Raw genomic sequence first — 115,343 nt, 5'->3', positions numbered from 1 at the left:
GTAATCGTGGATCCAGACAATGTCGTCAGATTCTATGAGCGGTAGCAGCTTATCAGCCAGCGTGGCGTTCACGCGCTGATACCCTTCCCAGGCATCGCGCTGAAAATCGACAAGGTCGAGGCGATAATGGAATGCGGGCCACAAAACGCCATTGGAAAAGCGATTGTAGTATTCATCATGATCCTGCTCGCTAAGATTGAAAGAAGCCCAGGTAATATTACCCCGTGTCACTTTTTTCAACGGCTGCTGGTCGTCGCCAATTTCCCCGCTCCAGCCGAACCACAATCCTCCGGCAGCTTTTAATGCCCCCATAATTCCCACGGCCAGACCACCGGCGCTGGCCTTTTTATCATCCGGTGGGGCAATACGATTAGATACTACGACTAAGCGACTCATAGCCATCTCTCCTGTCGGTTAGCGCATCTGGTTGTTGCCCATGATTCGCGATGTGACTCATCCAAAGATGCACGGCGGCCACATCAGGCAAGCGCCAGCGCGCCTGAGTTTCACCACCACCCACTTTGACCGATACGCCATCCAGCTGATTAACGATGCTAAAGCCCGCTTCATCGGTTAAGTCATCACCGACAAAAACCGGCTTACGCCCTTTGAATGGTGCTTCCTGCATAAAAGCGGCTATCGCTTCACCTTTATTCACTCCGCGCGGTTTGATTTCCACGACGCACTTACCCGGCTGTAAAGCCAGAATAGGGTGGCGCTGTACGATAGCTTGTGCCAGCGCCAGCACCGCGTGCTGCTGCTGCGGAGCCTGCCGATAGTGCAGAGCGAAAGCCATTCCCTTACTTTCCAGTTCGCATCCCGGCAAGGCATCCAGCTCTTTCATCAGTTCAGCAGACAGTGCCTTAAGCAGTGAATCAGGTAACGAGACAATATGCGTTTTACCATTGATATCACGGCGTTCAGCCCCGTGAACACCAGCAAGCGGCAGCTGGTAAGGACGGGTAAGCCCATCGAGTTCAACCATTGAGCGCCCTGAAATCAATGCCACCGCACCACTTTGCTGCTGCGCAAGCTGCCACAGCGTTTGAAGAACGTCAGCAGGAATGATCACCTGATCGGGATGGGGTTTGATACCGGCAAGAGTACCGTCGAGATCAAAGAAAAAAGCATAATTTCCGGTTAACGCAGGCGGTACAGAAATCTGGTCAGCCACTCTGTTTCCTCCTTATCATGGCCAGCAACACGCTGGGTGTTAAATTATTGTAGCCATGTAAGTATAGACAGTGTGACCAACCTCGCCATTTTTGATAGTCATCGCCAGCGCAACGGGCGCTGGCGATGGTTTAGGATTAAACTGAAAAGTTGGGCGAGTTAAATGGTACGTTTCGCTTTTTGTTTGTAACGGTCAAAGATGACTGCTGCTAACAAAATCACACCACGCACGACGTACTGTGAGAACGGCGAAATATTCAGCAAGTTCATCGCATTCTCTACTGTCCCGAGAATCAAAATCCCGGCCACCACGTAAGAGATCTTACCGATCCCCCCCTTCAGCGATACGCCTCCCAGCACGCAGGCTGAAATCACAATCAGCTCATAGCCAATTGACGTCATCGGCTGGCCGCTGGTCATACGCGAGGCCAGAATAATCCCCGCCGCCGCCGAAACCAGGCCGGAAAGCACAAAAATGATAATTTTGGTACGAACAACGGGAACACCCGCCAGACGAGCTGCCTCTTCGTTACCACCAATTGCCAGGGTATTGCGACCAAAGGTCGTTTTATTCAGCAATAGACCAAAGATAATCAGGCAGGCAACGGTCAGCCAGATAGGCGCAGGCAGGCCAAACCAGTTAGCATAACCCAGGGTAAAGAAGCGCTCATCTTCAATTCCAACCGCTTTACCATCAGAGATAATATAGGCCAGACCGCGGACGATTTGCATCGTTGCAAGGGTGGTAATCAGGGCGTTAATCTTTAAGCGGGCAATCACAAAACCATTTACCAGCCCGCTCAACGCGCCGAGCAGCAGACCGGCTACGATACCAATCCACATGCTTTCAGTCAGGTTAATCACCACTGCCGTGGTCACCCCGGCACAGGCAATAACCGAAGCGACCGACAGGTCAAAATCGCCGGATGCCAGGCAAAACAACATCCCACAGGCCACCATTCCGGACATAGAAATGGCCAGCCCCAGGCCTTTCATATTAATAAACGAAGCAAAATTGGGCACAAAAATCACGCAGCCAATAAACAGCACCGCGAAAACAACCAGCATGCCGAACTGATCCCAGATACGGGAGAAGCTGAAAGCTGACCGGGTAGTACCTGAAGTGGTAACTGATGACATCATAAACTCCTTACTCAGGCGACAGCCTGGCTCACTTTGGGCATTGCAAGGCTCAATGCCTGCTGTTCATTCGCATGCTCATGTAGCAGTTCCCCGGCAATTTCCCCCTCACGCATGACGACAATGCGATCGGCAACGCCGAGGACTTCGGGTAAATCGCTGGAGGCAAATACCACCGCGACGCCTGATGCCGCTAATGCGTAGATAACGTTGTAGATTTCATGTTTAGCTCCCACATCAATGCCGCGCGTTGGCTCATCAAGCAGGATCACTTTCATCTCTTCCGACAGCCAGCGGCCAAGAATAGCTTTCTGCTGATTGCCACCAGAGAGGTTCATAATCAACTGCTCTGGGCCCGGCGTTTTGATATTGAGCGATTTGATATGCTGGTCAGCGTTTTCCGCTTCCCAGGCGTTGTTAATCACGCATCCTGCAAGAATATGCTTACGCCGGGCGCTGATATTGATGTTGTCGCGTACCGAGTGGACAGGAATGATCCCTTCCGCTTTACGATCTTCCGGACACAGCATCATCCCGGCCTGAATCGCCTGAGCGGGTTTACGGATATCGATAGCCTCACCGTCGATATAAACCTGACCGCCGGTTATTCTGCTGCCGCCAAATAAGCCTTTCATCAGCTCGCTGCGTCCGGCCCCCACCAGCCCGAACAGGCCGACGATTTCACCGCTGCGCACCGAAAGCGTGATAGGTTGCCGTACGCCAGGCGCCTTCACCTGCTCAAGACGCAGACGCTCTTTGCCATACTCACGCGGCTTCCAGCCATAAATATCACCCAATTCACGCCCGACCATTGCCTGAACCAGGGCGTCGTGGTTAACCTCTTGCATGTTGTCAAAGGTGCGCACGTAGCGACCATCTTTGAAGACGGTGATGGCATCGCTTAATGCAAAAATCTCTTCCATACGGTGAGAGACGTAAATAATGACCCGCCCCTCCTCGCGCAGCTCGCGAATAACCCGGAACAGGTTTTCGATTTCCCGCGCAGACAAAGAGCTGGTTGGCTCATCAAAGGCGATGATTTTGGCGTTACGCGCCAGCGCTTTTGCAATCTCCACCATTTGCCATTGGCCAATAGAGAGATATTTCAGCGGCGTTTCCGGGTCGATATCCAGCCCCAGATGTTTAAGCTGCAAGCCAGCTTCATAATTCAGCAGCGACCGGTTGACGATCCCACCTTTGTGCGGGAGCTGTCCGAGGTAGATATTTTCCGCTACGGTCATTTCCGGGATCAGGTGCAATTCCTGATAGATAATCGCCACCCCAGCGTTCAACGCTTCGGTGGTATGGTTAAATGCCATCTGCTGGCCGCTGATATGCAGGCTACCGGCGGTCGGTATATAGTTGCCGCTGAGTACTTTCAGCAGAGTAGATTTCCCGGCGCCATTTTCTCCCATCAGGGCGTGAACCTGTCCGGCATAGCAGTCAAAACTAATATCGGACAGCGCTTTAACGCCCGGGAAAGTCATGGTAATACCGCGAAATGAGAGATAAGGGGTAGACTGTTGCATAACGACTCCGCTTTTCTGGACTAAGCCTCCCGCTTAATACGAGAGGCCCGGTCAACAGGGCCTTACAGCCCTTTTTTCGCCAGCTCTTCTTTAAAGTTGTCGCGGGTAATCAGCACCACGTCGGTCACCGCAGTAAATTTCGGCGGTTCAACGTCTTTCGTCACCCAGTTGTAGAGCATTTCACTGGTTTTATAACCGTGAATATCCGGGCTCGGCAGCAGCGAACCGTAGAAGCCTGTCGCCTGCGCTTTAGAAAGCTCGTTCACGGCATCAACGCCGTTAATACCGATCCCGACAACATCAGTTGCTTTAAAGCCCTGACCTTCTGTCGCACGCACGCCGCCCAATACGGTGTTATCGTTCATGCCAACGATAAGCCAGTGTTTGACGCCAGGATGTTGAACCAGCATGGAGTTGCCGGCATCAAAAGCGCCGGGAATGTCATTCGATTTAGTGGGTACGCGATAAATTTGTTGCTCCGGGAAACCGGCGGCTTTCAGAGCATCCATTGAACCGGTGGTGCGACGGCGGGCAGTATCCAGTTCGTCAGAAGTGATCGCCATAACTGCGGTATCTTTTACATCCCAACCGCGTTTTTGCATCTCTTTATACAGCTCCTGGCCTTGACGCGCGCCGATTTCGCTGGCCGCCATCATTACCAGCGGTACGCTATCCATCGGTTTACCTTTCGCGTTGACGAACTGGTCATCAACGGTAATCACTTTCATATCATAGCCGCGCGCTTTGGCGACAATGGCAGCGCCCAACTTAGGGTCCGGGGTACAGATAACAAATCCCTTAGCTCCACTGGCCGCCAGGCTATCAATGGCGTTCAGCGTTTTCTCGCCGTCGGGTACCGCGATTTTAATCACATCAAAACCTAAATCTTTACCGGCCTTATCGGCAAATTTCCACTCTGTTTGAAACCATGGCTCTTCGGGCTGCTTCACCAGAAAACCCAGCTTAAGCGTCTCAGCCATAGCTGATTGTGACATAACTGCGGCGAGACCAATCGCCGCCAGCGCTTTAGTAAATTTGTGCATGGTAAACTCCAGCTTTAATTCGCTTTTATGTAGGGAAAAATAAGTCTTAAATTTTTAATCGGTCGCAAAACAAGGCATTAGGAAAATCTCAATCATGACTGCCGTTGTTAAAATAGTATTAACCAGAAATTATTTCTCCATACGAGAGCGCAATCACATCGCGGAATTACAGTAATTGTGTACATAAAAACAGCGAAAAAAGACATAAAAAAAACGCTAATTGTCAGACAATTAGCGCCAGCCGTAGCAATATCATCTATATCACCAGCAGACTTATCCTTGTGGAACGCGCGAGCGTCTGTAAAGGTGCTTCACAGGATTACGCGCTGGAACCTCCACTCACTGCTGCCAGAAGAATCCAGCAGATCTAACCTTTTATTTCATCTTTCTCAAAAACGCGTGCTCGCAGTATCACCGCGTTTTCATTTTCAACTCTTTTAGATTGCTCGCCAGAAGTCATGCTTTTACAAAATCAGCATTTTTTTAAACTTCCACTATCCTTTGCTTAATTCTTAACATAAAAAGGCGCATCAATGCAGTTTCCCAACGTACCAAATCAAATTCACTACAGGTTAAACCATCATTTTAAATGTATTTCGTACCCCTACGAACAATTAGCCAAAAAACAATAAAAAAAATCTTTTAAATCATATAGATACAAATAAAATGTAAGGAATTAATATTAGAATCATCAATCAAAATAAAGATAAACACCAATGTTGTAACGAAACGTAAATATCAATGCTTGAGAGTTTTCTTAATCAAAATGTAGCGCTATTCTATAAACATTGATACGCGAGATTAATTAGAAAGCATGCAAACTATTCTCTGAATATTATTATTCGGCGTAACTTTTCATACATTTTAATTCCGCATCCAGTCCCTGATAGAGATGAATCAGGATAGGGCACAAGTCTTCCCCCAGGTGAATAAGGATATTTTTATGGTCGTTCCAGGAATGGTTCAAAAACTGAATAACCAGATGAATCTTGAGTTCCATACTTCAAATTTATATCTACATTTAAGTGAATGGTGTACTCAGCGCCGGTTGAACGGTACCGCCACTTTTCTGCGTAACCGTGCGCAATCCAGCGTAACGCAGATGATGCGGGTCTTTGATTTTATGAAAAAATCAGGTGCCTGGCCCGTGGTTAAAGCAGGAGGAACCTATAGTTCTGAATGTACTTCTCTTGAAGATCTGTTTAGTCAAACCGTCGCGGATTATCAGCAGCGCAGCAGCATGCTTTCCGGCCTGACGGAAGAAGCGAAGGCGCAAAGCGACGACTCAACCGTACGCTTTCTGACCCTGCTTGCTAAAGAACAACGTCAGGACGGTATGCTTCTGGAAACCATTCTTGATGAAGTGCGCAATGCCGATAAAGCAGGAACTTGCGTACAGCAGACCGATCGTCACCTGCTTGACCTGGTCAGTAAACAGCGCAACTAGCGCTTGTCGGGTAAAGATCCATCGAGGATAAATCGCCAGAAACTACGTATAACTGCCATCAATATCTTCACAGCAATCCCTCCTCAACCAATCTTTTTCGGCGCTACGGCGCCGTTTTTATTCCTAAAAAGCATTAAAAACTTTTAACTAGATCTCATTACAGCTCAGACAGATGACTTAGAGGGGTATTGGTGATCTGGATCACGTTTAAAACCATTGGTTGATAATATAAAAACAGTGTTTCAAAAATTTAAAACACGGAGTTTATTTTAATGGCAAGATATACGGCTTCAGCCTCACAGGGGCTGCAGGGAAGACCGATTTTGTTACGCCATCAGTTAGCCTACGGCGGCGGGAATTTACTGGGGAGCGGCGCACTGGCGATCAGCGGGGCATGGCTGCTTTATTTTTATACAACGTTCTGCGGGCTGACGCTGATCGAAGCCTCCTTTATTTTCTCCGTCGCCAGTATTATCGACGCTATCAGTAACCCGTTGATGGGTTATCTGACCGATAACTTTGGTAAAACGCGACTCGGCAAACGCTTTGGGCGTCGTCGATTCTTTTTACTCATCGGCATTCCGCTGATGATGTTCTACCCGCTGCTATGGGTAGAAGGTCTCGGTTTTTGGTATTACCTGTGTACCTACGTGATCTTTGAAATCATTTATACCTCGATCATGGTCCCCTATGAAACATTGGCGACCGAAATGACTGACGATTTCTCACTACGTTCGAAACTCACGGGTTACAAGGCCATCTTCGGCAAGCTGGCCAACTTCCTGGCAGCGTTTATTCCAGGCCAGTTTATTCTGCTCTATGGTAAGGAATCCGCGACCCCATTTTTTCTGACCGGACTGACCTACGGCGTCATCCTTATCGTCGCCATCTCCTGCTTGTGGTATTGCAGTTGGGAGCGCCCGCGCGAAGAAGAAATCAGCTCGGGGGAGAAAAAGGGATTGCTCAATACTCTGCTTATGCTGGCGAAAGATATGCGTTCAACGTTTTATCTGCGCGTCTTCCGCAAACACCTCGGCATGTATCTCTGCGGTTTCGGTGCTGAATGGCTGTTCGCGTCTATCTTTACTTATTTTGTCATCTTCGTTCTGCAACACGATCCGGCAATGGTCGCAGGGTTAAACAGCCTGAACTCCATCCTGCAGCTGATATCAACTGCCCTGTTCATCGGTCTGTGCGTGAAGAAAGGATTCAGTAAGCCCTATATTCTGGCGCTGAGCGTGGTTATCTTTGCCGTACTGCTCTATACATCGCTGTGGTTCTTCCACCTGCCAGCGCATTTGGCAACCATACTGATGTTTGGGATTACGGTGCTGTTCGGCCTGGGCACCGGCGGCGTGTACTACATTCCATGGACGGTTTACACCTTTTTAGCTGATGTCGATGAAATCTATACAGGCCGTCGCCGTGAAGGCATCTATGCAGGGGCGATGACCTTCTCCGGGAAAATTCTGCGCTCGATTATCGTCTTTTCAATGGGCGCCATCCTCAGCTTCTACGGATTCCAGTCGAAGGCACATACGCAGCCGGAAAGCGCGGTAACCGCTATTGCGGTAGTGTTCTGTGCTGGGGTGGTTCTGCTGGCTCTGGCAGCTATTGTATTCAGTAAGCAAATGAAGCTGGATCGCAAAGCGCACCTGGTCGTGTTACAGGAGGTCGCTCGAATTAAAGCGGGAGGTAAAGTCGCCGATATCGCACCGGACGTTCGCCTTATCGTTGAAGATTTAGTCGGTCATCGTTATGAAGAGTGCTGGGGCAACAGCAAACTGTTCAAAAATACCCAGGAGACCACGGCCCAAACCGCCGTTTCCCATTAGTTAAAGATACGCCCCGCCATCACAACGATACCGGGGCGTATCTTTTTAGTGCGCTTCTTCCTGCGGGGTGAACTTCAGTTCAATCAATGCAATAGCCTTTTGTACCGCCCGCAGCGTCACCGGGTCGGCTGATGCTGGATGACTGGCAAAATCAATCGCTTTCAACTGGGTGGTCATTTTTTCGCGCACCTCAACAGGGGCGATAATATCGATGACGTCGAGGATCTGTTTGATAACCAGCTGGCAGGCGACAACGTCAGAGACCAGCTCGTCATGTTCGGTGAGATGTTGAGACATTATTTACTCCTTTTTTCAGGAGCGTAATAGTACCCTAAATCCTGGGATATAAAAAAACCTGCCGCAGCAGGTTTTTTTATCAGAACATACTGCCAGGCGGTACGTCTTTGAAGGTTTTGCAGTAGTTTTCGAACATGCTTTTCAGGATTTTGCGCAGCTTCATGAGTGACTCCACTTTTTGTTATGCAGGTGTTAATGTTTATGCGGTTATAATATGACTTGTATCACAAAAATCAATGGGAATGTGCGATAAATCACATATTTTTTACAATAAGAATTTAACTATTAAACAAAAGTGAGTGAAATCGGATAGTTAAGATCTTTATGCTCCACATTGAATCTGACCTCACTTTGCTATGGCAGCGACACAACAATGAGTACAAACATCTCTTCCAGGGACGATCGTTCTTTTTCAGCACCGGCCCTTCTGGTGGCTGGCGCTTTTTTTATGGAGTTCCTTGACGGAACCGTCATTGCGACTGCCCTACCCGACATGGCAAAAGACTTTGGCGTGACGGCCGTCGACCTTAACATCGGAATTAGCGCCTATCTTATTACCCTTGCGGTCCTGATACCGGCCAGCGGCTGGATTGCGGATCGTTTCGGCGCACGTAAAATCTTTACTCTGGCTCTGGCGATTTTTACCCTGGCCTCGGTCTTTTGCGGGCTATCGACCCATGTCGATGTGTTTGTCGCAATGCGTATTCTTCAGGGGATAGGCGGCGCGCTGATGGTTCCCGTTGGTCGGCTGGCGGTGTTACGTACCACGCCGAAGCATCAGTTGATTAAAGCAATTGCCACCTTGACCTGGCCCGCGCTGGTTGCGCCAATTATCGGTCCTCCGCTAGGCGGGTTTATTACCAGCTATGCCAGCTGGCACTGGATTTTCTTTATCAACGTGCCGCTCGGGCTTATCGCCATCGTCCTGGCGCTGCGCATCATCCCTGATATTCGCGAAGATGAACGGCGCCCTTTCGATGTTTCAGGCTTTATTGCTACCTCGGTTGCGATGATTAGCCTCGTTGCCGGCATGGAGCTGCTCGGCGATCGCCAGCCCTTAGGCTTGCAGACTTTGGTACTGCTCGCTATGGGCCTTGGCTGCACGCTCTTTTCGCTGCGGCATTTCCGCCGAACCGAATGGCCGATGGTGCGCCTTGATGCGCTACAAATCCCCACCTTTCGAGTCACTATGTACGGCGGCTCCCTGTTCCGCGCCTCAATTAGCGCGGTTCCGTTTCTGCTGCCGCTGCTGTTTCAGGTCGGATTTGGCATGGATCCATTCCACTCCGGGCTGCTGGTCCTGGCCGTCTTTGTCGGTAACTTAACCATCAAACCCGTCACCACGCCGCTGATCCGCTGGTTAGGGTTTCGCCGCCTATTGCTGATTAACGGTGCATTAAACGTATGCTCGCTGCTGGCCTGCGCTTTTTTAACGCCGCAAACGCCGGTTTGGCTAATCGTTGTGATTCTCTATCTCGGAGGGGTCTTTCGTTCGATTCAATTTACCGGCATCAGCACTCTGGCCTTCGCCGACGTCCCTTCAGCGCAGATGAGCTATGCCAATACTCTGTTCAGCACAGCTTCTCAACTGGCCGTTGGGCTCGGAATTACGCTCGGAGCAATCGGTATTCGTATTGGGGAAGAGTTCAGCAAATGGCTCATGCTTTCCGAACTCCCGGGCATCAGCTTCCGCCTGTCCTTTATTTTTATTGCGCTAATTTGCCTGGTGGGGATGGTCGATAGCCTGCATCTGACAAAAGATGCGGGTAGCAGCGTGTCGAGTAAAAAGAACTAGAGACAGAAAAGGCCAGCAGCGCTGGCCTTTCATCATGACAGGATATTAACCGACGATCTGGCGAACGAACGCTTCGATCTCTTTATCCTGGCAATTCTCAAAGAAACACTGCTGGAAGCGCGGACCAGAAACAGCGGTTTTCACCAGTTCCGGGTCAATGGCGCGCAGGGTATCCAGATAGTTATCCTTAACAACCGCGGCCTTAACCGTGTTCAGGATCCCGGCGTTGCGCACCTGAGGCTCTTTACGCTCCGGCGGATAGCCTTCACCGTTACGACCGGTGAACGCTTTTTCAAAGATAAAGCGTACGTTCAGCTCTGCGCCCCAGCCAAAACCTTTCGCAAACGGTAAAGAAAGCGCATTACCGTTGTTGATCTGAGCAAACAGGAAGGCATCCGCAGGGTCGATGCAGTAGCCGCAAACGACACCGGGATGGATGTTCAGAGACATCAGTGCGCCCTGCCCTGTACCGCAGCCAGTAACCACAAAGTCGACCGCTTTAGAGTTCAGCAGGATGCTGGCCATGATACCCAAATGAATATAGGTCAGGTGATGGTCGTTTTCATCGCTCATACCGACGTTGTAAACCGGAAAACCTTTCTCGTCAGCAACGGCATTTAACTCATTGAGGATGATGGCGTTTTTGTTCGCCTGGCTGTTTTCCATCATCAGTGCGATTTTCATGCTTTACTCTCCTGAATGCTGTGCGGGCTCTCCCGCGATAGTTCGTTAGCGTTGCTAAGAACAATACTACCTTATGAACACACTTTCAAATTTTATGAAAAGTTGTTTTATAAATTGCATATCGCCTCACACTTTTGACCTCACCCTGCCAGGCTAGTTCATCTTTCCGCCGCTCCATTACCAGCCCAGTGGAATTGGCATCCGCTGAGCGAGTCCATTTTCGCCACTGAACGTGATACAACGATTAATATCGTTAGAAATATTAAATTAAAACCATTCTCATTATTTATTAAATTGCCAATGCGTGTTATTCCCATTTGCATTATTAATAAATGATTTTATTAATTTACTTTTTGCAAATAAATTAATAACAAATTATAGTGAGCGCACAATAACCCTTAATTCTATTTCCGGAGCAACCTGATGCTAAAAACAGAAATGATCGATAAGCTTAATGCGCAGATGAACCTTGAACTTTATTCTTCTCTCCTTTATCAGCAAATGAGCGCCTGGTGCAGCTACCATAGTTTTGAAGGTGCCGCAGCGTTTCTGCGTCGCCACGCGCAGGAAGAGATGACCCATATGCAGCGCCTGTTCGACTACCTGACCGATACCGGCAGCCTGCCTTGCATTACCGCTATCGCGTCACCGTTTGCCGAATATGCGTCGCTGGACGAGCTGTTCCGCGTTACCTATGAACACGAACAGTTGATCACGCAGAAAATTAACGAACTGGCTCACGCGGCAATGACCAGCCAGGATTATCCAACCTTTAATTTCCTGCAATGGTACGTTGCTGAACAGCACGAAGAAGAGAAACTGTTTAAATCTGTTATCGATAAACTGACCCTCGCAGGCAAAAGCGGCGAAGGCCTGTACTTTATTGATAAAGAGCTGGCCACGCTCGATACGCAAAATTAATAAAATCGGCAGCGACGCTCAGCGCTCGCTGCCGTATTAATGGCGGCAAATTTTACTTTCGTGTGTATTGAACCCTTCCTCAGCGGCAATAAATTTCCCTTTTTTCTGCAAAAATGCCACCAGCTCCGCCGCGCTCAGGTTTTCCGCCGAACAAGTGTGAAACCGAGCCTCTTTCCCGAAACGGGCTGTAATCGCCGCTTCAAGCGTCGCAACGGTATAAGGCTCGCCTGATGCGATCATCATTTGCAGAACTTCGTGACCATGAATCGATTGCATAACACCTCCCTTAAAGCGCAGAGAATAAACCAGCCAGAACACTGGATTCTTGCGCCAGCGCATCTTTAAGGCAAACCTTAACCGAGCGTAAATTTATAGTTACACTTCCTGTAACCCTCATTTGACGAACCTACTGATTTCACATACTCTGCGCGGCATAATTAATTGTGTATTCCATCATGGACAGAGAAAAGCGTGAAGAACCGCACTCTTGGTAGTATTTTAATCGTTGCTGGCACCACAATCGGAGCCGGGATGTTAGCAATGCCGCTGGCATCAGCAGGCGTAGGTTTTGGCGTAACGTTAGCTTTGCTGATAACGCTATGGGCGCTGATGTGTTACACCGCGTTGTTGTTGCTGGAAGTCTACCAGCATGTACCAGCCGATATGGGGCTGGGCTCTCTGGCGGCGCGCTATCTGGGGCGTTATGGGCAGTGGGCCACGGGTTGTTGCATGCTGTTCTTGATGTATGCCCTAACGGCTGCCTATATTAGCGGTGCCGGTGAACTACTGGCCTCAAGTCTCAACCAATGGCTGGACTGGACGCTGCCCCCTGCGGCAGGAGTTCTGATTTTTACCGGGATAGGCGGGACGGTGGTTTGCATCGGCACATCGCTGGTCGATCTTTTTAACCGCTTCTTATTCAGCGCAAAGATTATCTTTCTCGCCATTATGCTGGCGCTTCTGCTGCCCCATATCCATCAGATGAACCTGCTAACCCTGCCGCTACAGCAAGGGCTAGCGCTGTCGGCAATTCCGGTCATTTTTACCTCTTTTGGCTTTCACGGTAGCATACCCAGTATTGTCAGCTACCTGGGCGGGGATATTCGCAAACTGCGTCGGGTATTTGTTATCGGGAGCTTTATTCCTCTGGTTGCCTATATTTTCTGGCAGCTGGCGACCCTTGGCAGCATTGATTCCCCAGCCTTTACCGCTCTGCTGGCGAAAAATGCCGGACTTAACGGACTGCTGGAAGCCATTCGTGAAGTGGTTGCTTCATCGCACGTTGAGCTGGCGGTTCACCTGTTTGCCGACCTGGCGCTGGCGACCTCATTCCTTGGCGTGGCGCTCGGCCTGTTCGATTATCTGGCCGATCTCTTTCAGCGCAAAAACAGCGCTGGCGGGCGTATACAGAGCGGTCTGATTACCTTTTTACCTCCTCTGGCCTTTGCGCTCTTCTATCCGCGTGGCTTCGTGATGGCTTTAGGATATGCGGGCGTCGCGTTGGCAGTTCTGGCGCTCATGTTGCCTTCTTTGCTGGTCATGAAAAGCCGTCAACAGCATCCTGATGCCGCCTGGCGCGTTGCCGGGGGGGCGCCTGCGCTGTGGTTGGTTCTGGCGTGCGGAATTGGGATCGTGGTGATTCAGTTTGCAATCGTTGCAGGATTGCTGCCTGCAGTGGGATAAAAATCAGGGGCCTGCGCGGCCCCTTCTTTTATTTCGCTAAACAGCACTGTTTGTATTTCTTCCCGCTGCCGCATGGGCAAGGATCGTTACGCCCAATCTTCGCCTCGTTTCTGATTGGCTGCTGAACTTCTGCCGGCTGAGCGTGCTCTGTCCAGTAGTTGTAAAGCGTCAGAGCCGCAGGACGAATTCGCTCAACGCTGGAAATAAACTCTTCGGCGGACAATTCATCAAGCGCTTCGAATCGCTCCTCGGTGCCGTGCAGAGCAATCACATCCAGTTCTGACTGCAGTTCCGCAGGCAAAGCAGACCAGTCGCTCAATCCCACTCCGCGCATATAGCCGAAGCACCACTCCTCAACGATAGTGAGCTCCTGTCCTTCCTCTTCGCGGCTGCCAAACATCGGTTCGAATTGTTCAGGGTAATCGCTTAAACGCTCAGCAATATCGCTCATCTGCTGCAACGTGAGATTAACAAAGCGATCCCGCTCGCGATCGTTGGCCCAGCGCGGTACGTTATCTGCCCCGCCCCAGATAGCAATCAGCCACTGCGCAGGTTCAATCTCCGTTGGCCCTGAGAGAATGGCCGTTAGCAACCCATCAAGTTCAGCAACATCCATGATGGTACCGTCTTGCGCATATTTCGACAGGACATCATCCAGCCATTCAACTTCGCTTTCGTTCAGGGGTCCAGTTTTCATAAACAGGCTCATCGTCGTAAAAAATGGCGCTTACAGTAACGGAAATAGCGTGAGAAAACCACTCAGCTACTGAAGCTTCAGGTTACGAATGATATCAGCTATCTCACTGAAGGCATCCGGTGGAAGCGGTAAGCATTTTTGGAAAGGAGGATTTCAGATACAAAAAAACCACCCGTAGGTGGTTTCACGACACTGCTTATTGCTTTGATTATTCTGCCATATCCCAATGGTACCCGGAGCGGGACTTGAACCCGCACAGCGCGAACGCCGAGGGATTTTAAATCCCTTGTGTCTACCGATTCCACCACCCGGGCTCGGGATAGTAATTGGAGGCGCGTTCCGGAGTCGAACCGGACTAGACGGATTTGCAATCCGCTACATAACCGCTTTGCTAACGCGCCTTAATACTTTAACACCCGCTATTGCCGATGTTTTAAACTGGAGCGGGAAACGAGACTCGAACTCGCGACCCCGACCTTGGCAAGGTCGTGCTCTACCAACTGAGCTATTCCCGCATCATCAAGCTAATTTGCTAATCGCTTGATTTTGTTATCGTCTGCCAGACTGTGCTGCCGTTCGATGCGTTGCATTCTACTTACCTGGCGCAATGAGTCAACGTTATTTTTTAAAACCTTGTGTTGTTTGCTGAAAATTGCGCCGAAACGATCACTGATCAAGCAAATCGCCGCGCGCTGCGTTCAAATATTGCAGCATGGACCAGAGCGTCAGCACCGCCGCCACGAGAAACAAGCCAATTCCAGCCCATTCAACCCAAATGTTTGGCCGCCAGAGCATCCATACCAGCGCCGCCATCTGAGCCGTCGTTTTTACTTTACCTATCCACGAAACCGCTACGCTGCTGCGCTTGCCCAGTTCAGCCATCCACTCGCGTAAAGCTGAAATAATGATTTCACGGGCAATCATGGTTGCAGCAGGTAAAGTCACCCACCAGGTATGATAATGTTCAGCAACCAGCACCATCGCAATAGCGACCATGACCTTATCCGCTACTGGATCGAGGAAAGCACCGAAACGGGTACTCTGATTCCAGCGACGCGCGAGGTAACCATCGAACCAGTCGGTTACGGCAGCAACAAAGAAAATGAGCGCGCAGGCAAAAGGAGCCCAGGTAAACGGCAGATAAAACGCCAGTACAAAGAAAGGAATAAGGATGACGCGAAACAGAGTAAGCAGCGTAGGGATATTAAATCGCATAGTAACGGGTAACTATCTGTTGTAAGTAAAAATTAGCCCTATGTTGCTACAGAGCCCCTAATGTTTCAACGAGTAGAAGATCTTTTCTGCCAGACCGTGAGATATACCCGGAACTTTAGCAATCTCTTCAACGCTGGCTTGCTGTAACCCCTGCAAACCGCCCATATACTTCAGCAGCATCTGACGGCGTTTCGGCCCCACCCCTTCGATAGTTTCCAGCGTACTGGTACTTTTCACTTTCGCCCGTTTTTTACGGTGTCCGGTGATAGCGTGATCGTGCGACTCATCGCGAATATGCTGGATAACGTGCAGCGCTGGCGAATCCGGCGGCAGGCTGAAGCCCTCGCCTTCAGGTTCGAAGAATAGCGTCTCCAGTCCTGCTTTACGATCGCTGCCTTTTGCCACCCCAAGTAACAGAGGATGGTTTTTATCCCACGACACGTCCAGCTCGGCAAATACCGTTTTTGCCTGTCCGAGCTGACCTTTGCCGCCATCGATCAGAATCACGTCAGGAATTTTGCTTTCTTCTATCGCCTTACCGTAACGGCGGCGCAACACCTGATTCATCGCCGCGTAATCATCTCCCGGCGTGATACCGGTAATGTTATAACGGCGATATTCTGCGCGCAGGGGGCCCTTGCTATCAAAAACCACGCACGACGCGACCGTTTGTTCGCCCATAGTATGGCTGATATCAAAACACTCCATACGGTTCACCGCTGGCAGCTTAAGTAATGTGGCCAGCGCCTGCAGTCGTTGAGTAATCGTCGAGTGTTGGGAAAGCTTGGTAGTCAGCGCCGTAGCAGCGTTGGTTCGCGCCAATTTCAAATAACGCGCACGATCGCCGCGAGGTTTCGTTTGTACGTTAACGCGTCGACCGGCTAATTCCGAGAGAGAATCTGCCAACAGGGTTTTGTCACCGAGGTTGAAATCCAGCAAGATCTCGCTGGGCAGCGTACGCATCTGACTGCCTTGTAAGTAGAACTGACCGACAAAGGTTTCCACCACTTCGCCCAGCTCCGTTCCGCCCGGCACTTTCGGAAAATAACTACGGCTGCCCAGCACTTTCCCCTGACGAATAAACAGCACGTGAACACAGGCCATTCCCGCATCAAACGCTACGCCGATCACATCAAGATCGTCACCGGTATTAGAAACAAACTGCTTCTCCGTTACCCGGCGTACGGCCTGAATCTGGTCACGGATCCTCGCTGCTTCTTCGAATTCCAGCGACTGGCTGGCTTTTTCCATCCGGGAAATCAGTTGCGTGAGCACCTGATCGTCCTTACCAGCCAGAAACAAGCGAACGTAATCGACCTGCTGCGCGTACTCTTCCTCACTGACCAAACCGGCGACGCACGGCCCCAGGCAGCGTCCAATCTGATACTGCAGACACGGTCGAGAACGGTTGCGATAGACGCTGTTCTCACACTGACGGATGGGGAAGATTTTTTGCAGCAGAGCTAGCGTTTCACGAACCGCGTAACCATTAGGAAACGGGCCAAAGTATTCGCCTTTAGCATGTTTTGCTCCGCGATGAGTCGCCAGACGGGGGTGAGTATCACCGCTAAGGAAAATAAATGGGTAGGATTTATCATCGCGCAGCAGCACGTTGTAACGCGGCTGGTACAGCTTAATATAGTTGTGCTCAAGCAACAGCGCTTCCGTTTCAGTGTGGGTAACGGTAACGTCTATTTGCGCGATGAGCGCCACCAGCGCCTCAGTTTTGCGTGAAGCCAGATTGCTGCGAAAATAGCTACTAAGGCGCTTTTTAAGATCTTTTGCTTTACCTACATAGATGACAGTACCGCCAGCATCATACATACGATAGACGCCCGGTTGGCTGGTCACTGTCTTCAGGAAAGCTTTTGCGTCAAAAACATCACTCACTGATTTGCTAACGACTCCGCATTGCACAGGCCATGGCGAATTGCCAGGTGCGTCAGCTCTACATCGCCATGGATGTTCAATTTGCTGAACATACGATAGCGGTAGCTGTTCACCGTCTTAGGACTCAGATTTAACTGCTCTGAAATCTCATTGACCTTCTGACCTTTGGTGATCATCAGCATAATCTGCAATTCGCGCTCAGACAAACTGGCAAACGGCGATTCCGCCTTTTCCGGTTCAATCTGGCTAAGCGCCATTTGCTGGGCGATATCAGAAGCGATATAGCGCTGACCAGAAGCCACGCAGCGAATCGCATTCACGACCTCTTGCGGCGCAGCGCCTTTACTGAGGTACCCCGCCGCTCCGGCCTGCATGACTTTTGCCGGTAGTGGGTTTTCAGTATGAACGGTAAGCATAATCACTTTGGCATCAGCAACGGAGCGAGCTATTTTACGCGTAGCTTCAAGACCTCCGATACCCGGCATATTCATATCCATCAGAACTACATCGACGGGATTCGCACGGCACCATTTCACGGCATCCTCACCGCAGCAGGCCTCACCGGCAACTTTAATCCCTTTTATATCTTCCAGAATGCGTCGTATCCCTGCGCGCACTAGTTCGTGGTCATCAACAAGAAGGACGTTGATCAATGGAATAATCTCCAGAATTTAGGGATAACGCTACTGACAGCTTATCTCACACATATTACCGGGTTTTATCGTAACTTTAAAAGCCAAAAAAATGTCCAATGAAAGATTTCTTACTGACATATGGAAATTTGCCTGCACACCTGGTGGAAATGCATAGATAACAGAGAGTTGTGCCACGCTTATTTTGTTAACATTCATCATACAGATTACGCAATAACACAACACTTTGCGTAGGTGATAAATACGAAACAAAATATGTAACAATTATTAACTTCAAAATGCCTTCATGAAGAATTATTGCGCTTAGTTCTCATGATTACGTATTATTCAGCAAATTAAAATCATTCACCATTCAAATGAGAGAACAAAAATCAAGCACTCCTTTTTTTTCCTTTGCTTGTGGTATACTGCGCCGCCTTTACTTTTAGTCATGCGCATTTGCGCAGAAAGCGAACGAGGATATCGATGAGCACACCAGATTTTTCCACTGCAGAAAATAATCAAGAACTGGCGCAGGAAGTCTCCTGCCTTAAAGCGATGATGACGCTGATGCTGCAGGCCATGGGCCAGGCAGATGCCGGGCGTGTGATTATTAAAATGGAAAAGCAAATTGCGCAGATGGAAGATGAGGCTCAGGCTGCCGTATTCTCCAGCACAGTCAAGCAGATTAAACAAGCGTATCGCCAGTAATCATTCACCGGCTGAAGGTATTACTGACAGCCGGTATCACGTCTGACACGCAGAACGGAAAATTAGCTCAAATTAAACCCGTCGCCACGGCATAGCAGGCGATTTGTGTTTTGTTTGGCGCGTTGAATTTTCGCTGCATATTCTTCTGGTGGAAATTGACGGTATTTTCTGAGATAGACAGAATCATTGCAACCTCAGCTGAGGTTTTCCCTTCCGCAGTCCATTTCAGAATTTCCAGTTCTCGTCGGCTAAACTTCATTTCCGGCGGCATAACCATCTCATCTTCCAGTCGCAATAACGTCAGTAAACTCAGCTCGGTTAGCGTTCTTAAACGCATCTCCAGTTCATCTTCCGCAAAGGGACCTGGACTGTGGCTTTCCCCTGAAACAGATAAGAATCCCTGAGCATGGTTTGGTAACGTCAAGCATTGCGTCACGCCCTTGCGTAATCCGTGATCGCGCGCACCGTCCCATAATTCAGGCGTCTCGTGGAAAAGTTTATCGTTCCAGGGAAGATGTCCGCGAAGAAAGTTTTCCCTACGCAATACCGGGTCGACAGCAAAGTAATTTTCGGCTTGATAATGCGACATCCAGGCTTGTGGATAGGTAGATTGCAACATCACCCTTGGGCGAGTAAAGGGCACAGGATGCCGTACGCAGAGCGCGAAGTAGTCATATTCCAGTCCTTCTGCCTGCTGCTGGAGAAGATGGTAAACGCCCTCTGCTGCAGAAACTGACTGAAATTGTTGCAGCATTTCCCGCCGCCAGCTGAAAAAATCATTGTCCCTCATAACTGACCAAATAACTCCTGAGTGATAATCATTATTATAAATGCATAAAACTAACACATAAACACTACTTATATATACAAAATATCGAACCCATCGCATTTATGAGACTTCGGTTAGTAACCGCAGCGGATTTGTCAGGAAGTATGCCAACTGATGTGGCACAAAATCTTGACACATCTATCAATCTTGATTATAGCCAGCACAAAAACATCCAATCTGTTGATAAAAAGAATGACATGCAGATTGTCTGACCACATCCACCCGCACAAAGCCAGGCGCAGGTGGTCAGCGAAATAAATAGTTATTGCATCAGGAATTTTTCGAGGAATTGGCGCGTGCGCGGCTGTTGAGGATGAGTAAACAGTGATTTGGCATCACCTTGTTCCACGATACGGCCTTGATCCATAAAGATGGCGCGGTCGGCCACATCACGGGCAAAACTCATTTCATGAGTCACGATAACCATGGTGCGTTTCTCTTGTGCCAGTTGACGGATGGTATTCAGCACCTCTCCAACCAGTTCAGGATCTAACGCCGATGTTGGCTCATCAAACAAAATCACATCCGGGCGCATCGCCAACGCACGAGCAATCGCCACACGCTGCTGTTGGCCACCGGACAAACGGCGCGGGTAGCTATTTTCCTTACCCGTAAGCCCAACCTTCGCCAGCAGTTCGCGCGCCCGAGAGATGGATTCATTTTTATCCTCCCCTTTGACGATAACCGGACCTTCAATAATGTTTTCCATCACCGTACGATGCGGAAAAAGATTGAAATTCTGAAACACAAAGCCAACGTGCTGACGCAGGCGGCGAATGGCTGCTTTTTGCTGATTGATGCTGCGCGCAGTATCAATAGTTACCTCGCCGACGCGGATCGTGCCGCTTTCCGGCTGCTCCAACAGATTAATACTGCGCAGCAGAGTCGTTTTTCCCGAGCCGCTGGGGCCGATAATCGCCACAACTTCACCCTGTTGCACTTCAAGGTCGATGCCATGAAGCACCGTTTGGCCGTGAAACTTTTTCACCAGGTTTTTCACTTCAATTGCACTCATTTTGGATCTCGCTCCTGGCGGTTCAGCTGATTTTCAAAATAGTTTTGCAGCGTAGAAAGCACCGTTGCCATCACCCAGTAGATAAGCGAAGCGGCGAGGTACATGGTGAAAACCTCCAGCGTACGCGAGGTGATCAGTTGCGCCTGGCGGAACAGTTCCGGCACCTGGATTGTCGCGGCCAGCGAAGTATCCTTCACCAGGCTGATAAAACTATTGGATAGCGGCGGCAACGCCACGCGCGCGGCCTGCGGAAGAATAGCGCGGCGCATTGCCTGCCATCGCGTCATGCCAATACTCGCCGCCGCCTCCCACTGCCCTTTATCAATGGAGGCAATGGCTGCACGCAGCGTTTCCGCCGCGTAGGCCGCAGTATTCAGCGACAGACCAATCATCGCCGCGGGAATAGGATCCAGCTCAATACCAAACTGCGGTAGGCCATAGTAGATCATGAACAACTGGGCTATCAGCGGCGTACCGCGAAAAATCGAAATATACATCCGCGCCAGCCATTTAACCGGCCAGACGGGCGACATACGCATAAGCGCCAGGATAAAACCCAGCACCAGGCCAAAGAACATGCCGCCAATGCTGAGTTGTAGCGTAAATACCGCACCTTTTAGCAAAAAGGGCGCGGAGTCAATAACCAGTTGGATACTCTCTTGCATTCTATTCGTTCTGCATTAGATATGAGGATGATAGGCGAACAGCGCAGGCGCGCCGCCGGTATGAACAAACAATATTGGACCTTCATCCTTAAAGCGCTTCTGGTTGATGCCATCAATCAGCCCGGCCATCGCCTTTCCGGTATACACAGGATCCAGCAGGATGCCCTCTAGCTGTGCCAACAGCTTCACTGCCGCCATCCCTTCATCGTTTGGCGTACCGTAACCCGGAGCAAAGTAGTCATCCCACAGTTGGATCTCAGCTTTTGCCTCCAGTTCCAGGCTATTTGCCACCGCTTGCTGTAGCGCCGCCACTTTTGGCAGCTGATCGGCCACTTTGCGTGAAACGGTGACGCCAATCAATTCAGCATTTGGCATCAGCTGTTCCAGGCCCACGGCCAGTCCTGCATGGGTACCTGCGCTACCGGATGCGACAACGATAGAAGATAGCTCAACGGCCCCCTCGCACTGTTGCGCGATTTCCAGCGCGCTCTCCACATAACCTAAGGCACCAAGGGCGTTAGAACCGCCAACCGGGATAACATACGGACGATATCCCTGAGCCTCAATGCGGGTCGCCAGCTCTTCCAGTTGAGCGTCAGGATCGGTCAGCGCATCGCACATTTCGATCTGGGTATTAAACAAGTCAAGCAACAGACGGTTACCGTTGGTCAGATAGTTTTCAGCCCGGGTGCCAATCGGGTTTTCCAGCAGCGCCACGCAGTGCAGGCCCAGTTTAGCCGCTACCGCCGCCGTCTGGCGGACATGGTTGGACTGGATAGCCCCTGCGGTAATTAGCGTATCCGCCCCTTCTCGCAGCGCGTCTGCAGCCAGAAACTCCAGCTTGCGCAATTTATTACCGCCCATCGCCAGCGGGGTGACATCATCACGCTTGATGAAGATTTCCCGGCCAAGGTAATCGGATAAGCGTGGCAGATATTCCAGCGGCGTCGGCGCGCCAATCAGTTCCAGACGCGGGAAAAGGGTTAAATTTTGCAGTGACATAAGACCTCCTGACTGAGTTATCCTTAATTATGCACGCTGTTACGCGCGAAATAAAAAAAGGCGCTATCAAGAGCGCCTTTTTTCACCGCCGGACGTTACTTCGTCACGTCAGCGCCAAACCATTTTTCCGACAGCGCCTTCAGGCTGCCATCCTTTTGCATATCCGCAATGGCACCATCAACCGCTTTCAGCAGGTCTTCGTTGCCTTTACGCAGCGCTACGCCGGACTCCTGTCGGGAGAAGGCTTCGCCGGTGACTGCAAGGGTATCGCCGGTTTTCTTCACCAGATCCAGCGCCGCCAGGCGGTCAACCAGAATAGCGTCAATGCGACCTACGCGCAGATCCTGATATTTAGTCGGGTCATCATCATAGGTACGGATATCAACGCCCTGGACATTCTGACGCAACCACTCCTCGTAGTTGGTGCCCAGACCCACGCCGACTTTCTTACCTTTCAGGTCGGCAGCGGTTTTAATCACGCCCTCGTTACCTTTTTTCACCAGCGCCTGAACGCCGGAAACAGTGTATGGCGTCGAGAAGTCATACTTTTTCTTACGCTGATCGGAAATGGTCACCTGGTTAATCACCACATCGATACGTTTGGAGTCTAACGAAGCCAGCATACCGTCCCACTTCGTGGGTTTGAGATCGGCCTTCACGCCGAGATGCTTCGCCAGCTCATTGGCAAAATCCACCTCGAATCCAGTCAGCTTGCCATCATCCCCCTGGTAGCTGAATGGCGGATAAGTCCCTTCCAGGCCAACGCGTAAAGTGCCGCGCTCTTTAACCTGATTGAGCAAATTTTCAGCAGCAAAGGTTTTGGCGCTGACGCCAGCCATTAAAACGACGGCCATTGCGCCCATCAGCGCCTGACGACTCAAAAGTGCAAATTTCATAGATACCCCTGGCAGAGTGATATTTTTCTGTAGTGTAAAGCGTTTAGCCTTAGCCACCAACATCGATACGCTACATCTTATTCCAAATAATTATATATGATGCTTTTTAGTACATAGTAAAAGCGCAGCGGAAATTCCTCCATTTTGCTGGATATCTCTCATACTGCATTGGTCAGCTTGATGACGTCTGGAGCATGGAAGATGAAAAACCCCACCTTATTGCAGTGCTTTCACTGGTACTACCCAACCGGCGGTGAACTATGGCCTGAAGTCGAAGCCCTGGCGCCAAATCTCAACGAAATCGGTATCAATATGATTTGGCTGCCTCCCGCTTACAAAGGCGCTTCCGGCGGTTACTCTGTCGGCTACGACAGCTACGATCTTTTTGACCTTGGCGAGTTCGATCAAAAGGGCTCTGTTGCCACTAAATATGGCGATAAAAATCAGTTGCTGGCCGCCATATCCGCGCTGCATCAGCATGATATTGCCGTTTTGCTTGATGTGGTCGTCAACCACAAAATGGGGGCCGATGAAAAAGAGACCGTGCGCATTCAGCGCGTTGATGAGCAGGACCGGACGCAAATTGCCGAAGAGATCGTTGAGTGTGAGGCGTGGACGCGCTACACCTTCCCGGTTCGCGCGGGTCAATACTCAGCGTTTATCTGGGATTACAAATGCTTCAGCGGTATTGATCATATTGAAAACCCTAATGAAGACGGCGTGTTTAAAATCGTCAATGACTATACCGGCGAAGGATGGAACGATCAGGTCGATGATGAAATGGGCAACTTCGACTACCTGATGGGGGAAAATATCGACTTCCGCAATCGCGCGGTAACCGAAGAGATTAAGTACTGGGCGCGCTGGGTGATGGAGCAAACTAGCTGTGATGGCTTCCGCCTTGATGCTGTCAAACACATCCCCGCCTGGTTTTATAAAGAATGGATTGATCACGTCCAGGAAGTGGCGGCCAAACCGCTGTTTATCGTCGCTGAGTACTGGTCCCATGAAGTCGACAAGCTTCAGCAGTATGTTGCCATGGTTGACGGCAAGACGATGCTATTTGACGCTCCGCTACAAATGAAGTTCCACGAAGCTTCACGACAGGGTCGCGACTACGATATGAGCCAGATTTTCAGCGGCACGCTGGTTGAAGCCGACCCGTTCCACGCAGTGACCCTTGTGACTAACCATGATACTCAGCCGCTTCAGGCTCTGGAAGCGCCGGTTGAAGCCTGGTTCAAACCACTGGCTTACGCGCTGATTTTATTGCGTGAAAATGGCGTGCCATCGGTCTTTTATGCCGATCTCTTCGGTGCCAGCTATGCAGATACCGGTGGCGATGGCGAAACCTACGCCATCGAGATGCCGGTTATTGAACAATTACACGAGCTGATTGATGCCCGCCAACGATTTGCCCACGGTGTACAAACGCTGTGGTTCGATCATCCCAACTGCATCGCCTTTAGCAGAAGCGGCACCGAGGAGGATCCGGGCTGCGTGGTGGTGCTATCAAACGGCGACGATGGGGAAAAATCGCTGCCTCTCGGTGAAAACTACGGCAATAAACGCTGGCGGGATTTTCTCGGTAACCGTGAGGAAGTCATTGAAACCGATGATGACGGTAATGGGACTTTTACCTGCAATGGCGGCAGCGTAAGCGTCTGGGTTATTGAAGACGTACTATAGAATACGGGCCCATATCGCGGGCTGAGAATAGCGCCAGCCCGCGAAAAGTTTATTACCCGTTTTTATTTGCAGAAGCTTTTTTCCATGCCTGTTCGCACTCAGGGGTAAGGCGATCAACTCGCGTCAGCGTCATACGATCGTAGTGCAGGGTGTTACCTTCGCGTTCAACTGGATAGACGTCCAGGGAGGATGTCACGTTGTAGATCGCATTATCACGTTTCATTAATTTGCCCGGTACGGTAATCAAACGCTGCCACTGCCGACAATCGAGAGTATCGCCGTCTTTAGTCACGATCAGGCTGGCTATCGCCTCCGGACTCATCATTTCACGCTGCGGGCCAGCCGATTGCCAGTATCCTTCCAGCCCGGCGGGCGCAGGGGTCTTAACAACATCGTTGTAGTTATCAACCTGAACACACCCGGCCAACGTTAGCAGTGCGCCAGCAAACACTATCTTTTTCATCATTCATCCCACAAACCGATAAAAAAGCATTGTGGCATTAAAGCGTTAAGCCTGCCACTCTTCCTGAGACGGGGTAAAACGAAGGCCGGATTGCCGTCATGATGAGCAATATAGCGCGATGAATAAAGCCCATATGTTAAATTAGCCTAACCTATCAATTAAAGCCCATGGACAACAAGGTGATATTTTAAGCGCTCAATATAAGGATAATCCTATTTTAAAATAACGCCAAAATGGCAACCTTATATATGGCAGGTATTTATTGTTTTAAATTCCTTCACATAGCTTTTCACGACCTTTACTTTGAGATTATTCCTGGCAAATTATAGGTATTATTGCGGAATAGTCCGAACTGCCACAGGTTTCAGGTCGGCAGCCGTTTTTATTACTAACTAAAATGGACTTCATCGCGCTTGTCGGCGAAGGATAAATTATCGTTACGTGTTGATTGAGGATGGGTCATGTCAACGATTATCATGGATTTGTGTAGCTTTACCCGGTTAGGATTAACCGGGTACCTGACAAGCCGGGGGATAAAAAAGCGTGATATCACTGAAGTGCAAAGTGCCACAAGTTTGAAAACGCTCTGTGAAACAAGCCACCCGAGCGTTGTATTTATTAATGAAGATTGCTTTATTCACTATGAAGAGAGCAACCAGCTAGTCCGACAGATCATCAGTCTGTATCCCGGCACGCTATTTGTTATCTTTATGTCGCTGGCTAATATTCATTTTGACCACTATCTCCTGGTCCGCAAAAACTTGCTTATTTGCTCAAAATCACTGACCGCAAAAGACCTTGATGATATCCTCGCCAATCGCCTGAAATATGAGAATCATCGTACAGCAAGAATTAATATCCCAACGCTGTCATTAAGCCAGGCCGAATCAAATATGCTGCAAATGTGGATGGCCGGACACGGAACCACCCACATATCCGCTCAGATGAACATAAAGGCTAAGACCGTATCTTCGCACAAAGGCAATGTTAAAAAGAAAATCCAGACCCATAATAAGCAGGTGATTTACCATATCGTACGGCTGACGGAAAACATTACTTCTGGGATCCACGTCAACATCCGTTAAAGAACGCTGGCGGCATCAGCCGCCAGTTTACCTCATGCGGATTGCTCATCTCTCTCAACAAAAATGCCATCCGGATGGCCTATCTCGTTGAAAAACCAAATCCCCAGCGGATAATCTTCCAGCGAAACCAGATACATGACCCCTTCGCTAAACGACTCTATTGCCAGCACAACACCCGATCGACGTGGGCCTCCATCGGTCTTTACCGTGACACGATCGTTTACCTGCATAACTCATCTCCTCTATTTTTGAGCCAGTGTAGAACAAAACTGCCGATCGCGCAGCGCCCTCCCCGGTAACTGCTGTTTTTGTAGACCGTCTATACTTAAAGAGCCGTGTCCGAGTTAAGCGAGGTAGCCGAAATGAATACCGCCAAAGAGAAAAGAGGCGGGGGGAGTGTCGATGTTGACGCCCTGCTGGCGGCAATTAATGAAATCAGTGAAAGTGACGTTCAGCGCACGCGAGATGATCCCCATCATGTCAGTATTGATGGTCGCGATTACCACACCTGGCGCGAGCTTGCCGAAGCCTTTGAGCTCGATATTCATGACTTTAGCGTGACCGAGATTAATCGCTGAAGCATGAGCGAAAAAAATCCCGACTCGCAGGAGTCGGGATGAAGCTTGCTAATGCAAGAAGCACTTGAAAATTCGTTACACCAGGAAATCCGATGCGTTGGAAACATTAACCTCAATTATTTTGCATAACAAGAGCCATTCACAAAGTAAATTATTGAAAAATGTGACCTATACTACTCTTAACGCTGAAAGGCCACGCCAGGCAAGGTTCTGATGCATTTGTTCTTCTACGAACATCTTTTCCGAACTGAATTTTTTTTAAGATTAATCTCATCAAAATAACCACCACGGATAAACCAAATCAGATACATTCATCAAAAGAATACGTATCATCCTTCAGCGCAAACCTGATTACGTCCGTTTTGCTTGGCCAGATACAAGCGATGATCGGCAATGGATTGCAAGTTTTCGAAGCTATAATCGCTGGAATCACCGCTGCTGCTCACGCCAAATGAAGCGCTAATGCGCAAAGACACACAGTTTCTGAGCAAAATCTCGCGAGCATAAAGACGAATACGAATCCGTTCGGCAATCGCCGCAGCCTCTTTCAAAGAGGTGTTTGGCAGCACAAGACAAAATTCCTCTCCACCGACCCGACCCGCGAGGTCGCCCTCACGAATATGGCTCGTAATAGTACTCGCCACCAGAGACAGCACGCGATCTCCCGCCTGATGCCCATGTTGATCATTAATCCTTTTAAAATAGTCCAGATCGAGCTGGATAACCGCGACGGAAGATTTCTGCCGCTCGCTCAGGTGAGTCACCGCGATTGCGCGATCGAACAACGCACCTCGGTTTAACAACCGGGTTAATCCATCATGCCAGGCCTGCCACTCCAGAGATGTCTGCAGCACGCTCATATTACGCACCATTCTGCGTATCACCAGCCAGGAGATCATTAACATCAGAGTAAACATTAACCACATCAGCATCAGCGCAATGGTGATACTACCAAAATCGCCGCGAACGCCCTCCCGAAGGGTGTGAATACGCAACAGCACTCCGTCAAAATTACGCTGTTTTTCCCAACTGATATACCGCGTTAATAAACGAATTCCTCCCTGATTCTCATGCGCAAAAGCGCGGCTCAGTAACGCTTGCTCCTGCGGCGACAGCAGAGTGAGCACGTTGCCAGGCGCAGAAGAGGCGATCAAATTGAGCCGATTATCATAAAGTTGATACTCTCCCTCTTGCCCGCTTTTTACTGCATTCACCAGGAACGCCTTCATTTCACTGACCGAGAAATCCATTGCCAGAACGCCAAGCCAATAGCGCTGAAAATCCAGTGGAATAGAAGCCGTTACCACCTGCGTTTCGCGTAATGATTCATCTTCAGGAAACGTTTGCCAGACAATACCGCGAGCGGGATTGTTGCGCTGCGTTTGCCGGGTAAACCAGGAATCGCTCGTCGCCCGCGAATACAACGCCAGCGCTTGAGTCGAATTTTTCGGCAGCTCAGTGGTGGTAAAAAAGCCGCTGCGCGAAACGTACATCATACGTTTGGCAAAACCGCGGTTGTTATTGGCCAGGCGCAGCATATAGCCCAGCTCAAGGGTCGCCATCAGCTCATTTCCGGAAAAGGGGTTATCGCGAGAAAGGAGCTCGTCGCTATCGACAAACGCATCGGCAACGCCATAGACCGGCAGAGTCCGTCGGTTATGAATTTCAACGGTCCAGAGTGGCTCATGTCGCCTTTCTAAATAATCCTGCTCGGCTTTGCGCAGCACGGTAAAATCTAACGGCGTCCCCATTGCCGACTGCATACCATTGCGAAAAAATATCATTCTATCGATGTTAAATTGCAGCAGGCTATCCAGCTCGTGGGAGACGTTTTCAAGATTATTGCGTTGATTCGCAATATAGGCGTCTTCCAGAACTTTAATTTCACGCCATATCAACAAGGTTGAAAAGCAGAAGACGATAAAAAAACAGAGGTTTACCACATATCCGGGGCTTAATATCTGACGAAGTTTTTTCACCCACATCGGCTTATCCATCGTTTACTCGCAGCATGGTCAAAGAAACAAACGTCATCAACGCTCCCTGTTAGTTAGGTTTTCAATAATATAAAAACGCCCGACTCATGCCGGGCGCTGTAGGGCTCAGGAGCAATTCGGCTTCCCTCCCCCTCCACGGATAAGTTCATCCTCACGGAACGCTTCGCGCTTAACACCATGGCCATCATACCAACGACATTCAACCATGCCGCTGGCAAACCCGGTGACGACCATGCGAGGTCCGCCGTTTTTTCGCCTAACTTCATCACTGACCAACAAGACCATTTTTTTGCCTCCGGTATCAGGAAGAAACAAATTTACCTTAGACGAAGCTGAACCACTTTGCCTGGGCGGGAGCACATTTACTCAACCGGACGACGAAGACTGCCAATGGCTTTCACTCCGGCCAGCACAATGGCGCCAATAACAAATCCCAGCACCAGATTCGCCACCGTTGGCAGCAGCGAGGCAATCACTCCATTCTGCCCATGGGCAAACTCTTCAATAGCATGATGCAACGGCGCAATGCCGTGAACGACAATACCGCCGCCAACCAAGAACATTGCCAGAGTTCCAACTACGGACAACACTTTCATCAGGCGGGGCGCAATCGCCAACAACGCTTTACCTGACCACTGTGCGAGCGAGCTGGTTTTCTCCACCAGCCAGTAGCCCATATCATCAAGCTTGACGATCACTCCGACCAGACCATACACGCCGACCGTCACCAACAAGGCAATGCCGGACAGGATAAGAATCTGATTTAGCAGCGGCGCTTCGGCAACGATCCCGAGCGTAATGGCGACAATTTCAGCGGACAAAATAAAGTCGGTGCGGATCGCCCCTTTGACCTTATCGCGCTCGAAAGCCATTGGGTCCTGATTGGCCAGCGCCTCTAGCCGCTGCTGACGAACTTGAGGATCCTCTTTGTGTTTAAGCGCCTGCAGGCTGTGCAGCACTTTTTCTACGCCTTCAAAACACAGAAATGCCCCGCCCAACATCAGCAATGGCGTAATCGCCCATGGAATAAAAGCGCTGATTAACAATGCCAGCGGCACCAGAATCACTTTATTGATAAATGAGCCTTTCGCTACGCCCCAAACGACCGGCAGCTCGCGATTGGCCCGAACTCCGGTAACCTGTTGAGCGTTAAGCGATAAATCATCGCCCAATACGCCTGCCGTTTTCTTCGCCGCCAGTTTTCCCATGACCGAAATATCGTCAAGGAGAGTGGCAATATCATCCAATAAGGTTAAAAGACTACTTCCCGCCAAAATTGCATTCCTTCATTTATGGTTATTTCTCCTGAAGTATGAAGCAAAAGTGCTTTTTCGCCCACAGGTGTCCATAGTCAACATAAATTTAACCATTGCGGGAGAATTAAAGCGCTCGCCAGCACGATAGTTTTCACGTTTACTATACGTCCCCTTTCTATCTCTGCACCGTCGTGAGGAAGTATGTCTACCCGTCAGCTGTTACCGCTCATCGGGGCGTTGTTTGCGCTGTATATCATTTGGGGCTCCACCTACTTTGCCATCGCCGTTGGCGTCGCCAGCTGGCCACCATTAATGATGGCGGGCGTGCGTTTTCTTTCTGCTGGCGCAGTGCTGATTGTCTGGCTGCTGGCAACCGGGCATAAGCTCCCGGCGCGAAAGCCGCTACTCAACGCGGCGCTGATTGGTATTTTACTGCTGGCCGTCGGTAACGGCTTTGTCACCCTCGCCGAGCACCAGCACGTACCATCCGGGATTGCAGCGGTGATGGTCGCGACGGTACCGCTATTCACGCTATGTTTTAGCCGCTTTTTTGGTATTGCGACTCGCAAGCTTGAGTGGTTAGGTATTGCCATTGGCCTGGCGGGCATCGTGCTGCTCAATAGCGGTGGCAACCTGAATGGTAACCCCTGGGGAGCGCTGCTGATTCTTATCGGTTCCATGAGCTGGGCCTTTGGCTCCGTCTACGGCTCGCGAATCGAGCTACCGACGGGGATGATGGCGGGTGCCATAGAGATGCTGGCCGCAGGGATCGTGCTAATGATAGCTTCCACGCTGACCGGGGAAAAATTAACCCAAATGCCATCCTGGTCCGGTATTTTTGCCGTCGCCTATCTGGCTATCTTCGGTTCACTTATCGCCATCAACGCCTATATGTATTTGATTCGCAACGTCACTCCCGCTGTTGCGACCAGCTATGCTTACGTAAACCCGGTTGTCGCCGTACTGCTCGGCACCGGTTTTGCCGGAGAAAGTTTATCCCCCATAGAGTGGCTGGCGCTGGGGATTATCATCTTTGCGGTCGTTCTGGTGACGCTCGGTAAGTACCTGTTCCCGGCGCGCAGAGAAATCACATCTTGTCAGGCCGAGAAGTAACGTCCAGAAAACCCATGCCCTGAGTATCGATCTGCGCGCAGTCCCCTACGCCGCAGATCCACTCTTCCAGGCGCTCACCTAGCGCTTCATCGCTAAGTTTCTTTCTCCCGCGCAGCGCACACTCCCAGACAACCAGCACCCGCCATCCCTGCTCTACCAGCAGCCCGATATCCCGGCAATCGCGCGCGACGTTTTTAGCTATCTTATCCAGCCAGAATTCAGTTCTCGTACCGGGGACTTTAAACAGATAGCAATTATGATGATGCCAAAAACAGCCGTGGGTAAAGATAACGCACTGATAGTCCGCCATCACAAAGTCCGGGCGTCCGGGCAGCGTGGCGTCCTGTACAGTAAAGGTAAACCCAGAGTGGGCCAGCAGCCCCGCCAGCCGTTTTTCAATTGCCGTATCGCGGGTGCCGATCGCGCGCATATTTTTGCTGCGGGTAGCTTTATCGTGGACGTCGGCCATGGTTAATCTCGCATTTTAATCAGCGGCTTAGAGACTTATAGGTAAACTCAGTGAAGTAATCGTTGACGTTTTTCGACGCGCTAGCCGCCAGCTCTTCGTCGCCATGACAGATATTACGCAGCATGGTGGCATTTAGCTGTGAGGCTTTTACCAGCTCCTGCTGGTTACTGGCGCTAAGCTGCGCAAACCAAAAACGGCTGGAGAGGCCCTGTAACGGTGAAAGACATGGCTGTAAATATTCATTTTCTGCCGCAAGACCAATCAGGGCATAGGTTTGCTTTAATAGCGCGCCAAACTGACGCATATGCGAAATATCGCTAATCGCTTCAAAAGATTCCGCCAGCAGCAGCATCTCTTTCTTCTGCTGGTGCGTGCCGCGCCGGGTCGCAAGACGCACAGCGAACTCGCCTACACAGCGGCGTAGCTCCAGAACCTTGAGCTGTACCTCAACGGAGATCGTCGGAATAAACACGCCCTTATAGGGGTAGATCTCCACAAGTCTGTCATTAGCCAAACGTTGTAACGCTTCCCTTACCGGACTACGGCCAAAGCCGGTCAGCTCCATGAGCTGTGCTTCAGACACCATCGAACCCGGCGCAAGATCCTGAAAAATAATCATGCTTTCAATGGCTTCATAAGCCTGATTCATTTTATTGACGGGTGGATTCATTAGCGTTCTCCCTGCTGAATTGCAGCATTATCCGCCCAACGCAGCAAAAATGAAAATCAAAAATTCTCAGTTAATTAAACAGTTACGACAAAATTTGTGATCGGCATCGTATTTAACCCAACAGATGATGGATGTTTTTTTCATGAAGTGCAAATCTAATAAGCAACTAATATATCAGTTGTTGATTAAGTGACTAAGATATCGTCAATGCAGGATACTGCTCATCATGTGTTGCACACTAAAAGGAGAAAGTCGTGAGTCTACATAACCAGGTCGCACTGGTGACGGGTGCGGGAAACATGAAAGGGATCGGCAAAGGCATTGCCTGCGCGCTTGCTGAAGCAGGCGCGGATATCGTCATCAATTACGTTGTCAACCCGGAGGAAGCAGAACAGGTTGCTGGTATTATCCGCGGACTCGGAAGGCGCGCCCTGCTGGTCCAGGCCGATATCTCCCATCCTGAACAAGTTCGCCAGATGTTTAATGATATAGATACCCATTTTGGACGCCTCGATATTCTGGTTAACAACGCCGGCGTATGCGTCTGGGAACCCTTCCTCGAAATCAGTAAATCGGCCTTTGACCATGCGGTGAACATCAATATAAAAGGAACCTACGACTGCGCTCGCCACGCCGCCCGCATGATGGTGAAAAAAGGGATCCATGGACGCATCATCAACGTTGCCTCAGGTCACGCGCGCCGCCCAATGGCGCTGATGGGGGTCTACGCCGCCACCAAAGCCGCTATCGATCAGATGAGCCAGTCGATGGCCTTCGAACTCGCACGCTACGGCATTACCGTAAACCAGCTTTGGCCGGGGTTTGTCGATACCAATATCAACGATCCTAAACCCGAACTGGCTACGGATGAGGGGCGGAAGAAGCTGCTGGCGACCATTCCTATTGGTCAGCCGGCAACCATTGAAGAGCTTGGCGCTGCTGCCGTGTATTTAGCCGGGGACAAAGGCGCAGTTATTACCGGTGACTTCATTAAAATTGATGGCGGCCAGCATATCCGCTGTATTTAATCAGGAGAATGACGATGGAACACAAAAATACGATTCTGATTGCCGGCGGCCAGGCCGAACCCAAACTGCTGTCCACGCTGGAAAATCAGTATTTACAGCAGGGCTGGGAAGTTTATTTTAGCCAGCAAACCGAATATGCAAAAATAAATCAGGCTATCGACACCCTTATTGTTGGCGAGCGAAAGCTAAACGCTTTTATTTATATTTCACCGCCGCCGCTTCGTGGCTCAATGCTGGACGACGATGATAATATTATTGCGGCCACGATGAATGACGATCTGGAGCGCGGACTATGGTGGGTACAAAGCGCCTGTAAAAAAATGGTACAACAGGGGGTTCAGGGACGCGTCGTTACGCTAGCGCACATCGCCGCACTGGTGCCGACAGAGCATTACTCTTATGGTGCCGCCAGCCAGTTGGCGCTGATGAATACCTGCCGTTCCGGCATTCAGGAACTGGTGCCTTATGGCATAAAAATCAACACCCTATTTCGCGGTTTCAGCGAAGAGGATCCGCAGCAAAAAGCGTTCGTAGAGCTGTTAAGACAGTTGCATAAAGATGATGGTATTCCGCTGTTGGAATATACCGATGCAGCAGAGATCGCCAAAACCTGTGCTCTATTAACCGATCCGCATATTCACAGTTTTAATGGTGCGATGTTAACGCTTGACGGCGGTTTTTATGTTACCCGAAAAATACGTTATCTGGATCCCGTCAGGGAGTGATAAACCAAAACAATAATAATCAGAAAATAATTATTACGAAAATTGTGCATTATTTTTACCGCTAACCCTATATTAGTGAAAGGTATCTCTATGAATACGCAATTCCGTCGTGTCATTTTAGTTATGCTGACGCTGGCGATGGTTATTAACTACCTCGACCGTTCCGCGCTGGCCTACGCAATGCCCTTTATTACCCAGGACTTTCATCTGACGCCTGAGGAAAAAGGTATTATTTTTGGTAGTTTCTCAATCGGCTATGCGTTATTTAACTTTATTGGTGGCGTACTGGCCGATAAATTTGGCCCCAAACGCGTCTTTAGCTGGTCGATGTCCGTCTGGTCGATTATCTGCGGCCTGACCGCAGGTTGCTTTAACTTCTGGACCATGTTCATTGCCCGCGCCTTTTTCGGTGCCGGGGAAGGCCCCATCTCCACCACGGCCAATAAAGTGGTCAACAACTGGTTCCCGCTCAATGAGCGCGCCCGCGCGGTAGGCATTAACCAGGCCGGAGGCCCGCTGGGCGGCGCAATTTCCGGCCCGGTAGTGGGTTTTCTGTGTCTGACGTTTAACTGGCGGATCTCATTTATCATTATCGCGTTTATTGGGATTACCTGGGCCATCATCTGGGCGCTCATCGCGACCGACAAGCCACGTGATAACAAACGCGTTTCTGCAGCGGAAGCGCAGCTTATTGAAGGCGAAGAAGAAGACGTGGCTCCGCAGACCGCACCGGGAACGCCAGCCCCCTCCATGTGGAGCGCGATCCTCCAGCCCTCAATTCTGGCTACCGCCCTGTCGCTATTTTGCTTCAATTATGTGCTGTTTTTCTTTATGAACTGGTTCCCGACGTTTCTTGTTGATACCACCGGGATCAGCCTGAAGGACATGAGCCTGGTCGGCGTGCTGCCCTGGGTTGCCGGAACGCTCGGCTACGTATCCGGCGGTTTCATTATCGACTTTATCTACCGTAAAACCGGCAAGCAACTCTTCTCCCGCAAAGTGGTGCTGGTGACCTGCTTCGGCATCTGTTCTATCTGCGTGGGGCTTATCAGCCAGACGCAGACCGCCATGGGCGCCGTCACATTAATGACAATCGCCTTCGGCTTTATGCAAATCGCCGCCCCGGCCTACTGGACGCTCATTCAGGACGCTGCGCCGAAAGAGTACGTTGGCAGCGCTGGCGGGCTGATGCACGGTCTGGCGAATATCTCCGGCATCGTCGCACCAACCGTCACCGGCTTTATTGTCGGCTCAGGCTCTTATTCTGCCGCCTTTATTCTTGCGGGCTGCCTCGGGGTACTCGGCGCAACCGTGGTTGCTCTGTTCGTCAAAAAAGCCGCCCAGCGCGATGGGCATAAAGCCCTGGCCTGACCCTGGAGGAGAAGAACGTGAAAATTATCGATTTTGAATCCGGGCTGTACCGCGTGCCGCTTACCGAAAGTTGGGGATCGTCGAACTATGCGTTCTCCAGTCTGGAATTTGTCGTACTGTGGCTAAAAACCGATACCGGGCATACCGGTACCGGCTGGACGTTCAGCACGGGCAACGGCGGCAGCGCGTTTAAGAACCTGATTGACCATTATCTTGCCGCCAAAGTGATGGGCGAAGATCCGCTGAACGTCGAGCGGCTGTGGAGCCGCATGTGGCTGGAGAGCCACGATATCGGCTCGGCGGGCGTCACGACACACGCAATCGCCGCAGTGGATATCGCGCTATGGGATCTGATTGGCCAGCAGCTCAATCAGCCGTTGTATCGCCTGCTTGGCGGCTATCGGGAGTCGCTCCCCGGTTACGGCAGCGGCGTCAACCTGCATCTTTCCATCGATGCCCTGCTCGCACAGATGGAAGGTTTTTTAAGCGCGGGCTACCGCACGGTCAAAATGAAAATCGGCAGTGAAGACGTGGAAGACGATCTAATGCGTCTGCTGGCGGTACGTAAATTTGTGGGGCCTACAGTCAACATCGCCGTGGATGCCAACAAAAAGTGGTCTTCTGGCGATGCTGCGCGCCGTATGACGGTACTCAAAAACGCCGGAGTGTACTGGCTGGAAGAGCCGCTGCTTAGCGACGATATCAACGGCCACCGTTTGCTGCGTCAGAAATGTCCGGTCCCCATTGCCGTGGGAGAAAGCCTGTACACCAAATACCAGTTCGCCCACTGGATCGGACAAGAGGCCTGCGACTACATCCAACCGGATATTTATCGCGTGGGCGGAATTACCGAATTTGTGAAGATCGCAAAATTAGCCGAAAGCCACAATATTCCCGTGATCCCGCATTTTGGCATGGAGCTGATCGCACATCTGGGCTGCGGTTTGCCCAATATCCAGCTGTTTGAGGGGCTAAAAGGCGCGAGCCTGAGCGAAATGGGCATTATCACGACTCCTTGCCCGGTGATAAACGGCGCCATTCGCCCGGGTGAAAAACCAGGACACGGCATCAAGTTCGACGGCCCGGCGCTGGCGCGCTATGCCGTAAACGATATGCAGCTTCGGCAGCAAAGTATTACGACTCGCACGGATGTCTGAACCAATGAGCCTGATTAAGCAACTGTTTTCCCTGCCGGTACTGGAGACATTAAGCCCCGGTATTACCCGGCGAAAAATGGATGAACTGGAGGTTCTGGTCATTCAGACGCCCTTCTGCAAGGCCGTTATTGCGCTTCAGGGTGCGCATTTACTGACCTGGAAACCCTCCAGACAGACAACCCCTGTACTGTGGTTGAGTGACTGCACGCCGTTTAAAACCGGCGTACCCATTCGCGGCGGCGTGCCGGTCTGCTGGCCGTGGTTTACCGATCTCGGCGGCGAGCCTTTTCATGGTTTTGCCCGCATTTTACCGTGGCGACTGATGGCACTTGATAATAGCAAAACGTCGATCGCGCTAACGTTGGCGCTCAATGATACCCCGCAAACGCGGCAGCTCTGGGATCATGCTTTTCAACTGGAAATGACGCTGACATTCACTGCCGAGGTTTGCGAGTTATTGCTCACTGCCCACGGTATCTTCAGCGCCACTGCGGCCCTACACAGCTACCTCTCAACGCCGGATATTCAAGCGACGCAGATTCACGGCGTGGGTACGCAAGCCTACGACACGGTCGTCGGGGAATCCGTGCAGAACTTGCCGTCCCCCCTTTCGCTCCACGGGGAATTTGGCGCGATCTTCCCTCAGGCAGAAAAACAAACGGAGCTTGTCACGCCCGCCAGAATCCTGACGCTGACCCATGTCAATAACAGCAACGTGGTGGTATGGAATCCCTGGCAACAGCGAGCAGAACAAATAAGCGACATGCCAGATGATGGCTGGCAGAACTTTGTTTGCCTCGAAACGGCGGCTATCGACAGGCCCCTTGTCAGCACGCCTCAACATCCGGCATCAATGGGCGTGCAGTTCGCGCTATCTCATCATTAAGGACATTTAATGCGTATTACGAACATAGAAAGCTTTCTGGTCCGTTTGCCTTATACGCCTGCACTGACGCGCACCACCGACAAAGAGGGGCGCTTTAACGCCGCGCGGGCGCTGCACCCTACGCTGGATGCGCTGTTAGTGAAAGTCGAAACCGACACGGGCCTGACGGGCTGGGGAGAGGCGTTTGGCCACGCATGTAACCCGGCCAGCATGGCATTGCTCAGCGGCCTGCTCGCCCCCTTCTTTACGGGTGAGGAATGCAATGACCCGGCGGCGTTAATGCAAAGAGCGCATTACGCCTTTCACAGCTACGGTCGCGGCGGGGTAATGATGTATGCGCTTTCCGCGCTGGATATCGCTCTGTGGGATCTGCGCGCTAAAGCAGAAAATCTACCGCTGTGGCGATTGCTCGGCGGTACCCGCGCGCAGGTGGAGTTGTATCCCAGCCTGTCCAGCTTCGATGGTGACGTCGCTAAATTAATGGCTTGCATTAACCCATTAATTAACAAGGGCTATCGACATATAAAACTGCACGAGCGGGATCCCCTGGCGATTGCTGAAGTCGCCAGGGCGCTGCCGGATAATATCACCCTGATGGTTGATACCAACTGCGCCTGGGATGTCCCGCAGGCGGAGCAGATCCTGCCACAACTGCGGGCGGCTGGCGTCGCGTTTGTGGAGGAGCCCACCTTCCCGCCGGAAAATTTAAGCCAGCTCCGCTATCTGCGCCAGACGACGGGCGCACGCATTGCCGCGGGTGAAAACTTTAGTACCAGCGAGGAGTTCGCGGTCTGTATGGCCTTAGATGCGGTTGATGTATTGCAGCCGAGCGTAGCCAAAATCGGCGGCATCTCCGCCGTACTGGAGATTATCAAACACGCATATGAGCATAAAAACGTCAGCCTGCTGCCGCACTGTTTTTACTACGGCCCAGGCCTGCTCGCCAGCGCTCACCTGCTTAGCGTGATGCCCGAGTCGGTTCCACTGGAAGTGCCGTGGCTGACGTTCGAACAGACGCTGCATCCGTTTATGCGCTTCCAGCCGGTGATGGATCTGCCGCACGCGCCGGGTCTCGGTTTCAATCCGGACTTCGATGTGCTGGAACGCCATTTGATTGCCAGGGGATAACCGATGGACGTCGTTATTTCAGATTGCCTGGTGGCGAAAACGCCCGTGCTTTGGTTCCGGCCAGCTAATGGCGCAGCCAGTAACAGGCCGCTTGTCGTTTTATTTCATCGTTTTATGGCATCCAGAGAGCTGGATGCCAATTTGGGATATATGCTGGCGCAGGCGGGCTACAGCGTGGTGTGCCCGCAGGCGGCGATGCATAGCGCCAGGGACGATGCGACGCTACGCGCCGCCTCTTTCTGGCCAATTTTACAGCATACGCTGGAGACATTTCCCGCTTTGCTGGCCGCCTGCCAGCAGGAAAAGCTGGGTGATATTTCACGACTGGGCGTGATGGGCACTTCAATGGGCGGCTTCGCTGTACTGGGGGCGATGGCGCAGTATCCAGCAATTCAGGCCGGGGCCGCCTATATGGCTAGCGGCTATTTTGCCGATGCAATAAGCAAAATCCATCCTCCAACGGCCAATACGCTTGCAGCCTGCCTGCGAGGGATCGCGCCTTATGACATCGCCGGGAAAGAATCGACGCTAGCGCAGCGTCCGCTGTTTGTCTGGCACGGCCAGCAGGATACCATTGTTGATATCAAGTATGCTGAGCGCCTCAGCGAAAGCATCGGCAGCGGCAACCTCACCTGCCTTATCGATCCGCTGTCGGGGCATAAAATCACCCAGCAATCGGTGGAAGCGGGCATCGATTTTTTCCTTCGCGTTTTGCCGATTTAACCGCATTTGCTCAGTATTATTCCCGGAGGCGGCGCATTGCGCCTGTCCGGGCTACCTGACCAGATGAACCAGTAGCCCGGACAGGTGCGCAGCACCGCCTCCGGGGAAATCGCCAGACCGCACGAATAAGCGCCGAGCCGGGGAAAAAACCACGTACAGCGGCCTGCTCAGTCAATCTCTTTATCTACATGCTGCACAATCAGGTCCGCCACCCTCTGCGAGTTTTTCGCCGCCAGCGCATCCAGAATACCTAAGTGCTCTTCATGCAGCACCTGAGTCTGTTCGGGAGTAAAACCATACTGTTTCCAGGCCAGTACCCAAAGATGGTGGAGCTGCTCCTGCATGTTAATCAGAATGGGGTTGCCACCGAGCTGCGCCACTTTTTTCTCGAAGCTCAGATCCAGCGCGCTGTCATCGTCATCGCAATCCTGACGTGAAAACTTTTCCCGGTTAAACTCGATAAGCTCCCGCAGTTGATTAATCCCCGATTTATTGGCCCGCCATGCATAATCTTCAAAGATGGCGCGTTCAATCGAGGTCCGCGCCACAATCAGATTGCGCAAAAACTCTTTCGTTACCCCGCCTTCAATCAGCTTTGACAGGCTATGCGTGTCGCTAAGCGACACCGCCGGCGGCTCGGTCAAAAACGTTCCGCTGCCAACGCGAGTCTCAATGCGCCCGGAGGATTCAAGCACCTTCAGCGCCTGGCGCACCGACGTGCGGCTGACGTTGAGCATCTCGGCAAGCTCGCGCTCGGAAGGCAGTCGCTCGCCGGGTTTGATCTGCTTGCTGTCGAGCAGATTAGTAATGTGCTGAATGATGGTCTGAAAAACGTCCGTGCGCTTAATCGGGATCATCGTAAATTTATTCTTGTCCGGCATACCGTTACCTCTTCCCAACGACGTTTCGCGCTTACGACCGGTTATTTTCCCTGCGCGGCGTCGCCATCAATCACTGCAATCATAAATTGGATGGACCACTGTACCATTATTGACTGACTGGCGCGCTATTTTTCCCTCACTATGGGCAAAAACGTTTAAAAACCCTCCATTATGTGATCTCAATTACATTTCACTCAAAAATTGGTTGGACAACCAACCCAAACGGAGGATATTTCGGATCGTAAAACCACAACCCGATAAAGGAATTCAAGATGTACAGAAGCAATTTCAAGCCGGGATCCACCCGCTGGGCAGTACGTCGTGCACAATGGCGCAGTATGGGGATCCGCGAAGAAGACATGCATAAACCGAAGATCGCGATCATCAACACCTCTAACAAGCTCTCCTGCTGCTATGTCCATCTGGATGAACTGTGCCGGATCGTCGAGCAGGCGATCCGCGACGCGGGTGGCCTGCCGTTTGAAGTGCGCACCGTCGCCCCCAGCGACTTCGTCACCAGCGCCGGGAAAAAAGCACGTTATCTGATGCCGACTCGTGACCTGATGGTCAATGAAGTGGAATGCATGATGGAAGGCGCGGTGCTGGACGGCATGATCTGCCTCTCTTCTTGCGATAAAACTACGCCAGCGCACCTGATGTCAGCGGCGCGGCTGAATGTCCCTTCCCTGCTGCTGACCTGCGGTTACCAGGTGGGCGGCAAGTGCTCAAACGAAAAATTCGACGATCAGTTCTTCGATATTGATGACGTTTACGAGCAGGTTGGCGCGCTGGCAACGGGAGCCATCAGCGAAAAAGATCTGACCGACATGACTGATGTCGCCATCCAGTCGCCGGGCGTCTGCGCCGGTTTGGGCACCGCTAACTCCATGCATATCGTCGCCGAAGCATTAGGTATGACGCTGCCGGGCAACTCACCTATCTGGGCCAACGGCCGTAAGGTAAAAGAATACGCTCAGGCCGCCGGGAAGCGGATCGTCGAGCTTACCCAGCAACAGGTTTTGCCGCGTGACATTCTTACCGAAAAAGCGATCCAGAACGCGGTGATGACCGTGCTGGCCGTCGGCGGTTCGGTCAATACCGTTCGCCACCTTTCAGCGGTAGCCACCGAGACCGAGCTCCCCATTGATGTGGTCAGCTTGTATGAAAAATACGGTAAAAACATCAAGTTACTGACCTCTGTTCGCCCTAACGGCCCGTTCCGCACTGAAGATCTGGAAGCGGCGGGCGGCACTACGGCGGTGATGAATCAGCTGCGCGATTTCCTTAACCTGGATGCGCTAACGGTTACGCAAAAAACCGTCGGCGAGAACATCAAAGATGCGGTAGTAAAAAACCACGAGGTGATCCGCACGCTGGATAATCCCGTCAGCCAGCGCCCTGGCGTCGCTATCCTGCGCGGCAACCTCGCTCCGGACGGCGCGATCGTCAAGCTCTCCGCCGTACCGGGCGAACTGGAGCAGTTTACCGGTCCAGCCAATATCTACGAAGGTGAAGACGAAGCGATTGAAGCGCTGGGCGAAGGAAAAATCCAGAAAGGCGACGTGATTGTTCTGCGCAATATGGGCCCGGCTGGCGGCCCCGGCACGGTGTTTGCCTGTAGCTTTGTCGCGGCCCTCAACGGCGCGGGGATCGCGGCGCACGTAGCAGTGATCACCGATGGTGAACTCTCGGGCCTGAATCGCGGCATTATCGTCGGTCAGTTGATGCCGGAAGCCGCCGCTGGCGGGCCGCTGGCGGTGATTGAGCAAGGTGAAACCGTACATATCAACTTCGTCGACCTCAGCATCAATATGGATGTTCCGCAGGAAGTGATTGATGCCCGTCTGGCCCAGTGGCAACCCAAACCTCTGCCGCTGGGCGGCGGAAGCGGCACCTATCTGTCGCAATATGCCCAACTGGTCCAGCCGATTGCTCAGGGCGCGGTGCTGGGGAAACGACGCATCCACGCGAAAAACATCGATTAATCATCACATTATGGGGGTGAATCGTCACCCTCATGGTAAAGGAGGCACATCATGCAAACCAGGCACGAAGCCGCCAACCAGATCCCCACCACGTACGATGTTGATGTCCTGGTAGTGGGTGGTGGTCCAACCGGTGTTGCAGCGGCCACCGCCGCTGCGCGAGCTGGGGAAAACACCTTGCTGATTGAACGCTACGGTTTTTGCGGAGGTATGGCGACAGCGGGCATGTCGGGCGCGATTTGCGGCCTGTTTACCTCAGGTAAAGGCCCCCATGAGCAGTTGGTGCAAGGCTTTGCCGGTGAATTTTACCAGCATCTGAAACACCGCGGCGCCGTCAGCGAGCCGTTCCCGTTTGGCGAAACGCAGCTGGTCGTCCATGAGCCGCACACCTGGAAAGAGGTGGCCGACGATTTACTCGCCGACAGCGGCGCACGGGTGTTGTTCCATACCCTTGCCACTGACGTAGTGATGGATGGCAATGAGCTGCGCGGTGTGGTTATTGAGAACAAAAGCGGACGCCAGTTAATTACCGCCCGCCGCTTTATCGATGCCACTGGTGATGGCGATCTCTGCGTCAAAGCTGGCGTCCCGTACACCTGCGGGCGCAACGGTATGGTCCAGTATCCGACCATGGTGTTCCGTATGGGCAATGTCGATATCGAACGCGGCATTGGCCACCCGGTCGCCCAACTGGAAACCTGGGTCGAAGCCGCGCAGGCGCAAGGATATCACCTGCCGCGCAAGCATATCTATCTGCTGCCCTCGCCTCGCCCCGGCGAAGTGATGTGCAACGTCTCCAGCATTTTGCGCGACGATGGCAGACCGATTGACGCCACTCGCGCTGAGGATCTGACGTTTGCCGAACTCAAGGGACGTAAGCAGGTACGCGAATACGAGCGTTTCCTGCGGGCATGGGTCCCGGGATTTGAGCAGGCGTATCTGAACGATGTCGCAGCGCAAATTGGCATCCGCCAGAGTCGGACCATTGCAGGCCGCTACCAGCTAACTAACGACGATGTTTTCCAGGCGCGCAAAAGCGAACGCAAGGTTGCCAGCAGCGCCTGGTGCATCGAAGCACACGGTCAGGACGGCATCTTTATGTTCTACCTCGACAACGACTGGTACGACATTCCGTACGACACGCTCGTGCCGGAAAACGTACCGAACCTGATTACAGCAGGCCGTACGCTGTGCGCTGAGCATGAAGCGCTGGCTTCGGCTCGCGTCACCGCCCAATGCTTTTTGACGGGCTTCGCTGCCGGAACCGCCGCCTGGTTAAGCCATCGCGAAGGATGCGCATTCGCAGATATCGATGTTGCGGAGCTGCGCAGCATTATCGAATACCAAACTTATTAAGGATCATACGTATGAAACCAGTTTTAGGCTTTATTGGTCTGGGCATTATGGGCAAACCGATGGTGCGCAATCTGCTAAAAGCAGGCTATAGCGTCCATGCCTACAGCATCGTAGCACGGGACGTAGAAGAGATTGCCCGCGATGGAGCTACCGGTCAGGCATCCGCTCGTGCAGTCGCCGAAGCCGCGGAAATTACCATCACCATGGTGCCGAATACGCCGCAGGTGGAAGATGTTCTGTTTGGCGAAAACGGCCTGGCTCCTGCGCTGTGCGAAGGTAAAGTCATCATTGATATGAGCACTATCTCCTCGCTGGCGACAAAGCAATTTGCTGACACCATCAAGTCGCTGGGCGCGCGAATGCTCGATGCCCCGGTAAGCGGCGGTGATAAAGGCGCGAAAGGCGGCACGCTGTCAATTATGGTGGGCGGCGAAGCCGAAGTCTTTGAACGCTGCAAACCGATCCTCGAAGTGCTTGGCTGCCGCGTCACTCATGTCGGCGACAACGGCGCAGGTCAGGTCGTGAAATCCTGTAACCAGGTTCTGGCCGCCGCCACCATGGCCGCGTTGGGGGAATCGCTGGTGATGGGGGCAAAAGCAGGCGTCGATCCGGCCAAAATCGTTGAAGTGCTCTCAGCAGGATACGCCCGCTGCGGCGCACTGGATATTCGCGGTAGCCTGCTGCTGGAGCGCAATTTTGATCCCGGCTTTATGACCCGCCTGCAGTACAAAGATCTTAACCTGGCAATGGAACTCAGCCAGGGTATTGACTCACCCATGCCGATCGCCAGTCTGGTACGTGAGTTGTACAAAACCTGCATGGCCAAGGGTGTTGGCAACGAAGATCACTCCAACATTATAAAAGTGTTTGAGCAGCTCTCCGGTATCGAAGTCAAAGCAAGGAGCTAACATGCGTTTTCCCGATTTCAAACAACGGCTCCGCAAGGGGCCGCTACACGGCTGCTTTGTCACCTTCCCTTCCGCGGCAATAACCGAATTTACCGCCGCCATCGGATTTGATTTTGTGCTTATCGACAACGAGCACGGCAATATGAATCCGGAGACGGTAGAAGATATGGTACGCGCCTCACACGGTCAGCAGGTGCCCTGCCTGGTACGGGTTCCTTACAACCGCGTCGAATATATGCGCAAAGCGCTGGATTTCGGCGCCGATGGCGTGCAGGTCCCGCTGGTCAATACCGTAGAGGATGCCCGCGCCGCCGCCCTGCCTACACTGTTTCCACCGCAGGGCGAACGCGGAGTCGCCTTCCTGCCGCGCGCAGCCAACTACGGTATGTGCGCCGATAAAGCGCGCTATCTGGCCGAAGCCAACGCCTCGCGGGTGCTATCGGTACATATTGAAACAACAGAAGCAGTAGAGAATCTGGATGAGATCCTCGCCGCAGGGCTGGCCGATGTCTATTTCATCGGACCGGGAGATTTGGCCGTTTCGATGGGCTACGGTCACGATCTCAACCATCCCGATGTACTGGCAACCATAGAGCGCTGTATTCGCAAAATCGCCGCCAGCGGCAATATTGCCGGGACCTACGTGGGAACCCCGGAGCGCGCCGCAGAAGCGATAAGCTGGGGCGCGCACTACCTGGTGACGGCCATCACCCCGCATATGGTGAGCGGCGCAAAACACTACTTACAAATAAAAAACCAATAACGACTCTCTATCCTACAAACTTTTCCGGCGTTAGCTGCCGGAACGGGAGAATGCACAATGAGCATTGCAGGCAAGAAAACGCACGCCCGATATTACATCTTATTTATGATAACCCTCGTCTTAACCCTGGCGACCGGAGATCGCGCCACGCTCTCCGTTGCCGGGCCGGAGATGCAAAAAGAACTGGGTATCAGCGCTGTTGAAATTGGGTATCTCTTTTCAGCATTCAGTTGGGCGTACGTCATCAGTATGACGCCTGCGGGCTGGGTGGCCGATAAAGTTGGCTCCAAACGGGCCATGTTTCTCGGGATCCTGCTGTGGTCAGTGATGACGGTATTTATGGGATTGGTCAGCTACGTCACCTTTGTCGTCCCCGCCCTGCTAATCCTGCGTTTCCTGCTCGGCGTGTGCGAATCACCGGTTGGCCCCTCAGCCGGTCGCATCATCGCCGCCTGGTTTCCCTCGCAAGAACGCGGCGTAGCAGGCGCCATCTTCAACAGCGCACAGTACGCATCGCTGGCGATATTCACTCCGCTGATGGCCTGGCTATGCCACGCCTTCGGCTGGGACCACGTATTTATCGTCATGGGCGTCATCGGCATTATCATCGCCTTCTGCTGGTCGAAATTCTTTTACGTCCCGACTAAGCATCCGGGAATCAATCACGAAGAGATGGAGTATCTGAAGGAAGGCGGCGCGCTGGTGGAGCTGGACACCGCAACCCACGTAAAAGGCGAACGCAAGCGCGCTGGCTGGCAGGAGATCGGCCAGTTGTTCAAAAGCCGGATGCTGATCGGCATCTTCATTGGCCAGTACTGTATCTCGGCGATTACCTGGTTCTTTATGACCTGGTTTCCGATTTATCTGGTCAAAGAGCGCGGAATGTCAATTCTGCAGGCTGGTTTTATGGCCTCCGTCCCGGCGATTTGCGGCCTGGTGGGCGGCATTATGAGCGGGTTTTTCTCCGACTGGCTGCTGCGTAAAACCAACAACCTGAGCCTGGCGCGTAAGGTCCCGATCACCATCGGTCTGACCATGAGCGCCAGCATGATCCTCTGCAACTACGTCGGCTCAGAAGCGCTGGTGATGTTCCTGATGAGCGCCGCGTTCTTCGGTAAAGGCTTCGGCTCGCTGGGCTGGGCGGTGGTTGCGGATACCGCCCCGAAAGAGATTATCGGTACCACCGGCGGCCTGTTCAACTCGCTGGGCAATATCGCCGGGATCGTCACTCCCGTGGTGATCGGCTACATCCTGCAAGAAACAGGATCTTTCGCCAACGCGCTGGTCTTCGTTGGGACCCACGGCATCATCGCCGTCTGCAGCTACTGGTTTATTGTCGGCAAAATTGAGCGCCTGAAGATTGCTCCGCGCGATGACGACGCTGTCCCTATGCAAAAACGTGAAGCCTGAACCCTAAATTCTGTTCGCCGGTAGGCGGGCAGAAACAAAAAAATAAGGAAGCAATGTTATGACAAAATCTCCGGTCATTCGTCTTGACGAAAAAGACAACGTCGTGGTCGCCCGCGTCGCCATCGCCGCCGGTACCCCGATCGCTGGTGAGAACATCACCACGTTGCAGGATGTTCCGCTGGGCCACAAGGTAGCGACAAGACTCATTAAAAAAGACGAACCGATTCTCAAGTACAACACGGTCATCGGCTTCGCGCCTGAAGACCTCCCGCCAGGTACCTGGCTGCATAGCCACAACATCGTGTTTGAAGATTTTCAGCGCGACTACGCCTTTAGTCGCGACTATCGCCCGGTGCAAACCGTACCGCCAGAGCAGCGGCGGACCTTCAACGGCTACGTGCGTGAGGATGGTCAAGTCGGGACGCGTAATATCCTCGGCGTGTTCGTGGTCGGAAACTGCGGTGCAACGGTGGCGCGTAAAATCGCCGCTCACTATACCGAAGAACGCCTGGAAGCATGGCCAAACGTTGACAACGTCGTGCCCTATGTTCACGAACTGGGCTGCGGTATGGAGATGAGCGGTGAGCCGATGGATCTACTGCGCCGCACCTTAGCAGGCTATATCAATAATCCCAACACTGCGGGCGCGCTGGTTGTGGCGCTGGGCTGCGAGCGTAACAACATCCATGGTTTCTTTGAACAAATGGGTCTGGAAGAGACTCCGATGCTGCGCAAACTGGTGATTCAGGATACCGGTGGAACGCGGAAAACCATCGATGAAGGTATCGCGATTATCGAATCCATGCTGCCGCAGGCTAATGCCGTCAAACGCCAGCCAGTCTCCGTTGAACATCTGACCGTGGGGCTGCAGTGCGGTGGCTCCGACGGTTTTTCGGGGCTTTCCGCCAACCCGGCGCTGGGCGTCGCGATGGATCTGCTGGTCGAACAAGGCGGAACCGCAATTCTCTCAGAAACCACGGAAATCTTCGGCGTCGAGCACACCCTTACCGCACGCGCTGTCACCCCTGAAGTGGGGCAAAAGCTGGTCGACTGCATCAACTGGTGGCTGGAGTATAATAAAGGACGCGATTGTCAGATTAACGGCCGGGTTAGCCCTGGCAACAACGCGGGCGGGCTGGCAAACGTGCTGGAGAAATCACTGGGGGGGGCTAAAAAAGGCGGTAACTCTCCGCTAATGGAGGTTTACCGCTATGCATACCCGGTTACGCAAAAAGGGTTGGTCTTTATGGACACCCCAGGGTATGACCCGGTTTCAGCAACCGGTCAGGTCGCTGGCGGCGCCAATATGATTGCCTTCACCACCGGGCGCGGCTCCTGCTTTGGCTCAATGCCCGCGCCGACGGTGAAGCTTGCCAGCAACACTCCGATGTATCAGCGCATGACGGAAGATATGGATCTGAACTGCGGTGTGGTCATCGATGGCGACGCCACGCTGCGTCAGATGGGGGAAGCGATCTTCGAAAAAATCATCGCCATAGCCTCCGGTGAGCAAAGCAAGAGTGAAGCGCTGGGATTGGGGGAAAACGAGTTTGTTCCCTGGCCAATCGGCGTACTGGCGTAAGTTTTTAACATCTATATATACGGCATGGTGAACCCATGCCGTAGGACTATCATTGGCTTTTGCTGATCTCGGCAGATTCACGCATAGCAACCGCTTTTTCTATACGTGGCGCCAGCAGCTTCGCCACCGCTGCAAATACCGGCACCACGACCGAATTGCCAAACTGGCGATAGGCCTGGGTATCCGATACCGGAATGCGAAAATGGTACCCCTGCGGCGTCTCAAACCCCATCAGACGCGCGCATTCGCGAGGCGTCAGCCTGCGCGGACGACGGATCTGGTTTTCCGGGTCATCAAAATGCTTTTCTCCCAGAAGACGATCCCAGCCGCGATCGATGAGGATCTCCGCACCATCTTTGTAATAACGGGCAGATAACGTACGCGCTACGCTGTGCGGATTCGTTGGGTCAACGAGTCCGTAGCCAAAACCGTTCCCTCGCTCCTGATGTTTACGCGCATAGCGATAGAGATACTTCCACAGCACCCTGGTGAGGATAAACTTGTCGTCCACCGTGGGCTCCAGTAGTTCACCAAATGTCGGCCGCTTAGCCGGATAAAACGTGGAGATGTCGCGCAGGGTAAACCCGTTATGCAACTGGAGATCGCGACGGAACCCCACCAGCACAATGCGCTCCCGATGCTGAGGTAAAAAATGACGCCCATCGATCACCTTTGGATCATCCGCTCCGGTATGGGCTGCATCGGCCACCTCATAGCCCAGTTCGTCCAGCGTCTGCATAATGATACGAAACGTCCGTCCTTTATCGTGGCTCTTCAGGTTTTTGACATTCTCCAGCACAAAAATAGGGGGCTGGCGGGCGGCAATAATACTGACTACGTCAAAAAACAGCGTGCCCTGCGTTTCGCAGGCAAACCCATGAGCGCGGCCAAGAGCGTTTTTCTTTGAGACGCCGGCCAGCGAAAAAGGCTGGCAGGGGAAGCCAGCCAGCAGAACATCATGCTGCGGAATAGTCTCACGAATGTGCTGCGCCGCTTCCTCATCACCCACTTCCGGGAGATGGCTTAAAGTGACATCGCGAATATCTTCATTAAAACGATGCTGCTCAGGGTCGCAGTACCAGTTGGCTTTATAGGTGCGTACCGCATGTTTATTCCATTCGCTAGTAAACACGCACTGCCCGCCTATCGCCTCAAAGCCATGGCGAATGCCGCCGATACCGGCAAACAGGTCAACGAAACGAAATCCATAGTGAGGATGATGCGCTGGCGGCTGTGGCAGGAGCGTACGCAGATAGGCCTGCTCCAGAGTGCTTAAACGACCTGCGGCGCGCGATACTGCGGCGACACGCTTCAGAATTGCCGGGCTCCAGTGCTGCTCGCCAACGGCAACCAACTGTGCCACCAGCGTTTTAACATCATATATCGCCATTAGCTGGCGCAATAACGCCTGCGCATCCTCTCCGGTATGCTCAATCTTCAAAAGCGAGGGATTTTCCCTGGATAAATTTTGCGCCATAACCTCAACCAGCCCGACTATTTTTGCAGAGGTTACCATAAATAGCGTGGGCAGTTTTATGCGAGTGGCTCAAAGCGCTGCAAAACCGCCTCATCAAGGGCCATAGAGTCACCGCGAAGCTCCGAGCTGAGCTTGGCCATAAACTGCACCAGAAAGCGTGCATTGTGCACCGCCATCGCCCTGCCCTTTACCGTCTGCATCGTTTCCGGTAAACGCAGCAGCTTGCACTGGAAGTGGTCCAGGGCGTACGTCTTATCATTTAGCTCCCGCTGGTCAGCAAAGGGATCGTCAGCATCAAACAAGATATTATTCAGCGCCCCAGAGACGGCAAACACGCGCGCCAGGCCAATAGCGCCTAAAGCTTCCAGACGATCGGCATCCTGAACAATTTTCGCCTCTTCGCTTTGTGGGGTAATCGCCGCGCTAAAACTATGCGCTTCAATGGCGTGCAGAACCGCCGGATAGCGGTCTGCTGGGAAATCAGGAAAAGTTGACTGGAGGATGGCCAGCGTTTTCTCCGCCGCCATCGCGGAGGAGCGACTACGTTCAGGGTGGTTTTTCGCCAGGCTAACGATGTCATGAAAATAGCAGGCGGTCAGGATCACCAGCCGATCCACGTCAGTATCTTCAGCCAGCTGCTGCGCAGTGGCCCATACCCGACGAAAGTGTGAAATATCGTGCGCGGCATCCCCCTGAGAGTGATGTTTGGTTAGCCAGGTTTCAAATCGTTGCTGCCAGTCAACAAGTTCCATACACGTTCCTTTGATATAAGGTCAGCAACGAGCATAGCAACTTTAATCGTGATGTTCATACATCTGCGGATTAGGCCGCGTGTACCAGGCGATCGCGCCGAGAATAACCCCGACAATACCTAACACCAGAAACCCTAGCAGCGCGCCGATCCATTTCCCCGCCGTTGAGCCGAGTTCACCGTCAATCGTCGCACCAGGCACGCTTTGAATCTGCCCCACGACCCACCAGTAACGCGCCATCGCCCAAAGGAAATAGCCGCAAAAAGCATAAAATACCCACAACGCCAGTTTGCCTCCTGGACTTCTTTTCACTTTCTCTTCCATTTATACATCTCCATTTACTCAACAACTCAGCATGACTGACACAGTCAAAAATAGTGACAGTAGTCACATTATGCAATAAAAATCCTTGCAAAACAGCAGATTCATCTACCTGATTTGATCTAGCTCATCAGTACCGTTTTCTACAACAGCCGTCACTACATATACTCAATGAATTCATTTCATTTTTAAATAATACAAATTGATGAATAAAAATAAGGCTATGGCAATATGCATATTAACTTAATCATATCAACCAACATATTTAATTGCCGAATAACCCTACCTTTTTCTTTTTTCAGAAAGGGGTTTTAACAGGGAGGAATTAAATAACATCATAAATGTAAATATAAAACTAAAATTAATTGATTAAGTGAATTTATAAATATCAAAAATAAATGAATGGGAATCATAAGAAAAAACCATTTAAAATCATAAACATTAGAAATAAATCATCAAAAATGAATAGAATTTAAATATAATGAGCACATCAGAAACATTTTGTAATATTAGATATAATTTACTTACATCTTTCATTTAAAGAAAAATGAACTTAATCGCTAGTATCAAATAGTCAGCCCGGAGGGAATGACACAATTCATATTAATTATGATTAAAAGGGAATACATAATGAAAAGAAAAGTACTGGCAATTCTGGTTCCGGCTTTATTAGCTGCTGGCGCCGCTAACGCAGCAGAAATCTATAATAAGAACGGCAACAAACTGGATTTCTACGGCAAAATGGTTGGCGAACACATCATGACTCATGATGGCGACAACGACAATTCCGATGATACCTCCTACGCGCGTTTTGGTATCAAAGGCGAAACTCAGATTAGCAGCGAACTGACCGGCTATGGCCAGTTTGAATACAACATCAAAGCGGATAAACCAGAAGGCGATCAGGATAGCTCAACTCGTCTGGCATTCGCGGGTCTGAAGTTCAGCGACTACGGTTCATTTGATTATGGTCGTAACTATGGCGTGGTTTACGACGCAGCGGGTTACACCGATATGCTGGTTGAGTGGGGTGGTGACGGCCTGGTTTACACTGATAACTTCATGACTGGCCGTACTAATGGCGTTGCTACCTACCGTAACACCGACTTCTTCGGCATGGTTGATGGTCTGAACTTTGCCCTGCAGTATCAGGGTAAAAACAACGATACTGACCGAGCTAAGGCTAACGGTGACGGTTTCGGTTTCTCTGTTAACTACAACATCGACGGCTTTGGCTTTGTTGGCGCATACAGCAATTCCGACCGTACTGACGAGCAAGCAGCAGATCGTAAAGGCGAAAACGCTGAAGCCTGGAGCCTCGCGACTAAATATGATGCAAATAACGTTTATGCATCTGTTATGTACGGTGAGTCACAAAACATGACTCATATGGAACTTGGCGGTTTTGCTAACAAAACTCAGAACATTGAAGCCGTTGTTCAGTACCAGTTCGACTTCGGCCTGCGTCCGTCTCTGGGTTATGTCTATGCTAAAGGCAAAGACCTGAACGGCAACCGCGATGCTGATATCATGAACTACGTTGAATTGGGTACCTGGTACTACTTCAACAAAAACTTCAACGTTTACACCGCATACAAATTCAACCTGGTGGATGACGAAGATTCTGCTATCACTGGCGCATCTACTGACGATCAGTTCGCTGTAGGTATCACCTACCAGTTCTAAGATTTATCAGCTAACCTCAAGCCCGCCTCGTGCGGGCTTTTTTGTTTTTTCTGACCCGTCCCGAATTACGTTCGTAAGCATCCCTCTCAACCTGGCCATTCAGTATTTATAGCGAACTCTCCTCCCCAATTAACGCTCACCTTAGCACGCCAGGATCTACATCTTAAGGTTACGGTGTAATGACGCGTAAAATATGACAACCATCACATTCATGATCAATATGCCAATTTTTGATATAGACGCTTTTTAGTTCTTGCTACTGATAATAATGCACCCTAAAAAAGGAATTAGCCATGAAAATGACAATAATATATACACTGATATCCGTAATCTTTGGAGTATATGGAACAACAGCCATTGCCAGTAACACAAATCAGACGTCACGAAATTTAGCAACCGTAGTTTCCCAGGAAAAGCGATCAGTTATTGCTAACTGGGATCAGTTTAACCTGGAAAGAATAGATAGCTTGATCAAAGAGGTAAAACAGAAGGCTGCACACTCTTCATATGCTGTCTTTGATTTTGATAACACAACAGCTTTTCTGGATATAGAGGAAGCAACGCTTATATATCAACTAGAGAATCTTAGATTTTCTATGAAACCTGAAATATTGAAAGAGATAATTTATAAAGACATACCGACATCTAATTTTAATTCCGATTACAATAACAAGAATAATCAAGCTGTAAATATAAACCTTATTGGCCCAGACATTATTGATAGTTACACATGGCTGTACAATAATTACAACGGATTTGAGGGCGATAAAAATCTCAGTGAAATTAAAGAAACATCATATTACAAGAATTTTATAGTAAAAATGCGCTATTTATATGATGCAATAGGTGGGTCATTCGATCATGAGGTATCTTATCCATGGGTGACGTATCTTTTTTCAGGGATGTCAAAAAAAGAATTATCTAATTTAGTGGATGAGACTATTGAGTGGCAAGATAGGCAGCCTGTTAGCAAGGTAACGTGGGAAAGTCCAGCAGATATGGCAGGTCGAGCTGGAATCGTAACAGTTACCTGGAAAAATGGATTTAGATTGATCCCAGAAATGCAGACATTATATAAAAATCTACAGGAGGCTGGGGTTGATGTTTATGTGATTTCCGCTTCAGCTCTAGATGTTATAAAAAGCATAGTTACTGTAGATAAATATGGTTTTTCGGTTCCCGAATCTCATGTCTATGCAATGCATCCCTTATATGACAAAGAAGGTAAATTAACTCATAGCCTCGATCCGTATTACCCTCAAACGCAAGGTAAAGGTAAAACCGAAACCATAAAGAAATTTATACAAGAGCACTACAAAAATACGGGACCAATACTAGTTGCTGGCGATAGTGAAGGAGATCAAAATATGATGTCCGACTTTAATGACACCAGATTAGTTCTAATTATTAACCGACTACGCTCATCTAACACCATAATTGGTGAATTATCAACTAAAGCAGTTCGCGACTATAATAACGTTGATGCAAAAATATTATTACAGGGGCGAGATGAAAATAAAGGCGTGTTTTTACCGTCACAGAGTAGCATCCTGATGGGAACTAATAACAAAGTATCTTTACCGTAGTTACCGGCTTAAAGCAATGTCTCCTAATTGAAGCTGGAGGCATTGCTTTTTAGCCTGCAGAAAATTTCGCCGCTCAATATCAACATAGATCTGTGAAGATATCGCATCATAGCGTTCAACAATCCAGCCCCTTTAGAAACCCTTACAGAGTCCCTTTGAAAAAACTGCAGTTCAACTGTTTTGTTACCAGAGCTGCGAGACAGGCTAAGTTGTTGTTAAGAGTGTGAGCTTGCGAACTAAAGAAGATAAAAGTGGATGCCCTACAGGGAGCAACATGGTAAAAATAACAGCGTTAAAAGCGAGAAAACAGAGCGATAGAAAGAAATTTTAATGCAGGGATTTATGCATGACAAAATCAAAAAAATCTTCTTAATTCGTTGATTTTGTTGAATGATTGGCGGAGAGAGGGGGATTTGAACCCCCGGTAGAGTTGCCCCTACTCCGGTTTTCGAGACCGGTCCGTTCAGCCGCTCCGGCATCTCTCCGCGGTTGAGGTTGCTATAATGCCAGGTTCTTTGGCATTTTAATAGTTCTTGTCTCTTTAAATCAGTTCAAGTGACGACTTTGCGAGCAAAATGATGTTTAAATGGCCCTGGAAAGTAGATGAAGAGTCCGGCAACGCGGAAATCCCCTGGGAACAGGCGCTTGCCATCCCTGTTCTAGCCAATCTCTCCGACCAGGAGCAGCGGCAACTGGTACAAATGGCATCCCGATTTTTACAGCAGAAGCGTTTGGTTGCCTTACAAGGGCTTGAACTCACGCCCCTTCAGAGCGCCCGCATTGCGTTACTCTTTTGCCTGCCGGTTCTCGAACTCGGTATCGAATGGTTAGATGGTTTTCATGAAGTGCTTATCTACCCCGCTCCATTTGTGGTCGATGACGAATGGGAAGATGACATTGGCCTGGTACATAACCAACGAATCGTCCAATCAGGACAAAGCTGGCAACAGGGACCTATCGTCCTCAACTGGTTGGATATTCAGGATTCCTTCGACGCTTCTGGTTTCAATCTGATTATCCATGAGGTGGCACATAAGCTGGATACCCGCAATGGCGATCGAGCGAGCGGCGTACCGTTTATTCCCCTGCGAGAAGTCGCTGGCTGGGAACACGATCTCCATGCGGCAATGAACAACATTCAGGATGAAATTGATCTGGTCGGTGAAAGCGCCGCCAGCATTGACGTATACGCCGCAACTGACCCCGCCGAATGTTTCGCGGTGCTCTCTGAATACTTCTTCAGCGCACCAGAGCTATTTGCTCCACGTTTTCCCGCACTTTGGCAACGTTTTTGCCATTTTTATCGCCAGGACCCGCAGGAGAGATTACGTGAAAATAGCCCACACAATGAGAGCGATACCACGGCAGTACACGAAAACAACGGATCGCACTAAATTTAGCCATTTGAATCAGCGAGTTAAATTTAGTGTTGACACAAAAATGCGAGACCAGTAGTATTCGCCTCGTTCACACGATTCCTCTGTAGTTCAGTCGGTAGAACGGCGGACTGTTAATCCGTATGTCACTGGTTCGAGTCCAGTCAGAGGAGCCAAATTTTAGTTTCGGGACATCCCAGCGAGTCCGGAGACGTTTAAAAAACAAGAACTTATCTTTACCCGGTTGACCTGAGAAGGTTTACCGGGTTTCTTGACATCCATAGTTTTTGGGGGCTTAATCGGGGGCCTCACGGTTCGTTGAGAAAATGGAGCCCCCACCGATGGCATTAACCGATACCGCTATCCGCAAGATCAAACCCACCGATAAATCCTTCAAGATTACCGACAGTTCAGGACTGTACCTGCTGATCAAACCCAACGGCTCGAAACTCTGGTATATGAAGTACCGCATTGACGGGAAAGAAAAGAAGCTGGCCTTTGGCCCCTACCCGGATGTTTCCCTGTTCAAAGCGCGTCAGCTACGCGATGCCGCACGCGCCAGAGTGCGGGAAGGGGCCGATCCTGCCGCTGATAAGAAGATCGCGCAGCAGAAAAAGAAAAACGGACATACCTTCCGCCAGATCGCCATGAACTGGCACGCCGATCACCGGCGCTGGTCTGCGCATTATGCGGCAACCATCCAGCGCAGACTGGAAATGTATGTTTTTCCGGATATTGGAGACAGTCTTATCGATCAGATCACCACGGAGACGCTTTTATTCACTTTGCGCAAAGTGGAGAGCAAAGGTTTTCTGGAGATCACCGCACGGCTAAAAAACTACGTCACGGAGATCATACGCTATGCGGTGAAAAAGCAGCTAATCAAATCAAACCCGGCGCTGGATCTGGACGGTGAGTTTACACCACCGGAGACACAACATTACCCGGCCCTGCCGCTTGAGAAACTGCCAGAACTGTTATCCCGGACGGACAGCTACCCCGGCAGGCTGCTGACAAGATACGCGCTTAAGCTGTCACTACTTTTCTTCGTGCGCTCCAGCGAGCTGCGCTTTGCCCGCTGGAGTGAAATCGACTGGCAGCAGAAACTCTGGATAATTCCGGAAGAGCGGGAGCAGATCGAAAACGTGCGCTTCTCTCATCGCGGCACAAAAATGAAAACGCAGCACATCGTTCCGCTGTCCGATCAGGCTATTACCGTCTTGAAGCAAATTGAAGCGCTCTCCGGTCATCTGGCATTTATTTTCCCCGGCGAATACGATCAGGATAAATGCATGAGCGACAACACCATTAACAAAGCGTTACGCGTGATGGGATACGATACTAAAAAAGAGATCTGCGGCCACGGTTTTCGGGCGATGGCGTGCAGTGCGCTGAGTGAGTCGGGATTGTGGAGTAAAGACGCTATTGAAAAACAGATGAGCCATCAGGAAAGAAACAGCGTTCGTGCGGCCTATATTCATAAGGCTGAATATCTGGAAGAGCGGATCGCGATGATGCAGTGGTGGGCGGATTATCTGGATGCGAATCTCGACAGGTATATTTCCCCTTATCAGTACGCCGCGCCTCTGAAAAACGTATCGTAATAAAAATACAGCGCTTAATTTTTCCGCAAATTAGCGGGAAGTCTGCCCTTTGCCCCTGTTCAGGGGCAAAGTTATTTTCTGATCAGGATTTACTTTCCCACCGGACATACAGATCCAGAACCGCTTCGGCAAAATCATCATCGACCGTATAGAAATAGCACTCCGGTACGTTGAGCACTCTGGCAAATTCGCAAACAAGATCAAAAGTAGGCTTATGGGTGCCGTTCTCATAGTGTGAGAGGCGAGAGTATGCTGTTGCCTCTTCTATTCCGGCCAGTACCCCCAACTTTTCCTGCGTGAGCTTCGCCCGCTGCCGGGCTTCTTTTAAGCGTTTGGGGATCATTGGAAATTACCATCAGTTTGAATTAATGAGGGTAATCTTTAGCATTCCTCAAGAATATTTTTCTTTAGAGTTCATAAAGACGAACAACCGCCTGTATCCGTTCTATATTAAGAACAATCCCCCGTTTTCATATTCCACTGAACAACTTCACCGTCATACAGCCTTAATACCACTTCAGCGAAGCTGTCATCCACCGCATAGAAATAGCATTCAGGAACGTTGAGCACGCGGGCAAAAGCGCAAACCATTTTAAACGTGGGTTTGTGCGTTCCGCTTTCATACTGAGAAAGTCGTGAATAAGCAGTGTCTTCGGCTATACCAGCGCGGACGCCCAGTTGTTCCTGGGTTAGGTTGGCCCGTAGCCTTGCGGCTTTCAGTCGTTCAGGGATCATATTACGTGTCTTGTTAATACTTACGTTGACACCATCTTTAGCATTCCTTAAGATTCATTATCTTTAGAGTTCCTAAAGATCAATAAAGTAGAGACCGGAAGCAGATCGGCGCTTTCGTTCAGGATGACAGACAGGGAGAAACCGATGAATAAAGACGACTGGCACCCGGCAGACATCATCGCCGGGTTACGGAAGAAAGGAACGTCTCTGGCTGCGGTATCGCGTAAGGCCGGGCTGGCCTCTTCCACGCTGACCAATGCCCTTAACCGCCACTGGCCTAAAGGTGAAAGGCTGATCGCCGAAGCGTTAGGCGTTGCACCCGAACAGATCTGGCCGTCCCGCTATCGTAAGCCGGAATACCACCAGAGCTAAACCGGCTCTCCCGATCTTCTGTCAGCTCCGCTGGCGGAAGATCGGGAGAAGACAAGCGAAGCGCGGCAGCCTGTCATTCATAAAATTGCGAAAAAATCTACAAACAACTCAATTCCCGAAAAAAAGGTTTCCCCTTTTCATTCGTATAAAACAGTTGTAATCTCCCTCTTGCCCCATGCTGTCGTCGACAGCGCCCAAAGCTTCACGACCTGAAAGAAGCGCCTGATTTGTCAGGTGATGGTTGATCCCTTTACCGGTGCAGACCTCTGCAAACGCCGGGCCGCAGAACATCGCGGTGGAGGTTCAGATACATTCTTTAACTGCGCCAGTCCATCGGCTGTAATTCCACCCAACCGGAAATCACCCGATTTGACGGCTCACTTACACCTGCTGAATTTCAGCGCCTTTTACCTGCGCCAGATCTCTGGCCAATACTGCACCATGGCGGAAACTTTCCGTTAACCCCTGCACCTGCTGCAAAGCCAGAGCCTTTTACTTTACGGGCTGCGGCCTGCATTGCCGCAAGGCTTTGCTGCCGCGTGACCGTAAACCTGCGCCAGAATCCGCGATCTTTCTCGCACTGCACCCGACCAGTGCGTTACTTTCGTCGTGCAAAGCGACAAAGTGACGCACAACCACCACACCGCGCCATGCCCCTGTTTTTGGGCTTTCGGCGCTTATTCCCAAATCTGACACGCCTTTTTAGGGCCACTGTCAGCAAGAAAGAGGAGAAAAAGATCGATACCGGGGGGGGGCATGACGCCCCGGAGAACTCCTGCTCACGCAGGCAGCCCGTACCGCGTACTGGCTGAAACTCCCTATACCTCAACAAACTGCCACTCCGGCGTGAAGGTATCGTTCTGGCGCAGCCAAAAAGCATACGCCGGAGACTGTTTGTGTTCTCAATATCAAGGGGCAATGTATGGGGAAGTTAGGCGGTGAAATGAAGGCGCTGGCGAAACACTGTGGCGGCAGCCATAAAACGGTGAACGATCGCATCCATATCGTACAGCGTTTCGACCACCATTTACGGGTGTTGAATGTCCAGATCCAGCGGGTGGCGCAGATTAAGGTTCGCCATATAGAAAGCTACATTCATGAAAGGCTGACGCAGGGGATCGGTAAACGCACGCTGCAAAATGAAATGGCCTCGCTACGTGCTGTGCTGCAACAGGCCGGGCGTAAGCAGGTGGCAGAACATGAGCGATTGACTAATAGATCACTGGGGCTGGCGGGTGCATCGCGCAGTGGTACGCGGCGGGCAATTACGCCAGAGCATTGTCGTCATGTGCTGGAAGTGGCCCGCATAAAAGATCCGGGGCTGGCGGCAGCGCTGGAACTGGCGCGGCTGATGGGATTGCGCTCTCAGGAGGCAGTGCAAAGCACACAATCACTGAAAACGTGGAAACAGGCCGTTGAGCGTGGCGATACACGCTTAACCGTAGTTTTCGGTACCAAAGGCGGACGGCCCCGCGAAACGGTGATTCTGGATACTATAGCTGTCAGAAAAGCGCTGGATAACGCGTTAGCTGTTGCAGAAAGCCGTAATGACCGGTTGATCGACAAACCGGATCTGAAAAGCGCGATGGACTACTGGCACAATCAGGCGGTGCGTATTGGTCTGACTGGTGCGTACTCCCCGCATTCTCTGCGTTACGCGTGGGCGCAGGATGCCATCCATCACTATCTGGCGCAGGGGTTCAGCAGGAAAGAGGCGCTGGCAATGGTGGCAATGGATCTGGGGCATGGCGACGGGCGTGGGCGGTATGTGGCGCAGGTGTATGGGCAAATCATTGTTGCTTTTGTGTCCGACAAAGCGATAATATCCTTACAATCAGAATGTTAAGGATTATTAACATGTCCAACAAATGTGCTTTTATAGACACATAACATGCTTCACTAGCAAGCACCGATATTAGAGCATCGGTCAATACTTAAAACAGTTTGCGCTGTGTTTGTGCAACGGGTATGTGGGAGAAAAAGCAATCCATAATGAGTATTTTATTCGGTGTGGATTATCTTATAGTGGTATTTATAGATATTGGGACTCCAGAATAGTAATTCTGATTTTTATTTTTCTTAGTGAAGGGAATGTTAAGATGGCTAGAGCAAAAAAACTTTCATATGGCGCTATTAATATCACAATCCATCCCCATAGCCCTCAAAAATATGTTGAATTGTTTAGAGACGCAAGAAGGCTTTTCTTAAACGTGAACGTCCACGGCGATCAGTTTGCGGTATTGCAGCATTTCAACCCAATACATAGAGAACAACTTATAACGGAGCCTTATGAAGGAGAGGTTGTAAAGTATACGGATATCAATAAGAACGGTGAATGGTATAGTATTAGTCGAAAAGAGTTGGCTACAGATGAAGAAAAAGAGCAAATTGTCATTCCTGATGATATGAAGCCTAATGTTTCTCGTTTTTCATTTATATTTTTACCCAATGTTCACTTGATGGTTTACGAAAATCAGCATGAGCAAAAGAGTATTACCCCTCGGCAAATGGAGAAGTTTTTAAAAACTCTTTTTTCTAATGAAAAGATTAAAGAAAAATATGGAGTTGTAAATGTTACGAGTTTAACAGAGCCTGATGCTGTAGAGCGAATGTTATCGCTTAAAGGTATTACACTGTTATCTATGGTAACTCGCAGGCCTAATCCAGATGATTTGGTTAGTGCTGAACATGAAGTTCAAGAGCGATTTAAAGCTATCGGTGTTATCGAAGAAGATAAAACATATAAAGCTGAAAGAGGTGAGCAAATTAAACCTGATAAAAAACTAAAGCGTGATGCTCTGATTGCAGCACGAAATGGTCAGGTTGAAATTAAACGAAAAAATGAGAGCGGCCACGTAGAAAGATTGTCTACTACTGATAAACCGTTACAACGTAGTGCGAGTTATGATCCAGTTGTAACACTACCTATTGCACTCTTGCTACAGGAAGCTTACGCTCTTACAAAAGAGTTTATAAATAAATTGAGGGAATAATGTTAAAAAACAGTATATTGAAGGATTACTGGCGTATGTACGGAGGGTGGCGAGCCCTCTGTAAAAGCTGCTATTTCCGAATGTCTGTTGTTATGACTATCATTCTTTATCCTACATGGTCACATGTAGGATAAAGAATGATATTTTATCCCTAATGCCAAACCTTTTAGGATTTTCTCTAGGTGGGTTTGCAATGTGGATTGCAATAGGTGATGATAATTTTAGAGAATTAATTTCTGGTTCTGAAGAGAATAAAACATCGCCTTATATGGAAGTCAATGCAGCATTTGTACACTTCATTTTCCTTCAAATATTATCTATATTAATTGGCTTAATAGCTAAATCTTATTGTGTTGTTTTACTTGGGAAGTTCTTTTTCCTTAAACAATATGAATTAATCTATATCATTTGTCTTAAAGTGGTCAGTGGGCTTGGGTATTTTATCTTTGTATATGCTATTTTTTCTGCTTTAGCTGCGGTATTTGCAATATTTAGGGTGTCAAAGTGGTATGATCAATACTCTGGACATATAAGAAAAAGTAAAAAGAGAAACTAACTTCATTCACGATACCTGACTAGCTTACCGGCTTTTTGATAGTGAGTACTCTGTAAGATTCGTAGTATTTGCTTCTGGCACATAACCAACTGATATATTCTATTACATCTAAAATAACATCCTGAAATATGACAGAGATCACATTTTAAGACAGCAATAATAATTGGGGCCTTATTGATGGCTCCATTTTAACTTTGAAAATTAAATTCATTTATATTCAATAAGATACAATGAATTTCGCATCCAGTCAGAGGAGGCAAATTTAGAAAAGCCTGCTTTCGAGCAGGCTTTTTGCATTCTGGTAAACATATTCCCTTTCACCCGTCACGTCAGCAATCCTCCTCTCCGATTGAACCCGAGGGTCTGGTCATTCTTATACGTTCACGCTCTTGCTCTAACTTAAGAATCGGTTTTATGAATAATACTCATAGTGCCTATTTACCCTGCGTAATTATTTTCCCCGCCAACTCCGATACTCTGACGACAGAGACAAGAAGCCAACCGCCTGAGCAGCTGGCTTTACAGCTTAAATATGACTATCGAAGAAGCTATCGAGCTTGCTCATCGCCTGGTCGACATAACGCGGAACCCAGTAGGTTTCAATATGCGTCGCGCCGTCGATAAGGAACAGCTCTTTATTCGAGGTACCGGTGGCCTTTTTGAACGCGCTTTCGGTCATATAGCGCGAATCAGCTTTGGTACCGGCCATCATCAGCAGCGGCTGGTTGATAAGGTCCATATTGCTTTGGGCATCAAAGTTCATCAAATCGATCAGGCTGCTGGTGGTATAGCGAAACGTTGAGTTCGGATGAGCGTGAGTTTTCCAGTAATACTCATAGCCCTGGCGATAAAGATCGAACGGCAGTTTGGCAATCTGTTCGTCGGTTAACCTGGCATCGCCGGAATAGCTGATTTCACCGGTAGTGGCTTCTTTAGCCCGCGCATCGGTAGCCAGCTTCAGGCGCTCCTGAATCGTTGAGATCTGCGAATCCTGGTAGCCGTTACGCCGCACCAGCCCGGAGTCAAACATACTGAGCGTCGCCAGGGCTTTAAAACGTTTATCGGTCTGCGCCGCTTTTAGCGAATAGCCGCCTCCGCCGCAGATCCCCAGCAGGCCAATACGCGCGGTATCAACGCCGGGATACTGGCTGAGGTAGTCAGCCATACCGTGAATATCTTCAATGCGGTTGGCGGGTTTATCCACGCTGCGAGGCAGACCACCGCTGGCACCCTGATAGGCCGCATCGGCGGTGATTGTAATATAGCCGTGCTCGGCCAGGCGCTGGGCATATAACCCGGCAACCTGCTCTTTCACACCGCCGTTTGGATGAGCAATCACTATCGCAGGGTATTTTTTAGTCGGTTCATAATCAGCAGGCGTATAAACATTGGCGGCAATCTGAATGCCATGCAGATCATATTTCACCGGGTAAATATTGACCTTACCTTTAACATTTGCGGTGATCGCGCCTTCATAGACCAGAGTGAAAGAATTTTGTTTGTAATCAGCGGCATATGCTGAAGAAATACCGATCGTTGCCGTCAGCATAAATGTATTTAACAACGTGAGTTTCATCATTTCTCCCCAATAAATAACGGCCTGTGAGCGATAGAAAAAATATGAACTCAGATTAGGGAGAGAGGACTGTCAGCATCATGACCGGCGAATAACAATTTTGTCAGAAACGTCACGATCTACTGCGCTTTCTGACAAAGCCGTCAGGTAACGGTCAGCTTTATGTTGGCAAATGGGAGCCAAAATATGCTCAGGGTAACCAACCGAGAAAAGGAGTCTTTCATGAGCGATAAACAACACAACAGCGCCGACGTCCTGGCGATGCCGGCAAGACGCAAATTATTGATAGCAGGAGCGGGGATGGCTGCAGCATCAATGGTCTCCCATGTCGCGGCGGCTGAAAAAAAAGCGAGCTCCGGGCATCAAGGCAACCTGCATTCCGCGGCACCCGCTAAGCGTAAACTAGGCAGCCTTGAAGTATCGGCTATCGGCCTGGGCGTACAGAATATGAGTCGTAAATACGACACTTCCGTCCCCTGGCGTCCGGAGATGGTCAATATCATTCGCCAGGCCTTCGATCGTGGCGTCACGCTTTTTGATGCAGCGGAAGCCTACGGTCCGTTTGAAGTTGAAAAAATTCTTGGCGAAGCCGTTACCCCTTTTCGGGACAAAATTGTTATTGCCACCAAGTTTGGCTGGAACATCGATCAGCAGACCGGTAAACGCCTCCCCGGCCTAAACAGCCGCCCCGAACATATCAGGCAAGTGGTCGAAAACATGCTTAAGCGTTTGCAAACCGATCGCATTGACTTGCTCTATCAGCATCGGGTTGATCCGCAGATCCCGATTGAGGATGTCGCAGGTGCCGTTAAAGATTTAATGGATCAGGGAAAGGTGCTGCACTGGGGGCTCTCGGAAATGGGCATTAACACGCTACGCCGCGCTCACGCAGCTCTGCCGGTAACAGCGGTACAAAGCGAATACTCGATGCTCTGGCGCGGCCCGGAAAAAAGCGCGCTGCCGGTATGCGAAGAGTTAGGGATTGGTTTCGTGCCGTGGAGCCCGTTAGGCGTGCAGTTTTTGACCGGCTGGATAGATGCCAATACCCGATTTGCGCCCGGCGATTTTCGCGCCACGGAATCCCGTTTCGCCCCGGATAATCTGACGTACAACCTACAGCTTGTCGAATTACTCACCACCTGGGCGGAAAGGAAAAACGTCGCTCCGGGCCAAATTGCGCTGGCGTGGTTGCTGGCACGCAAACCCTGGATTGTGCCAATTCCCGGCACCACCAACCGCGACCATATGCTGCAAAACACTGCCGCAGCAGCCATCAAGCTGACAAACGCTGAAATGACCGAACTCACCCGTTCACTGGATGCCATAACCATCAGAGGCCAAAGGCTACCCGATGCGGTACAGGTCTATTCCGACGTCGAAGCGCCGCCAAAAAACGGATAAGGACGGTATTGCTATGCGCCTGCTATTAGTGGAAGACGAAGAAAAAACCTCAAGCTACCTGACGCGTGCGCTGGGCGAATCAGGCTTTACGGTCGACGTTTCCGCCGATGGCGCGGAAGGCCTGCACTACGCACTGGAATTCGACTACGACGCGATAATCCTTGATGTCATGCTGCCGGGCATGGACGGCTATCGGGTGCTGGAAAATCTCCGCGCAAGTAAACAAACCCCGGTGCTCATGCTGTCCGCTCGCGGCTCCGTTGATGAACGAGTCAAAGGCCTGCGCCTCGGGGCCGATGATTATCTCCCCAAACCTTTCTCCCTGATTGAGCTGGTGGCGCGTATTCAGGCGCTGGTGCGCCGCCGCTCAGTCGATGGTGCAGATATTACCCAGTTACAAATACACGATCTGCATCTGGATCTGCTCGCCCGCCGGGTGTTTCGCAACGGTTCACGGCTGGAACTCACTGCCAAAGAGTTCTCCTTGCTCAGCCTGCTGGCGCGTCATCAGGGAGAGATCTTGTCCAAGATGATGATCGCTGAACAGGTATGGGATATGAATTTCGACAGCGATGCCAACGTCGTGCAAGTCGCCGTCAAACGCCTGCGCGCCAAAGTCGATGCGCCATTCGGAATAAAGCTGCTGCACACCGTGCGCGGCATGGGCTATGTTCTCGAAGCCCGGTCAGAAGAAGCAAAGGAAGAACATGTTTAAACGCGCAATATCTGTCCATCTGGCGTTGATGTTCGCGTTATCCGCGCTGCTGATCGTTTCAGCCATCGGCATTCTACTGCGAAGCTCGCTACATGATTCACTGCAAAAGCAGATGCACAACGAACTGCTTTTTCGCGAATCATTGATGAGCCCGTGGATAGTGTCACGCACATCAATCGACGGCTGGTCTACGCTTGCCAGTAAATTTGCCGTTCTGGCCAACTCGGAAGGTGAACGGGTTCGCTACTGGATAGTCAGCGATAACCCTCATTTTAACGTCGGCGGAGCGCCCCCCTTTGGCGTTCAGTGGTCTTCGCTGACGGAAGGTTTCAATAAAATGCCAGGCGCTTCACAAGGTACATGTTCGCTTTATCTACTGGTCAAAACTATCCCAGCCAACGGCGAACGACCCGCTCTGCGCTACATCGTCGCTATCGATTCCACACCGTATATGGGCACGCTGGAAGCCTTCACCCGTACGCTACTGATCATTACCGCACTGGGCGTAGTCATTGTCGCATTGCTGGGATATCTGGTCGCCAGAATTGGCCTTCGTCCGGTTCACAAGCTAAGCCATCAAGCGCGGCATCTGGCGCCGGGCGACCACGGTCAGCGACTCGATACTGCCGCGTTACCGGAAGAGTTGCAGCAGTTGGCTTTATCATTTAACGGCGTGCTGGAACGTCAGGAGATCGCCTGGCGGCAGCTGGAGAGCTTTAACGCCGATGTCGCCCATGAGCTACGCACCCCGCTGACCAATCTGATAGGCCAAACGCAGCTTGGGCTGTCGCGCCGACGTTCGCATGATGAACTTGAAGAGCTATTGGGTTCAAACCTCGAAGAGCTCGAGCGAATGACGTCGATCGTCAACGATATGCTATTCCTGTCACATGCTCACGCAGGTGTCCATGCCGCACAGTTAACCTGCGTCTCGCTGCGTGAAGAAACGCTGAAAACAGCGGAATACGTTGAACCGTCATTCGCAGAAAAGCAGCTCCTGTTGGAAATCGAGGGCGATGTCGTCGCCCATATTGACCGACGCCTGTTCCACCGCTCACTGGCAAATCTACTGGAAAACAGCGCAAGGCATGCTCCGCCTCATAGCTCCATTGTCGTTCGCCTGAGCGAACGTCAAAACCAGGCCGAGGTCGCCGTTTCGAATTCGGGGGAGCCGATTGCCTCCGCTCATTTACATCGCCTGTTTGAACGTTTTTATCGCGTTGACTCTTCTCGCGCCAAAAGCGATACCCATCATGGTCTGGGGCTCTCTATCGTCCATGCCGTGGCCATCATGCACAGGGGGGAGGTTTTCGCGCGCAGCGAAGGCGGCTGCAATACTTTTGGCCTTACTTTCGCTTTATCGCCGCCAGCTGACAGCATTGTCAGCAAACCGTCAGCCTGACGACATTGACCGCTCGCTAGAATCAGGGCACGCAATCCCCTTCATTGATGAAAAAGGACGCCTTGTATGAGTGGAAAATCAGGTTATCTCGCACTGCTACTACCGTTTATTGCCTTCTCTTCATTGGCCGAGGGACAAAATGCCTCGGTGCAGATTACGCCTGCCGGAAGCCAGGCCGCGATGGCGGGTCCAGCGGAAAACTTTACCGGGCGAGTACGGGTCGATCCGCTATTCAGCGCCGATAGCGACATCAGCGCATCCGGCGCATACGTTACCTTTGAGCCCGGCGCGCGCTCAGACTGGCACACCCATCCTGCCGGTCAGCGGCTGATCGTCACCTCCGGCGTCGGTCTGACTCAGGCGGAAGGACAGCCGGTGCAAACTATCCGTACTGGCGATGTCGTGGTGTGCCCGCCAGGAGTTAAGCACTGGCACGGCGCGGCCCCTGGTAGCGCGATGACGCATCTGACCGTCACCGGTACGGTGGCGGGTAAAAACGTTGAATGGATGGAGAAAGTGACGGATGAACAATACCACGCGCACTAAAACACTGACGGCTGCGGTGTTGCTGATTTTAGGTTGTCATCTTTCGGCCCATGCTGCACCGACAACGCAAGGCGTCACTGATATGAGCAACCAACAAGCCGCTTCCACTACGCTATCGGCCAGCCAGCAAGCGATTCCGCTCATTGCCTCAGCGATGGCAAGCAGCCAGATGGACAAGCTGAACGTAGCGCTGAATCAGGGACTGGACGCCGGGCTGACGATCAGTGAAATCAAAGAAATTCTGGTGCAGCTTTATGCCTACACCGGTTTTCCCCGTAGCCTCAATAGCCTGAATGAGCTAATGAAAGTGGTTGAGGCGCGTAAACAGCGCGGTATTACCGATGTTGAAGGAAAAGAACCGCGTAGCCCGATACCCGTCGGCGAGGAACTGCGTGCGGTAGGTACCGCTAACCAGACAAAAATCTCCGGTTCCCCGGTTCAGGGCCCGCTTTTTGAGTTTGCCCCGGTGATTAATCAGTTTCTGCAAACGCATCTATTTGGCGATATTTTTGCCCGCGATAACCTCGACTGGCAAAGCCGCGAGCTGGCAACGGTAGGCGCGCTCGCCGCCACGCCGGGAGTGGAATCGCAGTTGCTGTCGCACACGCGTGCCAGCCTGCGGGTCGGACTCACCGCCGGACAGCTGCGCCAGCTAGCGCAGGCTCTGCGGGAGCGCGGTGACAGCGAGGCGGCAGCGCGCGCTGAATATGCGCTACAGCAGGCGCTGTCCAGCTAACATCTGCCTCTTCGCTGCCAACGCAGAGTGTCGCCCCCACGCGAAGGACGCCGGAAGATGCTGGCGGCTGGGATAATCAGGAAAATGCGGGTACCAGCAACTGCATAACGATATAGACGAGGCCAGGTCGCCTTCATTTTCACCACGACAGGGTTCGCCAATTGATGAACCCTGCTAATTAACCCTAGAAAATTAGCCCCTCTAATCGAATAAATCTCCTTGCGTTATGCTTTATCTACACAACAGCTGAAGGATAACGTCATGCAATCAGTAAAACTGAACAACGGTATTGAAATGCCCCTGCTGGGCTTTGGTGTCTTTCAGATGACGGATGCCGCAGAGTGCGAGCGCGCCGTTGTCGAGGCGATTGAAACGGGGTATCGCCTGATCGATACCGCCGCCTCCTACCTTAACGAGACTCAGGTTGGTAACGCGCTCAAACAGAGCGGCATTGCGCGCGATGAACTTTTCGTTACCACCAAACTGTGGATGCAGGACGCCAGCTATGAAGGTGCCAAAGCGCAGTTTGAGCGTTCGATAAATCGTTTACAGCTGGACTACGTCGATCTCTATTTGATTCATCAGCCTTATGGCGACGTGCACGGCGCATGGCGCGCCATGGAGGAGCTCCAGCAGGCCGGGAAAATTCGCGCGATTGGCGTGAGCAACTTCCACCCGGACCGGCTTGCCGATCTGATTGCTTTCAACAAAGTGGTTCCAGCCGTTAATCAGGTTGAGGTTAATCCATTCAATCAGCAGCTGCAGGCGGTGCCCTGGATGCTGACTCGCGGTATTCAGCCTGAAGCATGGGCGCCTTTCGCCGAAGGGAAAAACGGTTTGTTCCAGCATCCGGTTTTAACCGCCATTGGCGAAAAATATAGCAAAAGCGTCGGCCAGGTCATCCTGCGCTGGATCTTCCAGCGCGGCATCGTCTCGCTGGCGAAAACCGTACGTAAAGAACGCATGGTTGAAAATATCAACGTGCTGGACTTCGAACTGAGCGCTGACGAAATGCTCCGTATTACCGCCATTGACACCGCCACCAGCGCCTTCTTCTCGCATCGCGACCCCGCCCGCGTGGAGTGGCTCGCCGGTCGTAAGCTGGATGTTTAATCACACACTCACGGAGATGTGACGCAATGCAAAAACGTTTTCTTGGACAATCCGGACTTGAAGTTTCAGCGCTCGGTCTGGGCTGTATGGGCCTGAGCTACGGCTATGGCCCGGCAACCGATACCCGTCAGGCTATCGAACTTATTCGCGCCGCCGTTGAGCGCGGCGTAACCTTCTTCGACACCGCCGAAGTCTATGGGCCATATCTGAATGAAGAGGTGGTCGGCGAAGCGTTAAAACCGTTCCGCGACCGGGTCGTTATCGCCACTAAATTTGGCTTTACCTTCGGTGATGATAACAAGCAGCAGATTTTAAACAGCCGCCCGGAGCATATCCGCGTTGCGGTGGAAGGATCGCTACGCCGTCTCAAAACCGATGTTATCGACTTGCTGTATCAGCACCGCGTTGACCCTGACGTGCCGATTGAAGAGGTTGCCGGGGTAGTAAAAGATCTGATTGCTGAAGGCAAGGTTAAACACTTCGGTCTTTCTGAAGCCGGTGCGCAGACCATTCGCCGGGCCCACGCGGTACAGCCGGTCACCGCTCTGCAAAGCGAATACTCCATGTGGTGGCGCGAGCCGGAACAGGAGATCCTGCCGGTTCTTGAAGAGCTGGGGATTGGCTTCGTGCCGTTCAGCCCGTTGGGCAAAGGCTTTTTAACCGGCGCGATTACGTCGGCAACGACCTTTGGCCAGGATGATTTCCGCAGCAAAGTGCCACGTTTTGCCGCCGAAGCCATCGAAGCCAATGAAAAGCTGGTTACCCTGCTCGGCGAGCTGGCCGCTGAAAAAGGCGTGACGCCAGCGCAAATTGCCCTGGCCTGGCTGCTGGCGCAAAAACCGTGGATTGTGCCGATCCCCGGCACCACTAAACTGCATCGGCTGGAGGAAAACCTGGGAGCCGCAAATATCGTTCTTTCTCAGGACGATCTGCGTAAAATTACCCAGGCGCTGGAGACGGTGAAAATCGTCGGCGAGCGTTATCCGGCTGCGTTAATGGCCCGCGTCGGGCGTTAATCCGACCTGCGCTGCGTTTACTCCGAATAACGCAGCGCATCAATCAACAGGGCAAAAGCCGGAGGGTGCTGTTTACGGCTGGGATAGTAAAGGTAATAGCCCGGAAAAGAGGGGCACCACTCCTCAAGCACCTGAACAAGCTCTCCTGACTTCACTAATTCTTCAATCATATCTTCCGGCACGCAGGCCATACCAAACCCGGACAGCGCCGCGTCGATTCGTTCTGACAGTTGATTAAACGTTAACTGCCCTTCTACTCTCACGCGCAGCGGCTTACCGTCCCGCTCAAACTCCCAGTGGTACAGGCCACCGGCGGTCGGCAGACGCATATTAATACAGCGATGGTTCTGCAACTCATGCGGCGTCAGGGGAATTCCATTTTCGGCAAAATAAACCGGAGAACCGACCACCGCCATGCGCATATCCGGGCCAATTCTCACGGCAATCATATCTTTATCGACGCTTTCCCCCAGGCGAATACCGGCATCAAAGCGCCCTTCCACAATATTCACAAAGCCATTATCCACCACCAGCTCAACGTTAATTTCCGGATACTCCTTGAGAAAAGGTTTGAGCTTCGGCCATACAAGGCTGCGGGCGGAGTGTTCCCCGGTAGAGAGTCGAATATTGCCGGATGGCGTGCGGTTGAGCTGAATAAGGGCTTCCAGCTCCTGTTCAAGGTCGGCGATACGCGGTTCCAGACAGGCGATAATCCGCTCTCCCGCTTCGGTCGGCGCAACGCTGCGGGTGGTTCGGGTCAGCAGGCGAAGATTTAAACGCTCCTCCAGGCCCTTTATTGCGTGACTTAGCGCCGATTGCGAGACCCCAAGCTTACCCGCCGCTTTGGTAAAGCTTCGCTCCCTCGCGACCACCAGAAAGATCTGTAGTTCATTGAAGTTTTCTTTAAGCATCGGCGAGCTCCCTGGTTAACGTGATTGCCCGCACGGATAACTCATGAAGGCGATTCATAGACGCAATCATTTTAGCCTCGTTACTCTGCATAATGGCAATTGATATCCTGTTTTTAACCTATTTATTTCTGAATTAAATCCAGGATATCACTAATGAAAATACTTATTGCTGGCGCGACGGGGAGTATCGGTCTTCATGTCGTCGAAACCGCGATTGACATGGGCCACCAGCCCATCGCGCTGGTCCGAAATCGGCGCAAAGTGAAGCTGCTGCCCCGTGATACCCAGGTTGTCTACGGCGATGTTTCCATGCCGGAGACCCTAAGCGAAGCGGTGAAAGGGGTTGATGCTGTTATTTTCACTCTCGGCTCCGATGGGCAGGGTCGTATTGGCGCCAGGGCAATCGACTACGGGGGCGTGCGCAATATTCTGAAGCTGCTTAAATCAACTCAGGTGCGAATTGCGCTGATGACCACTATCGGCGTCACGGAGCGGCTCAGTTCATTTAACCAGCGCACGGAAGTGCATGACTGGAAGCGTCGGGCCGAGCGGCTACTGCGGGCCAGCGGTCATCCCTATACCATCGTCAGGCCAGGCTGGTTCGATTACAACAATGAGGATGAGCATAAATTATTGCTGCTACAGGGCGATCGCCGCCATGCGGGAACCCCGGATGATGGCGTCATTTCGCGAAAACAAATTGCTAAAGTTCTGGTTTCAGCCCTGACCAACGACGCGGCAATCAATAAGACCTTTGAGCTGGTGGCAGAGCGCGGCCCGGAACAGGCCGATTTCACGCCATTGTTTGCGGCATTGCAGCCCGATAATCCGCAAAAAATAGATGCCGCTCTGGATATTGACAATATGCCGCTTACCGACGAACCAGAATGCATCGTCAAAGAATTAAATACGTTTTTAAATCGCCGGACTTAAATTCTGCGCCGGCCTCTTATCTTTCTTCAAGAGGCCGCCTTAGCAAACATCACCTATTACTCACTCGCATCATCATATCCCTCAGCCAATGAATATCGGCAGCTTATTAATTATTATATTAAATCATCCCACCTCATTTTATCGGCAGCATGCATGCGTTTTTATTTTCACTCCTTTATAACTAAAAGCGCTTGAGCACTGAATTAAATAAACATCAGACAAATTCAGCCGGGAAGGCACCGAACATATGGTCTTTCGATCATGTCTATTTTCATGGAGATAAAAAATGCAATTAGATTTTACACTTAATATTAGTAACGACACCTGGTACCCGACTGCTGATATCAGCGGATTCAAATCCACCACCGGCGCCAGCGTTGATATCCAAGAAAAAATGGTGCTGACTTTTAGCGCCCCCGGAAAAATTACCGCCGGGGATGTCAACGTATCGACTAACCCATGGTGCGAATTAAAAACCAATATTGAGTCGAGCGAAGTTTCCAGCGGCGTCTTTGATATTAAACTGACGATTACTGCCGCTGATGGCTCTGCCTTAGGCAACGCTATTTCCAATATTCATATGGGCGTCAACGCGTCCTCCGATACCGTGCCAAAATGGGAAACCTTCCGCAGTACCTTTACCGCTGCCGCCGATGAAGAAGCGGACGTGGCCGGTGAACTGGCGATTACCTGCGCCGCCTTCCCGATCGGGCTGGAAAACACCGTTCTGGAACTGGTTTTGGTTCGCGGTGAAAAAAGCGAAACGCTCCATCCGAAAGCGGGCATCACTAATTTCGACATCGACGCAGGCGTGTACGCAGTAAGCGCGGCAGAACTGCGCACCGCTGAGGGCACTATCCGCGCCGCGGTGCAACTGAGCGCAGCTGAGCTGACCATCACCAAAGGCCAGCGCACCTCGCTTGATATCTCCTTTGCCCAGGCTGAACGCAGCACCACGCTGGACGTGGCGGTAAATTTACCGGCTACCCACGCGCTGTACCATCAAGATCTGAACGTAGTTTATCTGGAAAACGGCGTTGCCAAACAGCGCTACACTATGCGTGCAGGTCAAAAACAACGTCTGGAGCGTTTACCGATCGCCGGGACTTATTCAGTTTGTATCGATGACATCAAGCTGAACAATATCCACTACACCTTTGTTGCCGCTAACGGCGCGCTCGATAATCAGCTTCACGAAATCGCCTTCGCCAACGCGAATCAGAGCGATGAGTCTGCGTCCGCCTCTGCGAACCTGACTATCAACATCGACGCCGAAAAAACGGTCGCCTCCACCTTCTCTATGCGCCTTGTTGATGGCAGCGATATCCCTCGTCAATATCTGCTCGCCGATCTTGCGATGAAAACAGGCAGCTTCGCGTCCTCGGTTAAGCTGATTCCGGGCATTTATCAGGTTGAGTCCACGACCGTTATCCATAACGGCGTCGTGTATTACATTGATGTGGCTCCGCAGACGCTGAACGTGGAGAAAAATGCCGCGCTGACCTTAGTGGTGACCATCACTGAAGGGGCTAACCTGTGCGTGAAAGGCTTCCCTGAATTCCTGAGCTTTGGCGGCTGCGCCAATATGTCGCCGAGCAACGTCGACGACCTGGCCGAAGCGCGCGTCTCATCTCTGTTCAAGTACTCCGGTGATGACGGGATGGGCGATGCTTCCGCCTATCTTGATCCGGCGAAAGAGCCGACGACCAAAATCATTCAGATGGCACGCGACGTTGCCGCTAAAACCGGCGACAGCGTACTGCCGATGATGGTTTCTTACACCTGCAACCTGTCGCTGGGTGACGTGGAAAACATCATTGACGATCCGGAGCGCCATCAGTTCAGCTTTGCCAACTTCATCCAGGCGCTGCAAATGGCGCAGGCCATGAAAGATGACGAGCATCCGGTACCGGCAGGTTTTATCGTCAACCCGGATTATCTGGGCGAGTGCCAGAAATACGGTTTCTCTCCGGACTATGTGATTCCGGTACGCAAACCGCTGGCGGAAGCGTTGGCGCATCACGGCGTGAATATCGCCGTTCCTGCCGCGATTACCGATACCCTGAAAGGCTATATCAAAGGCGTCAACTGGCTGGTTCGCGCGATTGCTCCTGACGTGGTGCTGGGGTGGCAGGTGAACCTGTGGAGCGTCGGCGGTTCACAGTGGGTTTATAATGATTTCACCTATGACGATGTGTTTGATGCCGTAGACGGCACCAAGAAAAAAATGACCATCGACCCGACGCTGGCAGGCAAACTGACCGCCGAGTACGCGCTGCTGGTCGGCGTATTTGAGGATATCAAATACACCGACGCTAACGGAGTTACTATCGTTGCTAAAGGCGCAGACTTTATGGCCGCAGACCGCTATGAAGCCGACGACTTTACCGCTCGCGCCTACAAAAACGGCTACTGCTACTCGCCATTTGAATGGGATCGCACCTTCGAATTCTGCGCGGCGCTGAGCCGTTATCTGCGCCAGCCGGTGCTGCCATGGCAGGTTCCGGCCAGCCGCCTGGCCACCGTCTCCGAGCAAGTTGGGGCGTTAGAAGAGAAATTCTGGGGCACCGGCGGCAGCTACCTGATGGGCCATGCGGAAATCGGGAGCTCAATGGATGCCATCAACGCCGACCTGCTGGACATCGAATTCCTTGATGTTCACGCCAGCATGATGGGCAAGACCCCGCGCGAGCTGTTCCAGCGCCACGAATGGGATTTCACCGAGCCTAAGTACGTCGATTTCCCGTCACGCGGCATCTTCCACGTGCAGGTTGGCGGAGGGGCAACCACTGGCGTAGTGAGCGCGGTCAATAACAACAGCAGCAGCTGGATGCGCGCGAAGCTGGCGGCCTATCGTAACAACCCGGTTAAACTCAAGGATTGATCCATTAAGATCGTGTTCTTTGTCTGAAACGGAAAAGCCGACACGTTATGCGTCGGCTTTTGTTTTTTGGTTTTCCCCGGAGGCGACGCATTGCGTCTGTCCGGGCTACCGATTGTGCGGCTGTCTGGTAGCCCGGACAGGTGCGCAGCACCGCCTCCGGGAATGACTCAGGCTGTGCGCCATTTACGCGTCAGCGGCTTCTCAACTTCCACAATCAGGAACATCACAAAACCGATAATAAAAGTAATTACCCAGTAGCGGAACGGCAGCGCTTCGGTACCGAACAGCATCTGCATAAACGGCGCGTAGATAATCAGCAGTTGCAGCACCAGCAGCACGCCACTCACTATCCAGATCCCGCGGTTAGCCAGCAGTCCTTTGCTCAGTGAGAAACCATCCGCCACCCGACAGTTGAGCATATAGAACCACTGCGCGGTCACCAGCGTCTGCAACAGCACCGTACGGATAAACTCAGGCGAATAGCCACGCGGCTGTAGCCAGGCCTCCAGCACAAAGGCGCTGACGGCAATCATCGAACCGACAAAAATCACCCGCCAGATGGCAAAGCCGTCCATCACGTGCAGCTTAGGATCGCGCGGCGGACGGCGCATGATGTTCTTCTCACCGGCTTCGAACGCCAGGCCAAACGACAACGTGGCGGAGGTCGCCATGTTCATCCACAGAATCAGCACCGGCGTCAGCGGAATCAAATTCCCCGCCAGCAGCGCGATAATGATTAGCAGCCCCTGCGCCAGGTTAGTCGGCATAATAAACAGGATGGTTTTCTTCAGGTTGTCGTAAACCCGACGCCCTTCCCTGACGGCGCTGGCAATCGTGGCGAAGTTATCATCGGTCAGCACCATATCAGCGGCCTCTTTGGTCACTTCGGTGCCCTTGATGCCCATCGCGATACCGACGTCGGCCTGCTTCAGCGCAGGTGCGTCGTTCACCCCATCGCCGGTCATCCCGACCACCTCTTTCTTACTTTGCAGCGCCTGGACCAGACGGAATTTATCCTCCGGGCTGGTACGGGCGAAAATATCGAATTTCTGCGCCGCTTCGCTGAGCTGAATATCGTCCATCACCTCCAGCTCTCGCCCGGTGATGGCGTTATCCGCATTGCCTATCCCCAGCATCTTGCCGATACTCATCGCGGTTTGCGGGTGATCGCCGGTTATCATCTTCACGCGGATCCCCGCCTGCAGGCAGTCGCCGATAGCAGTAATGGCTTCCGGTCGCGGCGGATCCATCATCCCGGCAATCCCTAACAGAATGACGCCTTGCTGCAAATCCTGATGGGTAAGTTCCATTTGCCCGTCAGCAGCCGGTTTCCATGCCGCCGCCACCATGCGCAGCCCTTCCCGCGCATACTCTTCGATTTTCGCTTCCCAGTACGGCTGGTCGAGCGGCTCCAGCCCATGGTCGGTTTGCTGATGCTGGCACAAGCGGAACAGCACATCGGGCGCGCCGGTAATGAAAATCGTCTCTTCATTGCCGATGCGGTACAGCGTCGACATGTACTTGTATTGCGAATCAAACGGAATTTTACTGCGCAGCTCGGTATTCACCGCCGGGAGCGGGACTTTCGCCGCCAGTACCTTCAGCGCGCCTTCGGTCGGGCCGCCGGTAATTTTCCACAGCCCGCTTTCATCTTTGATAAGCTGGCTGTCATTACACAGATCGATGGTACGCAGATAGCGTTCCAGCAGCGTGCCCGGCGCGACGGTTATCGGGTCCGGCTCATCGATCGGGTGAATATTCCCCACCGGCTCGTAGCTGTCCCCTTCCACCCGATACACTTTATCGGCGGTGATAACGGCCTTCACCGTCATCTCATTCATGGTCAGCGTCCCGGTTTTATCCGAGCAGATAACCGTCATCGCCCCTAGCGTTTCAACGGTCGGCAGCTTGCGGATAATCGCCTTCTGTCGGGCCATGGTTTGCACGCCAAGTGAGAGGATTATCGAGATAATCGCCGGTAAACCTTCCGGTACCGACGCCACCGCCAGGCTAATCAACGACAGCATCAGTTCAGAAACCGGCATATCGCGGAACAGCAGGCTGAAGACAAACAACGCGGCCATCATCACCAGGATGATGATAAAGATGGCTTTGCCAAGCTTATCCATCTGCACCAGCAGCGGCGTACGGTGCTTTTCGATATCCGACATCATCTGGTTAATGTGGCCCAGCTCGGTATCGCCGCCGGTCGCCACCACCAGGCCTTTGCCGCCGCCTGAGCTTACCGTGGTGCCTGAAAACAGCAGGTTCGTCCGGTCACCCAACGGCAGTTCGCCGCTAAGCGCTTCGGTACTTTTCTCCACCACCGTCGATTCACCGGTCAGAATGGCCTCTTCCACCCGCAGGTTATGCGCTTCGATAACCCGCAGGTCGGCAGGGATTCGATCGCCTGCGCGGATCACCACGATATCGCCGGGAACCAGCGCGGTTGTCGGGATCGTTTCGTGATTACCCTGGCGAATCACCACCGCTTCGCTGGAGAGCATGTTGCGAATGCTCTGGAGCGATTTTTCCGCATTACTCTCCTGGATATGGCCAATCAGGGCGTTGACCACCGCCACGCCAAGAATAACCAGGGTATCAACCCAGTGGCCCATTACCGCCGTCAGCAGAGCCGCTGCCAGCAGGACGTAGATCAGCACGTCATTAAAATGCGCCAGAAAGCGTAGCCATGCTGGTTTTCCCGCTTTTTGCGGCAGCGCATTCTCACCGTACTGCTGCAAGCGCGCCGTCGCCTCAGCGCTGCTAATACCGTCTGAAGTACTGTTGGTGCTGGTCAGCGTTTCTTCTACGGAGAGCTGATAGAACGGGCCGCCCGGTTTTTCTGTACTCATAGTTATCTCCTCACTCCTGTAACGGAAATAAGGACAGCCTCAGGCTGCCCTTAACGCACCACAAAAACCGGAACATGAGCATAACGAACGATACTCGCCGCCTCCGAGCCCAGCAGATGCGTCTGAATATTCGGGTTGCGCGAACCGATGATCACCACATCCGCTTTCAACTCGTCAGCCAGTTTGGTCACTTCATCGCGAATGTTGCCGCTGCGAATGTGAATCTGAATATCGCTTTCCGCCAGCGAAAGTTTTTTGATGAGTTCAGCCAGCTTTTCCTTAGTAGTATTAATCAGATAGTCTTCCATTTTCCTTGCATCGGAAATAAAGCCGCGCGTCAGTACCGGGGAAAAAGAGGGAATCACATGTAGCAGATGAATCTGTCCGGAGGAGCTTTGCGCAAGGAATTGAGCATGGGACAACGCTTTGTCCGCAAGCCCGATTTCAAAGACATCAACCGGGACGAGGATATTTTTATACATAGAGACAATCCTTTTATTACCTATAAAAAAAGGTGGTAAAAACAGCGCAGACAATGGCGCTGAGGAAGCAATCTCAAGAACAAGATCTGATAGAAGAGTAGGTATAATTAAACGTAGCACACCACGATTAACATGATTAAGACGCCAATTAATATATTGAAAAATATCACAGAGTCAGTCGAGCTTAGACAATTCGACTGAAAACCTGACGAAATCGTCAACATCACCGCAAATTTTACTCTTTTTAACATTTCCATTTTTCAACGACTATGCTCATTATCAGAGGCCTTTGCGTCCTCTAAAAACCACTCAATAATTATGTAGATAAGAATTTACTTAGCACAATGTTGATTACATGGGAGGAGCCATGTTCGGCTACAGCCTGTTACGTCTGAGCCTGTTTATTGCCCTGGCAATAATCGCCTGTACGGCCTCCGGGCTATTTACCTATTTCGTTGTCTCGGCGTTCGCTGAATAAACGCCGAAATTGTAAATAACATGTAAAATAAAACCTTTAGCACCGAGGGGAATACAGTGAACCGTTATTTTTCTCTCATTCCCGTTGTTATTTTAATAACAACGGCTTGCGATCAGAAAGCACCGCAAGTTACCCCGCTGCCGCGGATGGTCAAAGTCGCTGAGGTCGTTGCCATCGGTGATTCACAGCAGCGTATATTTCCCGCCCGTATTGAGTCCGGGGATTCCACCGATTTATCGTTCAAACGCGGTGGCCAGATAGAGTCTCTTGATGTGCGTCAAGGAGCCAATATCACTCAGGGGCAAACGCTCGCCCGGCTCAACGCCCGGGAAGCGCAGCAACGCGTCAACGAACGGCAGACCGCTGCAACCCTCGCCCAGCGGCAGTTTGATCGCTTTCAAACTCTGGCCGGCCGCCAGGCGATTTCGAAGGCAGAAATGGATGTCCAGCGGGCCAACCGCGACTCCGCCAACGCCGCGCTGAAAATCGCTCGCGAAGAGCTATCGCAAATGACACTGAGCGCCCCGTTCAGCGGCGTTGCCGCCAGCGTTCCGGTACGGAATCACCAGGTTGTTGCCGCCGGGCAGCCGATAGTGACCCTGACGCGAACCGATCTGCTCGATGTGGTGTTTAGCATTCCGGAAAATCTCTTTACCGCACTGGATATTCGCAACGCGCAGTACCGTCCGGTAGTCAAAATCAACTCCATGCCGAACCGTGAGTTTACCGCCGAGTATAAAGAGCACACCGGCAGCAGCGACAGCAGCACGCTCACCTGGCAAATCATCCTCACCATGCCGCGACCGGCAGATTTCCCCTCCGTGGGCGGCGTGAGTGGAACCGTCACCGTTAATCTGGCTAACCTGCCCGCCAGCGCGGGTAAAAACGCGGTAGTGGTGCCCGTCGAAGCGGTGTTTAACCCCGATAATCGCCAGCGCAATGAGCCCCACGTCTGGGTGGTTAAAGGCGAAGGCGAACAGCTACAGCTTGAGGACAGAAAAGTTGGCGTCGGCCAGGTCACCTCTCAGGGAGTGGTCATTACTGAAGGGCTCAGCGTCGGCGAGCGCGTCGTGGCAGCAGGCGTCGGCGAATTGCATGCGCAACAGCCAGTTCGAATCTGGACGCGTGAACGAGGTTTGTAATGGATATCTCCCGCCAGTTTATTAACAACCCGATTCGCGTCTGGCTGACCATTTTGCTGCTGGGCCTCGGGGGCATCTTCGCCCTGCTGAATATCGGTCGCCTGGAAGACCCGGCGTTTACCATCAAAACCGCCGTGGTGATAACCCACTATCCGGGAGCCTCGGCGCAGCAGGTTGAGGAAGAAGTCACCCTGCCGCTGGAGAACGCGCTGCAGCAACTGCCCTATCTGGACAACGTCAGCTCAATTTCCTCCAATGGACTGTCGCAAATCACCGTCAACATCGCCTCGAATTATCACTCCAGCGAACTGCCGCAAATCTGGGATGAGCTGCGCCGTCGGGTAGGAGACGCCGCCCGGATGTTCCCGCCCGGCGTGGCCTCCCCCTTTGTAAACGACGATTTTGGCGATGTCTTCGGTTTCTTCTTTGCTATCTCCGGCGACAGCTTTACCAACCCAGAGCTGGTTCGCTACGCCGAGCAGCTCAGGCGCGAACTGGTGCTGGTTCCCGGCGTGGGCAAAGTCGCCATTGGCGGCGCGATCCCCCAGCAAATCAATATTGATATCTCGCTGGCGAAAATGGCCGCCCGCGGCATTACGCTCAACCAGCTGGCAGCGATCCTCAGCCGTTTGAACGTGGTGTCGAACGCCGGTGAGATTAAATCCGGTAGCGAGTCGATCCGCCTGCATCCCACCGGAGAGTTTGAAAATCTCGACGAGCTGGGCGATTTATTAATCAGCCCACACGGCTCAGGTTCAGCGACGCGACTGCGCGACATTGCCACGCTATCGCGCGGGCTTAGCGAATCCCCTTCCAGCATTTATCACGCCAACGGCCGCCAGGCGGTCACCATGGGGGTGTCTTTTATTCCCGGCGTTAACGTGATTGACGTTGGCCGCGGGCTGGAAAGCAAACTGGAACAGATGTCGGCGGAAAAACCCGCCGGGATTAAAATCGACCTGTTCTACGACCAGGCTACGGAAGTCGCCCACTCGGTAAACGGCTTTATTACTAACTTCCTGATGGCGCTGGCGATTGTTGTTGGCGTACTACTGATTTTTATGGGCGTGCGCAGCGGTATCATTATTGCCCTGTCGCTGGCGCTCAACGTGCTCGGTACGCTGCTTATCATGTACCTGTGGGGCATTGAGCTTCAGCGCATTTCGTTAGGGGCGCTCATTATCGCCCTGAGTATGCTGGTCGATAATGCCATCGTCATCGTCGAAGGGGTACTCATTGCCCGCCAGCAGGGTTCGACGCTGCTCACGGCGATCAATTATGTTATCCGCCGCTCGGCGCTGCCGCTGCTGGGGGCTACGGTGATTGCGATTCTCGCCTTTGCGCCGATTGGCCTGTCGCAGGACTCCACCGGGGAATACTGTAAATCGCTGTTCCAGGTGCTGTTGATTTCGCTCATGCTGAGCTGGTTCTCCGCGCTAACCATCACCCCGGTCATGATTAAGTGGTGGCTGTTTAAAGGACAACAGCAGCCAGTAGAAACCCCAGATACCGACCCGTATAGCGGGCGTTTTTATCGTATTTATCAGCGGATTCTGCGCACCCTGTTGATGCGTAAAGCGATCACCCTGACCGTCATGGTGGCCCTGCTGGCAGCTTCGATATGGGGATTTGGCTCGGTGCGGCAAAACTTTTTCCCCTCGTCAAACACGCCTATTTTCTTTGTCGATCTTTGGCTCCCCTACGGTACCGATATTGCCACCACCGAAAAGATGACCAGCGATATTGAAACCACCATTAACGGCCAGCCCGGCGTGGTCACCACCGTGGCGACCGTTGGCCAGGGCAGCATGCGGTTTATTCTGACCTACAGCGGGCAGCGGCAATACAGCAACTACGCGCAGATCATGGTGCGCATGGACGACCAGCGCAGTATTAACGCTCTGACGCAGCATGTTGACAACTATATTGCGCGCAACTATCCGCAGGTGAACGCCAGCACCAAACGGGTGATGTTCGGTCCTTCCGGCGATAGCGCCATTGAGGTGCGGATAAAAGGCCCGGATCCAGATCGCCTGCGCCTGCTCGCCAGCCAGATCGGCGATATTCTCTCCGCTGACCCGGCTACCGACGGCGTGCGCAACGACTGGCAAAACCGCAGCAAAGTGATTCGCCCGCAGTACTCCGCGGCTCTGGGCCGTGAGCTGGGAGTAGATAAACAGGATATCGACAACGCGCTGGAGATGAATTTCTCCGGCAGCCGCGCGGGATTGTACCGGGAGGGGGCCGATCTGTTGCCGGTGATCGTCCGGCCTCCTGCCGCTGAACGCCAGGACGCTAATCACCTGAATAACGTGCTGGTCTGGAGCCAAAGTCGCCAGCAGTACATTCCGCTCAGCAACGTGGTCAGCGGCTTTAATCTTGAGTGGGAAGACCCGCTGATCCTGCGGCGCGACCGCAGCCGTGTGTTGACGGTACAAACCGATCCCGATCCATTAAGTAACCAGACTTCCGGTGATATTCTGGCCCGCGTGAAGCCGCAGATTGATGCCCTCACCCTGCCGCACGGTTACAGCATTGAGTGGGGCGGCGATGCGGAGAATTCCAGCGAGGCGCAACAGGGGTTGTTCACCACCCTGCCGCTGGGCTATCTGGTGATGTTTGTGATCACCGTGCTAATGTTCAGCTCGCTGAAAAACGCGATCGCTATCTGGCTGACCGTGCCGCTGGCGTTGATTGGCGTAACGCCAGGCTTTTTGATTACCGGTATTCCTTTTGGCTTTATGGCGTTAATCGGTTTGCTTAGCCTGAGCGGGATGCTGATCCGTAACGGCATCGTGCTGGTTGAAGAGATTGAACAGCAGAAGCAGGAAAAAGGGCAACAGGAGGCAATTATTTATGCCGCCACTTCGCGTCTGCGCCCTATCCTGCTAACAGCATTTACGACCGTGCTCGGCCTCGCGCCTCTGTTACTGGACGTCTTCTTCCAGAGCATGGCGGTGGTAATTATGTTTGGCCTGGGTTTTGCGACTATTCTGACGCTGCTGGTGCTGCCGGTGATTTACGCCTGTTTCCATAATAAGAGCCTATCCCAGTAGGCGTATATTGTTGCAGCCAGTTTGGGCACGGACAGCGCGCAACAACCGAAGCGTACACGCAGTACGTGAGGCTTGTGAGCACTGCCCAGGACCAAAATGGCAAATAAAATAGCCTAATGGGATAGGCTCTAAGGATATGAAGCCACAATAATGAACAGTACCGGATTAAATATTATTAAAACGCTGGGATGCATGACGGCGGTGACCTTTTTCACCATTTACAACACCTGGGATCGCTATGATTACGACTATCACTGGATCCTCGGCTTTTTGACGTTTATTTCAACCATTGCGACACCGCTGTTTTTTGTGGTGGCAGGCTATCTGGACTCTCAGTCTCGCCACGACTCGCAGTGGCAAATGGGCAAAATCAAAAGCGTGGTGATCGTCTTCCTGTTCTGGATGACGGTGTATTATCTCTGGGAGCCTTACCAGCGGGGCTATCTTATACAGCCGTGGTTTGTGTTTGCGTTTATTGTGATTTACACCTTCCACCCGGTCATCGAATGGCTGAGCCAGAGACGTCGCCTGTTTTTTGGCGTCGTTTTCGCCCTGCTGCTGCTCTCGTATGGCTACGATCTGCTGTCCGCGCTGTATCCTGACGTTCATGCGCTGAGCCTGGCCCCGCAGTACCGTTTGTGGACCTGGCTGCTGTTTTATCTCACCGGGCAGCTGTTCAGCGATCCGCTGGTCGCCAGTTGGCTGACCCGCGAAAAAGTGGTCAAAGGGGCAATGATCGCCATACCGTTTATTTATCTTTTTACCTGGTTTTACGAGCGCCATTTCTTTTTCGCCCTGTTTAAGGCCGACAGAAACGCGTTCATTCTTACCGGTTCACAAATCTATATTCTGGTAGTGGCGCTGGTGATTGCGGCCAACGGCGTGCGGTTTCGTAAAAACAGCGAGTTTAAAGAGACCATCCTCGCCACCATCAGCAAAACGATGACCGGCGTCTATATTCTCCACTACTCCGTTTTTCATCTGCTCACCGCGTTTATTCCGATTAGCTCGCTGGGGACTAAATTAATGCTGATTGTCCTGACGTTTATCACCTCAGTGCTGATTTCGATGCTGGCGCTGTCCAATTCGGTGGTGAAAAAGGTGATTACGATTTGATGCCCTCTTAAAAACCGTAGCGCAACCATGCAAACAGCACATTGCCGTTATTGTAGGTGCCAGGAATATAGGTGAACTGCACGCTCAGGCGGCGATAGCTGGCGGAAAAAAGCGGCAAAATAATCGGCAGCGGTACGTAATTCGCGAAGTCATCGCGGGCAGTGATCCCGGCGGTAACGCCAAGGCCAAGGCGAAAATCGCGCTGGCTATCAAGATACCAGCCCTTCTCCCAGCCGTAGCCAATAATCGGCTGCCACTCGTTGTGCGAATCCTTAAACATCATGGCGTAAAGCGAACTCCAGTTGCCCTCTTCGTTATAGCGGGAAATGCCAAAACCCCCGCCCCAGGGCATCTCATTATAGTTATCGGTTTTCTCTTTATCGTACATAAAACGGTTATGCCAGCTGAGAAACGGCAGATACAGATCGTAATTTTGCGGCTGATTCCAGGTCTGTGAGACATCGTCTTTTAACCAGTTCCACCAGCCGCTGACGCGATCCTCGCCATAAACCTTGGTTTCCGCCTGTAGCGAAAAAGCAAAAATAAACAGCGTTCCCCACACTACCCGCAGACAACGTCGCATAGTTTTATCCTTAAAGAAAATCGCCCGGTGTTCATTCAGTTTGGGAATAAAAAACAGGCTTTGCAAATACCCGCAGGCAAATTTTCTACACCCGGCCGCGCTAATTGCAAGTACAGTTAGTCGCCAATTTCAGGACAGAGAGAGCCTTCGCGGCGATTTCATTTCCTTCCCGCTGGGACTATGATGGCGCTAATTATCCTTTCTGTCCGCAGTGATTGAGAAATAGATGGACTTCATCAGCATTATTATGTCAGCGGGAAAAACCTCCGTTGACGTGGCGCTTTATACGCTGTTGCCAATCATGGTTGTCATGCTCATCGTAATGAAATATCTGGAAGTGCGCGGGGTGCTGGACGTTATCGTTCGCTGGCTCGCCCCGCTGCTTAAGCCGTTCGGCTTAACAGGGATGAGTGCTTTTGCCCTGATTCAGATGAATTTTGTCAGTTTCGCCGCCCCGCTGGCGACCCTCGCTATTATGGATAAACGCGGCGCGTCGGACCGGCAGATGGCCGCCACGCTGGCAATGCTCTTCGCTATGGGGCAAGGCAACGTTTTCTACCCGTTAACACCTTTTGGCCTGCACTGGCTGGCCTCTATTGTCATTTCTATCGTCGGCGGGCTGTGCGCCGCCGCGGTAACCTGGCATATTACCGGCCGCAGGCTGTCGATTGTTGAAAACGCGCGGGCTGAAGATCTGCCCAATGCCGAGCAGAATAACCAGGGGATCATCGCCGTTATCAATAGCGCAGGTTCCGACGCCATTCGTCTGGCGCTCGGCGCGGTGCCCATGCTGATCCTGTCATTGGCTATCGTCGGGTTTATGCAGGCGGCAGGCCTGATTGAGATGCTCCAGCGCTTGCTGCTGCCGCTGCTGCTGTGGCTGAATATTCCGGTTAACTTCGTGCTGCCTGCGCTGGTCAAATGTGTTGCGGGCGGCACGGCCTATTTCGGCGTGGTCTCAGAAATGATTCAGCAGGGAAAAGTGACCGTAAGCCAGATTAACGCCTCCGCAGGCCTGTTAGTACAGACCTTTGATCTCCCCGGCATCGGCATCTTTTTGGGGGTCAGCTCGCGTTTCGTACGCCTGTTCCGCTTCGCTGCCACCGGAGCTATCGCCGGAATTGCCATCCGCACCATTATGCACGTGACGCTATTCTGAAGCCGCGGCCTCCGGACGCAGGCAGGCGGCCACATCGGCCTGCTCGCTACAGGCAATATGATGGTCAATTCTCACCATCATCCACGGGAAAAACGGGTTGGAGGTGACGCGCATTAACGTATCCAGCCCGACGCTCAACGTTGAGGTTTCCCCACGTAAAGAGATCGTACCAATGCTAATCCCGTAGCGATTTTTCTCCGCCGGTTCGCGGCCGTAGAGCGAGTCGGTCAGCGGGAACGGCACCGCCACATGCGACAGCGAATACATATCCTGCGGCCAGGCAATATGCAGCGGCGTGACGGTTTCCGTGCGCGTGCTGGCAAGCGTCGTACGGGCTACCGTTTCGTAAGTATCGGGCGCAGCGTTGGTAATCACCGTAGTACCGTAAGGCCGCGGCGCAGGCGGCAGTAGCGTGTTAACGGCCGAATAGAGCGACGGGCGGAATAGCGCGCGTAAATTTGCCGCCTGATTAATATCGAATATCACCAGCTCGCTGCCGTTATCCGGCAGATAGCGATAGAGCGAATCCACCACCGCCCGGGTGCTTACCGTTGAATCCATCACCGACTGAAAAGTTAATACCGGCGCTAATTCCACCAGCCGCTGATTCTGCGCTTCCTGCACGATTTGCTGCTGCAGCGCCTGCGAAAGAAGCCATGACTGCCTTGCCGCCTTAACCGGGAACGAATTGTATTTGTAGGGATTAAATTCCGGAACGATATTCAACCACGCCGCGCGGGCGAAGGCCGGAAATATTGAAGGTAAACCGGCCAGCCCGGCAAAACGGGCAAACGCGGTAACGCCGATCATTGGCGACAGCAGGATGACCTGCTGCGGTCGGCGCAGCGATTTATCCTCCAGGCTATCGAGGGCATATTTCAGCGCCAACGCCCCACCGTTGGAATAGCCAATCACGTGCAGCGGCACGTCTGATCCAGCCAGCCGCGTTGCTTCGCGCACCGCCAGGCGAGTGGTGGCAATCCACTCATCCCGATCGACACCGGTCAACGCGCCCGGTGCGGTTCCGTGTCCAGGCAGCCTCGGCGCGACGGCGACGAATCCCTGCTGCTGATAGCGTTGCGCCAGATAATGCACGCTGTAGGGCGAATCCGTCAGGCCATGGAGCAGCACCGCCGCACCGCGCGGTTTACCCTGCGGCAGCAGAACAAAGGAGCGGTTCCAGTCGGGCTGAAACTTATCCGGATAGACCAGACTTTGCGCGTAAAAGCGGTTAATCGCCGTTTTTTCATCGTCGCTCAGCGTGTCGGTAATGTTGCTTTTCATATCACGGAAAATCGCTTCTTCCCGGCTCCGATATTCGGCAAACGTAGCGTGGTCAATCTCGCTGGCGGTCATTTCATTTGCCGTCCAGGTATGCCAGCGGTGTAAGGCAGGGCCACGCTGCGATTCGTAAATACGGCCAATAAAAAAGACTATCACCACCACCAGCAGGCCAATCGCCGCCTTCTTTGCCAAAGAGACCATTGTTAAGCCAGACTTATTCAAAAGCCGGGTGAAACGCATCATTGCCATATTTCTGTCCGAATTATCTCTTTGCACGCCAGGGAGGGGTTATTACGCAGACCGAATCAGATCCTGCGATTCTCTTTTTAAACATAGACTAAACCAAGCGGCTATTCTTATTGTCAGAAGAGACGTAAAGATTAATTATCGCCGATATTTAACTGCCTGGAGATAAATCAATGGAATGGTGGATCAAGAAACTACGTGAGGCTCCGACGTCTACGTATACCCGCGTGGTCCTGCAAAGCGGTCAGTTAACGATAATCGCCGAACTCACTCTCTGCTGTCGGCGTTTACAGGAAGGGGATAAGCTGACGCCGCTGGCTAACGCCCTGTACAGCATCAACGGCGATAAGAACATTACCGTAAAGGTGATCAACGCCACCCACTTCAGCGCCGAACGCTGGACCGTCGCCGATAATATTACCGCGCATTAAATGGCCTGCCATCGTATCAACTGTTTCTAATCTCAGTACTTTCTTATCTAAACGGCTTAAATACTCCGACGCATATTCCAGTCTGTGACATACTAAGCAAAACGTCAGCAGAGCAGAAAAAAGGAGTAAGTTATGAACCAGAAAGCCGCCAGGCTGACCCCAGAACAGGCGCTTACGCAGCTCGAAGCGCTGTATGAAAAATCGGTCAATGCGCTGCGTAAAGCCATCGGCGAATATATCAACCACAATACTCTGCCCGATAATAGCGCGCGAGCGGAAGGGCTGTTCGTTTACCCGCAGCTGTCGGTCTCCTGGGATGGTGCAGAACATAAAGCCTTAAAAACCCGCGCCTGGGGCCGCTTCACCCATACCGGCTGCTACACCACGACCATTACCAATCCTAAACTGTTTCGCGCCTATCTGCTGGAACAGCTCACCATGCTGTATCAGGATTACGATGCCTGTATTACCGTTGAGCTTTCGCAGCATGAGATCCCCTATCCGTACGTTATTGATGGCTCCGAACTCACGCTCGACCGCTCGATGAGCGCCGGTTTGACCCGCTTTTTCCCGACCACCGAGCTGTCGCAAATTGGCGATGAGACCGCCGATGGTCTGTTCCATTCGACCGAGTATTATCCGCTATCGCACTTCGACGCCCGCCGCGTCGATTTCTCGCTGGCGCGTCTGCGCCACTACACCGGCACGCCGGTTGACCATTTCCAGCCGTATATGCTGTTTACCAACTACACCCGCTACGTCGATGAGTTCGTGCGCTGGGGCTGTAGCCAAATTCTCGATCCCGATAGCCCTTATATCGCCCTCTCCTGCGCAGGCGGGATCTGGATAACAGCGGACACGGAAGCGCCGGAAGAGGCCATTTCCGATTTGGCGTGGAAAAAACACCAGATGCCAGCGTGGCATCTGATCACCAAAGACGGTCAGGGGATCACGTTGATTAATATTGGCGTAGGACCGGCGAATGCCAAAAACATCTGCGACCACCTGGCGGTGCTACGTCCGGACGTCTGGCTGATGATTGGCCACTGCGGCGGCCTGCGTGAAAGCCAGACCATTGGCGACTACGTACTGGCCCACGCCTATCTGCGCGACGACCATGTACTCGATGCGGTACTGCCGCCGGATATCCCGATTCCAAGCATTGCCGAAGTCCAGCGTGCGCTCTACGATGCTACGAAACAGGTTAGCGGTATGCCCGGTGAAGAGGTCAAACAACGGCTGCGTACCGGAACGGTGGTGACCACCGACGATCGTAACTGGGAGCTGCGCTACTCGGCCTCGGCGCTGCGCTTTAACCTCAGCCGCGCGGTGGCTATTGATATGGAAAGCGCCACCATTGCCGCGCAGGGCTATCGTTTCCGCGTCCCTTACGGCACTCTACTGTGCGTCTCCGATAAACCGCTGCACGGCGAAATTAAGCTACCGGGTCAGGCCAACCGCTTCTATGAAGGGGCGATCTCCGAACATTTACAGATTGGCATTCGGGCGATTGACCTGCTGCGTGCCGAGGGCGATCACATGCATTCACGTAAGCTGAGAACCTTCAACGAACCGCCGTTCCGATAGTTCTTACCCTCATGATTGTAACGCGCAAGCAGACAAAATACCGGGTACCTTCAGGCGTTCTGATTTATAAAAGGTACCCGAACTTGTCAAATTCCATTCATCTTCTCCTGCGCCTGAGTCCATTTTGTATATACCCTAAATAATTCAAGTTGCAGGGCAAAACAACTAACCGTTTTGAACAGCGCTTGCGCTGGCCCCTCAGGGATAGGCCGAGTATCTCGCAGCCAACGCACATGCAACTTGAAGTATGACGGGTATAATCACCGACAAGCTATTAACTAACCTATTGCTCACGGATAACAAAATCACGTGACAAACTGCTGTAATGACCAATAGACAACATATCCCACAAAAAATCTTTTCCAACTCCTTATAATACGCTCAAGTTGTATTAAAAACATTCTACTGCAATGTTTCACTTCTGAGAAAATTCGTTCCAGGGCACCGATCAATTCTAAAGAGGTTCATTATGTTTGTTATTCAGGATGTACTCATGATTGGCGGTTTAAATGGAATTCAAATCAGAGCCGGAGCTAGCGGCATTCAACGCGAAGTGACTACGGTCACAATAATGGATATACCTGAGATCGCAGACTGGCTTAAAGGTGGTGAAGTCGTTATTTCTGGCGTGTTATTTGAACAGTATTTCTCTAAAGCAATGGTTGATGCGCTGCGTGCAAAAAATGTTGCTGGTATCATTACTAAAGAAAAATTTACGTTAAAAATCCCGGCATCTGTTTTTTCCTGGTGCGATGAAGTTGGTTTTCCGATCATTTTAGTCCCGGCCAACTATAGCTGGGAAGAGGTTATGAACCCTATATTGAATGCCATTATTCGCAAACCTTACCATATCATAGAGGAGAGCCAAAAAGTTCACTCGGTGCTAATGAATGCGATGATCGATGGTGTTTCCCTGCCAGAAATGTGCTGTCGTTTCCGTGCGATTACCGGCCTAAGTCACGCGATTACTGACAGTGACCTCTATTTGATTGGCGCATCTGACGATATTAACTGGAAACACTATACCAGAGAGCTAAATATTCATCTACTCAAACCCTCTGATCTATGGATGCAAACTCTTGACAATACCAGAATACAAACTTTTTGTTATCGGGAGAAAGTCCTGTCCATACCAGGGAAAAAGCTTTTCTTTTATCCTGTTATTTTAAATCATATAAAATATGGTTATATTATTATCTTGCTGGATGACAATATTATCGAAATACCTGCCAATGAAACTGTCCGTATCCAACAATATGGTTTATTCGTCGCCCTTCATGTAACAAAAATAAGTGAAATCAGCAACGCCACCCGGCGTTTCAATCAGTTAATTATGGAAAGGTTACTTTCGGAAGATGAGCTATCCCAGCAGAATATTGAAACTATGCTGGCGCCTACCGGTAAGAAAATCCACCGCCAGTATATTATTGCACATCTGTTATATGGCAATCCTGGCGATATGAGCTCCATTGAGTTACAAAACAACCGACTCAGTCAATTCCATGATATTCTTAACAAACAAATTAACAACAGTGACCATATTATTACATTTGAAAAATTCAACTCGCAAATTATTCTTATTCCCTGGCCCAATGAAACTTTTGATTCTTTAATGTCCGATATTCGTAAACTTTTCATTCTCACTACCGGATATACAAAAGTCCATATCGGCATCAGTAATCCCGTTGCACTGAAAGATATCAGAATGGGCTTTACTCAAGCGGAACAAACCGTACATTTTTTATCTTCAACAACAAGCACTGTGCCGTATTATAAATACCAGAATCTTGGAATACTGCGTTTCTTTATTGACAAAAGAGAATATATTTCTGATTCTTTTTTAAAGGAAATGCATGATACCTATATCCAGCCCCTGCTTAACTATGATGAAAAACATCGTAGCCGCCTATTTGATACATTAACAATCTGGATTAATAATGATTGTTCAAAAACCAAAACCGAAAAACAACTCTTTATTCATAAAAATACCCTGATCGCCAGGTTAAATACCATTAATAAAATTCTTAACTGTGACGTCAACAGAGCAGAAGACCTCTTCAATGTTCAACTGGCGATGAAGATTTATCTGGCCCTTCAGCTTGGTCATTTCGATAAAAGCGCGATTTAATCTTGTGTTTACTAAAGACATTAATGAAGATATAGATGATCCCCCCTGATAGCATCCCATACAGGATAGGGTAAACCGAAGAGGTCCCTAACAGGAGAAAGAGAAGGGTCACAACCACAAAGCTGCCTCCGAGAGACCAAAGTCCCGATATTGGGCTAAAACGCTTGAAAATAAAGCTGGCCAGCAACGGGATAAATACGCAACCTGAGAGATAGCCATAGCAAATTTTAATCCCCACCAGAACATCACGGATCCATAGTGCGCAAACCATGACGATAATCCCGGTGACAGCGGCAAACAGTCTGGTTGCCCAAACGGCTCTCTTTTCCGTCGGATCTTTATCCAGATAGCGGTGGTAGATATCATTATAAAGAATGGTTGATGACGCCAGAATAGTACCGCTGGCAACAGACATTGTCGCAGCCATCGCGGCGGTAAGTACAATCCCTTTTATTCCCTGAGGAAGAAAGTCTATAACCCCCTGTACAAACGCATTTTGCGGATCGTGGAGCGAAGGCTGTAGGATAAAAACACACATACCGATAATCACCGTCGCAAAAGCATAGAGAATACTATAAATCCCGGCACAGAGCGTCCCTGCTTTCGCAACATGATTATTTTTTGCCGTAAAAATACGCTGCCAGATATCCTGACCAATAATGATACCAGGGATGTATAGCACCAGATAAAGCACAATATCTTCGATACCAATACTGGTGATTGAAAAGTGAGACGGCGGTAATTTACTGACAAATGCGGCCCACCCGCCAACTGCTGAAATACTGAAAATCGGTGCGAGAATGATAAACCCCACCGTTTTTATTATAAATTGTATTACATCAGTTAGCGTCACGGACCACATTCCACCGATGAACGTATAGAGAATAACAACCCCACCACCGGTGACCATTGATAACGTAAAATCCGTATTTAATGTTCCGCTAATGATTTCACCGATCGCAATTACCTGTACCACACATAGCGTGATGGTATAAATTAATGTCAGGATGGTACTAAATATTTTCGCCGCATAACCATAGTTTTCCTCAACAATCTCATTAATACTTAATGCTTTTAACTTTGCCAGTTTCGACGACACCAGCAATCCAGTGATAATAAGCCCAATACCAATACTTAGATTCAACCAAATGCCGCCAAAACCAAACTCATATCCCAGCCGCACACTCCCCACCGTTGAACCACCACCTAACGCAAGAGCTGCCATACAACTAAAAAATATCGGCAAAGAGAGTCGTCTACCCGCAACAAGAAAATCTTCTTTAGAACGGGTAAATTTTAGCGACAATAATCCGACACCCGCAATTCCTAGCAGATAAATGGTAATAAAAAGATAATCAATAATTGTTAGCATAACTGATTCCCTTTATCTCTGGTCTCGGCAGAATAAATTTACTTGCTTCATTGTTCTATAATTGAGAATAAAAAAGTGAAGCACAATACATTTTTATTCTTCAGCACTGAGCTTATTCAATATTACTTCAGGAAAATTCAAAAAATGTACCAGTTTTACCTTCTAACGCCTGTAGTGCCTTGTCCAGTGAAGTAATAATTGCTCGTCGCTTTGGATATCGACGTACAAATTTCAGCGCTGCCTGCACTTTGGGTAACATGCTCCCTGGTGAAAAATGACCTTCTTCTATATATCGGTTAGCTCGTGCTATCGTTAGCCTGGAAAGATCCCGTTGCTGCGGCGTGTTGAAATGTACAGCAACTTTCTCAACCTCAGTCAGAATAAGTAACACATCAGCATCAAGCTCTTCAGCCAGCAGCTCTGCGGCAAAATCTTTATCAATAACGGCGGCGACGCCTTCCAGAGAACCATCGGCATTTTCAATTACCGGGATACCACCACCACCACAGGTTATTACAATCGCGGTATCAGCCATTTTTTTTACCGCATCAATTTCTACTATTCGCTTCGGTAGCGGGGACCCCACCACCCTGCGCCAGCCCCGCCCGGCATCCTCACGCATAATATAACCTTTCTCTCGGGTTAAAATCTCAGCCTCAGACTGGCTATAGAATGGCCCAATAGGCTTGGATGGCGCGAGAAATGCAGGGTCGTCCCGCGCCACTAACACCTGTGTTGCCAGCGTGACGACTTCAGTATTGCAACCTTGTTGGCTGAGAGCATACCTGAGCGACTGCTGCAGGTGGTAACCAATATATCCCTGCGACATAGCGCCACAAACATCAAATGGCATCGGCGGTACAACGTCTCTGGCGGTTTCGCTGGCAAGAATAATTCGTCCTATTTGCGGACCATTGCCATGAACGAGCGTCACATCGTAGCCCTGTAGCCTGATTTCAGCTATGCGCTCACACGTCTGTTTAATTACCGTCAACTGGGCTTCAGCGGTAGGCGCGCTATCTTTGGACTGCAACGCATTCCCCCCCAGCGCAATAACTATTTTTGCTTTATCTGACATGATATCCCCTAAACCACTTAGACCATATTAACCAACCGGAACACATCCTGACGGCGTCCAGTTAAAAAGTTAACGATGTTGTCGCATGAAATTCGCTGGAGATCGGCCATTGATTGCGTTGAATAAAATGCCGAATGCGGAGTAATAATAACGTTAGCCCGTCGGACTAAAGCATGTCCGGCAAGCTGTGGTGTTTCATCACTCAACACATCCAGCCCTGCCCCACGTACCAATCCGCTCTCCAGAGCCTCAACTAATTCAGCTTCATCAACGCTTAACCCCCGCCCTAAATTTAGAAAAATGGGCCTACGTCGCATTTGCGCAAATTCTCTCATGGTGAAGTAAGCAACATTGGAATTTTCCAGGTTCATATGATTAGTAATCACATCGGCCGACTGCCAGATAACCTCCGGCGTAACCATCTCTACCCCAAGGTATTGGGCCCGCTCATGAGAAACTGCAGAATCAACTGCGATAACCCGCATACCTAGTCCTTTCGCTAGCCGGGCCACCTGGCTACCAATTTTGCCCAATCCGAAGATACCCAGAGTTTGCGTCTCAATGCGATCCGGTCGGCATGGAAAGTCATAGCGCCAGCGATTGTTTTGCTCAATATCAAAGGTGTAGGCCTTGAGGTTTTTGTTCAATGCAAGCATCAACGCTATGGTGTGTTCGGCAACGTCTCTGGTGCAATACTCCCCCACAGGGCATATACCTACCCCATGAGCGGTCGCTGAGTTCAGATCGACATTGTCATAACCAGTAGCATTAATAGACACCACGCGCAGATTTTTCGCTCGTTCAAAAAACTGCGCATCAAGGCGAATAAAAGCTGTCAGGAGCGCTTCAGCGTCAGCAAGCAGATCAATAAATTCCTCACGTTTTTCATCTGTATATTCGTAGATGATAATTTCCACATCAGGCAGCCCGGCAGTCAGAATTGTGATTTCATCATCATGCAGAGGCATCATGGAATCTTTATAGTCGCTAATTACAATCTTCATGCTAAGCTTCTCTCATCACCGGGAAAGTCATACAGTGTGGCCCACCGCCCGCTTTCAGGATCTGACACAGATCGACCTCAATAACATCAATCCCCAGCGCCTTCATTCTGCAATTTACGACAGCGTTATTTTTAATCGCCATAACTTTTCCCTGCCCCAGCGCCTGGACGTTACAACCGTGCCTGAAGACCTGGTCGCTCTCTACCGGAATCACAGTGAAATTGCGGCGGTGCAACATTTGCAGGAAGTTATAGGGAAGTTCATGAACGGCAGCCAGACACACCTTTTCAGCTACGATGTTAAATACCATGTCCAGATGCAGATTAGCAGGTGGACAGGGGACGCCGACAACCGTATAGCCAAACTTCTCCAACTGCTCACGCAGGTTGGCAACTCCGGCGTTATCGGTGCGATCTACCAGCCCAAAGGCTAATGTATGTTCGTCGATCATCCAGAAGTCGCCTCCCTCAAAGCAGCCAGCATTGCAACGGGCAACGACCGGAACCCCCAGTTCTTTCAGTCTGGCTTCATATGCCGCCGTTTCCGGCTGACGGGCAGGATGGCGAAAACGACCAATAATCGCGCCTTCTTTGATGCAAGCACCAAAATCGCGGGCAAAGGTCTGTACTTGCATGCTTTTATCCGGGGTCATTTCAACCACTTCAACACCGTTTTCGCGATAAGCGCTAACCAGTTCGAGCCACTCTCTGACCATCAGATCATTTTGCTCGGTTTCACCTTTTTCCATCCAGGTTTTAGTAATTTCATTGATCGCATTAAAAACATAATATTGCGGAGAGCAAACCAGCACTTTTTTTAATCTATTAGTGGCATTAGACACGAATACTTGAGACATAGTGTTGACTCCATTTTTAAATAATTAGAATGTGACTCCACCTATCAAAAATGCACAGGAGACCAGAAACAGCAATATCATAAATTTCCAGTTACTTTTAACCCATTGCCCGTAGCCAATATGCGCAGCCTGAGTACAGGTCATAACCACAATCGACGTCGGCATAATCATTTTTACTAATCCCAGCGCGATGATATATATATCCACCATAATTTCTTCTTTTACACCCGCAAACACGGCAAGAGGCACCATAATCGGCATCGTGGCGGCAGCTAATCCGGTGGAACTGGGAATAAATGAGGCTATAACCAGATAGAAAAGCAGGCACACCACCACAAATACCACTGGGTTAAGACTGCTGAGTGTGACTTCGCCAAAGTGTAAAATCGTAGGCGTAATCGAACCATCATTCATAATAACCTGGATACCACGTGCCAACGGCACAATAAAAGCAGTAGATACTAAAGTGGCGGCACCTTTAATTATTACATTAATAATTTTATCGATATTCATCCCCATGATATACCCGGAGATAATTGTAGATATGATTAACATGGCATTAATTTCATTAAAAAACCATCGACCAAGAGGAACCATATCTTTGCCAAGAATTGTTCCTAGCCAGGGGACACTCACCAGCCACGCCGTGAAGGTTTCGAAGAATGTCCAGTTCGGGTTTAATGAGGACCATGGAATCAGAGAGATAATCATAATACTGAAGGTTGCGCAAAATACCGTCAGAACCTTTTTTTGCGCCTTTGTCAACAACGTTTCGGTATTCTCTGCCAGCGGGAACTCCTGCAAATCCTGTTCCCGACGAAAATGCTGAGGGGATCTATGCGGTTCTTTTTTAATTTTGTCCGCATAGCGGCAGATATATATTGAAACCAGGCCGACAAAAATAATGAACATTAGAATTCGCATGATAATGCCGTTACCAGGGCTAATACCTGCGATACTGGAGGCGATACCTACAGCAAACGGGTTGACAATCGAAGCCAGACAACCCGCCTGGGTTCCCAGGACAACTATCATCACAGCAACCATCGTATCCAGTCCTAAGGCCAGTACGATAGGCAAAAACATCATTAAGTACACAAAACCTTCTTCATATGCCCCCTGAACGGTGCCAAATATCCCCATCACCAGTACTAATAACGAAATCAAAACGTGGTAATTTTTCTGATTCTTAATTGCAATCCGTTTAAGCGCGATTTTGATGGCCCCGGCTTCATCCATCATTTCCAGAAAACTACCGAACAACATGATATTCAGTGAAATAGCAATTGCCCCAGCCACCGACTGATTACCTATCATGCCAATGATCGGAGCCATAAAGATATTCCATAGCCCTTGAGGGTTAGCGATCGATTGTGTATAAGTACCGGCGATAGCACGCCCTTTAGCATCTAACTGATATTGCCCACCGGGAATAACCCAGGTTAATACCGCAACGATGGCAATAATAAAAAAAATGATGACATAGGCATTGGGCGATTTTAATTTTTTCTCAGTTTCGTCTATTGCAGACATACAATGATTCCTTATTATTCGGGCCAGCAATTTCGCTTGCTGCCATATACATAATTGCTGGCTGTAAGGTTACCGTTGACGTCGTTTATAAAAAAGTAATACACGGAAATCATTCAGATAGCTAAGAACATAAATATCCCCCGAACGACAAAACAGTATTACTACAACGCAACAGCTGCGAGGATCCCTTTAATGGAATGCATCCGGTTCTCCCCCTGATCCCACACGACAGATTGTTCGCACTCCATAACTTCATCAGTGACATCAATACCGCGATATGCAGGCAGACAGTGCATAAAAATGGCATCTGACTTGGCTTTCTTCATTGCCTCCGTGGTGACCTGATACGGCTGGAATGCTCTCTTCAAAGCTTCGATTTCATCCGGTGCCTGCCCCATACTGTAATGTGACATGCCATAAACAATATCGGCATCCTTCAATGCAGCGTCAAAGTCATCAGTAAAAACAATGTTGGCTCCACTTACCGCCGCGCGTTTTCGGGTTTCTTCGAGGATATTCGCATCCGGGTGCAGACTGTCCGGACAGGCGATAGACATATCAATTCCCAGCGTAGCGCAGGCTATCATTGTGGTGTAACAAACATTATAGAGGTTACCTGCATAGCAAAGTTTCAGCCCGGGGTAATCACGCTTTTTCTCTTTGATAGTCATCAGGTCAGCAATACCCTGCGTCGGATGGGCCAGCGTCGTCAGGCCATTGATAACCGGGGTATCCATCCATTGAGCGTATTCTTCAACAATTTCATGGCCAAATGTGCGAATAAACAGACCATCATAATAACGGTCAAACATGCGGGCGGTATCTTTCAGTGGTTCACCGCGGCCACTTTGTAATTCATCCGGACGCAGATAGATTGAGGTAATTCCCAGGTCTGCCGCCGCCCGTTGAAAAGCATTGCGGGTTCGGGTGGAGTTCTTTTCAAATAATGCAGCCCACACCTGTCCTTTTAAATATTCATGTGGTTCGCGTGCCACCCATTTACGCTTAAACTCCAGCGACAAGTCCACAACAAATTCAATTTCCTCGCGGTCCATATCCTTGAACGCCAGATAATCCTTTCCCCTCAATCTATTTCTCATGATCTATTTCACCTGTATGTCAGTATTTGGGTTGATTGCCTTACCGTGTAAATATCTACAGGTCTACCATAGGTAATTTCCTATCATGTTGACAATTGGAAATAAGTACGTTTTTAGCAGCGGTAAATTGGACTTATATACAAGGTGTCAGGTGAAGATATCGCGATAATATAAATATGTCGTTTGTGTCTCAGCATGATGTGAGCAAAAGTTGGAGGAAGCTTGATGTCTGAGCAGCTCATAGCCGGTTGTCAGCAAGGGCTCTGATGCCTGGGTGGAATGCAGGTATTAGTGCATACATTTTCCCCTCCCCAATGAAGAGAAAACCCGGCATGCTTCTGGCATGCGCTGAATAACGTGATAGCTGTGCCGTTTTTCAGATACCAGAGGCGTGAACGCCCAAATTGACGAGCAGATTACAGGCCGTGTGAGTCAGCCAGTTTAAAGGATTTATCAGAGGTCCTGGTGCTGCGGATTTTCGCGTCGGACAGGGACATATGATGATCACTCCATTATCGAACTGAAATGACCTCAAATCAGACCACCAGGTTTGCCAGATGCACAGGGAAAACCAGATATGCATCGGGAAAATTTTTACGCTAACTCATTGAATCAAAACGTATAGGGATTCGCCGGAACGCATAAAAGCAGGAATTTGGCTCCTCTGACTGGACTCGAACCAGTGACATACGGATTAACAGTCCGCCGTTCTACCGACTGAACTACAGAGGAATCGTTGTGGAGTCGTATCTTAGCGGCGAAAAAACTTTTGTCAAACATCAATTCATCGTCCTGAGCTTAACTGGCGTATCCATCAACAATTTGTCGTAATTACCGACAATTTATCGGGAAAAATGCTTTGCAGGATGAGCTTTTCTCTATCATCATTTGAAATGTAGTTTCAACTTTTCTCACTAAGGTCTCCCTTGAACGTCACCTCCGCACTACGCCAGTCTGTCGAACGCACATCCTGGTTCAAAAAACGCAAGAGCTATCGCGTCCTCTACTGGCGCGAAATCAGCCCTCTTGCGGTCCCCATTTTGCTGGAAAACGCCTGCGTATTGCTGATGGGCGTGTTGAGTACTTTTTTGGTCAGTTGGCTGGGTAAAGAAGCGATGGCGGGCGTGGGCCTGGCTGATAGCTTCAACATGGTCATTATGTCTTTTTTTGCCGCTATCGACCTCGGGACTACGGTGGTGGTGGCGTTTAGCCTGGGCAAACGTGACCGAAAACGAGCAAGAGCAGCCGCGCGGCAGTCGCTGGCGATCATGACGCTGTTTTCCATCATTCTGGCGGTGGTCATTCATGCTTTTGGTGCAGAAATCATTAACTTTGTCGCGGGAGATGCGACCGCAGAAGTAAAAGGCCTGGCGCTGACCTATCTGGAACTCACGGTGCTGAGCTATCCGGCGGCGGCCATCGCCCTTATCGGTAGCGGGGCGCTGCGTGGGGCAGGGACCACCAAAATTCCGCTACTGATTAACGGCGGGATGAATATCCTTAACATCATTATCAGCAGCATCCTGATTTACGGGATTTTTTCCTGGCCCGGAATGGGGTTCGTTGGCGCGGGGCTTGGGTTAACCATTGCCCGCTATATTGGCGCGGTGGCGACTATTTGGGTGCTGATGATCGGTTTTAACCCAGCGCTGCGGATTTCGCTCAAGAGCTATTTTAAGCCGTTTAACTTCGCCATTATTTGGGAGGTAATGGGCATTGGTATTCCCGCCAGTATTGAATCCGTATTGTTCAACGGTGGTAAGCTGTTGACCCAGATGTTCGTTGCCGGGATGGGGACCAACGTTATTGCCGGTAACTTTATCGCTTTCTCTGTCGCTGCGCTGATCAACCTGCCGGGGAACGCCCTCGGTTCGGCATCGACGATTATTACCGGCAGACGGCTCGGAAAAGGTCAAATCGGCCAGGCTGAGCATCAGGCGTGGCACGTCTTCTGGCTCTCAACCATTATTTTGACGGTGATTGCCTGGGGAACCGCGCCGTTTGCCAGCCTGATAGCCTCGTTCTATACCAGCGAAGACGATGTCAAAGTGGTAGTGAAAGAACTGCTATGGCTAAACGCCTTCTTTATGCCGATCTGGGCGATGGCCTGGACGTTGCCGTGCGCCTTTAAAGGCGCGCGGGACGTGCGCTACACCATGTGGGTATCGATGCTGGGTATGTGGGGCTGTCGCGTGGTGGCGGGTTACACGCTGGGGATTGTGCTCGGAATGGGGGTCATTGGCGTCTGGCTCGGAATGGTGCTCGACTGGGCGGTGCGCGGCGTGCTGTTTTATTGCCGGATGGTCAGCGGACGCTGGCTGTGGAAATATCCGCGAAGTAAGGTGCAGGCCGAAGACACCGGGACACAGGCTGAGGAAACGTCACCCGGCGGTGGGTGAAACGCTACTTTTTGCTCAAAGTGGAGAATTATTCGGCAAACAGTTTGAAATGTGAAAACAGCCTTTGACAAGGTGGGGTGCCATCGATAATATGCGCCCCGTTCACACGATTCCTCTGTAGTTCAGTCGGTAGAACGGCGGACTGTTAATCCGTATGTCACTGGTTCGAGTCCAGTCAGAGGAGCCAAATTTAAGAAGCCTGCTTAGGAAACTAAGCAGGCTTTTTGCTTTTCAGGTAATACCGCGCAGAATCGCCGTGACTACCGCCATCGTGTTCATCAAGCCAAACCGCGACCTGTCTCATTCCAGATTAGCGTGGCGTCCGAACATCATTTCGCTTGTCTGAAGCGTCCGGGGCATTAACGCCATTATCATCGCGTCATAGACCACCAGCGATAATTGCTCAAAACCGGAGCCCATTGGCTGGATACTTGCGCGCTGCGGTTCACCTTCAAGGACTTTCGGCGAAGCGCCTGGCAGCACACAAACCGCATCGGCAAGGTTCGCAATCGTTGATCCCGGAGCCATGGTAATCAGCGCCACCTTGAGATGATTCTTTTTCGCTTTTTGCGACATCGCAACCAGGCTCTGCGTTTCGCCCGACCCCGAACCGATAATTAACAGATCCCCCTCTTTGGCATAAGTCGTGGTCACATCGCCAATAACCTGAACATTGAAACCCAGATGCATCAGGCGATTAGCAAATGCGCGGATAACCAGCCCTGAACGGCCTGCACCCGCGAGAAAAATACGCCGGGCCGCCACAATTTCATCCAGAAATAAGTTAACGCCTTCAGCTTCGATTAAATCCGCGTTGCGCGTCAGTTCGTCAAGGATACCTTTTACGTGCTCAATCACTTCACTCATTGCGCAGCCTCCTTTAGGGCCTCGGCAATCAGTCGCGCTTCGCGCTCGGGATCCTGAGCATTAAGGATGCCGCTGCCGACAATCACGATATCCGGGCGAAACGCCAGGTAGCTCCGAATCGTTTGACTGCTGATGCCACCGGCAACCGCAATTTGCGTTTGTTTAACGTGGCTGCGCAGCTCCGCGAGATCCTGTAGCGGCGTCCTACCACTCGCCTGCTGATCGGCCCCGGTATGTACGGCGATAACATCCACGCCCAGCGCTTCCAGCGTCGGGACGCGAGCGGCAAAATCGGTAACGCAAATCATATCGACCAGAACTTTCTTGCCCTGCTTTTTAGCTTCGTCCACGCAGCCTTTGATAGTCAGGTCGTCCGTTACGGCCAGAACGGTGACATAATCAGCACCGACATCGTAGGCCAGTTTTGCCTCATAGCTGCCAGCATCCATAATTTTGGCATCACACAATACGTCTTTATCAGGAAATGTATTTTTTAACTGCTTAACAGCTTCTCGTCCAGCATCAATAAGAAACGGCGTACCCACTTCAATAATATCGATATCATTAATGCGGCCATCGCCTTCAACAACGGTAATAAATGAGAAACGGGGTTGCGAATAATGGCCTTCGGTTAGCGCTTTCAGGCGCGTTAAGGTATACAAACCCGGCTCATTCCAGTAACGGGTTAATTCACACCCCGCTTCTTCCGTGCTATTGAACCACTGAAAATTTTTGCCATCATCTGGTACCACAACATTATCAATAACCTTATCAATATGGAGATCACGTTCATGACCCGTTGTCGGGTCAACGCGATTGTAATCAAACAAGCGATAAGTCAGGTCCGCATTACGCGAGATATTATAGGTCAGAACATCTTTGCCAATCGCGTGTAACGTTCCGGCGGGGATATCCAGATATCCGTCTTTTTTAGCCGGAATATAGCGGACCAGTTTATCGAATGATTTGCTGGCGCTGAGCTTCTTAAACTCTTCGCGCGATGCGGCATAATGCCCAAAGGCAATACGGCCATCAGCAGGTGTATCCAGAATGACCCATGCCTCCGGCTTGCCGCGAGAGTTGTCGTGCTCCAATGCATACGCATCATCCGGATGGAGCTGTACGGACAGGTCGTCCAGCGGATCGAGAATATTGACCCGAATCGGCAACTGAGCGGTATCACAATTAAACCACTGTGGTTTTTCTCTGTATAACTGTGAAAGCGTTTTGCCCGTACCGCTTACCAGACAGTCAGCCTGTCCCGGCAAAGCAACAACATTATAAACTTCACCAACGGGAGTAATATCTGTTTTATAGCCATAACGTTCTTTCAATCTTTCACCGCCCCATATACGCGGCTCGAAGAAAGGCTCAACTTTTAAAAGTTGCTTCTCCATATTTCACCTCAGATGATTATTTTATGGATGTAACATTTTTAGGGTTTCAGGAAATAATACTTTCTCTTCTTTTTTAAGTGGGCGCTCAATAATAAAAGAATCAAAAGCACTGAAGGATGAATACATATACATCCCGGTCTGTTGAAATTTACTACTATCGGACATTAATACCGACATTTTCGCGCTGCTCATGGCCGTTTCTTTAATATCCAGCTCGCGGAACGATCGTATCGACGGGCCATCACGATGAAATCCATCGCAGGCCATAAAAGCAATATCGACTTTAACCTGCTGAAGAGCTTTTCGCGCCCAGCTGCCGACATAAGAGTAGCTTGCCTGGCGTAATTCCCCGCCGGTCACCAACAGCTGATTAGCCGTATTTTGCAACGTCTGTGCGGCAATCATAGAATTGGTCACAATCGTCAGATCGCGACGCAGGTTCAGCTGTTTTGCCAGCTGCGCCACCGTGGTACCTGAATCAAGAAACACCACTCCACGTTCAGGAATAAGATTTGCCGCCAGCAAAGCAATTTGTGATTTTGCCTCAATCTCCTTCCCTTCCTTTGCGGTGTATGGATTTTCAAGATAGGAGCTGGAGGGAGTGACAAATCCGTGCCCTTTTTCCAGAATCTTCATTTCCTGAAGCCAGGCAATATCTTTACGGACGGTTTCCGTCGTCACGCCCAGCATCTCGGCTAAGTCATTCACTTTGGCATGGCCATGAGAAACGACATGGTTGATAATCCGATTCTTACGGTCATGATCGATTGGCTTAGCCATAACCCATCCGCGATAAAACAAAGAATAACAAAATTATTAATCTTCGATTGCTTATGGGTCAAGGTATTATTAGCTTGGCTTTATACACGAAATTAAAAAAACAAATTAAATATCAATATGATATGACTTTGTTTTAAGTTGGTTTAATTTGGTTTTTGAAATAAGGTGATTAAATACAAGCGGATAAAATTTATCGCGCTTTTCACATTTTTCTTTCTCTGAATGAGAGATTCATCCGATACCCCCACATTTTGCATCTTGATAACGATAACCGTTTTCATTTAAATACAGCCTGTCACTCTTTTATACCCACAGCGATGCACGGTCATCGGGAAGCTACCTTGTCAGCGTTTGAACATTACTATACGGAACTGTTTCGCTTTCTGAGCCGCAAGCTGCGGGACAAACACCTCGCCGAAGAGCTCACCCAGGAGACATTCAGCCGCGCGCTGGCCTCTCAGGTACAGGTTTCCTCACATCGCGGCTTGCTCTACCATATCGCCAGAAATTTACTGGTCGACCGCTATCGCCATCAGAAACAGCCAGGATACCTGCAGGATGCGGCCACGGAGGAGCTTCTGGCGCCGGGTAATGAGCAGCCCGACAACCAATTCGAAAAGCAGCAGTACATCGCCTATATTGTCGCGGCGATTGAGGAGCTACCGCCCCGCTGCCGTGAAGCATTTATCCTGCATCGCATTGATGGTTTGTCGCAAAATGAGGTCGCAGTCAGGATGGGGATTTCAACCAATATGGTAGAAAAACATATCATTCGCGCCATGCTGGCCTGCCGCGCCTGTCGCGATGGCTGGTGTGAAGAGCAGCCTGCAAGGAAGTCCCAATGACACATCATGACAAGCAAGCCATTGCTGAACAGGCTGTCCGCTGGCTGCTCCGCCAGCAGGAGGGGCTGACCCGGGATGAACAGGACAGCTTTCAAATCTGGTTACAGACTCCAGCTCATCGCGTTGAATATGAGGCACTGCGTCCCCTTTGGCATGAAATGGCGGAAATTCCTGCCAGCGCGGTTGCCCATCTGCGCCCGACAACCGGCCGCCGCATCATCTGGCGTCCTGTCGTATGGGGATGCGCGCTGCTGGTGCTGGCGACTCTCCTCTTTTTTCCTTTACGCGACGAGTTTGCCTCGCCGGTCTATAGCGCCAGCTGGCACACAGGGCGCGGAGAAATACGCACGGTGGAGCTTCCGGACGGCAGCACCCTCTCTCTGGACGCCGGTACGCAGCTAACCGTACGCTACTTTGCCCATCGCCGGGAAGTGGTGATGCCGCAGGGCCAGGCTTTCTTTAAAGTGGCTCACAATCCGCAGCAGCCTTTTGAGGTACAGAGCGGGCCGACGCGGGTCACCGTTGTCGGTACCGAATTCAGCGTACGCTATCTGCCACACACCATGAGCGGTGAAGGAACCGAAGTCGCCGTCAGCACTGGGGCGGTGCGCGTTGGTCCACGCAGCAGCTGGCAAAATTACTGGTGGCGCGCCATGCAGCATCTGCATCTTCCTCAGGCAGGTCGTCACCTGGCCGTTCTTCGCGCCTCACAACGGGCAATCAGCGATAAGCAGGGTCAGTTAGTTTCGCAGACGATGTTGCCAACGGAAAGCATTGCCGCCTGGCGCGAAGAGCGCATTGTACTGGATGACACCAGGCTGGATATGGCGCTGGCGGAATTTGCCCGTTACACCGACGTTCCCCTAAAACTGGACTCTCCCGCCGTTGCGGCCCTGCGGGTCAGCGGCAGTTTTGACACCAGTCGAGTTGAGAGCTTTGCCAAAGCGCTGCCGCGCGTGCTGCCGGTAAAAATAAAAAACGTTGAAAATCAATCCACTATTTTTTTACTTAACGCAGCGCAAAAAAATAATTAAAAAAGACGTCAGGGTTTTCCCTCGCGTCCCGTCTTCAGAAGAGAATGATTATTATTCGTTATAATTCTGGGGATCAAGAATGGCTGTCTTTTCCGTTTTGCGTGCATTTCGCACTCAGCATATCGCCCTGGCGCTGGCGGCAGCGCTGCCCGTATCCAGCGTTTACGCAGCGACAACGCTCTCGCTTTCGCTACCCTCACAATCACTGGCCTCGTCGTTAAATCAGCTGGCAAGACAAGCTAACGTTCAGCTTATCGCCGCACCGGTAAACCTTGCCGGAAAAACCGCGCCGGCAGTTTCAGGCACAATGACTCTGGAAAGCGCGCTAGGCCAGCTGCTTTCCGGTAGCGGACTGAGCTGGAAGCTCAACGGTGATACCGTATCAGTGGTTCCCGCCGCAGCCGGTGAAGAGACGCTTACCGTGACCGGCGGCCTGAACGCCTCCTCCACGGTAGCGCAGCAAACCACCAGCGGCACCAAAACGGATACACCACTGCTGGAAGTACCGCAATCCGTGTCGGTGATCACTCGCCAACAGCTGGATAGACAGAACGTGCAGAGCGTCACCGAAGCGCTGCGCTACGTGCCGGGCGTAAAAACAGAAACCTACGGCGTCGACCCGAAGGGTTATGACTGGATTTATATTCGCGGCTTTAACGCTCTGACCACCAATGATTACCGCGACGGCCTGCGTCAGTTGAATAATAGTTACAGCTATTTCCGTACTGAACCCTATGCCCTTGAGCGTATTGATATCGTGCGCGGCCCCTCATCTACCCTTTTTGGCCTTGGCGATGCCGGCGGTATCGTTAATCGCGTCAGCAAAATGCCGGACGCGCGCGGCGTGCATGAAATTGAAGTCCAACTGGGAAATTTCAACCGTCGCCAGGCGCAGTTTGATTTAAGCGATAAGCTCGATGAAGACGGCCAGTGGCTATACCGGGTCATCGGCCTCGCCCGCGATAGCGATACTCAGTTTCAATATCGCGATGGCCCGCACGTCGAAGACAATCGCCTGTATCTCGCCCCGACGCTGACCTGGCTCCCCTCTGCCGATACCAGCCTGACCCTGCGCGCTGATTATCTGCGCGATACCTCCGGCGGGACCATCGCCGTACTGACGAAGCCAGGAGGCAAAACTACCGACACGCTGCTGGGTGACTATAGCTACAACCGTTTTCGCCAGGAGCAATTTACCGTCGGCTACGAATTCAGCCAGCAGCTGACCGAAGGTCTTCAGTTCCGTCAGAACCTGCGCTTTGGGCAAACGGATACCATCCTCAATAACCTGCTGCCGGGGAACCCGAATTTCACGACCGGAACGCTGACACGTAACGCCGTACGTTTCGATGAACATATGCAGGCCTTCAACGTTGATAACCAGTTACAAATGGATTTCGCCACCGCTGCCGTGAAGCACACGCTGCTGGCGGGGGTGGATTACAGCTGGCTGGAAGGCAACGCCAAGCGTTTTGGCGCCGTTGCCCCGCCGCTCAATATTAATAATCCGGTCTATGGCGTTGATATTCCCGATCCGACCTACGCCCTGAACAATAACGATCAGACCACCGCGCAGCTTGGTCTGTATCTACAGGATCAAATTCATCTGACCGAGCAGTGGTTGCTGACGCTGGGCGGACGCCATGACGATGTCAGCATGCGCACGCACAATAACCTGACAGAGACCACATCATGGATTGATAAAGATGCGTGGACCGGGCGTGCGGGGATAACCTATCTCGCCGGAAACGGACTGGCGCCTTATGTCAGCTACGCTGAGTCGTTTGTTCCCAATAGCGGGACCGATAGTCAGAACCGAACCTTCGATCCCAGCAAAGCCCATCAGTATGAAGTTGGCGTGAAGTATCAGCCGCACAGCAACCTGCTGATGACGCTGGCCGCCTTTGAAATCACCAAAACTAACGTGCTGACCAACGAAATCGTCAACGGCGTCGCCACCGGCTATCAGGTCGCATCCGGGGAAGTTCGTTCACGCGGTATTGAATGGGAAACCCAGGCGCAGCTAACGGAAAATATCGACGCACTGGCTTCATATACCTGGACCGATGCTGAAATCACTAAAAGCAACAATGGCGATGAGGGCAAGCAGCAAGCCAACGTTCCGAAGCATATGGCCTCCGCCTGGATGAACTACGGCTTTCATCAAGGTCTGCTTGACGGACTGATGATCAGCACCGGCGTGCGCTATGTTGGTAGCCTGTACGGCGATAACGCTAACACGGTCCCGGTGAAGAACTTCACTCTGGTTGACGCCGGGGTGAAATATCAGGTGAACAAAAATATTCAGGTCGGCTTCAACATCCAGAACCTGCTCGATCACCACTATGTTGGTACCTGCGATGGCGATACCAGCTGTTATCCTGGCCAGGAGCGTACCTTTATCGGCTCGCTGAAACTTAACTTTTGATGAACGGAATTAGCCGTCGCGCCTGCCTGCAGGCGCTCTTTCTGCTGCCGCTGGCGGCGCACGCTGGCCTCACGCGTTTGGATAATCGTCGAATCGTCGCCATCAACTGGGCGGCCGCGGAAACGCTGCTCAGTATCGGCGTTACGCCGCTGGCTATCTCCGACAGCCGCTACTTTCGCCGCCGTATCCCAAGACCGGTACTGCCTGAAAGCGTGCTGGACGTTGGGCCTTTCTGGGAGCCCAATATGGAAATGCTCGACGCCCTGCGCCCGTCGCTCATTATCAGCGATGTGCTGCCCGCTGCTACGATGGCGAAAATGGCGCAAATCGCGCCGGTGGAAACCGTTTCTGCCTACTCGACGCCCGGCGATCTGTGGGAGGGACTACGCGACTGGACCGAGAAAATCGCGGCACGTCTTGAAGCAGGCCCCGCCGCCGCTCGCTGGTTGAGCCAGTCGCAGGCGGAGATGTCCGGTTTTCGTCTGCGCCTCACGGCACGCCCTGGCCTGCGGGTTCTCGTGATGGTTCTCGATCAGGATGGCAAATACGCCACCATTTACGGCAACGGTAGCCTTGCCGATGCCGTCATACGCCAGCTTGGGTTGATTAACGCCTGGCAAAAACCGGTCAACAGCATTCACGTCGCGCGGGTACGCATTGAAGAACTGGCTGACCTGACCTGCGACTGGCTTTTCTATACCGAGCTTCCAACTACCATGACGCGTTTAATGCGAACCCGGCAATCCAACGGTTTATGGCGACATCTGCCGATTGTCGCAGAACAACAGGTAACTCGCCTGGAGCACTTTTTCCCTTTTGGCAGTCTGGCTACCGCGCTGGGGCTGGCCGGAGAGATAACCCGGATACTGGAGAGAGAGAATTGAAGCGTGCTCCGGCGATTATCGCCTTCTTGCTGTGCGGGGCAGCCGCGATGGTTTTAACCGCTGGCAATTATTCGGCGCTGTTTACCCGCTATCCGCATCCGCTGGCGTCATTGCTGCTGGAACAAAGCTACCTTCCGCGCGTCGTCGTCAGCTTGATCTGCGGTGCCGGACTGGCGCTGGCCGGATTATTGTTTCAGCAAATCTTGCAAAATCCGCTGGCAGAACCGGGAACGCTCGGCGTGGCCGCCGGCGCGAATCTGGCGATGTCGACGGCGCTGGTGTTCGCCCCCAGCCTGCTGACGTTAGGTCTGCCAACGCTGGCGCTACTGGGCTCAACGCTGGTTATCGTGGTCCTGATGAAACTGACTTCCGGCCGTCACTTTGCACCGCTTAGCGTCATTCTGGTGGGAATGGTGCTTAGCCTGTACGGCAACTCGCTCAACACGTTGCTGGTTCTTTTCAACCATGATTATCTGAGCGATCTGTTTAGCTGGCAGGCCGGCGCGCTAACGCAAAGCGGCTGGCGCAGCAGCCAAATTCTGGCAATCACGCTGCTGGCTTGTCTTGCCGCCAGCCTGCTTTTGCTCAGACCGCTCACCGTACTCGGTTTGTCGGAGCAGAATGCCAGCGCGCTGGGAATTTCCGTCGTCCGTGTTCGCCTGATGGCACTCAGTATCGCAGTGATTCTGAGCGCTATCATCACAAGCCAGGTTGGGATCATCAGTTTTATTGGTCTGGCCGCTCCGGCGATTGTTAAAGCCTGCGGTATCCGGCGCTTTTCCCGACAGCTTAGCGCCTCGACTCTGGCGGGAGCCATTCTTCTGCTGCTGGTTGATCAGTTGGCTTTACGCTACTCCCCGGCCTATGGCGATATTCCCGCAGGCGCGGTGACAGCGCTGTTAAGCGCCCCCCTGCTTCTGCTCTTGCTATTACGCCAGCGGGCAACGGGCGCGTCGCTTTCGCAAACGGCTGCATTACCGGCCCGACGATTTAAAAGACGTACTGCAGTTATATTGATTTTTCTGTTAGCCCTGGCAATACCTGCTTCCCTTTGGCTTAACCGCGAACCGCCGGGCGCAGCCACGATGCAACTGCTTGCCTGGCGCTGGCCGCGAATGACTGGCGCACTATGTGCTGGCATCATGCTGGCCAGCGCTGGTGTGCTGATTCAACGTCTGACCGGCAACGTCATGGCCAGCCCCGAACTGACTGGAATAAGCAGCGGTGCCGCCCTCGCCGTGCTGCTATCGGTGCTGTTGACCAACGCCCCGCTGACCTCTTTATTTCCTGCGGCGCTATCGGGCAGTTTTATCGCCATTATCCTGCTGTTTGTGTTTGGCTTACGCAGCCGTTTTAGCCCGCAAAAAATGGTACTTATCGGCCTGTGCCTCACCAGCTTTGCCAGCGCGCTCAATATGGTGCTGATGCTCAGCGGCGACCCGCGCGCGCTAATGCTGTTGAACTGGAGTACGGGATCGACCGCCAATATTGACGTGACGCTGGCATTCGGTGCGTTGCTCGCCGCTGCGATTCTGTGCCCGCTGGCGTTTCTGCTTCAGCGCTGGTTGATGCTGCTGGGATTAGGACAGTTGACCGCCCAATCTCTGGGGATCTCTTTGCGGCGAAGTCATATCGTGATTTTGCTGCTGACCGCCCTGCTCACCGCAGCCGGAACGTTGCTGGTTGGGCCGCTGAGTTTTATCGGCCTGCTGGCACCGCAGTGCGCCAGAGCGCTGGGGGCGAATGCGTTACGTCAGCAGTTAATAACCGCGGGGCTTATCGGCGGGCTGCTGATGGTGGTTGCCGACTGGCTAGGGCGCAACGTGGCCTGGCCATGGCCCGTCTCAGCCGGGCTGTTGACCGCGTTTATTGGCGCTCCGTGGTTTTTATGGCAATGGCGCAGGACATCCTCCCGCTAAGCGAGGTTGCCCCAGGCTGAACAAAAAATCACAACCCGCTACCGCTATGCATAGCGGTAGTACCGATCTCCACCGGCATACCGGAGCGGCGTTCAAGCGCCTCCCCGGCACGATTCATATCAACACCCTCCCCTTTCACAAAGGCCTGAATGGCCGGCGTGACGGGGAGCGGGACCTTACGGTCGGATTCATACTCCGCGCGGTTGCGCGACAACGGTTCGTGGACCTCAACCCAGCGGCTACCGTCCGGCTCGACGGTATATTTCACCGGCTGATCGATAATTTGCACCCGCGTCCCCACCGGCACGGTATCAAACAGATATTTGATATCGTCATTACGCAGGCGGATACAGCCCTGGCTCACGCGCAGGCCAATGCCAAAATTAGCGTTGGTGCCATGGATAGCGTAGAGCTTGCCGATGTAAATCGCGTACAGCCCCATCGGATTATCCGGCCCGGCCGGAACAAACGCTGGCAGGCTTTCGCCACGGCTGGCGTATTCACGACGCGTATTGGCGGTCGGCGTCCAGGTTGGCGCTTCCTGCTTACGCTCTACCGCGGTCACCCAGTTGCGCGGAGTTTCGCGCCCCGCTTGCCCAATACCAATCGGCAGGATCTCAACCGTTGTGCCATCAGGCGGATAGTAGTAGAGGCGCATTTCAGCCACGTTGATCACGATGCCGTTACGTACCGTAGCTGGCAGAATAACCTGCTGCGGTACCACCAGCGTGGAGCCCGACTTCGGCAGGAATACATCAACGCCGGGATTGGCCTCAAGCATATTGCTCAAGCCCTGACCGTACTGAGCGGCAAACGCCTCCAGCGGTTGGGTGTTGTGTTGCGGAACAGTGATGGTCAGCGGGCTGCCCACCAGACGGCTTCCTTCCGGCGGTAACGGGTAGCTCACCGCCAGAGCGCTCTGGCTGGTGAGGATCATAATAAGAGAACAAAGCAGTTTCACACGCCGCACAATTTCCCTTCCTCTGTGGCGATAATCGTGAATGAATTATAGCTTCGTTTATTATCTCATATCAGATTTATCATCCTGCTAAATCTGATAATCGATCGCTGCCTCTTCAGGCTCCATCGCCTGGCGTTTAATTTCATCCAGCGACAGGCCTGCGTTGCACAGCTCAATAAAGCGCCAGACATAGTTTCGCTGCAGCTGCCCGCGCTTGAGCCCAAGCCAGACGGTATTGGCATCGAACAGGTGACGGGTATCCAGACGGGTAAAGGTGTCAGACTCGCGGGCATCTCCCGACTGTTCCGCAACCAGCCCCACCCCGAGGCCAAGCTCGACGTAGGTTTTAATCACATCGGAGTCCTGAGCGCTTAACACGATATCCGGCATCAGCCCTTTACGGTTAAAGGCTTCATCAATACGCGAACGCCCGGTAATGCCCTGGCGGTAGGTGATCAGCGGCCAGCGGGAAATCGCTTCCAGAGTCAAAGGCGTTACCTGGGTCAGCGGATGGTCTTTGGGGACCAGCAGGCTATGGTGCCAGCGGAACCAGGGAAAAGCGACCAGCGTAGGATCGTTACTCAAGCGTTCGCTGGCAATACCGATATCCGCACCGCCGTTGTGCAGCAGCGCTTCAATTTCCTGCGGTGTCCCTTGAACCAGCTCAAGGCGTACGTCGGAAAAGAGTTCACGGAAAGCTTTAATCACCGGCGGCAGGCTATAGCGCGCCTGGGTATGGGTGGTGGCGATAGTTAAAACGCCTGAAGCATCGTTGGTAAACAGGTCTGCCAGGCGACGAACGTTGCTGGCTTCATTGAGAATACGCTCGGCAATCGACAAGAGCGCTTTGCCCGGTTCCGTCATCCCCAGCAGGCGTTTGCCGCGACGGATAAAAATCTCGATCCCCAGTTCTTCTTCCAGTTCACGAATATGGCGGCTGACGCCCGATTGCGATGTATAGAGCATATTGGCGACTTCCGTCAGGTTGTAGTCCTGACGGGCCGCTTCACGAATAATTTTAAGTTGCTGGAAGTTCACCCTTTCCTCCGGGCTATCAGACATAACATATGCTCTATTGTTAAAGTCTGTTGTCCCTGCTAACAAATAATAAAAACCAGCAACTTATTCCATCCAGGAATATAGCCTAACTCACTAACAATAATTCACGATTCTCCAGCGATGGACGGCTCACCAGCGACATCAAAATTTCCTTCACTGCCTGCGCCTGCGGCGACAAACTGCCTCGTGCGGACATATTCAATGAAAGTGAGAGACTCATAGACGGGGTGCTGATGCGCGCCATCCAGCCATTAGCCGAACTACACAGCGAACGAGCGGCAGATTCAGGCAGTACAGTGACGCCCATACCGCTGGCAATCGCCGCCGTTAAGGTGGTGATGGATTCAATTTCACCGATAATTTTTGCCGACAGTCGACGCAGGGTGAAGGCTTCGGTGACCCGCGCGCGCACGGCGCTGTAATCACGAGGCAGAAACAGGTTCATCTCCGCCACCGCCGTCAGGTCGACGCTCTGCCCCGGACAATCACGAGTACCGACCAGGTAGAGATCTTCTTTCAGCAGCGGCTGGCTGATGATCCCGGCGACCGGAGAGCGTTCATAAAGTACGGCCATATCCAGCTGGCCTTCGATAAGCTTATCGTTGAGAACCGTTCCGCTGCTTTCCTGCAAATAGACCATGACTTCGGGAAGTTCGTTACGCACCGTTTGCAGCAGCGGCATGGTGATAGCCGAGGCCGCGGTGCCTGGCGCAAGGCCAATGGAGACTTGTCCGCTTAGCGTCTGACCGACGTTATTAACCGCCAGCTGCGCCTGCTCACACTGGCGCAGAATAGTACGGGCGTGGGTGTAGAGGATCTTGCCCGCTTCGGTCGGCGTGACGCCGCGTTTGGTTCGAATCAACAGCTGCTGGTCCAGCTCGCCTTCCAGGGTCGCAACCTGCTGGCTTAACGCCGGTTGTGCGATGTGCAAGACTTCAGCGGCCTGGGTCAGACTGCCGATATCGACGATTTTTACGAAATACTTCAGTCGTCTTAAGTTCATTTTGCCTCCTGTAAGGAACACCAGTACCAACACTGGCCGTTTAGATGCAGAAGGTTTTGCAATTTGCTTGCCAGCTTTTTAGCAAGGGCGCAAATGCCTCTGTAAGCCGCGTAATAAGGGATACTGATAGCAAACCGCGATTTTGTCGCCCGGTAAGCGGATTGTGGTATGCCCCATTAGGGGTATAAATGCACTACAACAGTGCACAATATCGAACAATGCGGGAAAAACACGCGCCCTGCTGAAATTGTCAGCAAACGAACTGATCAGGGTGATTCAGGCTTTGACAAGGTGGGTAGTCATCGTTAATATGCGCCCCGTTCACACGATTCCTCTGTAGTTCAGTCGGTAGAACGGCGGACTGTTAATCCGTATGTCACTGGTTCGAGTCCAGTCAGAGGAGCCAATTTCCTGCTTTCATGCATCCTTGCGAATCCTTATGTTATTTTGATTCAACAGGTTAGCGTGAAAACTCTTCCCGGTGCATTTTGATTTTACCCTCCGCATCGGGGAAAATTGGTGGTCAAATCTGGGGTCAGGTTAGTTCGATAATGGAGTGACCCCCATATGTCCCTTACCGACGCGAAAATCCGCACTCTCAAGCCTTCTGATAAACCCTTTAAAGTCTCCGATTCCCACGGTCTGTATCTGCTGGTCAAGCCGGGTGGCTCACGTCACTGGTATCTCAAGTACCGTATTAACGGTAAAGAATCCCGCATTGCGCTGGGTGCCTATCCTGCCGTCTCCCTCTCTGATGCGCGACAGCAGCGTGAAGGTGTCCGTAAAATGCTGGCGCTGAATATCAACCCGGTACAGCAGCGGGCTGCTGAACGTGGCTCACGAACACCGGATAAAGTTTTTAAAAACGTGGCGCTGGCGTGGCATAAAAGTAACCGGAAATGGTCGCAGAACACCGCTGACCGTCTGCTTGCCAGCCTGAACAATCACATCTTTCCGGTTATCGGGAACCTGCCTGTATCAGAACTTAAACCCCGTCATTTCATTGACCTGCTGAAAGGGATAGAGGAAAAAGGTCTGCTGGAAGTTGCGTCCCGCACGCGGCAGCACCTGAGTAACATAATGCGCCATGCGGTCCATCAGGGGTTAATTGATACGAACCCGGCAGCAAACCTTGGCGGCGTGACCACACCTCCTGTCAGACGGCACTATCCTGCCCTGCCACTGGAACGGCTGCCTGAACTGCTTGAACGTATTGAGGCATATCATCAGGGCCGCGAACTTACCCGGCTTGCCGTCCTGCTGA

104 protein-coding genes, 8 tRNA genes and 1 pseudogene (2 of these 113 running past the window's edge) are annotated in these 115,343 nt (G+C 51.4%); 59 read left to right on the top strand and 54 right to left on the bottom strand.

The window, feature by feature from the left end; translation table 11 throughout:
• From otsA to FN082_RS23815, 5 genes are all read right to left on the bottom strand, one after another.
• Positions 1-396, bottom strand: partial view of an alpha,alpha-trehalose-phosphate synthase gene (gene otsA, locus FN082_RS23835; protein ID WP_142982507.1) — the 5' end (the start) only. 1,029 nt of this gene lie to the left of the window's left edge; 396 of the gene's 1,425 nt are visible here — the first part of the coding sequence; its start codon is at positions 394-396; the stop codon falls past the left edge of the window.
• On the bottom strand, positions 371-1,174 hold the full coding sequence (gene otsB / locus FN082_RS23830) for a trehalose-phosphatase (protein WP_139536344.1): 804 nt from the start codon (positions 1,172-1,174) through the stop codon (positions 371-373). The genes otsA and otsB overlap by 26 nt, the downstream gene beginning before the upstream one ends.
• Positions 1,175-1,332: 158 nt before the next feature.
• Positions 1,333-2,313, bottom strand: a complete 981-nt coding sequence (gene araH / locus FN082_RS23825; protein ID WP_139536480.1) for an L-arabinose ABC transporter permease AraH — start codon at positions 2,311-2,313, stop codon at positions 1,333-1,335.
• Positions 2,314-2,327: 14 nt separating this feature from the next.
• On the bottom strand, positions 2,328-3,842 hold the full coding sequence (gene araG, locus FN082_RS23820; RefSeq protein ID WP_139536345.1) for an L-arabinose ABC transporter ATP-binding protein AraG: 1,515 nt from the start codon (positions 3,840-3,842) through the stop codon (positions 2,328-2,330).
• Positions 3,843-3,904: 62 nt separating this feature from the next.
• Entirely contained in the window at positions 3,905-4,885 is a 981-nt protein-coding gene (locus FN082_RS23815; protein ID WP_139536346.1) for an arabinose ABC transporter substrate-binding protein, read from the bottom strand.
• Positions 4,886-5,828: 943 nt separating this feature from the next.
• Here FN082_RS23815 and FN082_RS23810 point away from each other — a divergent pair.
• Positions 5,829-6,332, top strand: a complete 504-nt coding sequence (locus FN082_RS23810) for a non-heme ferritin-like protein (RefSeq protein WP_139536347.1) — start codon at positions 5,829-5,831, stop codon at positions 6,330-6,332.
• Positions 6,333-6,655: 323 nt separating this feature from the next.
• Entirely contained in the window at positions 6,656-8,167 is a 1,512-nt protein-coding gene (locus tag FN082_RS23805) for an MFS transporter (protein ID WP_180349489.1), read from the top strand.
• A gap of 45 nt (positions 8,168-8,212) precedes the next feature.
• On the opposite strand, the gene FN082_RS23800 is transcribed toward FN082_RS23805, so the two are convergent.
• Positions 8,213-8,464, bottom strand: coding sequence for a DUF2766 family protein (locus tag FN082_RS23800; protein ID WP_004103438.1), 252 nt, complete (start codon positions 8,462-8,464; stop codon positions 8,213-8,215).
• A 79-nt stretch (positions 8,465-8,543) separates the two neighbouring features.
• Positions 8,544-8,627 carry a stress response protein AzuC gene (azuC, locus tag FN082_RS23795; RefSeq protein ID WP_139536481.1) on the bottom strand — a complete coding sequence of 28 codons (84 nt, stop codon included), beginning with the start codon at positions 8,625-8,627 and terminating at the stop codon, positions 8,544-8,546.
• A 210-nt stretch (positions 8,628-8,837) separates the two neighbouring features.
• Here azuC and FN082_RS23790 point away from each other — a divergent pair, with 210 nt between their 5' ends.
• Positions 8,838-10,259, top strand: a complete 1,422-nt coding sequence (locus FN082_RS23790; protein ID WP_142982506.1) for an MFS transporter — start codon at positions 8,838-8,840, stop codon at positions 10,257-10,259.
• Positions 10,260-10,304: 45 nt separating this feature from the next.
• On the opposite strand, the gene FN082_RS23785 is transcribed toward FN082_RS23790, so the two are convergent.
• Positions 10,305-10,943, bottom strand: coding sequence for an RpiB/LacA/LacB family sugar-phosphate isomerase (locus FN082_RS23785; RefSeq protein WP_139536350.1), 639 nt, complete (start codon positions 10,941-10,943; stop codon positions 10,305-10,307).
• A gap of 258 nt (positions 10,944-11,201) precedes the next feature.
• Here FN082_RS23785 and FN082_RS30505 point away from each other — a divergent pair.
• Positions 11,202-11,304: pseudogene (locus FN082_RS30505) on the top strand (hypothetical protein); the annotation flags it as partial.
• Between the two features lie 62 nt (positions 11,305-11,366).
• On the top strand, positions 11,367-11,864 hold the full coding sequence (gene ftnA, locus FN082_RS23775) for a non-heme ferritin (protein WP_004852185.1): 498 nt from the start codon (positions 11,367-11,369) through the stop codon (positions 11,862-11,864).
• 36 nt (positions 11,865-11,900) lie between these two features.
• Here ftnA and FN082_RS23770 read toward each other — a convergent pair whose 3' ends face one another.
• Positions 11,901-12,140 carry a YecH family metal-binding protein gene (locus FN082_RS23770; protein ID WP_139536351.1) on the bottom strand — a complete coding sequence of 80 codons (240 nt, stop codon included), beginning with the start codon at positions 12,138-12,140 and terminating at the stop codon, positions 11,901-11,903.
• 195 nt (positions 12,141-12,335) lie between these two features.
• On the opposite strand from FN082_RS23770, the gene tyrP reads away from it, so the two are divergent.
• On the top strand, positions 12,336-13,547 hold the full coding sequence (gene tyrP / locus FN082_RS23765; RefSeq protein ID WP_139536352.1) for a tyrosine transporter TyrP: 1,212 nt from the start codon (positions 12,336-12,338) through the stop codon (positions 13,545-13,547).
• 28 nt (positions 13,548-13,575) lie between these two features.
• Here the strand turns inward: tyrP and FN082_RS23760 are convergent, their stop codons facing one another.
• The 7 genes from FN082_RS23760 to uvrY all read right to left on the bottom strand — a co-directional run bounded on the left by FN082_RS23760 (position 13,576) and on the right by uvrY (position 18,002).
• The gene (locus tag FN082_RS23760) at positions 13,576-14,244 is read right to left on the bottom strand and encodes a YecA/YgfB family protein (RefSeq protein WP_139536353.1); all 669 of its coding nucleotides are present in this window, start codon (positions 14,242-14,244) and stop codon (positions 13,576-13,578) included.
• Between the two features lie 227 nt (positions 14,245-14,471).
• Positions 14,472-14,558, bottom strand: a tRNA-Leu gene (locus tag FN082_RS23755).
• Positions 14,559-14,571: 13 nt separating this feature from the next.
• Positions 14,572-14,645 (bottom strand) — tRNA-Cys (locus FN082_RS23750).
• A gap of 38 nt (positions 14,646-14,683) precedes the next feature.
• Positions 14,684-14,759 (bottom strand) — tRNA-Gly (locus FN082_RS23745).
• Between the two features lie 151 nt (positions 14,760-14,910).
• The gene (gene pgsA / locus FN082_RS23740) at positions 14,911-15,459 is read right to left on the bottom strand and encodes a CDP-diacylglycerol--glycerol-3-phosphate 3-phosphatidyltransferase (RefSeq protein WP_139536354.1); all 549 of its coding nucleotides are present in this window, start codon (positions 15,457-15,459) and stop codon (positions 14,911-14,913) included.
• 57 nt (positions 15,460-15,516) lie between these two features.
• Entirely contained in the window at positions 15,517-17,349 is a 1,833-nt protein-coding gene (gene uvrC, locus FN082_RS23735; RefSeq protein ID WP_142982505.1) for an excinuclease ABC subunit UvrC, read from the bottom strand.
• Positions 17,346-18,002: a UvrY/SirA/GacA family response regulator transcription factor gene (gene uvrY, locus FN082_RS23730; RefSeq protein ID WP_139536356.1), complete on the bottom strand. Its 657-nt coding sequence runs from the start codon at positions 18,000-18,002 to the stop codon at positions 17,346-17,348. Before uvrY ends, uvrC begins: the two co-directional genes overlap by 4 nt.
• A 465-nt stretch (positions 18,003-18,467) precedes the next feature.
• Here uvrY and FN082_RS23725 point away from each other — a divergent pair, with 465 nt between their 5' ends.
• A complete protein-coding gene (locus FN082_RS23725) occupies positions 18,468-18,692 on the top strand; it encodes a DUF2594 family protein (protein ID WP_004203457.1) in 225 nt (74 codons plus the stop codon).
• A 67-nt stretch (positions 18,693-18,759) separates the two neighbouring features.
• Here the strand turns inward: FN082_RS23725 and sdiA are convergent, their stop codons facing one another.
• From sdiA to tcyJ, 5 genes are all read right to left on the bottom strand, one after another.
• Positions 18,760-19,482: a transcriptional regulator SdiA gene (gene sdiA, locus FN082_RS23720; protein WP_139536482.1), complete on the bottom strand. Its 723-nt coding sequence runs from the start codon at positions 19,480-19,482 to the stop codon at positions 18,760-18,762.
• A gap of 301 nt (positions 19,483-19,783) precedes the next feature.
• On the bottom strand, positions 19,784-20,536 hold the full coding sequence (tcyN, locus tag FN082_RS23715; protein ID WP_139536357.1) for an L-cystine ABC transporter ATP-binding protein TcyN: 753 nt from the start codon (positions 20,534-20,536) through the stop codon (positions 19,784-19,786).
• Positions 20,533-21,201 (bottom strand): cystine ABC transporter permease, encoded by a 669-nt coding sequence (tcyL, locus tag FN082_RS23710; protein ID WP_139536358.1) that lies wholly within the window; start codon positions 21,199-21,201, stop codon positions 20,533-20,535. Before tcyL ends, tcyN begins: the two co-directional genes overlap by 4 nt.
• Before the next feature lie 15 nt (positions 21,202-21,216).
• On the bottom strand, positions 21,217-22,203 hold the full coding sequence (dcyD, locus tag FN082_RS23705; RefSeq protein ID WP_139536359.1) for a D-cysteine desulfhydrase: 987 nt from the start codon (positions 22,201-22,203) through the stop codon (positions 21,217-21,219).
• Between the two features lie 95 nt (positions 22,204-22,298).
• A complete protein-coding gene (gene tcyJ / locus FN082_RS23700; protein ID WP_139536360.1) occupies positions 22,299-23,099 on the bottom strand; it encodes a cystine ABC transporter substrate-binding protein in 801 nt (266 codons plus the stop codon).
• A 201-nt stretch (positions 23,100-23,300) separates the two neighbouring features.
• Between tcyJ and amyA the strand changes: the two genes are divergently transcribed.
• On the top strand, positions 23,301-24,788 hold the full coding sequence (gene amyA / locus FN082_RS23695; RefSeq protein WP_142982504.1) for an alpha-amylase: 1,488 nt from the start codon (positions 23,301-23,303) through the stop codon (positions 24,786-24,788).
• 52 nt (positions 24,789-24,840) lie between these two features.
• Here amyA and yedD read toward each other — a convergent pair whose 3' ends face one another.
• On the bottom strand, positions 24,841-25,254 hold the full coding sequence (gene yedD / locus FN082_RS23690) for a lipoprotein YedD (protein ID WP_185932152.1): 414 nt from the start codon (positions 25,252-25,254) through the stop codon (positions 24,841-24,843).
• 458 nt (positions 25,255-25,712) lie between these two features.
• Between yedD and rcsA the strand changes: the two genes are divergently transcribed.
• A complete protein-coding gene (gene rcsA / locus FN082_RS23685) occupies positions 25,713-26,336 on the top strand; it encodes a transcriptional regulator RcsA (protein WP_139536363.1) in 624 nt (207 codons plus the stop codon).
• A 32-nt stretch (positions 26,337-26,368) separates the two neighbouring features.
• Here the strand turns inward: rcsA and dsrB are convergent, their stop codons facing one another.
• Positions 26,369-26,566, bottom strand: a complete 198-nt coding sequence (gene dsrB, locus FN082_RS23680; RefSeq protein WP_139536364.1) for a protein DsrB — start codon at positions 26,564-26,566, stop codon at positions 26,369-26,371.
• 132 nt (positions 26,567-26,698) lie between these two features.
• Here dsrB and yodD point away from each other — a divergent pair, with 132 nt between their 5' ends.
• Positions 26,699-26,914 carry a YodD family peroxide/acid resistance protein gene (gene yodD / locus FN082_RS23675; protein WP_139536365.1) on the top strand — a complete coding sequence of 72 codons (216 nt, stop codon included), beginning with the start codon at positions 26,699-26,701 and terminating at the stop codon, positions 26,912-26,914.
• Between the two features lie 329 nt (positions 26,915-27,243).
• Here the strand turns inward: yodD and dgcQ are convergent, their stop codons facing one another.
• From dgcQ to FN082_RS23660, 3 genes are all read right to left on the bottom strand, one after another.
• Positions 27,244-28,911: a cellulose biosynthesis regulator diguanylate cyclase DgcQ gene (dgcQ, locus tag FN082_RS23670; RefSeq protein ID WP_142982502.1), complete on the bottom strand. Its 1,668-nt coding sequence runs from the start codon at positions 28,909-28,911 to the stop codon at positions 27,244-27,246.
• Between the two features lie 105 nt (positions 28,912-29,016).
• Entirely contained in the window at positions 29,017-29,196 is a 180-nt protein-coding gene (locus tag FN082_RS23665; protein ID WP_139536367.1) for a YodC family protein, read from the bottom strand.
• Positions 29,197-29,273: 77 nt separating this feature from the next.
• On the bottom strand, positions 29,274-30,185 hold the full coding sequence (locus FN082_RS23660) for a DUF808 domain-containing protein (RefSeq protein ID WP_142982501.1): 912 nt from the start codon (positions 30,183-30,185) through the stop codon (positions 29,274-29,276).
• Positions 30,186-30,368: 183 nt separating this feature from the next.
• Here FN082_RS23660 and yedA point away from each other — a divergent pair, with 183 nt between their 5' ends.
• A complete protein-coding gene (gene yedA, locus FN082_RS23655; protein ID WP_112213241.1) occupies positions 30,369-31,280 on the top strand; it encodes a drug/metabolite exporter YedA in 912 nt (303 codons plus the stop codon).
• Here yedA and FN082_RS23650 read toward each other — a convergent pair.
• Both FN082_RS23650 and FN082_RS23645 read right to left on the bottom strand, forming a co-directional pair.
• Positions 31,255-31,749, bottom strand: a complete 495-nt coding sequence (locus FN082_RS23650; protein WP_142982500.1) for a very short patch repair endonuclease — start codon at positions 31,747-31,749, stop codon at positions 31,255-31,257. The genes yedA and FN082_RS23650 overlap by 26 nt on opposite strands.
• Positions 31,750-31,768: 19 nt before the next feature.
• Entirely contained in the window at positions 31,769-32,419 is a 651-nt protein-coding gene (locus FN082_RS23645) for a GntR family transcriptional regulator (protein WP_110274363.1), read from the bottom strand.
• 254 nt (positions 32,420-32,673) lie between these two features.
• Between FN082_RS23645 and FN082_RS23640 the strand changes: the two genes are divergently transcribed.
• From FN082_RS23640 to FN082_RS23610, 7 genes are all read left to right on the top strand, one after another.
• Entirely contained in the window at positions 32,674-33,447 is a 774-nt protein-coding gene (locus FN082_RS23640; RefSeq protein WP_139536369.1) for an SDR family NAD(P)-dependent oxidoreductase, read from the top strand.
• A gap of 14 nt (positions 33,448-33,461) precedes the next feature.
• On the top strand, positions 33,462-34,172 hold the full coding sequence (locus FN082_RS23635) for an SDR family oxidoreductase (RefSeq protein WP_180349480.1): 711 nt from the start codon (positions 33,462-33,464) through the stop codon (positions 34,170-34,172).
• 90 nt (positions 34,173-34,262) lie between these two features.
• The gene (locus FN082_RS23630) at positions 34,263-35,543 is read left to right on the top strand and encodes an MFS transporter (RefSeq protein ID WP_142982499.1); all 1,281 of its coding nucleotides are present in this window, start codon (positions 34,263-34,265) and stop codon (positions 35,541-35,543) included.
• Between the two features lie 17 nt (positions 35,544-35,560).
• On the top strand, positions 35,561-36,700 hold the full coding sequence (locus tag FN082_RS23625) for a mandelate racemase/muconate lactonizing enzyme family protein (RefSeq protein ID WP_142982498.1): 1,140 nt from the start codon (positions 35,561-35,563) through the stop codon (positions 36,698-36,700).
• A gap of 4 nt (positions 36,701-36,704) precedes the next feature.
• Positions 36,705-37,586: a D-hexose-6-phosphate mutarotase gene (locus FN082_RS23620; RefSeq protein ID WP_185932151.1), complete on the top strand. Its 882-nt coding sequence runs from the start codon at positions 36,705-36,707 to the stop codon at positions 37,584-37,586.
• Positions 37,587-37,595: 9 nt separating this feature from the next.
• Positions 37,596-38,714 carry a mandelate racemase/muconate lactonizing enzyme family protein gene (locus FN082_RS23615; protein WP_139536374.1) on the top strand — a complete coding sequence of 373 codons (1,119 nt, stop codon included), beginning with the start codon at positions 37,596-37,598 and terminating at the stop codon, positions 38,712-38,714.
• Between the two features lie 3 nt (positions 38,715-38,717).
• Positions 38,718-39,437, top strand: coding sequence for a serine aminopeptidase domain-containing protein (locus tag FN082_RS23610; protein ID WP_142982496.1), 720 nt, complete (start codon positions 38,718-38,720; stop codon positions 39,435-39,437).
• Positions 39,438-39,604: 167 nt separating this feature from the next.
• On the opposite strand, the gene FN082_RS23605 is transcribed toward FN082_RS23610, so the two are convergent.
• On the bottom strand, positions 39,605-40,318 hold the full coding sequence (locus FN082_RS23605) for a FadR/GntR family transcriptional regulator (RefSeq protein ID WP_110274371.1): 714 nt from the start codon (positions 40,316-40,318) through the stop codon (positions 39,605-39,607).
• 272 nt (positions 40,319-40,590) lie between these two features.
• Here FN082_RS23605 and ilvD point away from each other — a divergent pair, with 272 nt between their 5' ends.
• Genes ilvD through FN082_RS23575 form a run of 6 tightly spaced genes read left to right on the top strand, consistent with a single transcriptional unit; the run spans position 40,591 to position 48,322 of the window.
• Complete coding sequence (gene ilvD, locus FN082_RS23600; protein WP_142982495.1) at positions 40,591-42,303, top strand: dihydroxy-acid dehydratase; 1,713 nt, start codon at positions 40,591-40,593, stop codon at positions 42,301-42,303.
• Between the two features lie 51 nt (positions 42,304-42,354).
• Positions 42,355-43,659, top strand: coding sequence for an FAD-dependent oxidoreductase (locus tag FN082_RS23595; RefSeq protein WP_142982494.1), 1,305 nt, complete (start codon positions 42,355-42,357; stop codon positions 43,657-43,659).
• Between the two features lie 11 nt (positions 43,660-43,670).
• Complete coding sequence (locus tag FN082_RS23590) at positions 43,671-44,567, top strand: NAD(P)-dependent oxidoreductase (protein ID WP_142982493.1); 897 nt, start codon at positions 43,671-43,673, stop codon at positions 44,565-44,567.
• Position 44,568: 1 nt separating this feature from the next.
• Positions 44,569-45,330 carry an HpcH/HpaI aldolase family protein gene (locus FN082_RS23585; protein WP_142982492.1) on the top strand — a complete coding sequence of 254 codons (762 nt, stop codon included), beginning with the start codon at positions 44,569-44,571 and terminating at the stop codon, positions 45,328-45,330.
• 57 nt (positions 45,331-45,387) lie between these two features.
• The gene (locus tag FN082_RS23580; RefSeq protein ID WP_079795115.1) at positions 45,388-46,740 is read left to right on the top strand and encodes an MFS transporter; all 1,353 of its coding nucleotides are present in this window, start codon (positions 45,388-45,390) and stop codon (positions 46,738-46,740) included.
• Positions 46,741-46,798: 58 nt separating this feature from the next.
• Positions 46,799-48,322, top strand: coding sequence for a UxaA family hydrolase (locus FN082_RS23575; RefSeq protein WP_142982491.1), 1,524 nt, complete (start codon positions 46,799-46,801; stop codon positions 48,320-48,322).
• A 49-nt stretch (positions 48,323-48,371) separates the two neighbouring features.
• Here the strand turns inward: FN082_RS23575 and FN082_RS23570 are convergent, their stop codons facing one another.
• From FN082_RS23570 to drpB, 3 genes are read right to left on the bottom strand one after another with little or no spacing between them, the layout of a single operon-like run.
• Positions 48,372-49,799, bottom strand: a complete 1,428-nt coding sequence (locus FN082_RS23570; protein ID WP_142982490.1) for a DNA cytosine methyltransferase — start codon at positions 49,797-49,799, stop codon at positions 48,372-48,374.
• 56 nt (positions 49,800-49,855) lie between these two features.
• Entirely contained in the window at positions 49,856-50,551 is a 696-nt protein-coding gene (locus tag FN082_RS23565; protein WP_142463599.1) for a phosphohydrolase, read from the bottom strand.
• Positions 50,552-50,593: 42 nt separating this feature from the next.
• Positions 50,594-50,875 carry a cell division protein DrpB gene (gene drpB / locus FN082_RS23560; protein WP_139536383.1) on the bottom strand — a complete coding sequence of 94 codons (282 nt, stop codon included), beginning with the start codon at positions 50,873-50,875 and terminating at the stop codon, positions 50,594-50,596.
• Between the two features lie 627 nt (positions 50,876-51,502).
• On the opposite strand from drpB, the gene FN082_RS23555 reads away from it, so the two are divergent.
• A complete protein-coding gene (locus FN082_RS23555) occupies positions 51,503-52,558 on the top strand; it encodes a porin (protein WP_142982489.1) in 1,056 nt (351 codons plus the stop codon).
• Between the two features lie 293 nt (positions 52,559-52,851).
• Entirely contained in the window at positions 52,852-54,144 is a 1,293-nt protein-coding gene (locus FN082_RS23550) for an HAD family hydrolase (RefSeq protein WP_142982488.1), read from the top strand.
• Between the two features lie 395 nt (positions 54,145-54,539).
• On the opposite strand, the gene FN082_RS23545 is transcribed toward FN082_RS23550, so the two are convergent.
• A tRNA-Ser gene (locus tag FN082_RS23545) sits at positions 54,540-54,629 on the bottom strand.
• Between the two features lie 90 nt (positions 54,630-54,719).
• Here FN082_RS23545 and mtfA point away from each other — a divergent pair.
• From mtfA to FN082_RS23530, 3 genes are all read left to right on the top strand, one after another.
• Positions 54,720-55,538 (top strand): DgsA anti-repressor MtfA, encoded by an 819-nt coding sequence (gene mtfA, locus FN082_RS23540; protein WP_185932150.1) that lies wholly within the window; start codon positions 54,720-54,722, stop codon positions 55,536-55,538.
• An 82-nt stretch (positions 55,539-55,620) separates the two neighbouring features.
• Positions 55,621-55,696: transfer RNA gene (locus FN082_RS23535), tRNA-Asn, on the top strand.
• A 165-nt stretch (positions 55,697-55,861) separates the two neighbouring features.
• Positions 55,862-57,124, top strand: coding sequence for a tyrosine-type recombinase/integrase (locus FN082_RS23530; protein ID WP_142982487.1), 1,263 nt, complete (start codon positions 55,862-55,864; stop codon positions 57,122-57,124).
• A gap of 82 nt (positions 57,125-57,206) precedes the next feature.
• On the opposite strand, the gene FN082_RS23525 is transcribed toward FN082_RS23530, so the two are convergent.
• A complete protein-coding gene (locus tag FN082_RS23525) occupies positions 57,207-57,467 on the bottom strand; it encodes a helix-turn-helix domain-containing protein (protein ID WP_142982486.1) in 261 nt (86 codons plus the stop codon).
• A gap of 107 nt (positions 57,468-57,574) precedes the next feature.
• Complete coding sequence (locus tag FN082_RS23520) at positions 57,575-57,859, bottom strand: helix-turn-helix domain-containing protein (protein WP_142982485.1); 285 nt, start codon at positions 57,857-57,859, stop codon at positions 57,575-57,577.
• Between the two features lie 144 nt (positions 57,860-58,003).
• Between FN082_RS23520 and FN082_RS23515 the strand changes: the two genes are divergently transcribed.
• The 4 genes from FN082_RS23515 (at position 58,004) to FN082_RS23495 (ending at position 61,780) form a co-directional block, all read left to right on the top strand.
• Positions 58,004-58,231, top strand: a complete 228-nt coding sequence (locus tag FN082_RS23515) for a helix-turn-helix domain-containing protein (protein ID WP_142982484.1) — start codon at positions 58,004-58,006, stop codon at positions 58,229-58,231.
• A 922-nt stretch (positions 58,232-59,153) separates the two neighbouring features.
• On the top strand, positions 59,154-60,077 hold the full coding sequence (locus FN082_RS23505; RefSeq protein WP_142982483.1) for an integrase domain-containing protein: 924 nt from the start codon (positions 59,154-59,156) through the stop codon (positions 60,075-60,077).
• Between the two features lie 253 nt (positions 60,078-60,330).
• On the top strand, positions 60,331-61,224 hold the full coding sequence (locus FN082_RS23500) for a DUF4747 family protein (RefSeq protein WP_142982482.1): 894 nt from the start codon (positions 60,331-60,333) through the stop codon (positions 61,222-61,224).
• Between the two features lie 154 nt (positions 61,225-61,378).
• The gene (locus tag FN082_RS23495; RefSeq protein ID WP_235892148.1) at positions 61,379-61,780 is read left to right on the top strand and encodes a hypothetical protein; all 402 of its coding nucleotides are present in this window, start codon (positions 61,379-61,381) and stop codon (positions 61,778-61,780) included.
• Positions 61,781-62,306: 526 nt separating this feature from the next.
• On the opposite strand, the gene FN082_RS23490 is transcribed toward FN082_RS23495, so the two are convergent.
• Positions 62,307-63,356, bottom strand: a complete 1,050-nt coding sequence (locus FN082_RS23490) for an alpha/beta hydrolase (protein ID WP_180349490.1) — start codon at positions 63,354-63,356, stop codon at positions 62,307-62,309.
• A 222-nt stretch (positions 63,357-63,578) separates the two neighbouring features.
• On the opposite strand from FN082_RS23490, the gene FN082_RS23485 reads away from it, so the two are divergent.
• The 7 genes from FN082_RS23485 to FN082_RS23455 all read left to right on the top strand — a co-directional run bounded on the left by FN082_RS23485 (position 63,579) and on the right by FN082_RS23455 (position 70,285).
• Positions 63,579-64,757: an aldo/keto reductase gene (locus tag FN082_RS23485; protein WP_208436575.1), complete on the top strand. Its 1,179-nt coding sequence runs from the start codon at positions 63,579-63,581 to the stop codon at positions 64,755-64,757.
• A gap of 13 nt (positions 64,758-64,770) precedes the next feature.
• Entirely contained in the window at positions 64,771-65,472 is a 702-nt protein-coding gene (locus tag FN082_RS23480) for a heavy metal response regulator transcription factor (RefSeq protein WP_142982481.1), read from the top strand.
• A complete protein-coding gene (locus FN082_RS23475) occupies positions 65,465-66,874 on the top strand; it encodes a heavy metal sensor histidine kinase (RefSeq protein ID WP_139536387.1) in 1,410 nt (469 codons plus the stop codon). The genes FN082_RS23480 and FN082_RS23475 overlap by 8 nt, the downstream gene beginning before the upstream one ends.
• A 66-nt stretch (positions 66,875-66,940) precedes the next feature.
• Positions 66,941-67,420, top strand: coding sequence for a (R)-mandelonitrile lyase (locus FN082_RS23470; RefSeq protein ID WP_142462715.1), 480 nt, complete (start codon positions 66,941-66,943; stop codon positions 67,418-67,420).
• Positions 67,398-68,156, top strand: a complete 759-nt coding sequence (locus tag FN082_RS23465) for a carboxymuconolactone decarboxylase family protein (RefSeq protein ID WP_142982480.1) — start codon at positions 67,398-67,400, stop codon at positions 68,154-68,156. Before FN082_RS23470 ends, FN082_RS23465 begins: the two co-directional genes overlap by 23 nt.
• A gap of 261 nt (positions 68,157-68,417) precedes the next feature.
• Positions 68,418-69,269 carry an aldo/keto reductase gene (locus FN082_RS23460; RefSeq protein ID WP_142982479.1) on the top strand — a complete coding sequence of 284 codons (852 nt, stop codon included), beginning with the start codon at positions 68,418-68,420 and terminating at the stop codon, positions 69,267-69,269.
• Between the two features lie 26 nt (positions 69,270-69,295).
• Entirely contained in the window at positions 69,296-70,285 is a 990-nt protein-coding gene (locus FN082_RS23455; RefSeq protein ID WP_139536391.1) for an aldo/keto reductase, read from the top strand.
• Positions 70,286-70,302: 17 nt separating this feature from the next.
• On the opposite strand, the gene FN082_RS23450 is transcribed toward FN082_RS23455, so the two are convergent.
• Complete coding sequence (locus FN082_RS23450; RefSeq protein WP_139536392.1) at positions 70,303-71,196, bottom strand: LysR family transcriptional regulator; 894 nt, start codon at positions 71,194-71,196, stop codon at positions 70,303-70,305.
• A gap of 153 nt (positions 71,197-71,349) precedes the next feature.
• Here FN082_RS23450 and FN082_RS23445 point away from each other — a divergent pair, with 153 nt between their 5' ends.
• Together FN082_RS23445 and FN082_RS23440 are read left to right on the top strand one after the other, a co-directional pair.
• Positions 71,350-72,129 (top strand): SDR family oxidoreductase, encoded by a 780-nt coding sequence (locus tag FN082_RS23445; RefSeq protein WP_139536393.1) that lies wholly within the window; start codon positions 71,350-71,352, stop codon positions 72,127-72,129.
• Between the two features lie 286 nt (positions 72,130-72,415).
• Complete coding sequence (locus tag FN082_RS23440; protein WP_142982478.1) at positions 72,416-75,013, top strand: hypothetical protein; 2,598 nt, start codon at positions 72,416-72,418, stop codon at positions 75,011-75,013.
• A 167-nt stretch (positions 75,014-75,180) separates the two neighbouring features.
• Here FN082_RS23440 and FN082_RS23435 read toward each other — a convergent pair whose 3' ends face one another.
• Together FN082_RS23435 and FN082_RS23430 are read right to left on the bottom strand one after the other, a co-directional pair.
• Positions 75,181-77,868 (bottom strand): cation-transporting P-type ATPase, encoded by a 2,688-nt coding sequence (locus tag FN082_RS23435; protein ID WP_142982477.1) that lies wholly within the window; start codon positions 77,866-77,868, stop codon positions 75,181-75,183.
• 50 nt (positions 77,869-77,918) lie between these two features.
• Positions 77,919-78,350, bottom strand: a complete 432-nt coding sequence (locus FN082_RS23430) for a universal stress protein (protein ID WP_139536396.1) — start codon at positions 78,348-78,350, stop codon at positions 77,919-77,921.
• Between the two features lie 534 nt (positions 78,351-78,884).
• On the opposite strand from FN082_RS23430, the gene FN082_RS23425 reads away from it, so the two are divergent.
• From FN082_RS23425 to FN082_RS23415, 3 genes are all read left to right on the top strand, one after another.
• The gene (locus FN082_RS23425) at positions 78,885-79,970 is read left to right on the top strand and encodes an efflux RND transporter periplasmic adaptor subunit (protein ID WP_142462722.1); all 1,086 of its coding nucleotides are present in this window, start codon (positions 78,885-78,887) and stop codon (positions 79,968-79,970) included.
• Positions 79,970-83,026, top strand: coding sequence for an efflux RND transporter permease subunit (locus tag FN082_RS23420; protein WP_142982476.1), 3,057 nt, complete (start codon positions 79,970-79,972; stop codon positions 83,024-83,026). The genes FN082_RS23425 and FN082_RS23420 overlap by 1 nt, the downstream gene beginning before the upstream one ends.
• Before the next feature lie 192 nt (positions 83,027-83,218).
• A complete protein-coding gene (locus tag FN082_RS23415; RefSeq protein WP_180349491.1) occupies positions 83,219-84,142 on the top strand; it encodes an acyltransferase in 924 nt (307 codons plus the stop codon).
• 7 nt (positions 84,143-84,149) lie between these two features.
• On the opposite strand, the gene pagP is transcribed toward FN082_RS23415, so the two are convergent.
• On the bottom strand, positions 84,150-84,725 hold the full coding sequence (pagP, locus tag FN082_RS23410; RefSeq protein ID WP_142982475.1) for a lipid IV(A) palmitoyltransferase PagP: 576 nt from the start codon (positions 84,723-84,725) through the stop codon (positions 84,150-84,152).
• Positions 84,726-84,951: 226 nt separating this feature from the next.
• On the opposite strand from pagP, the gene FN082_RS23405 reads away from it, so the two are divergent.
• Entirely contained in the window at positions 84,952-85,884 is a 933-nt protein-coding gene (locus FN082_RS23405; protein WP_139536401.1) for a nucleoside recognition domain-containing protein, read from the top strand.
• On the opposite strand, the gene FN082_RS23400 is transcribed toward FN082_RS23405, so the two are convergent.
• The gene (locus FN082_RS23400) at positions 85,876-87,411 is read right to left on the bottom strand and encodes an alpha/beta hydrolase (RefSeq protein ID WP_185932149.1); all 1,536 of its coding nucleotides are present in this window, start codon (positions 87,409-87,411) and stop codon (positions 85,876-85,878) included. The genes FN082_RS23405 and FN082_RS23400 overlap by 9 nt on opposite strands.
• A 176-nt stretch (positions 87,412-87,587) precedes the next feature.
• Between FN082_RS23400 and FN082_RS23395 the strand changes: the two genes are divergently transcribed.
• The 3 genes from FN082_RS23395 to FN082_RS23385 all read left to right on the top strand — a co-directional run bounded on the left by FN082_RS23395 (position 87,588) and on the right by FN082_RS23385 (position 91,560).
• Positions 87,588-87,845, top strand: coding sequence for a histidine kinase (locus FN082_RS23395; protein ID WP_142462726.1), 258 nt, complete (start codon positions 87,588-87,590; stop codon positions 87,843-87,845).
• A gap of 132 nt (positions 87,846-87,977) precedes the next feature.
• Positions 87,978-89,432, top strand: coding sequence for an AMP nucleosidase (locus FN082_RS23390; protein ID WP_139536404.1), 1,455 nt, complete (start codon positions 87,978-87,980; stop codon positions 89,430-89,432).
• Positions 89,433-89,925: 493 nt separating this feature from the next.
• Complete coding sequence (locus FN082_RS23385; protein WP_185932147.1) at positions 89,926-91,560, top strand: PucR family transcriptional regulator; 1,635 nt, start codon at positions 89,926-89,928, stop codon at positions 91,558-91,560.
• Here the strand turns inward: FN082_RS23385 and FN082_RS23380 are convergent.
• From FN082_RS23380 to FN082_RS23350, 7 genes are all read right to left on the bottom strand, one after another.
• Positions 91,490-92,932, bottom strand: coding sequence for a sodium:solute symporter (locus FN082_RS23380; RefSeq protein ID WP_142982472.1), 1,443 nt, complete (start codon positions 92,930-92,932; stop codon positions 91,490-91,492). The two genes, FN082_RS23385 and FN082_RS23380, sit on opposite strands and share 71 nt — an antisense overlap.
• Positions 92,933-93,059: 127 nt before the next feature.
• Positions 93,060-94,010 carry a carbamate kinase gene (arcC, locus tag FN082_RS23375; protein WP_142982471.1) on the bottom strand — a complete coding sequence of 317 codons (951 nt, stop codon included), beginning with the start codon at positions 94,008-94,010 and terminating at the stop codon, positions 93,060-93,062.
• 17 nt (positions 94,011-94,027) lie between these two features.
• On the bottom strand, positions 94,028-95,014 hold the full coding sequence (locus FN082_RS23370; RefSeq protein ID WP_142982470.1) for an NAD(P)-dependent oxidoreductase: 987 nt from the start codon (positions 95,012-95,014) through the stop codon (positions 94,028-94,030).
• Between the two features lies 1 nt (position 95,015).
• Positions 95,016-95,870, bottom strand: a complete 855-nt coding sequence (locus FN082_RS23365; protein ID WP_139536409.1) for a dimethylarginine dimethylaminohydrolase family protein — start codon at positions 95,868-95,870, stop codon at positions 95,016-95,018.
• A gap of 24 nt (positions 95,871-95,894) precedes the next feature.
• A complete protein-coding gene (locus FN082_RS23360; RefSeq protein WP_142982469.1) occupies positions 95,895-97,403 on the bottom strand; it encodes a YfcC family protein in 1,509 nt (502 codons plus the stop codon).
• 161 nt (positions 97,404-97,564) lie between these two features.
• Complete coding sequence (gene argF, locus FN082_RS23355; protein WP_139536411.1) at positions 97,565-98,503, bottom strand: ornithine carbamoyltransferase; 939 nt, start codon at positions 98,501-98,503, stop codon at positions 97,565-97,567.
• 656 nt (positions 98,504-99,159) lie between these two features.
• Positions 99,160-99,235: transfer RNA gene (locus FN082_RS23350), tRNA-Asn, on the bottom strand.
• A gap of 6 nt (positions 99,236-99,241) precedes the next feature.
• Here FN082_RS23350 and FN082_RS30500 point away from each other — a divergent pair.
• From FN082_RS30500 to FN082_RS23340, 3 genes are all read left to right on the top strand, one after another.
• Positions 99,242-99,334, top strand: a complete 93-nt coding sequence (locus FN082_RS30500) for a DUF5951 family protein (RefSeq protein WP_371336009.1) — start codon at positions 99,242-99,244, stop codon at positions 99,332-99,334.
• 95 nt (positions 99,335-99,429) lie between these two features.
• Positions 99,430-100,902, top strand: a complete 1,473-nt coding sequence (locus FN082_RS23345) for an EmmdR/YeeO family multidrug/toxin efflux MATE transporter (protein WP_142982468.1) — start codon at positions 99,430-99,432, stop codon at positions 100,900-100,902.
• Positions 100,903-101,013: 111 nt separating this feature from the next.
• Positions 101,014-101,089 (top strand) — tRNA-Asn (locus tag FN082_RS23340).
• A gap of 113 nt (positions 101,090-101,202) precedes the next feature.
• Here FN082_RS23340 and hxlB read toward each other — a convergent pair.
• The 3 genes from hxlB to FN082_RS23325 are packed head-to-tail and all read right to left on the bottom strand — an operon-like array spanning position 101,203 to position 103,946.
• Positions 101,203-101,769, bottom strand: a complete 567-nt coding sequence (gene hxlB, locus FN082_RS23335) for a 6-phospho-3-hexuloisomerase (protein ID WP_139536413.1) — start codon at positions 101,767-101,769, stop codon at positions 101,203-101,205.
• Complete coding sequence (gene hxlA / locus FN082_RS23330) at positions 101,766-103,166, bottom strand: 3-hexulose-6-phosphate synthase (protein WP_142982467.1); 1,401 nt, start codon at positions 103,164-103,166, stop codon at positions 101,766-101,768. The genes hxlB and hxlA overlap by 4 nt, the downstream gene beginning before the upstream one ends.
• Positions 103,167-103,187: 21 nt before the next feature.
• Positions 103,188-103,946 carry a DeoR/GlpR family DNA-binding transcription regulator gene (locus FN082_RS23325; RefSeq protein ID WP_142982466.1) on the bottom strand — a complete coding sequence of 253 codons (759 nt, stop codon included), beginning with the start codon at positions 103,944-103,946 and terminating at the stop codon, positions 103,188-103,190.
• 317 nt (positions 103,947-104,263) lie between these two features.
• On the opposite strand from FN082_RS23325, the gene FN082_RS23320 reads away from it, so the two are divergent.
• The 5 genes from FN082_RS23320 (at position 104,264) to fhuB (ending at position 111,056) form a co-directional block, all read left to right on the top strand.
• On the top strand, positions 104,264-104,791 hold the full coding sequence (locus FN082_RS23320; protein WP_139536417.1) for an RNA polymerase sigma factor: 528 nt from the start codon (positions 104,264-104,266) through the stop codon (positions 104,789-104,791).
• Positions 104,788-105,825, top strand: a complete 1,038-nt coding sequence (locus FN082_RS23315) for a FecR family protein (RefSeq protein ID WP_142982465.1) — start codon at positions 104,788-104,790, stop codon at positions 105,823-105,825. The genes FN082_RS23320 and FN082_RS23315 overlap by 4 nt, the downstream gene beginning before the upstream one ends.
• 79 nt (positions 105,826-105,904) lie before the next feature.
• Positions 105,905-108,253, top strand: a complete 2,349-nt coding sequence (locus tag FN082_RS23310) for a TonB-dependent siderophore receptor (RefSeq protein WP_139536419.1) — start codon at positions 105,905-105,907, stop codon at positions 108,251-108,253.
• Entirely contained in the window at positions 108,253-109,137 is an 885-nt protein-coding gene (locus FN082_RS23305; RefSeq protein WP_142982464.1) for an ABC transporter substrate-binding protein, read from the top strand. Before FN082_RS23310 ends, FN082_RS23305 begins: the two co-directional genes overlap by 1 nt.
• Complete coding sequence (fhuB, locus tag FN082_RS23300; protein WP_235892147.1) at positions 109,134-111,056, top strand: Fe(3+)-hydroxamate ABC transporter permease FhuB; 1,923 nt, start codon at positions 109,134-109,136, stop codon at positions 111,054-111,056. The genes FN082_RS23305 and fhuB overlap by 4 nt, the downstream gene beginning before the upstream one ends.
• Before the next feature lie 28 nt (positions 111,057-111,084).
• Here fhuB and ldtA read toward each other — a convergent pair whose 3' ends face one another.
• The 3 genes from ldtA to nac all read right to left on the bottom strand — a co-directional run bounded on the left by ldtA (position 111,085) and on the right by nac (position 114,079).
• The gene (gene ldtA / locus FN082_RS23295) at positions 111,085-112,026 is read right to left on the bottom strand and encodes a L,D-transpeptidase (protein WP_139536421.1); all 942 of its coding nucleotides are present in this window, start codon (positions 112,024-112,026) and stop codon (positions 111,085-111,087) included.
• Positions 112,027-112,104: 78 nt separating this feature from the next.
• Positions 112,105-113,055, bottom strand: a complete 951-nt coding sequence (cbl, locus tag FN082_RS23290; RefSeq protein ID WP_139536487.1) for an HTH-type transcriptional regulator Cbl — start codon at positions 113,053-113,055, stop codon at positions 112,105-112,107.
• A 106-nt stretch (positions 113,056-113,161) separates the two neighbouring features.
• Positions 113,162-114,079, bottom strand: coding sequence for a nitrogen assimilation transcriptional regulator NAC (gene nac, locus FN082_RS23285; protein ID WP_139536422.1), 918 nt, complete (start codon positions 114,077-114,079; stop codon positions 113,162-113,164).
• A gap of 330 nt (positions 114,080-114,409) precedes the next feature.
• On the opposite strand from nac, the gene FN082_RS23280 reads away from it, so the two are divergent.
• Both FN082_RS23280 and FN082_RS23275 read left to right on the top strand, forming a co-directional pair.
• Positions 114,410-114,485: transfer RNA gene (locus FN082_RS23280), tRNA-Asn, on the top strand.
• A 161-nt stretch (positions 114,486-114,646) separates the two neighbouring features.
• A protein-coding gene (locus tag FN082_RS23275; protein WP_142982463.1) for a tyrosine-type recombinase/integrase crosses the window boundary here: on the top strand, positions 114,647-115,343 show its 5' portion. Its footprint extends 554 nt past the window's final position; 697 of the gene's 1,251 nt are visible here — the first part of the coding sequence; its start codon is at positions 114,647-114,649; the stop codon falls past the right edge of the window.

Source organism: Klebsiella spallanzanii (assembly GCF_902158555.1).
Lineage (GTDB): Bacteria > Pseudomonadota > Gammaproteobacteria > Enterobacterales > Enterobacteriaceae > Klebsiella > Klebsiella spallanzanii.
Note: the sequence above shows the minus strand (reverse complement) of the source record. Positions and strands in the feature narration are given on the sequence as shown.

Excerpts from the sequence above, each read along its gene's own strand:
- nac (WP_139536422.1), bottom strand. The coding sequence starts at position 114,079 with ATGAACTTAAGACGACTGAAGTATTTCGTAAAAATCGTCGATATCGGC.
- sdiA (WP_139536482.1), bottom strand. The coding sequence starts at position 19,482 with ATGAGGGACAATGATTTTTTCAGCTGGCGGCGGGAAATGCTGCAACAA.
- FN082_RS23505 (WP_142982483.1), top strand. The coding sequence starts at position 59,154 with ATGGGGAAGTTAGGCGGTGAAATGAAGGCGCTGGCGAAACACTGTGGC.
- FN082_RS23650 (WP_142982500.1), bottom strand. The coding sequence starts at position 31,749 with ATGGCCGACGTCCACGATAAAGCTACCCGCAGCAAAAATATGCGCGCG.
- yodD (WP_139536365.1), top strand. The coding sequence starts at position 26,699 with ATGAATACCGCCAAAGAGAAAAGAGGCGGGGGGAGTGTCGATGTTGAC.
- FN082_RS23475 (WP_139536387.1), top strand. The coding sequence starts at position 65,465 with ATGTTTAAACGCGCAATATCTGTCCATCTGGCGTTGATGTTCGCGTTA.
- FN082_RS23590 (WP_142982493.1), top strand. The coding sequence starts at position 43,671 with ATGAAACCAGTTTTAGGCTTTATTGGTCTGGGCATTATGGGCAAACCG.
- FN082_RS23725 (WP_004203457.1), top strand. The coding sequence starts at position 18,468 with ATGAGCACACCAGATTTTTCCACTGCAGAAAATAATCAAGAACTGGCG.
- FN082_RS23420 (WP_142982476.1), top strand. The coding sequence starts at position 79,970 with ATGGATATCTCCCGCCAGTTTATTAACAACCCGATTCGCGTCTGGCTG.
- yedD (WP_185932152.1), bottom strand. The coding sequence starts at position 25,254 with ATGATGAAAAAGATAGTGTTTGCTGGCGCACTGCTAACGTTGGCCGGG.
- FN082_RS23800 (WP_004103438.1), bottom strand. The coding sequence starts at position 8,464 with ATGTCTCAACATCTCACCGAACATGACGAGCTGGTCTCTGACGTTGTC.
- FN082_RS23490 (WP_180349490.1), bottom strand. The coding sequence starts at position 63,356 with ATGAAACTCACGTTGTTAAATACATTTATGCTGACGGCAACGATCGGT.
- FN082_RS23635 (WP_180349480.1), top strand. The coding sequence starts at position 33,462 with ATGGAACACAAAAATACGATTCTGATTGCCGGCGGCCAGGCCGAACCC.
- FN082_RS23385 (WP_185932147.1), top strand. The coding sequence starts at position 89,926 with ATGATTGGCGGTTTAAATGGAATTCAAATCAGAGCCGGAGCTAGCGGC.
- FN082_RS23430 (WP_139536396.1), bottom strand. The coding sequence starts at position 78,350 with ATGTATAAAAATATCCTCGTCCCGGTTGATGTCTTTGAAATCGGGCTT.
- FN082_RS23610 (WP_142982496.1), top strand. The coding sequence starts at position 38,718 with ATGGACGTCGTTATTTCAGATTGCCTGGTGGCGAAAACGCCCGTGCTT.
- FN082_RS23445 (WP_139536393.1), top strand. The coding sequence starts at position 71,350 with ATGAAAATACTTATTGCTGGCGCGACGGGGAGTATCGGTCTTCATGTC.
- FN082_RS23645 (WP_110274363.1), bottom strand. The coding sequence starts at position 32,419 with ATGAATCCACCCGTCAATAAAATGAATCAGGCTTATGAAGCCATTGAA.
- FN082_RS23815 (WP_139536346.1), bottom strand. The coding sequence starts at position 4,885 with ATGCACAAATTTACTAAAGCGCTGGCGGCGATTGGTCTCGCCGCAGTT.
- mtfA (WP_185932150.1), top strand. The coding sequence starts at position 54,720 with ATGATGTTTAAATGGCCCTGGAAAGTAGATGAAGAGTCCGGCAACGCG.
- drpB (WP_139536383.1), bottom strand. The coding sequence starts at position 50,875 with ATGGAAGAGAAAGTGAAAAGAAGTCCAGGAGGCAAACTGGCGTTGTGG.
- hxlA (WP_142982467.1), bottom strand. The coding sequence starts at position 103,166 with ATGGAGAAGCAACTTTTAAAAGTTGAGCCTTTCTTCGAGCCGCGTATA.
- tcyJ (WP_139536360.1), bottom strand. The coding sequence starts at position 23,099 with ATGAAATTTGCACTTTTGAGTCGTCAGGCGCTGATGGGCGCAATGGCC.
- FN082_RS23585 (WP_142982492.1), top strand. The coding sequence starts at position 44,569 with ATGCGTTTTCCCGATTTCAAACAACGGCTCCGCAAGGGGCCGCTACAC.
- FN082_RS23570 (WP_142982490.1), bottom strand. The coding sequence starts at position 49,799 with ATGGCGCAAAATTTATCCAGGGAAAATCCCTCGCTTTTGAAGATTGAG.
- pgsA (WP_139536354.1), bottom strand. The coding sequence starts at position 15,459 with ATGCGATTTAATATCCCTACGCTGCTTACTCTGTTTCGCGTCATCCTT.
- ftnA (WP_004852185.1), top strand. The coding sequence starts at position 11,367 with ATGCTAAAAACAGAAATGATCGATAAGCTTAATGCGCAGATGAACCTT.
- FN082_RS23360 (WP_142982469.1), bottom strand. The coding sequence starts at position 97,403 with ATGTCTGCAATAGACGAAACTGAGAAAAAATTAAAATCGCCCAATGCC.
- FN082_RS23785 (WP_139536350.1), bottom strand. The coding sequence starts at position 10,943 with ATGAAAATCGCACTGATGATGGAAAACAGCCAGGCGAACAAAAACGCC.
- dsrB (WP_139536364.1), bottom strand. The coding sequence starts at position 26,566 with ATGCAGGTAAACGATCGTGTCACGGTAAAGACCGATGGAGGCCCACGT.
- azuC (WP_139536481.1), bottom strand. The coding sequence starts at position 8,627 with ATGAAGCTGCGCAAAATCCTGAAAAGCATGTTCGAAAACTACTGCAAA.
- hxlB (WP_139536413.1), bottom strand. The coding sequence starts at position 101,769 with ATGAGTGAAGTGATTGAGCACGTAAAAGGTATCCTTGACGAACTGACG.
- FN082_RS23605 (WP_110274371.1), bottom strand. The coding sequence starts at position 40,318 with ATGCCGGACAAGAATAAATTTACGATGATCCCGATTAAGCGCACGGAC.
- FN082_RS23440 (WP_142982478.1), top strand. The coding sequence starts at position 72,416 with ATGCAATTAGATTTTACACTTAATATTAGTAACGACACCTGGTACCCG.
- FN082_RS23760 (WP_139536353.1), bottom strand. The coding sequence starts at position 14,244 with ATGAAAACTGGACCCCTGAACGAAAGCGAAGTTGAATGGCTGGATGAT.
- amyA (WP_142982504.1), top strand. The coding sequence starts at position 23,301 with ATGAAAAACCCCACCTTATTGCAGTGCTTTCACTGGTACTACCCAACC.
- FN082_RS23470 (WP_142462715.1), top strand. The coding sequence starts at position 66,941 with ATGAGTGGAAAATCAGGTTATCTCGCACTGCTACTACCGTTTATTGCC.
- FN082_RS23305 (WP_142982464.1), top strand. The coding sequence starts at position 108,253 with ATGAACGGAATTAGCCGTCGCGCCTGCCTGCAGGCGCTCTTTCTGCTG.
- FN082_RS23580 (WP_079795115.1), top strand. The coding sequence starts at position 45,388 with ATGAGCATTGCAGGCAAGAAAACGCACGCCCGATATTACATCTTATTT.
- tcyN (WP_139536357.1), bottom strand. The coding sequence starts at position 20,536 with ATGAGTGCAATTGAAGTGAAAAACCTGGTGAAAAAGTTTCACGGCCAA.
- FN082_RS23595 (WP_142982494.1), top strand. The coding sequence starts at position 42,355 with ATGCAAACCAGGCACGAAGCCGCCAACCAGATCCCCACCACGTACGAT.
- FN082_RS23415 (WP_180349491.1), top strand. The coding sequence starts at position 83,219 with ATGACGGCGGTGACCTTTTTCACCATTTACAACACCTGGGATCGCTAT.
- FN082_RS23620 (WP_185932151.1), top strand. The coding sequence starts at position 36,705 with ATGAGCCTGATTAAGCAACTGTTTTCCCTGCCGGTACTGGAGACATTA.
- FN082_RS23530 (WP_142982487.1), top strand. The coding sequence starts at position 55,862 with ATGGCATTAACCGATACCGCTATCCGCAAGATCAAACCCACCGATAAA.
- rcsA (WP_139536363.1), top strand. The coding sequence starts at position 25,713 with ATGTCAACGATTATCATGGATTTGTGTAGCTTTACCCGGTTAGGATTA.
- FN082_RS23320 (WP_139536417.1), top strand. The coding sequence starts at position 104,264 with ATGCACGGTCATCGGGAAGCTACCTTGTCAGCGTTTGAACATTACTAT.
- FN082_RS23550 (WP_142982488.1), top strand. The coding sequence starts at position 52,852 with ATGAAAATGACAATAATATATACACTGATATCCGTAATCTTTGGAGTA.
- FN082_RS23665 (WP_139536367.1), bottom strand. The coding sequence starts at position 29,196 with ATGGTCTTGTTGGTCAGTGATGAAGTTAGGCGAAAAAACGGCGGACCT.
- FN082_RS23495 (WP_235892148.1), top strand. The coding sequence starts at position 61,379 with ATGCCAAACCTTTTAGGATTTTCTCTAGGTGGGTTTGCAATGTGGATT.
- FN082_RS23365 (WP_139536409.1), bottom strand. The coding sequence starts at position 95,870 with ATGTCTCAAGTATTCGTGTCTAATGCCACTAATAGATTAAAAAAAGTG.
- FN082_RS23520 (WP_142982485.1), bottom strand. The coding sequence starts at position 57,859 with ATGATCCCTGAACGACTGAAAGCCGCAAGGCTACGGGCCAACCTAACC.
- FN082_RS23405 (WP_139536401.1), top strand. The coding sequence starts at position 84,952 with ATGGACTTCATCAGCATTATTATGTCAGCGGGAAAAACCTCCGTTGAC.
- FN082_RS23400 (WP_185932149.1), bottom strand. The coding sequence starts at position 87,411 with ATGATGCGTTTCACCCGGCTTTTGAATAAGTCTGGCTTAACAATGGTC.
- araG (WP_139536345.1), bottom strand. The coding sequence starts at position 3,842 with ATGCAACAGTCTACCCCTTATCTCTCATTTCGCGGTATTACCATGACT.
- FN082_RS23455 (WP_139536391.1), top strand. The coding sequence starts at position 69,296 with ATGCAAAAACGTTTTCTTGGACAATCCGGACTTGAAGTTTCAGCGCTC.
- FN082_RS23485 (WP_208436575.1), top strand. The coding sequence starts at position 63,579 with ATGAGCGATAAACAACACAACAGCGCCGACGTCCTGGCGATGCCGGCA.
- yedA (WP_112213241.1), top strand. The coding sequence starts at position 30,369 with ATGTCTACCCGTCAGCTGTTACCGCTCATCGGGGCGTTGTTTGCGCTG.
- FN082_RS23310 (WP_139536419.1), top strand. The coding sequence starts at position 105,905 with ATGGCTGTCTTTTCCGTTTTGCGTGCATTTCGCACTCAGCATATCGCC.
- FN082_RS23770 (WP_139536351.1), bottom strand. The coding sequence starts at position 12,140 with ATGCAATCGATTCATGGTCACGAAGTTCTGCAAATGATGATCGCATCA.
- FN082_RS23630 (WP_142982499.1), top strand. The coding sequence starts at position 34,263 with ATGAATACGCAATTCCGTCGTGTCATTTTAGTTATGCTGACGCTGGCG.
- FN082_RS23390 (WP_139536404.1), top strand. The coding sequence starts at position 87,978 with ATGAACCAGAAAGCCGCCAGGCTGACCCCAGAACAGGCGCTTACGCAG.
- tcyL (WP_139536358.1), bottom strand. The coding sequence starts at position 21,201 with ATGCAAGAGAGTATCCAACTGGTTATTGACTCCGCGCCCTTTTTGCTA.
- FN082_RS23315 (WP_142982465.1), top strand. The coding sequence starts at position 104,788 with ATGACACATCATGACAAGCAAGCCATTGCTGAACAGGCTGTCCGCTGG.
- dgcQ (WP_142982502.1), bottom strand. The coding sequence starts at position 28,911 with ATGGATAAGCCGATGTGGGTGAAAAAACTTCGTCAGATATTAAGCCCC.
- FN082_RS23465 (WP_142982480.1), top strand. The coding sequence starts at position 67,398 with ATGAACAATACCACGCGCACTAAAACACTGACGGCTGCGGTGTTGCTG.
- pagP (WP_142982475.1), bottom strand. The coding sequence starts at position 84,725 with ATGCGACGTTGTCTGCGGGTAGTGTGGGGAACGCTGTTTATTTTTGCT.
- FN082_RS23515 (WP_142982484.1), top strand. The coding sequence starts at position 58,004 with ATGAATAAAGACGACTGGCACCCGGCAGACATCATCGCCGGGTTACGG.
- FN082_RS23555 (WP_142982489.1), top strand. The coding sequence starts at position 51,503 with ATGAAAAGAAAAGTACTGGCAATTCTGGTTCCGGCTTTATTAGCTGCT.
- FN082_RS23450 (WP_139536392.1), bottom strand. The coding sequence starts at position 71,196 with ATGCTTAAAGAAAACTTCAATGAACTACAGATCTTTCTGGTGGTCGCG.
- FN082_RS23790 (WP_142982506.1), top strand. The coding sequence starts at position 8,838 with ATGAGTACAAACATCTCTTCCAGGGACGATCGTTCTTTTTCAGCACCG.
- dcyD (WP_139536359.1), bottom strand. The coding sequence starts at position 22,203 with ATGTCACTGCAAAATTTAACCCTTTTCCCGCGTCTGGAACTGATTGGC.
- FN082_RS23370 (WP_142982470.1), bottom strand. The coding sequence starts at position 95,014 with ATGAAGATTGTAATTAGCGACTATAAAGATTCCATGATGCCTCTGCAT.
- FN082_RS23565 (WP_142463599.1), bottom strand. The coding sequence starts at position 50,551 with ATGGAACTTGTTGACTGGCAGCAACGATTTGAAACCTGGCTAACCAAA.
- araH (WP_139536480.1), bottom strand. The coding sequence starts at position 2,313 with ATGTCATCAGTTACCACTTCAGGTACTACCCGGTCAGCTTTCAGCTTC.
- FN082_RS23435 (WP_142982477.1), bottom strand. The coding sequence starts at position 77,868 with ATGAGTACAGAAAAACCGGGCGGCCCGTTCTATCAGCTCTCCGTAGAA.
- FN082_RS23480 (WP_142982481.1), top strand. The coding sequence starts at position 64,771 with ATGCGCCTGCTATTAGTGGAAGACGAAGAAAAAACCTCAAGCTACCTG.
- arcC (WP_142982471.1), bottom strand. The coding sequence starts at position 94,010 with ATGTCAGATAAAGCAAAAATAGTTATTGCGCTGGGGGGGAATGCGTTG.
- FN082_RS23500 (WP_142982482.1), top strand. The coding sequence starts at position 60,331 with ATGGCTAGAGCAAAAAAACTTTCATATGGCGCTATTAATATCACAATC.
- FN082_RS23810 (WP_139536347.1), top strand. The coding sequence starts at position 5,829 with ATGGTCGTTCCAGGAATGGTTCAAAAACTGAATAACCAGATGAATCTT.
- FN082_RS23575 (WP_142982491.1), top strand. The coding sequence starts at position 46,799 with ATGACAAAATCTCCGGTCATTCGTCTTGACGAAAAAGACAACGTCGTG.
- ilvD (WP_142982495.1), top strand. The coding sequence starts at position 40,591 with ATGTACAGAAGCAATTTCAAGCCGGGATCCACCCGCTGGGCAGTACGT.
- argF (WP_139536411.1), bottom strand. The coding sequence starts at position 98,503 with ATGAGAAATAGATTGAGGGGAAAGGATTATCTGGCGTTCAAGGATATG.
- FN082_RS23525 (WP_142982486.1), bottom strand. The coding sequence starts at position 57,467 with ATGATCCCCAAACGCTTAAAAGAAGCCCGGCAGCGGGCGAAGCTCACG.
- FN082_RS23615 (WP_139536374.1), top strand. The coding sequence starts at position 37,596 with ATGCGTATTACGAACATAGAAAGCTTTCTGGTCCGTTTGCCTTATACG.
- FN082_RS23460 (WP_142982479.1), top strand. The coding sequence starts at position 68,418 with ATGCAATCAGTAAAACTGAACAACGGTATTGAAATGCCCCTGCTGGGC.
- FN082_RS23395 (WP_142462726.1), top strand. The coding sequence starts at position 87,588 with ATGGAATGGTGGATCAAGAAACTACGTGAGGCTCCGACGTCTACGTAT.
- FN082_RS23380 (WP_142982472.1), bottom strand. The coding sequence starts at position 92,932 with ATGCTAACAATTATTGATTATCTTTTTATTACCATTTATCTGCTAGGA.
- FN082_RS23325 (WP_142982466.1), bottom strand. The coding sequence starts at position 103,946 with ATGGCTAAGCCAATCGATCATGACCGTAAGAATCGGATTATCAACCAT.